The sequence below is a fragment of the Actinophytocola sp. NPDC049390 genome, from assembly GCF_044466355.1.
Taxonomy (GTDB): domain Bacteria; phylum Actinomycetota; class Actinomycetes; order Mycobacteriales; family Pseudonocardiaceae; genus Actinophytocola.
Genome location: NZ_JBITMQ010000009.1, coordinates 72,108 through 183,613, shown reverse-complemented (window position 1 = coordinate 183,613; position 111,506 = coordinate 72,108). Strand labels below are relative to the sequence as shown.

116 protein-coding genes and 1 pseudogene (1 of these 117 only partly in view) are annotated in these 111,506 nt (G+C 70.7%); 73 read left to right on the top strand and 44 right to left on the bottom strand.

Going from position 1 to position 111,506, the window contains the following annotated elements:
• On the bottom strand, window positions 1-53 hold the 5' end (the start) of the coding sequence (locus ACIBVP_RS25250) for a DedA family protein (protein WP_396108965.1). The gene continues 556 nt to the left of window position 1, outside the view; only the first 53 of its 609 coding nucleotides appear in the window; it begins with the start codon at window positions 51-53; its stop codon lies beyond the left edge, outside the window.
• A 117-nt stretch (window positions 54-170) separates the two neighbouring features.
• Entirely contained in the window at window positions 171-1,121 is a 951-nt protein-coding gene (locus ACIBVP_RS25245; protein ID WP_396108774.1) for an alpha/beta hydrolase, read from the bottom strand.
• Window positions 1,122-1,318: 197 nt separating this feature from the next.
• Between ACIBVP_RS25245 and ACIBVP_RS25240 the strand changes: the two genes are divergently transcribed.
• Window positions 1,319-2,734 carry an FAD-binding oxidoreductase gene (locus tag ACIBVP_RS25240; RefSeq protein WP_396108773.1) on the top strand — a complete coding sequence of 472 codons (1,416 nt, stop codon included), beginning with the start codon at window positions 1,319-1,321 and terminating at the stop codon, window positions 2,732-2,734.
• Between the two features lie 66 nt (window positions 2,735-2,800).
• On the opposite strand, the gene ACIBVP_RS25235 is transcribed toward ACIBVP_RS25240, so the two are convergent.
• The 4 genes from ACIBVP_RS25235 to ACIBVP_RS25220 all read right to left on the bottom strand — a co-directional run bounded on the left by ACIBVP_RS25235 (window position 2,801) and on the right by ACIBVP_RS25220 (window position 5,841).
• Window positions 2,801-3,478 (bottom strand): DedA family protein, encoded by a 678-nt coding sequence (locus ACIBVP_RS25235; protein WP_396108964.1) that lies wholly within the window; start codon window positions 3,476-3,478, stop codon window positions 2,801-2,803.
• A 60-nt stretch (window positions 3,479-3,538) separates the two neighbouring features.
• On the bottom strand, window positions 3,539-3,802 hold the full coding sequence (locus tag ACIBVP_RS25230; protein ID WP_396108772.1) for a hypothetical protein: 264 nt from the start codon (window positions 3,800-3,802) through the stop codon (window positions 3,539-3,541).
• A complete protein-coding gene (nagA, locus tag ACIBVP_RS25225; RefSeq protein ID WP_396108771.1) occupies window positions 3,799-4,953 on the bottom strand; it encodes an N-acetylglucosamine-6-phosphate deacetylase in 1,155 nt (384 codons plus the stop codon). Before nagA ends, ACIBVP_RS25230 begins: the two co-directional genes overlap by 4 nt.
• A gap of 303 nt (window positions 4,954-5,256) precedes the next feature.
• On the bottom strand, window positions 5,257-5,841 hold the full coding sequence (locus tag ACIBVP_RS25220) for a SigE family RNA polymerase sigma factor (protein ID WP_396108770.1): 585 nt from the start codon (window positions 5,839-5,841) through the stop codon (window positions 5,257-5,259).
• A gap of 34 nt (window positions 5,842-5,875) precedes the next feature.
• On the opposite strand from ACIBVP_RS25220, the gene ACIBVP_RS25215 reads away from it, so the two are divergent.
• On the top strand, window positions 5,876-6,160 hold the full coding sequence (locus ACIBVP_RS25215) for a YciI family protein (RefSeq protein ID WP_396108769.1): 285 nt from the start codon (window positions 5,876-5,878) through the stop codon (window positions 6,158-6,160).
• Here ACIBVP_RS25215 and ACIBVP_RS25210 read toward each other — a convergent pair.
• Together ACIBVP_RS25210 and ACIBVP_RS25205 are read right to left on the bottom strand one after the other, a co-directional pair.
• Window positions 6,143-6,607, bottom strand: a complete 465-nt coding sequence (locus ACIBVP_RS25210) for a pyridoxamine 5'-phosphate oxidase family protein (protein ID WP_396108767.1) — start codon at window positions 6,605-6,607, stop codon at window positions 6,143-6,145. The two genes, ACIBVP_RS25215 and ACIBVP_RS25210, sit on opposite strands and share 18 nt — an antisense overlap.
• Window positions 6,608-6,615: 8 nt before the next feature.
• The gene (locus ACIBVP_RS25205; protein ID WP_396108766.1) at window positions 6,616-7,512 is read right to left on the bottom strand and encodes a short-chain dehydrogenase/reductase; all 897 of its coding nucleotides are present in this window, start codon (window positions 7,510-7,512) and stop codon (window positions 6,616-6,618) included.
• A gap of 112 nt (window positions 7,513-7,624) precedes the next feature.
• On the opposite strand from ACIBVP_RS25205, the gene ACIBVP_RS25200 reads away from it, so the two are divergent.
• The 5 genes from ACIBVP_RS25200 to ACIBVP_RS25180 all read left to right on the top strand — a co-directional run bounded on the left by ACIBVP_RS25200 (window position 7,625) and on the right by ACIBVP_RS25180 (window position 12,886).
• The gene (locus ACIBVP_RS25200; RefSeq protein ID WP_396108765.1) at window positions 7,625-9,250 is read left to right on the top strand and encodes an alkaline phosphatase D family protein; all 1,626 of its coding nucleotides are present in this window, start codon (window positions 7,625-7,627) and stop codon (window positions 9,248-9,250) included.
• On the top strand, window positions 9,247-10,503 hold the full coding sequence (locus tag ACIBVP_RS25195; protein WP_396108764.1) for an alkaline phosphatase family protein: 1,257 nt from the start codon (window positions 9,247-9,249) through the stop codon (window positions 10,501-10,503). The genes ACIBVP_RS25200 and ACIBVP_RS25195 overlap by 4 nt, the downstream gene beginning before the upstream one ends.
• Window positions 10,504-10,513: 10 nt before the next feature.
• A complete protein-coding gene (locus ACIBVP_RS25190) occupies window positions 10,514-11,341 on the top strand; it encodes an LLM class F420-dependent oxidoreductase (RefSeq protein WP_396108763.1) in 828 nt (275 codons plus the stop codon).
• Between the two features lie 85 nt (window positions 11,342-11,426).
• Complete coding sequence (gene fbaA, locus ACIBVP_RS25185) at window positions 11,427-12,461, top strand: class II fructose-bisphosphate aldolase (protein ID WP_396108762.1); 1,035 nt, start codon at window positions 11,427-11,429, stop codon at window positions 12,459-12,461.
• A 5-nt stretch (window positions 12,462-12,466) separates the two neighbouring features.
• Window positions 12,467-12,886 carry a DUF3151 domain-containing protein gene (locus tag ACIBVP_RS25180; protein ID WP_396108761.1) on the top strand — a complete coding sequence of 140 codons (420 nt, stop codon included), beginning with the start codon at window positions 12,467-12,469 and terminating at the stop codon, window positions 12,884-12,886.
• Window positions 12,887-12,935: 49 nt separating this feature from the next.
• Here the strand turns inward: ACIBVP_RS25180 and ACIBVP_RS25175 are convergent, their stop codons facing one another.
• The 3 genes from ACIBVP_RS25175 to ACIBVP_RS25165 all read right to left on the bottom strand — a co-directional run bounded on the left by ACIBVP_RS25175 (window position 12,936) and on the right by ACIBVP_RS25165 (window position 15,308).
• Window positions 12,936-13,565 carry an HNH endonuclease family protein gene (locus ACIBVP_RS25175; protein ID WP_396108760.1) on the bottom strand — a complete coding sequence of 210 codons (630 nt, stop codon included), beginning with the start codon at window positions 13,563-13,565 and terminating at the stop codon, window positions 12,936-12,938.
• A 195-nt stretch (window positions 13,566-13,760) separates the two neighbouring features.
• Complete coding sequence (locus ACIBVP_RS25170; RefSeq protein WP_396108759.1) at window positions 13,761-14,588, bottom strand: hypothetical protein; 828 nt, start codon at window positions 14,586-14,588, stop codon at window positions 13,761-13,763.
• Window positions 14,589-14,654: 66 nt separating this feature from the next.
• Entirely contained in the window at window positions 14,655-15,308 is a 654-nt protein-coding gene (locus ACIBVP_RS25165) for a hypothetical protein (protein WP_396108758.1), read from the bottom strand.
• Between the two features lie 89 nt (window positions 15,309-15,397).
• Here ACIBVP_RS25165 and ACIBVP_RS25160 point away from each other — a divergent pair, with 89 nt between their 5' ends.
• Window positions 15,398-16,687 carry an adenylosuccinate synthase gene (locus tag ACIBVP_RS25160; protein WP_396108756.1) on the top strand — a complete coding sequence of 430 codons (1,290 nt, stop codon included), beginning with the start codon at window positions 15,398-15,400 and terminating at the stop codon, window positions 16,685-16,687.
• A gap of 140 nt (window positions 16,688-16,827) precedes the next feature.
• Complete coding sequence (rph, locus tag ACIBVP_RS25155; RefSeq protein WP_396108755.1) at window positions 16,828-19,422, top strand: rifamycin-inactivating phosphotransferase; 2,595 nt, start codon at window positions 16,828-16,830, stop codon at window positions 19,420-19,422.
• A 209-nt stretch (window positions 19,423-19,631) separates the two neighbouring features.
• On the opposite strand, the gene ACIBVP_RS25150 is transcribed toward rph, so the two are convergent.
• Window positions 19,632-20,741 (bottom strand): glycerophosphodiester phosphodiesterase, encoded by a 1,110-nt coding sequence (locus tag ACIBVP_RS25150; RefSeq protein WP_396108754.1) that lies wholly within the window; start codon window positions 20,739-20,741, stop codon window positions 19,632-19,634.
• A 151-nt stretch (window positions 20,742-20,892) separates the two neighbouring features.
• On the opposite strand from ACIBVP_RS25150, the gene ACIBVP_RS25145 reads away from it, so the two are divergent.
• The 13 genes from ACIBVP_RS25145 (at window position 20,893) to ACIBVP_RS25085 (ending at window position 33,418) form a co-directional block, all read left to right on the top strand.
• A complete protein-coding gene (locus tag ACIBVP_RS25145; RefSeq protein ID WP_396108963.1) occupies window positions 20,893-22,992 on the top strand; it encodes a TRAP transporter permease in 2,100 nt (699 codons plus the stop codon).
• Complete coding sequence (locus tag ACIBVP_RS25140) at window positions 22,892-23,881, top strand: TAXI family TRAP transporter solute-binding subunit (protein ID WP_396108753.1); 990 nt, start codon at window positions 22,892-22,894, stop codon at window positions 23,879-23,881. The genes ACIBVP_RS25145 and ACIBVP_RS25140 overlap by 101 nt, the downstream gene beginning before the upstream one ends.
• Before the next feature lie 75 nt (window positions 23,882-23,956).
• A complete protein-coding gene (gene purD, locus ACIBVP_RS25135) occupies window positions 23,957-25,213 on the top strand; it encodes a phosphoribosylamine--glycine ligase (protein ID WP_396108752.1) in 1,257 nt (418 codons plus the stop codon).
• 123 nt (window positions 25,214-25,336) lie between these two features.
• On the top strand, window positions 25,337-25,735 hold the full coding sequence (locus tag ACIBVP_RS25130; protein WP_396108751.1) for a hypothetical protein: 399 nt from the start codon (window positions 25,337-25,339) through the stop codon (window positions 25,733-25,735).
• A complete protein-coding gene (locus tag ACIBVP_RS25125) occupies window positions 25,728-26,354 on the top strand; it encodes a DUF3558 domain-containing protein (RefSeq protein ID WP_396108750.1) in 627 nt (208 codons plus the stop codon). Before ACIBVP_RS25130 ends, ACIBVP_RS25125 begins: the two co-directional genes overlap by 8 nt.
• 37 nt (window positions 26,355-26,391) lie before the next feature.
• Entirely contained in the window at window positions 26,392-27,576 is a 1,185-nt protein-coding gene (locus tag ACIBVP_RS25120) for a hypothetical protein (protein WP_396108749.1), read from the top strand.
• Window positions 27,577-28,344, top strand: a complete 768-nt coding sequence (locus tag ACIBVP_RS25115; RefSeq protein ID WP_396108748.1) for an ESX secretion-associated protein EspG — start codon at window positions 27,577-27,579, stop codon at window positions 28,342-28,344.
• 66 nt (window positions 28,345-28,410) lie between these two features.
• Complete coding sequence (locus tag ACIBVP_RS25110) at window positions 28,411-28,728, top strand: hypothetical protein (RefSeq protein ID WP_396108747.1); 318 nt, start codon at window positions 28,411-28,413, stop codon at window positions 28,726-28,728.
• An 11-nt stretch (window positions 28,729-28,739) separates the two neighbouring features.
• Window positions 28,740-29,885 (top strand): transglycosylase SLT domain-containing protein, encoded by a 1,146-nt coding sequence (locus ACIBVP_RS25105; RefSeq protein WP_396108746.1) that lies wholly within the window; start codon window positions 28,740-28,742, stop codon window positions 29,883-29,885.
• A gap of 54 nt (window positions 29,886-29,939) precedes the next feature.
• The gene (locus tag ACIBVP_RS25100) at window positions 29,940-30,386 is read left to right on the top strand and encodes a MarR family winged helix-turn-helix transcriptional regulator (protein WP_396108745.1); all 447 of its coding nucleotides are present in this window, start codon (window positions 29,940-29,942) and stop codon (window positions 30,384-30,386) included.
• A gap of 119 nt (window positions 30,387-30,505) precedes the next feature.
• Window positions 30,506-31,948, top strand: coding sequence for a DHA2 family efflux MFS transporter permease subunit (locus ACIBVP_RS25095; protein ID WP_396108744.1), 1,443 nt, complete (start codon window positions 30,506-30,508; stop codon window positions 31,946-31,948).
• 33 nt (window positions 31,949-31,981) lie between these two features.
• Entirely contained in the window at window positions 31,982-33,136 is a 1,155-nt protein-coding gene (locus tag ACIBVP_RS25090) for a pyridoxal phosphate-dependent aminotransferase (RefSeq protein WP_396108743.1), read from the top strand.
• Window positions 33,137-33,247: 111 nt separating this feature from the next.
• Entirely contained in the window at window positions 33,248-33,418 is a 171-nt protein-coding gene (locus ACIBVP_RS25085) for a hypothetical protein (RefSeq protein ID WP_396108742.1), read from the top strand.
• On the opposite strand, the gene ACIBVP_RS25080 is transcribed toward ACIBVP_RS25085, so the two are convergent.
• Window positions 33,415-34,434, bottom strand: a complete 1,020-nt coding sequence (locus ACIBVP_RS25080) for a threonine aldolase family protein (protein ID WP_396108741.1) — start codon at window positions 34,432-34,434, stop codon at window positions 33,415-33,417. The two genes, ACIBVP_RS25085 and ACIBVP_RS25080, sit on opposite strands and share 4 nt — an antisense overlap.
• A gap of 150 nt (window positions 34,435-34,584) precedes the next feature.
• Here ACIBVP_RS25080 and ACIBVP_RS25075 point away from each other — a divergent pair, with 150 nt between their 5' ends.
• The 7 genes from ACIBVP_RS25075 (at window position 34,585) to ACIBVP_RS25045 (ending at window position 40,178) form a co-directional block, all read left to right on the top strand.
• The gene (locus ACIBVP_RS25075) at window positions 34,585-35,103 is read left to right on the top strand and encodes a SigE family RNA polymerase sigma factor (protein WP_396108740.1); all 519 of its coding nucleotides are present in this window, start codon (window positions 34,585-34,587) and stop codon (window positions 35,101-35,103) included.
• Between the two features lie 21 nt (window positions 35,104-35,124).
• Window positions 35,125-35,868, top strand: coding sequence for a hypothetical protein (locus tag ACIBVP_RS25070; protein ID WP_396108739.1), 744 nt, complete (start codon window positions 35,125-35,127; stop codon window positions 35,866-35,868).
• Window positions 35,869-35,902: 34 nt separating this feature from the next.
• Entirely contained in the window at window positions 35,903-36,490 is a 588-nt protein-coding gene (locus ACIBVP_RS25065) for a TetR/AcrR family transcriptional regulator (RefSeq protein ID WP_396108738.1), read from the top strand.
• A 54-nt stretch (window positions 36,491-36,544) separates the two neighbouring features.
• The gene (locus ACIBVP_RS25060) at window positions 36,545-37,066 is read left to right on the top strand and encodes an RNA polymerase sigma factor (RefSeq protein WP_396108737.1); all 522 of its coding nucleotides are present in this window, start codon (window positions 36,545-36,547) and stop codon (window positions 37,064-37,066) included.
• A complete protein-coding gene (locus ACIBVP_RS25055) occupies window positions 37,066-37,824 on the top strand; it encodes a hypothetical protein (RefSeq protein ID WP_396108736.1) in 759 nt (252 codons plus the stop codon). Before ACIBVP_RS25060 ends, ACIBVP_RS25055 begins: the two co-directional genes overlap by 1 nt.
• A gap of 34 nt (window positions 37,825-37,858) precedes the next feature.
• Window positions 37,859-39,292, top strand: a complete 1,434-nt coding sequence (purB, locus tag ACIBVP_RS25050; protein WP_396108735.1) for an adenylosuccinate lyase — start codon at window positions 37,859-37,861, stop codon at window positions 39,290-39,292.
• Window positions 39,293-39,368: 76 nt separating this feature from the next.
• Complete coding sequence (locus tag ACIBVP_RS25045) at window positions 39,369-40,178, top strand: MOSC domain-containing protein (RefSeq protein ID WP_396108734.1); 810 nt, start codon at window positions 39,369-39,371, stop codon at window positions 40,176-40,178.
• A gap of 14 nt (window positions 40,179-40,192) precedes the next feature.
• Here the strand turns inward: ACIBVP_RS25045 and ACIBVP_RS25040 are convergent, their stop codons facing one another.
• Complete coding sequence (locus ACIBVP_RS25040) at window positions 40,193-41,002, bottom strand: S-adenosyl-l-methionine hydroxide adenosyltransferase family protein (protein WP_396108733.1); 810 nt, start codon at window positions 41,000-41,002, stop codon at window positions 40,193-40,195.
• 110 nt (window positions 41,003-41,112) lie between these two features.
• On the opposite strand from ACIBVP_RS25040, the gene ACIBVP_RS25035 reads away from it, so the two are divergent.
• Complete coding sequence (locus tag ACIBVP_RS25035; protein WP_396108732.1) at window positions 41,113-41,832, top strand: DUF2334 domain-containing protein; 720 nt, start codon at window positions 41,113-41,115, stop codon at window positions 41,830-41,832.
• A gap of 232 nt (window positions 41,833-42,064) precedes the next feature.
• On the opposite strand, the gene ACIBVP_RS25030 is transcribed toward ACIBVP_RS25035, so the two are convergent.
• Window positions 42,065-42,706 (bottom strand): MBL fold metallo-hydrolase, encoded by a 642-nt coding sequence (locus ACIBVP_RS25030; RefSeq protein ID WP_396108731.1) that lies wholly within the window; start codon window positions 42,704-42,706, stop codon window positions 42,065-42,067.
• Window positions 42,707-42,790: 84 nt separating this feature from the next.
• On the opposite strand from ACIBVP_RS25030, the gene ACIBVP_RS25025 reads away from it, so the two are divergent.
• A complete protein-coding gene (locus ACIBVP_RS25025; protein WP_396108730.1) occupies window positions 42,791-44,278 on the top strand; it encodes an aldehyde dehydrogenase family protein in 1,488 nt (495 codons plus the stop codon).
• A 281-nt stretch (window positions 44,279-44,559) separates the two neighbouring features.
• On the opposite strand, the gene ACIBVP_RS25020 is transcribed toward ACIBVP_RS25025, so the two are convergent.
• The 3 genes from ACIBVP_RS25020 to ACIBVP_RS25010 form a co-directional block, all read right to left on the bottom strand.
• On the bottom strand, window positions 44,560-46,110 hold the full coding sequence (locus ACIBVP_RS25020; protein WP_396108728.1) for a GMC family oxidoreductase: 1,551 nt from the start codon (window positions 46,108-46,110) through the stop codon (window positions 44,560-44,562).
• 33 nt (window positions 46,111-46,143) lie between these two features.
• Entirely contained in the window at window positions 46,144-47,148 is a 1,005-nt protein-coding gene (locus ACIBVP_RS25015; protein WP_396108727.1) for an NAD-dependent epimerase/dehydratase family protein, read from the bottom strand.
• 61 nt (window positions 47,149-47,209) lie between these two features.
• Window positions 47,210-48,130, bottom strand: a complete 921-nt coding sequence (locus ACIBVP_RS25010; RefSeq protein WP_396108725.1) for an SMP-30/gluconolactonase/LRE family protein — start codon at window positions 48,128-48,130, stop codon at window positions 47,210-47,212.
• Between the two features lie 129 nt (window positions 48,131-48,259).
• Between ACIBVP_RS25010 and ACIBVP_RS25005 the strand changes: the two genes are divergently transcribed.
• From ACIBVP_RS25005 to purL, 4 genes are read left to right on the top strand one after another with little or no spacing between them, the layout of a single operon-like run.
• Entirely contained in the window at window positions 48,260-49,114 is an 855-nt protein-coding gene (locus tag ACIBVP_RS25005) for a helix-turn-helix transcriptional regulator (protein WP_396108724.1), read from the top strand.
• Between the two features lie 43 nt (window positions 49,115-49,157).
• Entirely contained in the window at window positions 49,158-49,394 is a 237-nt protein-coding gene (gene purS / locus ACIBVP_RS25000; RefSeq protein ID WP_396108723.1) for a phosphoribosylformylglycinamidine synthase subunit PurS, read from the top strand.
• The gene (gene purQ, locus ACIBVP_RS24995) at window positions 49,391-50,062 is read left to right on the top strand and encodes a phosphoribosylformylglycinamidine synthase subunit PurQ (protein WP_396108722.1); all 672 of its coding nucleotides are present in this window, start codon (window positions 49,391-49,393) and stop codon (window positions 50,060-50,062) included. Before purS ends, purQ begins: the two co-directional genes overlap by 4 nt.
• Window positions 50,059-52,317 (top strand): phosphoribosylformylglycinamidine synthase subunit PurL, encoded by a 2,259-nt coding sequence (gene purL, locus ACIBVP_RS24990; RefSeq protein WP_396108721.1) that lies wholly within the window; start codon window positions 50,059-50,061, stop codon window positions 52,315-52,317. The genes purQ and purL overlap by 4 nt, the downstream gene beginning before the upstream one ends.
• 147 nt (window positions 52,318-52,464) lie before the next feature.
• Here the strand turns inward: purL and ACIBVP_RS24985 are convergent, their stop codons facing one another.
• The 3 genes from ACIBVP_RS24985 to ACIBVP_RS24975 all read right to left on the bottom strand — a co-directional run bounded on the left by ACIBVP_RS24985 (window position 52,465) and on the right by ACIBVP_RS24975 (window position 55,611).
• Window positions 52,465-53,511 (bottom strand): pentapeptide repeat-containing protein, encoded by a 1,047-nt coding sequence (locus ACIBVP_RS24985; protein WP_396108719.1) that lies wholly within the window; start codon window positions 53,509-53,511, stop codon window positions 52,465-52,467.
• Between the two features lie 26 nt (window positions 53,512-53,537).
• A complete protein-coding gene (locus tag ACIBVP_RS24980) occupies window positions 53,538-54,584 on the bottom strand; it encodes a hypothetical protein (protein ID WP_396108718.1) in 1,047 nt (348 codons plus the stop codon).
• A 160-nt stretch (window positions 54,585-54,744) separates the two neighbouring features.
• The gene (locus ACIBVP_RS24975) at window positions 54,745-55,611 is read right to left on the bottom strand and encodes a lysozyme (protein ID WP_396108717.1); all 867 of its coding nucleotides are present in this window, start codon (window positions 55,609-55,611) and stop codon (window positions 54,745-54,747) included.
• 309 nt (window positions 55,612-55,920) lie between these two features.
• On the opposite strand from ACIBVP_RS24975, the gene ACIBVP_RS24970 reads away from it, so the two are divergent.
• Window positions 55,921-58,008: a putative bifunctional diguanylate cyclase/phosphodiesterase gene (locus ACIBVP_RS24970; RefSeq protein ID WP_396108715.1), complete on the top strand. Its 2,088-nt coding sequence runs from the start codon at window positions 55,921-55,923 to the stop codon at window positions 58,006-58,008.
• A 173-nt stretch (window positions 58,009-58,181) separates the two neighbouring features.
• Here the strand turns inward: ACIBVP_RS24970 and ACIBVP_RS24965 are convergent, their stop codons facing one another.
• Complete coding sequence (locus ACIBVP_RS24965) at window positions 58,182-58,730, bottom strand: type VII secretion system-associated protein (RefSeq protein ID WP_396108713.1); 549 nt, start codon at window positions 58,728-58,730, stop codon at window positions 58,182-58,184.
• Window positions 58,731-58,760: 30 nt separating this feature from the next.
• Here ACIBVP_RS24965 and ACIBVP_RS24960 point away from each other — a divergent pair, with 30 nt between their 5' ends.
• From ACIBVP_RS24960 to ACIBVP_RS24940, 5 genes are all read left to right on the top strand, one after another.
• Complete coding sequence (locus ACIBVP_RS24960) at window positions 58,761-59,363, top strand: DUF3558 family protein (RefSeq protein ID WP_396108712.1); 603 nt, start codon at window positions 58,761-58,763, stop codon at window positions 59,361-59,363.
• A gap of 111 nt (window positions 59,364-59,474) precedes the next feature.
• Window positions 59,475-59,861: a hypothetical protein gene (locus tag ACIBVP_RS24955; RefSeq protein WP_396108710.1), complete on the top strand. Its 387-nt coding sequence runs from the start codon at window positions 59,475-59,477 to the stop codon at window positions 59,859-59,861.
• A 20-nt stretch (window positions 59,862-59,881) separates the two neighbouring features.
• A complete protein-coding gene (locus ACIBVP_RS24950) occupies window positions 59,882-61,258 on the top strand; it encodes a PPE domain-containing protein (RefSeq protein ID WP_396108709.1) in 1,377 nt (458 codons plus the stop codon).
• A gap of 71 nt (window positions 61,259-61,329) precedes the next feature.
• Window positions 61,330-62,142, top strand: coding sequence for an ESX secretion-associated protein EspG (locus ACIBVP_RS24945; RefSeq protein WP_396108708.1), 813 nt, complete (start codon window positions 61,330-61,332; stop codon window positions 62,140-62,142).
• A gap of 7 nt (window positions 62,143-62,149) precedes the next feature.
• Window positions 62,150-62,512, top strand: coding sequence for a sterol carrier family protein (locus ACIBVP_RS24940; protein WP_396108706.1), 363 nt, complete (start codon window positions 62,150-62,152; stop codon window positions 62,510-62,512).
• Here the strand turns inward: ACIBVP_RS24940 and ACIBVP_RS24935 are convergent.
• Complete coding sequence (locus tag ACIBVP_RS24935; RefSeq protein WP_396108705.1) at window positions 62,509-64,287, bottom strand: alpha/beta hydrolase; 1,779 nt, start codon at window positions 64,285-64,287, stop codon at window positions 62,509-62,511. The two genes, ACIBVP_RS24940 and ACIBVP_RS24935, sit on opposite strands and share 4 nt — an antisense overlap.
• Entirely contained in the window at window positions 64,274-64,573 is a 300-nt protein-coding gene (locus ACIBVP_RS24930; protein WP_396108704.1) for a hypothetical protein, read from the bottom strand. Before ACIBVP_RS24930 ends, ACIBVP_RS24935 begins: the two co-directional genes overlap by 14 nt.
• Before the next feature lie 107 nt (window positions 64,574-64,680).
• Here ACIBVP_RS24930 and ACIBVP_RS24925 point away from each other — a divergent pair, with 107 nt between their 5' ends.
• The 6 genes from ACIBVP_RS24925 to arfB all read left to right on the top strand — a co-directional run bounded on the left by ACIBVP_RS24925 (window position 64,681) and on the right by arfB (window position 69,831).
• The gene (locus ACIBVP_RS24925; protein ID WP_396108703.1) at window positions 64,681-65,376 is read left to right on the top strand and encodes a maleylpyruvate isomerase N-terminal domain-containing protein; all 696 of its coding nucleotides are present in this window, start codon (window positions 64,681-64,683) and stop codon (window positions 65,374-65,376) included.
• Between the two features lie 64 nt (window positions 65,377-65,440).
• Entirely contained in the window at window positions 65,441-66,967 is a 1,527-nt protein-coding gene (gene purF / locus ACIBVP_RS24920) for an amidophosphoribosyltransferase (protein WP_396108702.1), read from the top strand.
• A gap of 15 nt (window positions 66,968-66,982) precedes the next feature.
• On the top strand, window positions 66,983-68,068 hold the full coding sequence (purM, locus tag ACIBVP_RS24915; protein ID WP_396108701.1) for a phosphoribosylformylglycinamidine cyclo-ligase: 1,086 nt from the start codon (window positions 66,983-66,985) through the stop codon (window positions 68,066-68,068).
• A 65-nt stretch (window positions 68,069-68,133) separates the two neighbouring features.
• Complete coding sequence (locus tag ACIBVP_RS24910; RefSeq protein ID WP_396108962.1) at window positions 68,134-68,643, top strand: SigE family RNA polymerase sigma factor; 510 nt, start codon at window positions 68,134-68,136, stop codon at window positions 68,641-68,643.
• Complete coding sequence (locus ACIBVP_RS24905; RefSeq protein ID WP_396108700.1) at window positions 68,640-69,413, top strand: hypothetical protein; 774 nt, start codon at window positions 68,640-68,642, stop codon at window positions 69,411-69,413. The genes ACIBVP_RS24910 and ACIBVP_RS24905 overlap by 4 nt, the downstream gene beginning before the upstream one ends.
• Entirely contained in the window at window positions 69,406-69,831 is a 426-nt protein-coding gene (arfB, locus tag ACIBVP_RS24900) for an alternative ribosome rescue aminoacyl-tRNA hydrolase ArfB (RefSeq protein ID WP_396108699.1), read from the top strand. The genes ACIBVP_RS24905 and arfB overlap by 8 nt, the downstream gene beginning before the upstream one ends.
• Before the next feature lie 21 nt (window positions 69,832-69,852).
• Here arfB and ACIBVP_RS24895 read toward each other — a convergent pair whose 3' ends face one another.
• Window positions 69,853-70,512 (bottom strand): response regulator, encoded by a 660-nt coding sequence (locus ACIBVP_RS24895; RefSeq protein WP_396108698.1) that lies wholly within the window; start codon window positions 70,510-70,512, stop codon window positions 69,853-69,855.
• Window positions 70,509-72,038 carry an ATP-binding protein gene (locus ACIBVP_RS24890; protein ID WP_396108697.1) on the bottom strand — a complete coding sequence of 510 codons (1,530 nt, stop codon included), beginning with the start codon at window positions 72,036-72,038 and terminating at the stop codon, window positions 70,509-70,511. The genes ACIBVP_RS24895 and ACIBVP_RS24890 overlap by 4 nt, the downstream gene beginning before the upstream one ends.
• 135 nt (window positions 72,039-72,173) lie before the next feature.
• Here ACIBVP_RS24890 and ACIBVP_RS24885 point away from each other — a divergent pair, with 135 nt between their 5' ends.
• From ACIBVP_RS24885 to ACIBVP_RS24870, 4 genes are all read left to right on the top strand, one after another.
• Entirely contained in the window at window positions 72,174-73,157 is a 984-nt protein-coding gene (locus ACIBVP_RS24885) for a Bug family tripartite tricarboxylate transporter substrate binding protein (protein ID WP_396108696.1), read from the top strand.
• Window positions 73,154-73,651: a tripartite tricarboxylate transporter TctB family protein gene (locus tag ACIBVP_RS24880; RefSeq protein ID WP_396108695.1), complete on the top strand. Its 498-nt coding sequence runs from the start codon at window positions 73,154-73,156 to the stop codon at window positions 73,649-73,651. The genes ACIBVP_RS24885 and ACIBVP_RS24880 overlap by 4 nt, the downstream gene beginning before the upstream one ends.
• A 1-nt stretch (window position 73,652) precedes the next feature.
• Window positions 73,653-75,146, top strand: coding sequence for a tripartite tricarboxylate transporter permease (locus ACIBVP_RS24875; protein ID WP_396108694.1), 1,494 nt, complete (start codon window positions 73,653-73,655; stop codon window positions 75,144-75,146).
• A 114-nt stretch (window positions 75,147-75,260) separates the two neighbouring features.
• Complete coding sequence (locus tag ACIBVP_RS24870) at window positions 75,261-76,058, top strand: SGNH/GDSL hydrolase family protein (RefSeq protein WP_396108693.1); 798 nt, start codon at window positions 75,261-75,263, stop codon at window positions 76,056-76,058.
• A gap of 11 nt (window positions 76,059-76,069) precedes the next feature.
• On the opposite strand, the gene ACIBVP_RS24865 is transcribed toward ACIBVP_RS24870, so the two are convergent.
• A complete protein-coding gene (locus ACIBVP_RS24865) occupies window positions 76,070-77,050 on the bottom strand; it encodes a LacI family DNA-binding transcriptional regulator (protein ID WP_396108692.1) in 981 nt (326 codons plus the stop codon).
• Between the two features lie 77 nt (window positions 77,051-77,127).
• On the opposite strand from ACIBVP_RS24865, the gene ACIBVP_RS24860 reads away from it, so the two are divergent.
• From ACIBVP_RS24860 to iolD, 6 genes are all read left to right on the top strand, one after another.
• Entirely contained in the window at window positions 77,128-78,105 is a 978-nt protein-coding gene (locus ACIBVP_RS24860) for a Gfo/Idh/MocA family oxidoreductase (RefSeq protein WP_396108691.1), read from the top strand.
• Complete coding sequence (locus ACIBVP_RS24855) at window positions 78,102-78,962, top strand: TIM barrel protein (protein WP_396108690.1); 861 nt, start codon at window positions 78,102-78,104, stop codon at window positions 78,960-78,962. The genes ACIBVP_RS24860 and ACIBVP_RS24855 overlap by 4 nt, the downstream gene beginning before the upstream one ends.
• A 19-nt stretch (window positions 78,963-78,981) precedes the next feature.
• On the top strand, window positions 78,982-79,980 hold the full coding sequence (locus ACIBVP_RS24850; RefSeq protein WP_396108688.1) for a sugar ABC transporter substrate-binding protein: 999 nt from the start codon (window positions 78,982-78,984) through the stop codon (window positions 79,978-79,980).
• Window positions 79,977-81,005, top strand: coding sequence for an ABC transporter permease (locus ACIBVP_RS24845; protein WP_396108687.1), 1,029 nt, complete (start codon window positions 79,977-79,979; stop codon window positions 81,003-81,005). The genes ACIBVP_RS24850 and ACIBVP_RS24845 overlap by 4 nt, the downstream gene beginning before the upstream one ends.
• On the top strand, window positions 81,002-81,784 hold the full coding sequence (locus tag ACIBVP_RS24840; RefSeq protein WP_396108686.1) for an ATP-binding cassette domain-containing protein: 783 nt from the start codon (window positions 81,002-81,004) through the stop codon (window positions 81,782-81,784). The genes ACIBVP_RS24845 and ACIBVP_RS24840 overlap by 4 nt, the downstream gene beginning before the upstream one ends.
• A gap of 130 nt (window positions 81,785-81,914) precedes the next feature.
• Window positions 81,915-83,789 (top strand): 3D-(3,5/4)-trihydroxycyclohexane-1,2-dione acylhydrolase (decyclizing), encoded by a 1,875-nt coding sequence (iolD, locus tag ACIBVP_RS24835; protein ID WP_396108961.1) that lies wholly within the window; start codon window positions 81,915-81,917, stop codon window positions 83,787-83,789.
• Window positions 83,790-83,800: 11 nt separating this feature from the next.
• Here the strand turns inward: iolD and ACIBVP_RS24830 are convergent, their stop codons facing one another.
• Entirely contained in the window at window positions 83,801-83,983 is a 183-nt protein-coding gene (locus ACIBVP_RS24830; protein WP_396108685.1) for a DUF3073 domain-containing protein, read from the bottom strand.
• A 173-nt stretch (window positions 83,984-84,156) separates the two neighbouring features.
• Here ACIBVP_RS24830 and ACIBVP_RS24825 point away from each other — a divergent pair, with 173 nt between their 5' ends.
• Window positions 84,157-85,038, top strand: coding sequence for a hypothetical protein (locus tag ACIBVP_RS24825; RefSeq protein ID WP_396108684.1), 882 nt, complete (start codon window positions 84,157-84,159; stop codon window positions 85,036-85,038).
• Here ACIBVP_RS24825 and ACIBVP_RS24820 read toward each other — a convergent pair.
• The 4 genes from ACIBVP_RS24820 to ACIBVP_RS24805 form a co-directional block, all read right to left on the bottom strand.
• Window positions 85,031-85,621 carry an aerial mycelium formation protein gene (locus ACIBVP_RS24820; RefSeq protein ID WP_396108683.1) on the bottom strand — a complete coding sequence of 197 codons (591 nt, stop codon included), beginning with the start codon at window positions 85,619-85,621 and terminating at the stop codon, window positions 85,031-85,033. The two genes, ACIBVP_RS24825 and ACIBVP_RS24820, sit on opposite strands and share 8 nt — an antisense overlap.
• Window positions 85,622-85,666: 45 nt before the next feature.
• The gene (locus tag ACIBVP_RS24815) at window positions 85,667-86,497 is read right to left on the bottom strand and encodes a 3-keto-5-aminohexanoate cleavage protein (protein ID WP_396108682.1); all 831 of its coding nucleotides are present in this window, start codon (window positions 86,495-86,497) and stop codon (window positions 85,667-85,669) included.
• A 429-nt stretch (window positions 86,498-86,926) separates the two neighbouring features.
• Window positions 86,927-87,997, bottom strand: a complete 1,071-nt coding sequence (locus ACIBVP_RS24810) for a YgfZ/GcvT domain-containing protein (protein WP_396108681.1) — start codon at window positions 87,995-87,997, stop codon at window positions 86,927-86,929.
• Window positions 87,994-88,374: a Fur family transcriptional regulator gene (locus ACIBVP_RS24805; protein ID WP_396108960.1), complete on the bottom strand. Its 381-nt coding sequence runs from the start codon at window positions 88,372-88,374 to the stop codon at window positions 87,994-87,996. The genes ACIBVP_RS24810 and ACIBVP_RS24805 overlap by 4 nt, the downstream gene beginning before the upstream one ends.
• A 93-nt stretch (window positions 88,375-88,467) precedes the next feature.
• On the opposite strand from ACIBVP_RS24805, the gene ACIBVP_RS24800 reads away from it, so the two are divergent.
• The 4 genes and pseudogenes from ACIBVP_RS24800 (at window position 88,468) to ACIBVP_RS24785 (ending at window position 91,987) form a co-directional block, all read left to right on the top strand.
• Entirely contained in the window at window positions 88,468-89,310 is an 843-nt protein-coding gene (locus ACIBVP_RS24800) for an aminodeoxychorismate lyase (protein WP_396108680.1), read from the top strand.
• A gap of 34 nt (window positions 89,311-89,344) precedes the next feature.
• Complete coding sequence (locus ACIBVP_RS24795; protein ID WP_396108679.1) at window positions 89,345-90,310, top strand: GNAT family N-acetyltransferase; 966 nt, start codon at window positions 89,345-89,347, stop codon at window positions 90,308-90,310.
• Window positions 90,310-91,179 (top strand): AraC family transcriptional regulator, encoded by an 870-nt coding sequence (locus ACIBVP_RS24790; protein WP_396108959.1) that lies wholly within the window; start codon window positions 90,310-90,312, stop codon window positions 91,177-91,179. Before ACIBVP_RS24795 ends, ACIBVP_RS24790 begins: the two co-directional genes overlap by 1 nt.
• Before the next feature lie 39 nt (window positions 91,180-91,218).
• Window positions 91,219-91,987 (top strand): annotated as a pseudogene (locus tag ACIBVP_RS24785) (carbohydrate-binding protein).
• A gap of 21 nt (window positions 91,988-92,008) precedes the next feature.
• Here ACIBVP_RS24785 and ACIBVP_RS24780 read toward each other — a convergent pair.
• The 7 genes from ACIBVP_RS24780 to ACIBVP_RS24750 form a co-directional block, all read right to left on the bottom strand.
• Window positions 92,009-92,782, bottom strand: coding sequence for a hypothetical protein (locus tag ACIBVP_RS24780; RefSeq protein ID WP_396108678.1), 774 nt, complete (start codon window positions 92,780-92,782; stop codon window positions 92,009-92,011).
• Window positions 92,779-93,315, bottom strand: a complete 537-nt coding sequence (locus ACIBVP_RS24775; protein ID WP_396108676.1) for an RNA polymerase sigma factor — start codon at window positions 93,313-93,315, stop codon at window positions 92,779-92,781. The genes ACIBVP_RS24780 and ACIBVP_RS24775 overlap by 4 nt, the downstream gene beginning before the upstream one ends.
• Before the next feature lie 71 nt (window positions 93,316-93,386).
• Window positions 93,387-94,022: an FABP family protein gene (locus ACIBVP_RS24770; protein ID WP_396108675.1), complete on the bottom strand. Its 636-nt coding sequence runs from the start codon at window positions 94,020-94,022 to the stop codon at window positions 93,387-93,389.
• Between the two features lie 179 nt (window positions 94,023-94,201).
• Window positions 94,202-94,513 (bottom strand): DUF1416 domain-containing protein, encoded by a 312-nt coding sequence (locus tag ACIBVP_RS24765; RefSeq protein ID WP_396108673.1) that lies wholly within the window; start codon window positions 94,511-94,513, stop codon window positions 94,202-94,204.
• A 10-nt stretch (window positions 94,514-94,523) separates the two neighbouring features.
• Window positions 94,524-95,366 carry a sulfurtransferase gene (locus tag ACIBVP_RS24760; RefSeq protein WP_396108672.1) on the bottom strand — a complete coding sequence of 281 codons (843 nt, stop codon included), beginning with the start codon at window positions 95,364-95,366 and terminating at the stop codon, window positions 94,524-94,526.
• Window positions 95,363-95,806, bottom strand: coding sequence for a DUF4395 domain-containing protein (locus ACIBVP_RS24755; protein WP_396108671.1), 444 nt, complete (start codon window positions 95,804-95,806; stop codon window positions 95,363-95,365). Before ACIBVP_RS24755 ends, ACIBVP_RS24760 begins: the two co-directional genes overlap by 4 nt.
• Window positions 95,807-95,997: 191 nt before the next feature.
• Window positions 95,998-96,168: a DUF397 domain-containing protein gene (locus ACIBVP_RS24750; RefSeq protein ID WP_396108670.1), complete on the bottom strand. Its 171-nt coding sequence runs from the start codon at window positions 96,166-96,168 to the stop codon at window positions 95,998-96,000.
• Window positions 96,169-96,305: 137 nt separating this feature from the next.
• Here ACIBVP_RS24750 and ACIBVP_RS24745 point away from each other — a divergent pair, with 137 nt between their 5' ends.
• Window positions 96,306-96,485 (top strand): hypothetical protein, encoded by a 180-nt coding sequence (locus ACIBVP_RS24745; RefSeq protein ID WP_396108669.1) that lies wholly within the window; start codon window positions 96,306-96,308, stop codon window positions 96,483-96,485.
• Here ACIBVP_RS24745 and ACIBVP_RS24740 read toward each other — a convergent pair.
• Genes ACIBVP_RS24740 through ACIBVP_RS24730 form a run of 3 tightly spaced genes read right to left on the bottom strand, consistent with a single transcriptional unit; the run spans window position 96,482 to window position 98,619 of the window.
• A complete protein-coding gene (locus ACIBVP_RS24740) occupies window positions 96,482-96,889 on the bottom strand; it encodes a TlpA family protein disulfide reductase (protein ID WP_396108668.1) in 408 nt (135 codons plus the stop codon). The two genes, ACIBVP_RS24745 and ACIBVP_RS24740, sit on opposite strands and share 4 nt — an antisense overlap.
• A gap of 12 nt (window positions 96,890-96,901) precedes the next feature.
• Window positions 96,902-97,780 carry a DUF2993 domain-containing protein gene (locus tag ACIBVP_RS24735; RefSeq protein WP_396108667.1) on the bottom strand — a complete coding sequence of 293 codons (879 nt, stop codon included), beginning with the start codon at window positions 97,778-97,780 and terminating at the stop codon, window positions 96,902-96,904.
• Window positions 97,781-97,785: 5 nt separating this feature from the next.
• Window positions 97,786-98,619 (bottom strand): alpha/beta hydrolase family protein, encoded by an 834-nt coding sequence (locus ACIBVP_RS24730; RefSeq protein WP_396108666.1) that lies wholly within the window; start codon window positions 98,617-98,619, stop codon window positions 97,786-97,788.
• On the opposite strand from ACIBVP_RS24730, the gene ACIBVP_RS24725 reads away from it, so the two are divergent.
• The 10 genes from ACIBVP_RS24725 (at window position 98,618) to ACIBVP_RS24680 (ending at window position 108,180) form a co-directional block, all read left to right on the top strand.
• Entirely contained in the window at window positions 98,618-99,334 is a 717-nt protein-coding gene (locus ACIBVP_RS24725; RefSeq protein ID WP_396108665.1) for a winged-helix domain-containing protein, read from the top strand. The genes ACIBVP_RS24730 and ACIBVP_RS24725 overlap by 2 nt on opposite strands.
• A 56-nt stretch (window positions 99,335-99,390) precedes the next feature.
• Complete coding sequence (mshD, locus tag ACIBVP_RS24720) at window positions 99,391-100,248, top strand: mycothiol synthase (RefSeq protein WP_396108664.1); 858 nt, start codon at window positions 99,391-99,393, stop codon at window positions 100,246-100,248.
• A 178-nt stretch (window positions 100,249-100,426) separates the two neighbouring features.
• On the top strand, window positions 100,427-101,542 hold the full coding sequence (gene pstS / locus ACIBVP_RS24715; protein ID WP_396108663.1) for a phosphate ABC transporter substrate-binding protein PstS: 1,116 nt from the start codon (window positions 100,427-100,429) through the stop codon (window positions 101,540-101,542).
• Window positions 101,543-101,655: 113 nt separating this feature from the next.
• Window positions 101,656-102,639 (top strand): phosphate ABC transporter permease subunit PstC, encoded by a 984-nt coding sequence (pstC, locus tag ACIBVP_RS24710; protein ID WP_396108662.1) that lies wholly within the window; start codon window positions 101,656-101,658, stop codon window positions 102,637-102,639.
• The gene (gene pstA / locus ACIBVP_RS24705) at window positions 102,639-103,739 is read left to right on the top strand and encodes a phosphate ABC transporter permease PstA (protein ID WP_396108660.1); all 1,101 of its coding nucleotides are present in this window, start codon (window positions 102,639-102,641) and stop codon (window positions 103,737-103,739) included. Before pstC ends, pstA begins: the two co-directional genes overlap by 1 nt.
• 21 nt (window positions 103,740-103,760) lie before the next feature.
• Window positions 103,761-104,540 (top strand): phosphate ABC transporter ATP-binding protein PstB, encoded by a 780-nt coding sequence (gene pstB / locus ACIBVP_RS24700; RefSeq protein ID WP_396108659.1) that lies wholly within the window; start codon window positions 103,761-103,763, stop codon window positions 104,538-104,540.
• A 262-nt stretch (window positions 104,541-104,802) separates the two neighbouring features.
• Window positions 104,803-105,186: a hypothetical protein gene (locus ACIBVP_RS24695; protein ID WP_396108658.1), complete on the top strand. Its 384-nt coding sequence runs from the start codon at window positions 104,803-104,805 to the stop codon at window positions 105,184-105,186.
• Window positions 105,179-105,748 (top strand): DUF3558 family protein, encoded by a 570-nt coding sequence (locus ACIBVP_RS24690; protein WP_396108657.1) that lies wholly within the window; start codon window positions 105,179-105,181, stop codon window positions 105,746-105,748. Before ACIBVP_RS24695 ends, ACIBVP_RS24690 begins: the two co-directional genes overlap by 8 nt.
• Before the next feature lie 9 nt (window positions 105,749-105,757).
• Window positions 105,758-107,407: a hypothetical protein gene (locus tag ACIBVP_RS24685; protein ID WP_396108656.1), complete on the top strand. Its 1,650-nt coding sequence runs from the start codon at window positions 105,758-105,760 to the stop codon at window positions 107,405-107,407.
• The gene (locus ACIBVP_RS24680; protein WP_396108654.1) at window positions 107,407-108,180 is read left to right on the top strand and encodes an ESX secretion-associated protein EspG; all 774 of its coding nucleotides are present in this window, start codon (window positions 107,407-107,409) and stop codon (window positions 108,178-108,180) included. The genes ACIBVP_RS24685 and ACIBVP_RS24680 overlap by 1 nt, the downstream gene beginning before the upstream one ends.
• A 7-nt stretch (window positions 108,181-108,187) precedes the next feature.
• Here ACIBVP_RS24680 and phoU read toward each other — a convergent pair whose 3' ends face one another.
• Both phoU and ACIBVP_RS24670 read right to left on the bottom strand, forming a co-directional pair.
• Window positions 108,188-108,853, bottom strand: coding sequence for a phosphate signaling complex protein PhoU (gene phoU, locus ACIBVP_RS24675; protein WP_396108652.1), 666 nt, complete (start codon window positions 108,851-108,853; stop codon window positions 108,188-108,190).
• Window positions 108,854-108,934: 81 nt separating this feature from the next.
• Window positions 108,935-111,506, bottom strand: a 2,572-nt coding sequence (locus ACIBVP_RS24670; RefSeq protein ID WP_396108651.1) for an LCP family protein, incomplete at its 5' end; no start/stop codon positions are given.

The following is a 111,506-nucleotide window of genomic DNA, read 5'->3' as shown; positions in this document are numbered from 1 at the left end:
ACGATGAACGCGCACTCGGTGAACACGAACCCGAGCACGATGATCCACACCATGACGGGTCCGGCGGACTCGAGCACACCGGTTGCCACATTCACGACAGGTAGGGTACGTGTCCCTCCGGGGACCTTTCCGGCGAACGTGTTCGAATTCGCCCGATCTCCATCGGCGTGTCAACTTGCCGTCGCGATCACGCCCTGGTCAGCGGCGAGATCGCGGACGAACTCGCCGACGTACGAGATGGCCGCCCTGCCCTCCGGGAGCAACGGGTAGAACGCGGGGAAGACGTGCACCTGCCCGGGCCACACCTGCAGCTCGCAGTGGCCCCCCGCGGCCCGGATGCTCTCCGCCATCCGCTCGGAGTCGCCGAGCAGGCACTCGGTGTCGCCGACCTGGATCAGCACCGGCGGCCACCGGCGCTTGTTCGCCTTCAGCACGTTCAGCCTGCTGTGCGTGAGCCGGTACGTGCCCGCGTAGGTCCGGCCGCACTCCATCGCGCGCTTCGGCGGCACGAACGGATCGCGCCGCACGCGGTCCCGGTCGGTCAGCTCGGCGCAGGTCAGGTCCAGGAACGGCGAGAACATGACGGCCGCCGCCGGCATCGGCAGGCGTCGGCGGGACAGGTCGGCGAGCAGCCCAGCGACCAGGTGCCCACCGGCGGAGTCGCCCATGACCGTGATCGACTCGGGCGTGTGGCCGGTGCGCAGGAGCCAGCGGTAAGCGGCCAGTACGTCGTCGGCGGCCGCGGGGAACGGGTGTTCCGGCGCGCGGCGGTAGTCCACGAGGAACGCGGGCTTGCCGGTCGCGCCGGACAGCGCCGCGACGAGGTGCCTGTGGGTGCGCTGCGACCCGAACACGAAACCGCCGCCGTGCAGGTAGAGCACGACACCGTTCGCGGGTTCGCTGCCGCGGCCGGTGATCCACAGACCGGTGATGTCACCGTCCGCGATCGGCTTGACCCGGGTGCCTCGTGGCAGTGGGGTGAGGCCGACGGTGTCGAACACGTCGCGGACCACTCGCAGGTGCGGCCAGGCGGTGATCTTCAGCCGGTCGCCGAGTGGTCGAAGACCGCTCATGAGCAGTTGCGCGAGCGCACGGCTCTGCACGCTCGGACTCGTGGGCACCGTAGGTTGCATCGCCGCACCCCCCGACCCTCCTGCTCAGCGTCCTCGTTGACGTATCAACCACTGTAAATGATCGATCCACGTCTCCGAACCAGCGAAAGTCGTACACCTTGATCTCGGTTCGGTGTCGGCGATCGTGTCGGTCGAGTGTTGGTCGAGGCTCTCGAATTCCCCTCGAGAACGGTTACGGTTGGGTTGTGAGCACTCTCCTGGACGAGCTGCGTACCGCTGTGGGTGACGGCGCGGTGCTCGTGGACGCTGATGTCACCGAGAGTTACCGGCGCGACATGATGCCGCTCGCGCCCCACGGCGCCCCGCTCGCGGTCGTGCTGCCGAGGAGCGCGTCGGAGGTGCAGGCCGTCGTCCGCGCGTGCGCCGCGGCGGGCGTGCCGATCGTCCCGAGAGGCGCGGGCAGCGGCCTGTCGGGCGCGGCGAACGCGATCGAGGGCTGCGTCGTGCTCGCGATGACCAGGATGAACGAGATCGTCGAGGTCGACCCCGACAACCGGCTCGCGGTCGTGCAGCCGGGCGTGGTGAACCTGGACCTGCGTGGTGCCGTCGAGAAGCACGGCCTGTTCTACCCGCCGGACCCGTCGAGCTACGACTGGTGCACGATCGGCGGCAACCTGTCCACGAACGCGGGCGGCCTGTGCTGCGTGAAGTACGGCGTGACCACGGACTCCGTGCTGGGCCTGGAGGTCGTGCTCGCGGACGGGGAGCTGCTGAAGACCGGGCGGCGGACGGTGAAGGGCGTCGCCGGCTACGACCTGACGAAGTTGTTCGTCGGCAGCGAGGGCACGCTCGGCGTGATCACGCAGGCGACGCTCGCGCTGCGCCCGCTGCCCCAGGCGCCGGGCACGATGGTCGCGGCGTTCTCGGCGGTGGAGACCGCGGGCGAGGCCGTGAGCCGGATCGTGCGCGAGGGGATCGTGCCCTCACTGATGGAGATCATGGACGCGACGTCGATCGCGGCCGTCGAGGAACACCTGAAGACCGAGCTGGGCGCGGGCAAGGGCTGCGCGGCGCTGCTGATCTGCCAGTCGGACTCGGGCGGCGAGGCGGCACGGCAGGAGCTGCGCGCGATCGAGCAGGTGTGCGAGGACGTCGGCGCCGACCTGGTGCACTCGACGTTCGACCTCGCGGAGGGCCAGATGCTGCTGGCCGCGCGCCGGGCGGTGCTGACCGCGCTGGAGGTCTACGGCGCGTGGATGACCGACGACGTCTGCGTGCCGCGCACCCGCATCGCGGACCTGATCGCGGCGTGTGAACGCATCGCGGAGGAGGTCAAGCTGCGCGTCGCGGTGGTGGGGCACGCCGGCGACGGCAACATGCACCCGACGATCGTCTACGACCCGGCGTCGGAGGACGAGTTCGCCCGTGCCAACGTGGCGTTCAACGACATCCTGGCCGCGGGGCTGGCGCTGGGCGGCACGGTCACCGGCGAACACGGCATCGGCAAGATCAAAAGGGACTGGCTGGAGAAGGAGGTCGGGCCGATCGCGATGCGCACCCACCGCGCTATCAAGGCGGCCCTGGACCCGGGGAACCTGTTCAACCCGGGGTCGATGTTCTCGATGCCGTCGGCCTCCGGCGCCTGGCTGGGTGATCATTGAAATGGGAGATTCTCGCTCGTGTTCGGGCGTTGGGTTCCCATTGCGACGATCTTGATCCGGGGCGCGTTACGTGATGCGCTCGATGATCTCCGTTGCCGCGTCCGGGCCTGCCTGCGCCAGCTTCTTCTTCTCGCGGCGTGCCTTGACGACCTCGATGATGATCGGGACGACCGAGAGCAGCACGATCAGGATCAGCATCGCCTCGATGTTCTTCTCCACGAACGAGATCTCGCCGAGGAAGTAGCCGAGGATCGTGATGCCCGCCGCCCACAGGACGCCGCCGATCGCGGAGTACGTGAAGTACCGCTTGCCGTCCATGCGGCCGACGCCCGCCATCGCGGTGATGAACGTTCGCACGATCGGTACGAAGCGCGCCATGACGATGGCGCGTGCGCCGTACTTGTCGAAGAACTCGTGCGTCTTGTCGACGTACTCCTTCTTGAACAGCTTCGAGTTCGGCCTGTTGAACAACGCGGGCCCGGCTTTCGCGCCGATCCAGTAGCCGCACACGTTGCCGACGAACGCGCACACCGTCACCAGCACGCACACCAGCCACAGCGGGGTCGCGATCGCGCCCGTCGCCACGAACAGGCCCGCCACGAACAGCAGCGAGTCGCCGGGCAGGAAGAAGCCGACCAGCAGGCCGCACTCCGCGAAGATGATCAGGCACAGGACGGCGAGCGCCCAGCCGCCCATGCCACGCAGGATGACCTCCGGGTCGAGCCAGGAGGGCAAAAAGGACATCGTGTGCACGGTGGCGGCAATCGTCACGTCGTCAAAGGGTACGCGGTTTCCCTTTGATCTTTATAAGAGCGTCAGCAGCCCGACGACCGCGCCCGCCGCCAGCCCCAGGAGCAGCGACAACACGAGGATGAGCAGCGCGGGGAGCTGTTTGGTCGTCTCCGCGAGCCGCGTCGTCGCGTCGTCGCCCGGTGCGGCGGGGGTGAGGCCCTTGAACTCGCTGCCGGACAGCAGCCCGTAGCCCACCTGCGGAGTCTCCGCGGGGGCGCGGGTCGCCTGTGCTCGCAGCGCTTCGGCGAGAAGGCGTTCCGGGTCGTCACCACTCACGACACGGACGGTACCCACTCGCCGCGCTTCATGACGGACGTCGGTCGCAGCGCGTCGTCGAGCAGCACCACGTCGGCGGCGTACCCGGCGGCGAGCCTGCCGGTCACGTTGCCGAGGCCGAGCAGCTCCGCGGGCCGGGTGGCGGCGGCGGCGACGGCGTCCAGCACGCCGAGACCGCAGCTCTGCACGAGGTTGCGGAACGCGGCGTCCATGGTGAGCGTGCTGCCCGCAAGCGAACCGCCGCCCGCGAGCGTCGGCACGCCGTCGGTCACGTCCACCTCGAGCCCGCCGATGTCGTAGACCCCGTCGCCCGCGGCGGCGGCCGCGATCGCGTCCGTGATGAGCACGGTCCGGCCTGCCCCCGCGTGCCGCGCGGCGAGCCGCACGATCGTCGGGTGCAGGTGGACGAGGTCGCAGATCAGCTCGACGGTCACCCGCTCGTCGTCCAGCAGGGCACCGATCGGGCCGGGTTCGCGGTGGTGCAGCGGCCGCATGCCGTTGAACAGGTGCGTCGCGACGCTCGCGCCCGCGTCCACGGCGGGCACGACGTCGTCGGCGCGTGCGTCGGTGTGCCCGATGGCGGCGATGACACCGGCGTCGACCAGGCGTTTCACCGCGGGCACCGCGCCGTCCAGCTCGGGCGCGACGGTCACCATCCGGATGGTCCCGCGGCCGGCGGCGAGCAGCGCGTCGACGGAGACGGGGTCCGGCGGCCGCAGGATCGCGGGGTCGTGGGCGCCGCAGCGCGCGGCCGACAGGAACGGCCCTTCGAGGTGCACGCCCGCGACCAGCCCCTCCTGGACGAGGTCGGCCAGTGCCGCGACCTGCTCGACCAGCTCGGGGACGGGCCGCGTGACGAGGCTCGCGAGCATGGTGGTGGTGCCGTGCGCGGTGTGCGCGTCGACGACCTGACGCACCGTCGCCGGATCGGCCCCGGCGAACGCGGCGCCGCCACCGCCGTGGCAGTGGATGTCGACGAAGCCGGGGAGGACCCAGCTGCCGGACGCGTCGGTCACCTCGGCGTCGGGCCGCGCGGGCGGCGCACCGGCACCCACCGAGCTGATCGTGCCGTCGTCGACCAGGACCCACCCCGGGTCGAGCACGCCGTCGGGTGTCGCCACCCGTCCCCCGGTGATCAGCTGCGCAGCCATGCCTCACCCCTCGAACACTGACACTATTGGTCTATACCATAGCGCCTCGGAGCCGCTTGGGGATTATTCACAATGTATCAATGCAGTCGCGTTATCACCTAACGAATCCAGTCGGCGACTGGGTGAAAAATCGCTCGCCGAGCGTCATCTGGATCTTGACCTGGCCCTGCAACCGGTTCCGCGCCCACTCGCACACGCCATGGGTTGCCCCGCGGGCCGCGCCGGCACACCGGGCGCGACGACCGACGCCCCGGAAGCGGGCCGCGAGTTGTGCCCGAACACACATCCGGAGGTGGACGAACCTCAGTTCGGGGTGCGCATGATCTTCTGCAGTGCGTCCAGCGCGCGGCTGGCCGTGGACTTCACGGTGCCCTTCGAGATGCCGGCGGCGTCGGCGATCTCCGCCTCCGACAGGTCGCCGTAGTAGCGCAGCACGAGCACCTCCCGCTGCCGGGGCGGCAGCTGCGACAGCGCGCGCACCACCGACTGGTGCTCGGCCGTCAGCATCGCGAGGCTCTCCGCGGACCGGGCGTTGACCTGGTGCGGGGGCGTGTACTCACGGGCGGTCTTGCGCCGCCGCAGCACCGAGCGGGAACCGTTCACGACCGCGGTCCGCAGGTACCCGACCGCGGCGGCGGCGTCACGCAGGTTGCCCCAGTTGCGGTGGAGGCCGGTGAACGCCTCCTGCACGACGTCCTCGGCCGTCGCCGGTTCGTCGACCAGCAGCAGCGCCAGGCGTACCAGGCGCATGCGATGGGTGCGGTACAGGTCCTCGAGCGTCAGTGGCGCCTGCTGCGCCTGCGGCACCGGAAAACTGCCGGTGTCGATCGCGCGCAGGTGGCCCAGTGTCCGCTCGACACTGCGTTCCGCGCTGAGGTCCCCAGTCACAACAGAACCCTATCGGCACCGGTACCATGCCGCCATGGCCTGGTACACCGTGGAGACCACCTACGTCGACGACGCCGCGAAGCTCACGGACAGCAGGCCGCGGCACCGGGCCTACCTGCAGGCGCTGGTCGAGCAGGGCAAGGTCGGCGCGGCGGGCCCGTGGGCGGACGACTCGGCCGGGTTCGCGATCTACCAGGTGGCCGACCGGGCCGAGCTGGACCGGTTGCTGGCCGAGGACCCGTACACGGTCGACGGGGTCGCCGCGAAGCGGACGATCAACGAGTGGAAGCTCGTCCTCGGCTCAGTAGGTGCCGCCTAGCTTCGAGTGGTCCCAGCTGACGATCTTCGTCGGCCGGCAGACCAGGCCGACCCGCTTCGGCGCCTGCAGCCGCACGAACTGGCTGCCCGCCGTCGCCACCTGCGGGTTCTCGGCGTAGCGGTGCATGAGCTGCTGCCCGATCAGCGTGATCTTCTCGGTGTCCGTCACCAGCTCGACGTCACACTCCATGGAGACGCCGCGCAGCTTCTCGTAGGAGTCGCCGGTCTCCACCAGGATCGTCGCCTGCGGCAGGCGCCGCAGGTTCAGCGCCTTCTGCGACTTGGCGTAGGTCCACGTCTCGATCACGTCGCCGCGCGGCACGTACCACAGCGCCACCAGGTGTGGCCTGCCGTTCGGGCCCATGGTCGCGATGTTCGCGGTCCTGCCCTCCCCGAGGAACGCGGTGATCTCCTCGGGTGTCATCTGCACCTGGCCACGTCGCGACATGGCACCGGTTATAGCGCACGCTCGCGGTCGGCCGCAGCTTTCGCGCCGGGGCCGACGAGGCTCGACTCGACGGCGCCGCGCTTCGCGATGTCCTCCAGCGCCGCCTTGTCCGCCGCGGGCATGATCTTCCGCGCGTACAGCTCGACGACCCTCGGCACCAGTGCGCGGACCAGCTTCACGACGCCGACCCAGCCCGGGACGTGCACGACCCGGGACCGGCGCGCGACGCCGGCCGACATCAGGCCGACCGCCAACGACAGCGGGTAGGTCTTGCCCGCCAGCCCGCCCGCGGCGCCCCGCAGCTTGCCGAACACCGGGTGCTCGTCGGCCGTGTTGACCATGTCGGTCGAGATCCACGTCGGGTGCACGACGCCGACGTCCACGCCGAGGTGTCGGACCTCCGCGCGCAGCGAGTTCGCGAACGCCTCCACGCCCGCCTTCGCCGCCGAGTACGCGGCGTTGCCGGGGATGTGGATGATCGCCGCCGCGGACGACACGAGCATCGCGTAGCCCCGGGACTTCACCAGGTGGGGCAGCGTGACCCGGACCGTCTTCCACACGCCGAGCAGGTCCACGTTGATCACGCGCTCGAACGCGGCGGGGTCGATGGAACGGGTGAAGCCGGTGGCCGCGATGCCCGCGTTGGCCACGACCGCGTCGATCCGGCCGTAGCGCTCGACGATCGCGGCGGTCGCCCGCTCCAGGTCGTCCCAGCTGGTGACGTCGGCCTCCCAGGCACCGGCGTCCGCGCCGCACTCGGCGGCGACCTTGGTCAGCTCCTCGACCTCGAGCCCGACGAGCGCCACCTTCGCGCCCTTCGCCGACAGGTCGCGTGCGAGCCCGGCGCCGATGCCCCGTGCCGCACCCGTGACGACCACGACCTTGCCACGCACGTTCTTGCTCATGAACGCGAACCTACCACGAGTAACCTACTCCGAGTAAGTGGCAATTGTGCACGGAATGTTTACGCAGAACGGCTGTATGTCACACCCCCTGGCACGGCCAGGATCGAAGCTCATGGAGCAGACCTACGACCGTCGATCCGTACTGCGTGCGGGTGCCGCCACCGCCGGTGTGGTCCTCGGTGCCGCCGCCCTCCCCGCCACCGCCACCGCCGCCGACGAGCCGGTGTTCGCACACGGCGTCGCGTCCGGCGACCCCCTGCCCGACGCGGTCCTGCTGTGGACCCGCGTCACCCCGACCCCCGACGCGACCCCGGGCTCCGGAGTCGGCCCGACCGTGAACGTGCTCTGGGAGGTCGCCGCCGACCCGGCGTTCGCGACCATCGTCGCGTCCGGTTCGGTGACCACCGGCCCCGGCCGCGACCACACCGTGAAGGTCGACGCCACCGGCCTGAACCCCGCGACGACGTACCACTACCGCTTCCGCCTGGACGGCGCCGTGTCCGCGACGGGCACGACCCGCACCGCGCCCGGGCTGTCGGCGGCCGTCACGCGCCTGCGGTTCGGCGTGGTGTCCTGCTCGAACGTCCCGGCCGGTCACTTCGCCGCCTACCGCTACCTGGCCGAACGCGGCGACCTCGACGCCGTGCTCCACCTCGGCGACTACATCTACGAGTACGCGGGCGACTTCAACGGCGAGGCCGTGCGCCCGCACGACCCGCCGCACGAGATCCTCACGCTCGCCGACTACCGGCGCCGCCACGCGCAGTACAAGTCCGACGAGCACCTCAGGCGCCTGCACGCGACCGTCCCCTTCATCGCGACCTGGGACGACCACGAGGTCGCGAACGATGCGTGGTCCGGCGGAGCCGAGAACCACACGCCCGGCACCGAGGGCGACTACGCGACCCGCAAGGCGGTCGCCCACCAGGCGTACTTCGAGTGGATGCCGGTACGCAACGAAGCCGACCGCATCTACCGGCGGCTGCGGTTCGGGTTGCTGGCCGAGCTGTCCATGCTGGACCTGCGCAGCTACCGCTCGCAGCAGGTGGGCGTCGGCGACGGCGCCGCCGACGACCCGAACCGCACGCTGACCGGCGCCGAGCAGATGGCGTGGCTGGAGAACGGCCTGGTCACGAGCGGTGCGCAGTGGAAGCTCGTCGGCACGTCGGTCATGGTCGCGCCACTGCAACTGCCGCCGCTGTCGCCGGACCTGCTCGGCCCGCTCGCGGAGCTGCTCGGCCTGCCCAGCGAAGGCATCTCGATCAACCCGGACCAGTGGGACGGCTACGCGGCCGACCGGCGGCGGCTGCTGGCGACGCTCGCGAACAACGGCGTCCGCGACACGGTCTTCCTCACCGGCGACATCCACTCGTCGTGGGCGAGCGACGTGCCGAGGGACGCCGGGTTGTACCCGCTGCTGTCCAAGTCGGTGGCCACCGAGTTCGTGTGCACGTCGGTGACCTCGGACAACATCGACGACATCGTCGGCGCGCCGCCGAGGACCACGTCGGTCCTGCTGGAGACGGCGGTGCAGGCGCTGAACCGGCACATCAGGTACTGCGAGCTCGACTCCCACGGCGCGTCCGTGCTCGAGGTGACGCCCGCCGGGGCGCAGATGGACTGGTACTACCTCGCGAACAAGGCCGACCCGGCCAGCGCGCTGACGTGGGCCCGGTCGTTCCGGACCCGTGCGGGTACGCAGCAGGTGCGGTCCGTCGGCACCCCGATCGCGCCATGACGGCGATCTCCCGCCGGTCGCTCCTGGGTGGGGTGGCCGGCGCGGTCGCCCTCACCGCGTTCACGTCCTCGGTCGCCAGGGCGGCGTCGGACCTGCGGGTGTACGTGCTCGTAGTCGACGGTTGCCGCCCGGACGAGGCCGTCGGCGCGTACCTGCCGACGCTGCGTTCCCTCGTCGCGCGGGGAACCTCGTTCGCGGCCGCCCGGTCGATCACCGTGGCCGAGACGATCCCCAACCACGTCGCGATGATGTCCGGCGTCTGGCCCGTCCGCTCCGGCGTGCCCGCCAACTCCGTCTGGGATCCGGCACTGGGCGAGGTGCGCGACCTGGGGCTGGCGAGTGACCTCCTGGTGCCGACCCTGCTCGACCGGCTGCCCGCGGAACTGGGGCTCGCGACCGCCAGTGTGCTGTCGAAGGACTACCTGTTCGGCGTGTTCGGCGAGCGGGCGACGCACCGGTGGACGCCGGAGCCGATGCTGCCGATCACCGACCACGCGCCGGACGTGTTCACCATGGACGCCGTACTGCGGGTGATCGACGACCACGACCCGGCGCTGGTGTTCGCGAACCTCGGCGACGTCGACCGGTTCGGGCACGCGGACCTGACCGGCTCGTCGGTGCGCCTCCTGCGCACGCTCGCGTTGATCGACACGGACGCCCAGCTCGCGCGGTTCGTCGAGCACCTGCGGTGGCGTGGGCTGTGGGACCGGTCGGTCGTGATCGTCCTCGCGGACCACTCGATGGACTGGTCCCTGCCGTTGTCGGTGGTGAACCTGGCCGGGCGGCTGGACGACGACGCGTTCCTGGACGGCCGGTTCCGGATCGCGCAGAACGGTGGCGCGGACCTCCTGTACTGGACCGGGCCCGCGGACGACCGGGCCGAGGCGGTCGCGCGGATGCGGTCGATCGCGCTCGCGACGCCCGGCGTGTTGTCCGTGCACGCCCCGGCCGGGCTCCACCTCGGCTCGAACGCCGGTGACCTGGTCGTCTTCTGCGAGGCGGGCTGGCGGTTCACGGATCCGACCGTGATCTCCAACCCCGTCCCGGGCAACCACGGGCACCCCGCGAGCGAGCCGATCCCGCTGGTCGTCTCGGGCGGCCATCCGCTGGTCCGGCGCGGGCTGGTGTCGTCGGCACCCGCGCGGACGATGGACGTCGCGCCGACGGTGGCCTCGCTGTTCGGTCTGCAAGCCCCGCCCGGTGGGTGGGACGGCGTGCCGTTGTCCCCTGCGTTCGCGGGGGTGCCCGCGTAGTCTTCGATACATGTCGAAGACTTTGGGTGTGTGGGACCACGCGTCCCCGTGGATGCGTGACCCGGAAGCGCTGGCGGAGCTGGAGCGGCTCGGCTACGAGCGGGTGTGGTTCGGCGCGTCGCCCGCCGCCGACCTCTCGGTGGTCGAGCCGGCCCTGGCCGCGTCGACCACGCTGAAGGCGGCGACCGGGATCGTCAACGTGTGGGACGGCGAGCCGGACCCGGTGGCCTGGCGGCGCGTGACCGAGGCCCACCCCGGCCGGTTCCTCCTCGGTGTCGGCGCGGGTCACCGCCAGCTCGTCGGCGAGCGCTACACCAAGCCCTACGACCGCCTGGTGAGCTACCTCGACGGTCTCGACGAGGGTGGCGTGCCGGAGTCGGGCCGCGTGCTGGCGGCACTGGGGCCACGCGTCATGCGGCTGGCCGGGGACCGGACCGCGGGCGCGCACCCGTACTTCACGACCCCGGAGCACACCGCCGCCGCACGGGAGATCCTCGGCGAGGGGAAGCTGCTGGTGCCCGAGCAGAAGGTCGTCCTGTCGACCGACCCGGAGGAGGCCAGGGCGCTCGCCCGGGACCGCCTCGCGATGTACCTCCAGCTGACCAACTACACGAACAACTGGCTGCGGCTCGGGTTCACCGAGACGGACCTGGCCGACGGCGGCAGCGACCGGCTGGTCGACGCGCTCGTCGCGTGGGGCGACGCGGACGCCATCCGCGAGCGGATCGCCGCCCACTGGGACGCGGGCGCCGACGAGGTGGCGCTACAGGTCCTGAACCCGGACAAAATGGACGTCTTGCGGGCGCTTGCGCCGGTACGGTCGGGTACCTCCTTCTGAATCGGTCATCCTCCCGACGCGCTGCGACTCCGTGCTCGTAGGATCGGCCACGGCAGCCCTGTCCAGCCATGAGGAGGACGTACCGATGCCCATCGCCACACCCGAGGTCTACGCCGAGATGCTGGACCGGGCGAAGGCGAACGAGTTCGCATTCCCCGCCATCAACGTGACCTCGTCCGAGACCCTGAACGCGGCACTGCGCGGCTTCGCCGAGGCGGAGAGCGACGGGATCATCCAGGTCTCGACGGGTGGGTCCGAGTTCGCCTCCGGCACCAAGGTCAAGGACATGGTCACCGGCTCGGTCGCGCTCGCCGAGTTCGCGCACGTCGTCGCCGAGAAGTACCCGGTGAACATCGCGCTGCACACCGACCACTGCCCGAAGGACAAGCTCGACGGCTTCGTCCGCCCGCTGGTCGCGATCTCCCAGGAGCGCGTGTCCGCGGGCAAGGAGCCGCTGTTCCAGTCCCACATGTGGGACGGCTCGGCCATCGACCTCGACGAGAACCTCACCATCGCGTCCGAGCTGCTCGACCAGGCGGCCAAGGCGCGGATCATCCTCGAGGTCGAGATCGGTGTCGTCGGTGGCGAGGAGGACGGCGTCGCCCACGAGATCAACGAGAAGCTGTACACCGCCGAGGGCGACTTCCTGAAGACGATCGACGCGCTCGGCGCCGGCGAGAAGGGCCGCTACCTGCTGGCCGCGACCTTCGGCAACGTGCACGGCGTCTACAAGCCGGGCAACGTGAAGCTGCGCCCGGACGTGCTCAAGCGCGGCCAGGAGGTGGCCGCCGAGAAGCTGGGCCGCCCGGCCGGTGACAAGCCGTTCGAGCTGGTGTTCCACGGCGGCTCCGGCTCGCTGCTGGAGGAGATCCACGAGGCGCTGTCGTACGGCGTGGTGAAGATGAACATCGACACCGACACCCAGTACGCGTTCACGCGTCCGGTCGCGGCGCACATGTTCCAGAACTACGACGGTGTCCTGAAGATCGACGGCGAGGTCGGCAACAAGAAGACCTACGACCCGCGTTCCTACCTGAAGGCCGCGGAGCAGGGCATGGCCGCGCGCGTCACCCAGGCGTGTGAGCACCTGAAGTCCGCGGGCCGGATGCTGGCAGGCTGAGAGCCATGACGTTGCAGGAGAACCTGTTCGGCGGCCCGCCCGCCACCCACCTGCCGGACCGACCGGAACCGCAGGCGGCGATCGAGTCGGGCACCGAGCCCGCGAAGGTCGTCACCCAGTGGCCGGACTTCTCGGAGGGCTGGGCGGCGCTGGCCGAGCTGGCGTTGCGGGAGAACAACCCGGTCGCGGCCTACGCGTACGCGCGGACCGGCTACCACCGCGGTCTGGACCAGCTCCGCCGCGCGGGCTGGAAGGGGCACGGGCCGGTCCCGTGGGCCCACCGCCCGAACCGCGGTTTCCTCCGCGCACTGGCGGCGCTCGCCCGCGCCGCACAGGCCATCGGGGAGACCGAGGAGTTCCAGCGCTGCACGCAGTTCCTGGCGGACTCCGACCCGGAGGCACCCGCCCAGCTCGGCCTCGCCTGAGAACACGGAGAAAGGGCCGCCCACAGCGCGTGAGCGGCCCTTTCTCGTGTCAGCAGGTCGCCAGCATCTCTTCCAGCGCACCCTGTTCCGCGTCCGTGACGGTCAGGCCGTAGTCGTACTTCACGTGCGTGTACGCGCTGGCGTACTGGCACCAGTTGGACTCCAGCGGCGGCTTCCACTGGTCCGGCGTCTGGTCGCTCTTGGACTGGTTCACGTTGTCCGTGACCGCCCACAGCTGCGGGGAGTCCAGGTCGTTCGCGAACGCCTCGCGTTCGTCGGTGGTCCAGTCCGCGGCGCCGGACCGCCACGCCGCCGCCAGCGGCACCATGTGATCGATGTCCACATCGGACGTTTCGGTCCACGTCCCGCCGTCGTACGGGCTGGTCCAGGACCCGGACGTGGCGGCGCAGTCGTCGCCGACCTCCACGCCGTCACCGTCCCGCTGCAGCACCATTTCCCTTGTGTTGCAAGCACCTTCGACGGTGTGCCAGTGCGGGAACTTGTCGCGGTCGTAGCCGTCCATGGAACCCTCGGGGGCCACCGTCAGCGCCGCGAGCTCACTCGCCGCCGTCGCCGGATCCGGTATGCCTGGTGGGGTCGCGCTCGCCGTCCCGCTCCCGAGACCGACCACGGCCCCGGCAGCGAGTACCAGCGAGGCGACGAGTGCTTTCCCCGACATCGCGCCTCCAGAAGTGAAGTTGTCGCACCGACTGTGCGACACCGCGATCACCAGGGGCAATGACCGTCAGGGAAACACTCGGGAAAGCGACTTTCGGCCGGGGCCGAACGGGTCAGCGACGAGTCGCCACCGGCAGATCGGAGGAAAACGGTGGTGGCGGAACCCCCTCGCGGCCCCGCCACCACCGGGATCGACCTACACCGGGCAGGGCGGCCGATTGGCCGGAACCGGATCCACCCAGTAGCCGAACCGCGGTTGCGTCGGGCTGACCAGCGCGCCCGTGCAACCGCGTGCCCGGATGGTCTCATCCGAGTAGCCGACACCGGTACGGAGTCCGGAAATATTTTGCAGTTGCACCACCGGTTCGTCGAAGTACACGTGGTCGCGGTGCTTCGGCTGGAGACATTCCGACGGCACGAAGCCCCACACGTTGTACGAGGCGCCGGGCCGCGGCGCGGCGACCAGCGCGACCGCGCCGTCCGTGGTCACGTACCGGTAGCTGACCTTCGTCATGTCCAGGCCGGGCACGGCCTGTGCGGGATCGACGCGGTCCGGTCCGTCGGCGACACGGGTGTAGTTGAGGGACAGCACACAGCCCGCGGCCAGGTTCACGCCGGTGCCGAACGTGATCCGCCGCCACAGCCCGTCCACCTGCCGCAGCGACCGGAACGGCGCGTTGATCGCACCCACCCAGTCACGCCAGCGCTCGGCGTCGTCCCCGCAGCGTTCCGGTACCCCGTCCAGTCCACCGGACTGGCTCGCGCGTGTCAGGTGACCGCGCAGGACCCAGCCGACCGGTGTCGCCATGGCGTGGCCGGGGGACACGCGGATCCGCACCCATTCCCCGCAGTAGCCCTGCACCTCGACGGCGTCGCCCCTGGTCGCGTTCGCGAGCACCAGACGGCCCGGGTAGTCGCGCACGGTCGCGCGGTCGGCGGAGATCGTGTCGGCCGGTGCCGCGTCCGCCTGCCCGGGCAGCACAGCCACCAGCAGGGCGGCAAGCAGTGCGATTCGTAGCTTCATGCCGCCATTGCAGAACAGCGCCCATGGCGCGTCAGGCGGCGCTGCGCGGGCGGGCAAGAACGTTGCTCAGCAGATCGCGCGCAGGTCCTCGGTGTGCCGGTACCAGGTCCACCGCGTCACCGCGCGCGGGTACTCGACGCCGTCCCGGACGGGGTGGATCTCGTCGATGCCGAACTGCACCGCGCGGCCCTCGAACACGGCAGGCTTGCGGAACCGGCCCCGCGCCACCTTCACCGACACCCCGGCGGGCCCCGGCGTCACCTCGATCCGCGACGCGTCACCACGCAGCGCGACCGCGTCGTCGCAGTACACGGTGCCGCGGGCGGGCGCGACCACCCCGAGCCCGAGCAGCACCCCGCCGTTGTCGTCCCGGACGAGCGGCAGGCTGCGGTCACTGCCCGTGAGCGCGAGATCCACGCCGTCGACCGGCAAACCCCACAGCTGGGCGACATGCGACTGCTTGCGGTCGACCGGCACGAAGCCGACCATCAGCTCGTCCACCCGTTCGGTGCGCATGAGGCGGAGCACGACGGCGGCCAGGTCGGCGTCGGTGCCGTGCACGACCACCCGGTCCACGTCGTCGTTCTTCAGCAGCGGGTCGATGTCGTTCTTGCTGGGTGTGGCGGGGATCTCGTGCGCCCCCGATCCCGAGGCCGAGGCCAGTTTTCGCCAGTCACCGCTGGTGACGGCGGGTCCGCAACCCAGTATCAGCGCACCCATCCCGGGCCTCCTGGTCTACGCTCAATCACCGGCATTTCGCCCATCCGAAATGCGTCCACTCGTGTTCCGTTGACATCGGGGAGTTTCACATGCCGGCCATCGTGCTCATCGGCGCCCAGTGGGGCGACGAAGGTAAGGGCAAGGCAACGGATCTGTTGGGCGAGAAGGTCCAGTGGGTCGTGCGCTACCAGGGCGGCAACAACGCCGGCCACACGGTGGTGCTCCCTGACGGACAGGACTTCGCCCTCCACTTGATCCCTTCGGGCATCCTGACCCCCGGCGTCACCAACGTCATCGGCAACGGGGTGGTCGTCGACCCAGGTGTGCTGCTGACCGAACTGGCGGGCCTTGAGGAGCGGGACGTGGACACGTCGCGGCTCCTGATCTCCGCCGATGCGCACCTGATCATGCCGTACCACGTCGCGATCGACAAAGTCACCGAGCGCTACCTGGGCAAAGCCAAGATCGGCACCACCGGCCGCGGCATCGGCCCGGCGTACCAGGACAAGGTCTCCCGCGTCGGCGTCCGCGTCCAGGACCTGCTGGACGAGAAGATCCTGCGGCAGAAGGTCGAGGCCGCGCTCGACGTCAAGAACCAGATCCTCATCAAGGTCTACAACCGCAAGGGCCTCGACCCGGAGCAGGTCGTGGACTCGGTGCTGGAGTACGGCGAGAAGTTCGCCCACCGCATCGCCGACACGCGGCTGTTGCTGAACCAGGCCCTGGAGCGCGGCGAGACGGTGCTGCTCGAAGGCTCGCAGGGCACGCTGCTGGACGTCGACCACGGCACGTACCCGTTCGTGACGTCGTCGAACCCGACCGCGGGCGGCGCGTCGGCGGGCTCCGGCATCGGCCCCACCCGGATCACGACGGTGATCGGCATCCTGAAGGCCTACACGACCCGCGTCGGCTCGGGCCCGTTCCCGAGCGAGCTGCACGACGAGATGGGCGAGCGCCTCCGCAAGACCGGCGGCGAGTTCGGTGTGACCACGGGCCGCTCCCGCCGCACCGGCTGGTTCGACGCGGTGATCGCCCGGTACGCGGCGCGCGTGAACGGCATCACCGACTACTTCCTCACGAAGCTCGACGTGCTGTCCGGTTTGGACCGCGTGCCGATCTGCGTGGCGTACAAGGTGAACGGCGAGACCGTCTCGGACATGCCGATGACGCAGACCGACGTGCACCACGCCGTGCCGGTGTACGAGGAGATGCCCGGCTGGTGGGAGGACATCTCGAAGTGCCGGACCTTCGCGGAGCTGCCCGCGAACGCGCAGGCCTACGTCCACCGGCTGGAGGAGCTGTCGGGCGCGAGGTTCTCGGCGATCGGCGTCGGCCCGGGCCGCGAACAGACCATCGTCCGCCACTCGATGACGGGCTGACGCACACGGCTTTCCCGCCCTCTTCAACGTATAGCGCACCCCGGGTCTTGCGGCAAGACCCGGGGTGTGGCGCAGAATCTCCCGCCTAGAGCTCAGGACCTGCGAAAACGCAGGCGCAGCAGCAGGGGACAGGGGAGATAGTGGTACATCAGTACGTGCTGGGTTTCCACGAGGTCGACGCCCGCCAGGTGGCGGTCGTCGGGGGCAAGGGCGCGCACCTCGGGGAGCTTTCGCGGATCGACGGCATCGAGGTGCCGCCCGGCTACTGCGTGACGACGGACGCGTTCCGGCGGGTCATGGCGGACGTGCCGGCGCTCGACGATCTGCTCGACCGGCTGTCGCGTCCGGACCCGGACGACAGGGACGCGATCGGCGCGCTCAGTGCGGAGACCCGTGGCGTCATCGAGAAGACCGCCATTCCGGACGACATGGCGGCGGTGCTCGTCCGCCCACTCGCTTCGCTGGGCGAGAACGCCGCCTACGCGGTCCGTTCCAGCGCGACGGCGGAAGACCTGCCGGCGGCCTCCTTCGCGGGGCAGCAGGACACGTACCTGAACGTCGTGGGCGCGACGGCCGTGCTCGAGCACATCAGGTCGTGCTGGGCCTCGCTCTTCACCGAGCGGGCCGTGACCTACCGCCTGCGGAACGGCTTCGACCACCGCGAGGTCACCATGGCCGTGGTCGTGCAGCGGATGGTCACGCCGGACGCGTCGGGCATCCTGTTCACCGCCGACCCGGTCACGTCCAACCGGAAGATCACCACCGTCGAAGCGAGCTTCGGGCTCGGTGAGGCGCTGGTCTCCGGGCTGGTGAACGCGGACAGCTACCAGGTGCGGGACGGCGCGGTCGTCGCGAAGACGATCGGCGCCAAGGAACTGGCCGTCCACGCCGTGCCGGGCGGCGGGACGCGGCAGGAGGCGGTCGAGCCGTCGGCGCGGCAGCGGCCCGCGCTGACCGACGAGCAGGTGGTGGCGCTCGCGGAGCTGGGCCGCCGGATCGAGACGCACTTCGGCCGACCCCAGGACATCGAGTGGTGCCTGGCGGACGGCGGCTTCCAGATCGTCCAGAGCAGGGCGATCACCACGCTGTTCCCCATCCCGGAGAGCGAGGACGACGGCAACCACGTCTACGTCTCCGTCGGCCACCAGCAGATGATGACCGACCCGCTGAAGCCGCTCGGCCTGTCCGTGTGGCAGCTGACCACCCGGCGGCCCATGGCCGAGGCGGGCGGGCGGCTGTTCGTCGACGTCGCCCCGGTCCTGGCCGGAACGACCAGCCGCGACCGGTTCCTCGCGGCCATGGGGACGTCCGATCCGCTGATGAGGGACGCGATGCGGACCGTCCTCGACCGCGGCGACTTCGTGCCGTTGGCGCCCGACGAAGGCCCCCGGTTCGTCGGCGACGTCCCGACGCCGCACCTCGACGCCGATCCGTCCATCGTGGACGAGCTGATCGGGAGGACCCGGGCGTCCCTCGCCGCCGTCGCACGCGACATCGAGGCGAAGAAGGGACCGGAGCTGTTCGACTTCATCCTCGCGGACTTCGAGGAGCTGCGGGCGCTGTTGTTCGACCCGAGGAGCCTGCCCGCGATCATCGCGGCGCAGGACGCGACGACCTGGCTCAACGAGCACCTGCGCGAGTGGCTGGGCGAGGAGAACGCGGCCGACACGCTCACGCTGTCCGCGCCGGGCAACGTCACGTCGGAGATGGGCCTCGACCTGCTGGACGTCGCGGACGTGATCCGCCCGCACCCGCAGGTCGTGGCCTTCCTGCGGGGCGTCGAGAACGACGACTTCGTCGACGAGCTGGCCGGGCTGCCCGGCGGCCGCGAGGCACGGGACGCGATCCAGGGCTACCTCGACAGGTACGGCATGCGCTGCGTCGGCGAGATCGACATCACGAGGCCGAGGTGGCGCGAACACCCGACCGCCCTCGTGCCCGTGCTCCTCGGCAACGTCGAGACCTTCGAGCCCGGCGCCAGCCGTCGCCGCTTCGAGGAGGGGCGACGACAGGCGGCCGCCAAGGAACAGGAGGTGCTGACGCGGTTGCGTGCCCTTCCCGACGGCGAGCGGAAAGCCGAGGAGACCAAGGCGATGATCGACCGCGTCCGGACGTTCATCGGGTTCCGCGAGTACCCCAAGTACGGCATGGTCAGCCGGTACTCCATCTACAAGCAGGCGATCCTCGCGGAGGCCGACCGGCTGGTGCGTGCAGGGGTCCTGCGCGACCGGGAGGACGTGTTCTACCTCAGGTTCGCCGAACTCCACGAGGTCGCGCGGGGCGGGGAGGTCGACGAGGAGCTCATCCGGCGGCGCAAGGAGGACTTCGCCACGTACCAGGCGCTCACCCCGCCCCGGGTGCTCACGTCCGACGGCGAGGCCGTGGTCGGCAGCTACCGGCGCGCGGACGCCCCGGCCGGTGCGCTGGTCGGGATGCCGGTGTCGAGCGGGACCGTCGAAGGCCGTGCCCGCGTCGTCCTGGACTTGGCGGCGGCCGACCTGGCATCGGACGACATCCTGGTCACCGCGTTCACCGACCCGAGCTGGTCGCCGGTGTTCGTGACCATCAAGGGGCTCGTGACGGAGGTCGGTGGCCTGATGACCCACGGCGCGGTGGTGGCCAGGGAGTACGGGCTGCCCGCCGTCGTGGGGGTGTCGGGCGCCACCCGCCTGATCAGGGACGGCCAGCGCATCCGCGTGAACGGCACGAACGGCTACGTCGAGATCCTGCCGTAGCGGCAAGGAAGGCGCGTCCAGAGCATGCGCCCTGGACGCGCCTTCACAACCCGCAAACCCCAAGATCCACGAGCCGGAACTCGCGAACCACCGGTACGCAACCCCCACCCGATCCCGGGGGCTACCCGCCTTGCCAGTCTACCGGGTGGGGGTGACAGAACCGGGCCGCGGGGCCCGGTCTGTGGACAACTCACCCGGCTGTGGACAACTCAGGCCGCGGCCAGCTGCTCGGCCGCCACCGCGACGTCGGGGTTGTCGGTGAACAGCCCGTCGATCCCCGTCGCGCGGAACGCCTCGATCTCGGCGATCATGTCGCCGTACTCCGACGGCACCGTCGACGAGCGGAAGTCCGCGGGCAGGAACGCGTTCTCCGCGCGGAACGTGTACGGGTGCACGGCCAGCCCGGCCCGGTGCGCGTCGGCCACCAGCGTCGTCGGCGTCGTCAGGTTGCCCGCCGCGTCACGCGGGATGATCTGCCCCTTCTCCGGCCCGAGGCCCTTCGCGTACTTCGCCACGTCCCGCAGCCCTGCCGGCGAGATGATGTCCTTGTAGGTCCTCGGGTCGCCCGAGTCCACGAAGTCGAACGGCGCGCCGGACCCCGACGTCAGCTGCACCAGCGGCACCCGCAGCACGCGGTTCAGCTCGATCAGGTTCGTGACCTCGAACGACTGCACGTACACCTTCGCGGACGGCCGGTTCAGCCCGTTGCGGTTCAGCGTCCGCACCAGCGCGGGCTCCAGCGCGAGGCCCTGCTTGCGGAAGTACGTCGGGTGCTTGGTCTCCGGGTAGATCCCGATCTCCCGGTGCAGCTCCCGCGACAACCGCTTCGCCAGGTCGATAACCTCCTGGAACGTCGGGACCTCGTAGCGCCCGTCGTAGAGCGTGTTCTCCTGGCGGATGTCCGGGATGCGCTCCTTCGCGCGCAACGTCTTCAGCTCCGCGAGCGTGAAGTCCTCGGTGAACCAGCCGGTCACGTCCACGCCGTCCAGCGACTTCGTCGTCCTGCGGTCCGCGAACTCCGGGTGGTCCGCCACGTCGGTCGTCCCGCCGATCTCCGGTTCGTGCCGGGCGACCAGCACACCGTCCTTCGTGGTCACGAGGTCGGGCTCGATGTAGTCGGCCCCCATCCGCGCCGCGAGCTCGTAGGACGCCAGCGTGTGCTCCGGCCGGTAGCCGGACGCGCCGCGGTGGCCGACGATCGTGAAGCTGTCCTGGTCACCGTGTGCGGGGGCACGGTCCGCTGTCGCGGGCGCCGCCGCGCTGACCACGGCCAACGCCGTCGTCGCGGTGACGGCGATGCGCAGTAACTTCGAACTCACGGTCTCCTCCTTGCCTCGATTGGCGCGCGGATCGTCGTCGATCCGGGCAAACTTCGTCGGACCCGAAGGTGACGAAGCGATAACGCATTCGATCTTCTTTGTGACACCTGTCACGGGTAGGTTGCCGGTGGTGACCAGGTCTACGGAAGACATGGACACCGACCCGTCGGCGATCGCGGTCGGTGAGCACGACGAGGAGCGCCCCGCCCGGCGGCTGTCCGGCCGCTGGGAGTGGTTCGTCTGGGCGGCGTCGATCGCGGTCGCGCTGCTGGTGCTCAAACAGGTCTTCCTGCCCTTCGCGAAGGGCAACCAGTACTACCTGGTGATCTTCCTCGGGCTGACGTTGCCGCTGGTCTTCCTGTGCTACCGCCCCCGCGGCACCGCGCGCGACCCGGACAACCCCGGCACGCTCGACTGGGCGTTCGCGGCGATCGCGCTGGTCGTCGGCCTGTACCCGGTCGTGCCGCTCGCGATCGGCGACGCGGGCGGCGGCTTCGACGCCTTCCTCGACCGCCAGGGCCTTCTGTCAACTTCGGACATCGTGGCCGGTGCGCTGCTGCTCGTGCTGATCCTGGAGGCGACGCGCCGGACCACGGGCCTGGTGCTCCCGATCGTCTGCCTGGTGTTCCTCGCGTACTCGTACTACGGCGGTTACCTGCCGCAGAACTGGGGCGTCGCGCACGCGGGCGTCGACTTCAGCCAGATCGTGAACGCGCTCTACAACGACCAGAGCGGCTTCTACGGCATCCCGCTCGACGTCGCCGCGACGTACATCGTGTTGTTCACGATCTACGGCGCCGTGCTGTCGACGTCCGGCGCCGGGAAGTTCTTCGTGGACATCAGCTTCGCCGCGTTCCGCAGGTCCCGCACCGCACCGGGCCGCACCGCCGCCATGTCGGGTTTCCTGCTCGGCACGGTGTCGGGTTCCGGCACCGCGACCACCGTCAGCCTGGGCGCGATCACGTGGCCGGTGCTGCGGAAGGCGGGTTACCCCAAGGAGAACGCGGGCGGCCTGCTCGCCGCGTCGGGCATCGGCGCGATCCTGTCGCCGCCGACGCTGGGCGCGGCGGCGTTCATCATCGCCGAGTACCTGGAGACGTCGTACCTGACGGTGCTGCTGTGGGCGATCGTCCCGACCGTCCTGTACTACCTCGGCATCGTGTTCGCGGTGGAGGCCGACGCGCGGCGCTTCGGCGCGAAGCCCGTGGACGTCGACACCCCACCGGTCGGCAAGCTGCTGCTCCGCGGCGGTTACCACTTCGCGTCACTGGCGATCATCGTCGTGTTCCTGGCGCTGGACATCCCGCCGTTCACCGCGGTCGTGTACGCGACCGGGGTGGCGGCGCTGTTCGCGTTGGTCTCGCAACTGGTGACGGGCGGCTCGTTCCAGGCCTGGCTGAAGGCGGTGGCCGACTCGCTGGCGGAGGGCATCCGCGGCGCGCTGCCGGTGATCGCGGTGTGCGCGGCGGCAGGCGTGATCACGTCGACGATCACCAAGACCGGCCTCGGTCAGGAGTTGGCGGCGGCACTGGTCGACGCGGCGCGGGCACTGGCGTCGAACGAGACCGTGATCCTGATGCTGACGGTGGTGTTCGCGGCGGTCGCGGTGAGCGTGCTCGGCCTCGCGGTGCCGGTGACGGCGTCGTTCATCATCTCGTGGGTCGTGCTCGGCCCCGCCCTGTCGGACCTCGGCGTGGCACCGGCCGAGGTCGCGATGTTCATCTTCTACTACGCGGTGCTGTCGGAGGTCACCCCGCCGACCGCGCTGGCGGCGGTCGCCGCGGCCGCGATCACCGGCGGCTCGGTGATCAGGACGATGTGGCAGACGTGGAAGTACACGTTGCCCGCGTTCCTGGTGCCGCTCGCGTTCGTGCTGACGGACAACGGCTCGGCCCTGTTGCTGCAGCAGGGTTTCGTGACCGTGCTGTGGGTGGTGCTGGTGTCCGCGCTCGGCGTGGCCGCACTGGCGGTGGTCACGGGCGGCTGGCTCGTGGGACCGGCGCGGTGGCCGGAGCGGGTGCTGTGCGTGCCCGCGGCGTTGCTCTTGCTGTACCTGCAGCCGCTGTCGATCGCGATCGGCGTCGGTTTCGCAGTGGTGGCGGTCGTCGTGCACCTGCTCGGCCGCCGAACCCCGAAAGAACAGGAGCCTGATGATGCGACCGGCGAAGATCGCGACGAAGGCGTTGGCGGCACTGGCGGTGTTGCTGGTGACAGCGGCGTGCGGCGGCAAGCAGACGAACAACTCGGCTGACCAGGCGTCCGGCAGCTGCGAGGCGGGCGAGGGCCGGATCACCATCGCGACCGGCAACACCGGAGGTGTCTACTACACGCTCGGCGGCGGCCTGGCGCAGCTGATCAGCAACAACACCCCGCTGAAGGCCAACGCGGCCGAGACGGGCGCGTCGGTGCAGAACATCCAGCAGCTGGTGGCGGGCGACTACGACATCGCGTTCGCCCTGGCCGACACCGCCGCCGACGCGGTCGAGGGAAAGGCGGCCTTCGAAGGGAAACCGCAGGACATAGCCGCGCTGGCGCGCATCTACCCGAACTACACGCAGGTGGTCGTACGCGCGGACAGCGGCATCGACAGCGTCGCCGACATGAAGGGCAAGAGCATCTCGACGGGCTCCCCCAAGTCGGGTACGGAGGTCATCGCGAACCGCCTCCTGGAGGCAGCGGGCCTGTCGCAGTCGGACATCTCCGCGCAACGCCTGGCCCTGCGCCCGACCGTGGACCAGATGAAGTCGGGCCAGATCGATGGCCTGTTCTGGTCCGGCGGCCTGCCGACCCCGGAACTGACCGACCTGACGACGTCCCTCGGCGAGGACGTGAAGTTCCTGGACATCAGCGACCTGCTGGAGAACATGAAGAAGGTCAACGAGGTCTACGAGGACGGCGCGATCCCGGCCGACACGTACGGCCTGCCCGCCGACGTCCCGACGATCGTGGTCCCGAACCTGCTGCTGGTCACGAACGACTTCCCGGCGGGCAACGCGTGCGCCATCACCAACCTGATCTTCGACAAGAAGGCGGACCTCGCGAAGGTCCACAAGGCCGCGAACGCCCTGGACCGCGAGACCGCGGTGGAGACGGCCCCGGTGAAACTCCACCCAGGAGCAGAACAAGCACTGACGTCCTGAAAGCGTCTTCCGGGACGTTGTGACGAGAGAGCCCTGGCGGCGATCCCGACCAGGACGGCATCTACGCTGTTCATCGTGCGTGTCCTGGTGATCGGGTCCGGTGCGCGCGAGCACGCGCTCGTGCTCGCCCTCTCCCACGACCCTGCGGTTACGGCCCTGGCGTGTGCCCCCGGCAACGCGGGCACGGCGGCGGTCGCCGAGTCCTACGGCGCCGACGTGACCGACCCGGCCTCCGTGGTCGCGACCGCGCGGGAGTGGCGCGCCGACCTGGTCGTCGTCGGTCCGGAGGTGCCGCTCGTCGCGGGTGCCGCGGACGCCGTCCGCGCGGCGGGCATCGCGTGCTTCGGCCCGTCGGCCGCCGCGGCCCGCATCGAGGGCTCGAAGGCGTTCGCGAAGGACGTCATGGCCGCGGCGAACGTCCCGACCGCGCACAGCGAGATCGTCGACAACCCGGCCAAGCTCGACGCCGCCCTCGCCCGCTTCGGCCCGACGTGGGTCGTGAAGGACGACGGCCTCGCCGCGGGCAAGGGCGTGGCGGTCACCACCGACCTCGCCGCCGCCCGCACCCACGCCATGACCCTCCTCGACGGCGGCCACCCGGTCCTGCTGGAGTCCTTCCTGGACGGCCCGGAGGCGTCGCTCTTCTGCCTCGTGGACGGCACGACGGTCGTCCCGCTCCTGCCCGCACAGGACTTCAAGCGCGTTGGCGACGACGACGCGGGCCCGAACACGGGCGGCATGGGCGCGTACGCCCCGCTGCCGTGGACCCCGCCGGGCCTGGCCGACGAGGTCGTCTCCAAGATCATCAAGCCGGTGGTGGAGGAGATGGCGGCCCGAGGGGCGTCGTTCTCCGGTCTCCTCTACGCGGGCCTGGCGCTCACCAGCGCGGGCCCGCAGGTCATCGAGTTCAACTGCCGCTTCGGCGACCCGGAGACCCAGGCCGTGCTGGCCCTGCTCCGCACCCCGCTGGCAGGCCTGCTGAACGCGGTCGCGACCGGCACCCTGGCCGACCACCCACCCCTCGAATGGCACGACGGCTACGCGGTCACGGTGGTCGTCGCCGCGGAGGGCTACCCAGGCCGGGCCCGCTCGGGCGACGTCATCACCGGCGCGGAGGCCCACGGCGTCCTCCACGCGGGCACCCGCCGCCGCGACGACGGCGCCATCGTGTCCGCGGGCGGCCGCGTCCTGTCGGTGGTGGGCACAGGCCCAACCCTGTCCGAAGCCCGCGCCGACGCGTACCGCCTGGTAGAGGACGTACACCTGGCCGGCTCGCACCACCGCACGGACATAGCCACCCGCGCGGCGAAGGGCGAGATCACCGCACAGTGACGGTTCAGCCGATCAGCGGAACCGGACGCACCAGTTCTTCGTCAAAGTTCAGGTGGGTGCCGCGCGCCGTTGGTAGCCTGCAGAAAGAGACCGGATCGTCACGATCAGTGGGGAGCGAACGGGATGTATCTCGCCGGCGACATAGGCCGAGGCATCAACGCCGCCTTCAAGCAGGTCAACGAGGCCACCAGAAGCCTCGGCTCAGGCACCTTCACGGTGAACAAGGACAACGTCCTGGCCGCTGCTCGCATCGTCGAGTCCCAGGCTGACTCCCTCAAAGAACAGGTCAAGGACATCCGTCGAGACCTGGAGGTGAACCCGCCGGGCAACGACCAGGTGAGCACCCGGATGGCGGCGGCGTGGAACGACCTCCTGATCAACGACGAGGATTCGTACCGGAACCGGATCAACGACTACATCACCGGTCTCAAGAAGCTCGCTGTTCAACTCGGGGACACTGCTCGTGCGTACGGGTTCAGCGAGGAAGAGATCGAGGCAGCGTTCAGGAAGACCGGTGCGTAAGCGTTTGTTTCTGGCTCTGGCAGCCGTGGCGATGGTCAGTGCCGGGTGCGCGAGCAGTGCGTCGGGTCTACCAACACCGGCTCCCGGCGGCGACTCGTCCGGTACGTCCTCGGCGCCGACGACTGAGCCTTCCGGTTCTCCCTCGTCGACGGTCGAGGTTCCGCCACGGCCAAGGGATATCTCGCTGGACGGGCTGGATCCGTGCACCCTTTTCACCGAGGCGCAACGCACGCAGCTCAAGGCGACTGATGTGGATTCCGGGGAGTCGGGGAGTGACAACTTCAAGGGCATGAAGGAGTGTGTGCTTGAGGTTGACGACCAGGAGCGGTTCTACGACTACACCGCACTCGCTGTCACAACCGAGGGTGTGGATGCGTGGCTGACCGGTCAGCGGAACGTGGAGGCAGAGCTGACCGATGTCCAGGGATTTCCAGCAGCACAGTTCAAGTTCCGCGGCTCCGATGGCGAAGGCTGTGATGTCGCGGTCGGCGTAGCCGAGAAGCAGAACCTCTGGATTCAAGTCGTTCCGTACAGCCGCGGTTTCGAACAGGACGAGCTGTGCCAGATGGCTCGGCAGGCCACCGAGATGGCCATGACCACGCTGCAGACGTTGAAGTAAGGAAGTTGTTATGGCCGGGGATCACGGACTCAGCGACTTGCGCTATGCGGGTTGGAACCACGGTGAGCTGGCGGACGAGATCGACCTCCTGCGCAACGGTGAGGGCTCGGGGACGCTCCAGAACGCGATGAAGGCGCTGGTCGTGGTGGCTCTCGGGCTCGTGGAGACCGATCAAACCCTGCGTGAGCAGCTCAAGGAGATCGGCGTTTCCTGGGAGGGCTCCGCGTCGGAGGGGGGTACCTCGGCGACCGAGAACGCCCAGATCTACGCGGAGAACGCCATCGACCCGCTTTCCGAGTCGGCTCGGGGTGTCGGGAGCCAGGGCGAGACGTTCCACACCACCCGCAACGCGGCCCCCGACTCGAACACGCTGCGTGGCCCGACAGAGGAGTCCACGGTCGACCAGGTCGCGGGCTTCTTCGGGCACACCACCGACCACGCACAGCAGGTGAGGCAGACGAACGCGGCCAAGGACGCCGCCATCGACGCCATGACCGGCTACCAGAACAACAGCTCCGACGCGCTCGGCCAGGCGCAGACGCTGCCCGTGCCACCCGGTATGAACCTCGTCGCGCAGCCGGTTGACGGTGGTACCAACATCTCCTCCGCGGGCAACTACGTCCCGACGGGCGGCAACTACAGCCCCACCGGTCTGGGCCCAGGCGGCCCGGGGCCCTCCTACTCACCCGGCACGGGCGGCGGCCCCTTCACCCCCGCGCCGACGACAGTCGGCCCTGGCCCCAACCCGCCCCTCGGCGGCCCGCCCATCACCGGCGGTGGCCCCGTCCCGAACAACCCCTTCCTGCCCACCAACGCCAACCCCCTCGGCCCGGCCGCGCTGCGCGGTGTGAACCCCATGCTCATGGCCGAAGCCGCGACCCTCATGGGGGCCGGCGGCGCGGGCGGCGCCGGCGCCGGTGCGGAAGGCGAACGTCTCGCCCGCAACGGCGCGAGCCGAGGTGGCCCCATCAAGAACGGTGTCCCGATCGGCTCTGTCCCCGAGGAAGAGGCGCGGGCCGCGCGCAACGCCGAGAAGTTCGGCGCGCGTACCGGCCGGCCCGGCGGCTCGATCATGCAACCGGCCGCCGCGGGGGCCGGGCGCAACGCCGAGGGCGAGGAGGACCAGGAGCACGTCCGGCGGTACGGGGTCGAGTCGAGCGACGTGTTCGACGACGATCGCGTCGTGGCGCCGGAGTCGATCGGCGACGATGACGACCGGTAGATGATCAGCGGCACCATCGTCCTCTCCACGCTCGAGTTCGACGTGTTGTGGGAGCACGAGAAGCTCCCGGCCAAGCACGAGGCGCTCGCCGTGCCGAGCCCCGGGCGTACGCACACCGAGCGGCGGCAGCTCGTCGCGCGGGCGTTCGCCGACCTCGAGGAACGCGGGCTTGCCGAGCGGGAGCGGGCGACGCCGGAGCTGGCGGACAAGCTCAGCCTGCTCGCCTACCCGCAGCTGGCCATCGACAGCTGGGTGTGGACCGACCACCGCATCTCCTCGTTCGCGGTCGTCTCCGGGAGCGCTGCCCTGCTGGCCGCTGTCGACGGGCCACAGGTGTGGCTGATCCCGGCCCGCGAGACCGCGATCGCGGAGGCCGCCGTGTCGGTCGCCGGGGACGTGGTCGCGGGGCCCGGTCTGTCGGTGAGCGTGCCGTCCGACGTGCTCGCCGCCGCCGACGCCGAGGCGCACGGGGACGCGCGGGAGTTCGCGGCGGCGCTCTCCCGGCGCGGGGTGTCCGGGCCGGACGCGAAGACGATGGCGGACATGGTGCGTGACATGAACGTGCGCGGCCAGTTCTGTGTCACGCGCATGCAACGGGACCAGCGAATGGTCCGTGCTGACCGGGTTGTCGCTTTCCACGACACCCCTCGCGGACGTTATGTCCACCTCGCGAAACCGAACGCCGACGGTCGCGAGTGGAGCACGGTCACCCCGGCCGACAACCGGCGCCTCGTGACCTGTGTGCAAGAGCTGATGGCCGAGGTCTGACCGTCCTAAGGTGAGGGAACCGCGACACGGCGGACGCCGTCAGAGCGGGTGCGCGAAGGGGGCGACATGACGCAGTACAACATCGACGCCATCAACGGCTGCATGCAGAAGGCGCTCGACTACAAGCCGAAGTTCGGCGAGGTCTCCGACTCCTTCCCGCAGGTGTGCACGGCGTCGACGGTCTACGGCGACCTGCCGAGCTCGGCGGGCATCGCGTCGGCGGTGGACGCGCTGAACGACCTCATGCACGACGAGATGAACGCCGCCGAGGACCGTCTCAACGGCGTGGCCGGCGCGCTCGACGCGATCGTGCAGACCGTCCAGAACACTGAGGACGAGGGCGAGCGCACCTACGGTGGCCGCCCGCGGTACGTGCAGGTCTAGGAGGGGACACGGTGGGTTCGGCGGACACTCTGGCCGGTTACGCGGGCGGCGACGCGGTCGCCACAGCCGCGGCGAAGGTGGCGGACGCGGACACCGAGGCGATCACCTCGGCCGCGACCAGGCTGTCCACGGCCGCGACCAACGTGTCCACGTACAGCGGTGCGGTCGCGGGCGGCGTGACCACGCTCGACGCTGCGTGGGAGGGCCGCTCGGCGGACGAGTTCGTGGCGTACATGAACAAGTTCAAGACCGCGGGCACCGACGTCGGGACCGCGATGACCGACGCCTCGACCGCGCTGAACGACGTCGCCACCGCCCTCACCGGCGCCAAGACCTACATCTCGACGCGCTGCGACCAGGCGCTGACCGAGATCTCCACGTGGACGACCAACCACCCGGACGCCACCACGGACGAGTTCGACGCGATGACGCGCGGGGTGTGCTCGAGCGCCGCGTCGGACATCGACACCCACCTCGAGGGCACCGAGCAGACGCTCAGCTCGGCGCTCGGCAAGATCAACGGCGCCAAGTCGCCCGCCTCGAAGTTCTCGTCGCTCTCGCAGCCGAACACGCAGCCGTTCACCCCGCAGAGCGGCGAGCCGATCGAGTGGAAAGAGACGCCCCCGCAGGACACGAACCCGTCGGCCACCGAGAACGGCAACCAGCAGCCGTCGCAGAACAACACGTCGCAGTCGACCGGTACCGGCAGCGGTTCCGGGGACGGAGGCAGCGGCGGCGGTGGTGGCGGTGGCGGTGGCCTCGGGTCGTCCGGTGGCCCGCCCGCCGGTGGCCCTCCACCGGGGAACGTCAAGAGCTGGATCGACCAGGCGATCGAGGTCCTCCGCCAGCACGGCATCAACGTCGGCCCGGAGGACGCGCAGCGGATCTGGCAGATCATCCAGCACGAGTCCGGCGGCAACCCGCACGCGATCAACAACTGGGACTCCAACGCGGCGAAGGGCACGCCGTCGAAGGGCCTCATGCAGTGCATCGACCCGACGTTCGACTCGTACAAGCTGCCCGGCACCGGCAACATCTGGGACCCGGTCGCCAACATCTGCGCCGGCGTGAACTACGCGATCTCGCGGTACGGGTCGCTGGCGAACGTGCCCGGCATCAAGGCGACGGAGTCGGGCGGCGGGTACGTCGGGTACTGATTGGTTCGTCACTGGATTATCTGGCGACCGAACGATCGGGCGTAACCTGGTTGCATGGATCTCGCGTTCATGCTTTCCCACACCAGCCACGTGTTGTCCACGGAGCTGACCGCGGAGCTGGCCGGTCTGGGCATCACGCCCCGCGGCAGCTGCGTGCTGGCTTCGGCGCTGACCGGTGAGCACACGCAGATCCAGCTGGCGGACATGTGCGGCCTGGACAAGACGACCATGGTGGTGACCGTCGACGAGCTGGAGAAGGCGGGCCTCGTGGAACGGCAGACGTCCCCGACCGACCGGCGTGCCCGGATCATCGTGGTCACGCCGCAGGGCCGGGAGATGAGCGCTAAGGCCGCGGACGTCATCGACCGCGTGCACGAGGACGTGCTGGCCTCGCTGCCCGACGGCGAACGCGAGGGGCTCGTCGCCGGGCTGACCCGGTTGGTGGAGAACCGCCTGTCCCGGCCGGTCCAGTGCGAGCGCGCCCCGCGCCGCCGCAACTGAACCCGCCTTCAACCCACCACGCCCCTGATTTAATCCCGCTATAGCCAATCCCACAACAGATCGTCTGCTGCAAGACAATCTGTTAGCGTCCCTCCTGTACGGACAACCAGGAGGGGTTCATGTCCCAGATCGTTGGTCAGCGGCGGGATTCGCGGTGGTTCGCGCTCGTCGTGCTGTGCGCGGGGATGCTGATGATCATCCTCGACGGGACCATCGTCAACGTCGCTCTCCCCGTCATCCAGGCCGACCTCGACTTCTCGCAGTCGGGCCTCGCCTGGGTGATCAACGCCTACCTCATCCCCTTCGGCGGCCTGCTGCTCCTCGCCGGCCGTGTCGGGGACCTCATCGGCCGCAAGCGGATGTTCCTCGGTGGCGTCGCCGTCTTCACGGTCGCGTCGCTGTTCTGCGGGCTCGCCACCACACAGGGACTGCTCATCGCCGCGCGGTTCGTACAGGGCATCGGCGGCGCCATGGCCGCCGCCGTCATCCTCGGCATGATCGTCACGATGTTCCCCGAGAAGGGGGAACAGGCCAGGGCCATCGCCGTCTTCAGCTTCGTCGCCGCGGCGGGCGGCTCGATCGGCCTGCTGGCGGGCGGGGTGCTCACCGAGGCCATCAGCTGGCACTGGATCTTCTTCGTCAACGTGCCCATCGGCATCGTCGCGTTCGCGCTCGCCGTCCGCGTCGTGCCGGGTGAACGCGGCATCGGGCTGCGCAGCGGGGCCGACGTCATCGGGGCCGTCCTCGTCACCGCCGGGCTCATGATCGGCGTCTACACGATCGTCAAGGCCGCCGACCACGGCTGGGTCTCCGGCCACACGCTGGGCTTCGGCGCGTTGTCGGTCGCGCTGCTCGCCGGGTTCGTGCTCCGGCAGGCGACGGTCGCCAACCCGCTGCTGCCGCTGCGGATCCTGCGCGACCGCAACGTCGCGGGCGCGAACCTGATCCAGGTGCTGATGGTCGCCGGGATGTTCGGCATGTTCTTCCTCGGCGCCCTGTACCTGGAGAAGGTGCTCGGCTACGACCCACTGGGCATCGGCCTCGCGTTCCTGCCGGTCGCGGTCGGCATCGGCGGGCTGTCGCTCGGCGCGTCGGCGCGGGTCAACGCCCGGTTCGGGGAGCGGCCGGTCCTGATCACGGCGCTGCTGCTGGTGGCGGCCGGTCTGGTGCTGTTCACGCGGGCTCCGGTCGACGCCGACTACCTGCCGGACGTCTTCCCGTCGGTCCTGCTCATGGGTGTCGGTGCCGGGCTCGGCTTCCCCGCGATGATGACGCTCGCCATGTCCGACGCGACGAAGGACGACTCCGGCGTCGCGTCCGGCCTGGTCAACACGACCCAGCAGGTCGGTGGCGCGCTGGGGCTGGCGGTCCTCGCCACGCTCGCCACGGCGTACACGAAGGGTTCACTCGCGGAGGGGGACGTGCCGGTCGAGGCGATGACCGGCGGTTACCGGCTGGCGTTCGGGGTCGCCGCCGGACTGGTCCTGGTCGCCGCGGTGCTCGCGGTCACGGTCCTGCGCAGGCAGAAGGTGACGCAGGAGGAGCTGGTGCCGGTGGCTTGATCGCGCGCGGCGACCGGCGGCAGGCTGGGGAGCATGTCAACCCGTCTGCTGCAGGTCGCCCAGCGCGCGAACATCCCACCCTTCCACGTGATGGACGTGCTGTCCGCGGCCAACGCCCGGCAGCGCGCGCAGGGGGACGTGGTGTCGCTGGCCGCCGGGCAACCGTCGGCCGCGGCACCACGCGCCGTTCTGGACAAGGCCGCCGAAGCCCTGCACGGTCCCCTCGGCTACACCGAACAGCTGGGCATCCCCGAACTGCGGGACGCCATCGCCCGCCACTACGACCAGCGGTACGCCCTCGACGTCGCGGCCACGGATGTCGTCGCCACCACCGGCTCGTCCGGCGGCTTCCTCCTCGCGTTCCTCGCCGCCTTCGACACCGGTGACCGGGTGGCGCTGGCGCGGCCCGGCTACCCGGCCTACCGCAACATCCTCACCGCGCTCGGCTGCGAGGTCGTCGAGCTGCCGTGCGACGCGGACACCCGGTTCCAGCCGACCGTCGAGATGCTGGCGGCGGCGGGCCCGCTCGACGGGCTGATCATCGCGTCACCCGCCAACCCGACCGGCACCGTCCTGCCCGTCGGCGAGCTGGCCGCCATCGCAGGCTGGTGCGCCGACCACGGCGTCCAGCTGGTCAGCGACGAGATCTACCACGGCATCACCTACGGCGACGAGGCAACGGCGTCCGCGTGGCAGTTCTCCCGCGAGGCGATCGTGGTCAACTCGTTCTCCAAGTACTTCGCCATGACCGGCTGGCGTCTCGGCTGGCTGCTCGTCCCGCAGCGGCTCATGCGTGCCGTCGACTGCCTGACCGGCAACTTCACCATCTGCCCGCCCGCGATCGCGCAGCACGCCGCGACCGCCGCGTTCCAGTACGACGAGCTGGACGCGCACGTCGCCGCCTACCGCGCGAACCGCGACCACCTGATCACGGGCCTGGCCGAGATGGGCATCGACAGGGTGGCGCCGGTGGACGGCGCGTTCTACGCGTACGCGGACGTGTCGCACCTGACCACCGACACCATGGCGTGGTGCCAGCGGTTGCTGGCCGAGACCGGGCTCGCGATCGTGCCCGGCATCGACTTCGACCCCGAACTGGGGCACCACTTCGTGCGGTTCTCGTTCGCGGGCCCGGCGAGCGACATCGAGACGGGTCTGGCACGACTGGGCGGCTGGCTCGCACCCTGAGGCGGGAACCAGTGTTTTTCCCCGATGGCCTGGGAGTCCGGCGGTGGTTGACTGAAGGAACCGCCGGACTGCGCCACTCGTTCAGCCGGTGAGACCCCGGGAGGGATTCGGATGTTGTTGAAGATCATCGGCGCGATCATCGTCGTGTGGGTGGCGTTCGCGGTGCTCGGCCTCGTGTTCAAGGTGCTGGGCGTCCTGCTGGTGGCCGCCGCAGTCGTCACGGTCGGCGCGATCGGCTACAGCGCCATCAAGGGTGGGTCGAACCGCAAGCAGATCCGTTAGGAGTGCATCTTCGCGATCCTGGACAGCACCTCGTTGATGTCCCTGTTCGTGAGGTCGCGGTGCGGGATGAACCGCACCCCGCCGCCGGCCGGCACACCGAGCACCCCGATCCGCTTGAGCGCGGTCAGCGTCGCCTCGGTGTCCGGCGTCGACGCCAGGACGATGTTCGACTCCGGCTCGTTGACCTCCCACCCGAGGTCGGCCAGGCCCGCGGCGAGCTTCCTGGCGCTGGCGTGGTCGTCGACGAGGCTCGGGATGCGGTCCAGCGCGACCAGTCCGGCAGCGGCGACGACTCCGCCCTGCCGCACCCCGCCGCCCAGCATCTTCCTGACCCGGCGTGCCTCCTCGACGAACGCCGAGGTGCCGCCGACGAGCCCGCCCATCGGCGCCCCGAGCGCCTTGGACAGGCACACCTGCACGGTGTCGACGCCCACCGTCAACGCGGCGGGCGGCACGGACAGCGCCACGGAGGCGTGCCACAGGCGCGCCCCGTCCAGGTGTACGCGCAGCCCGACGTCCCGCGCGGTGGCGACCAGTTTCGCGTGCTCATCGGGCGGAGTGACCGTGCCGCCCGCCGCGTTGTGCGTGTTCTCCAGGCATAACAGCGTGGTGCGCAGCGTGTAGTACGGCCCGGAGCGCGCGGCCTGGCGCACCGATTCGACCGGCATGCGCCCCGGCCAGGCGCCCCAGTCGACGGCCTCCGGCATGCCGCCCGCGAGCCACGCGGGGGCCCCGAGCTCGTCGTCCAGCACGTGTGCGCCACGCGGTGCGATGAACCGGTCGCCTCTGTTCAGGTGGACCATCAGCGCGATGAGGTTGCCCATGGTGGCGCTGGGCACCCACAGCGTCGCGTCGACGCCGAGCAGCTCGGCACCCCGCTCTTCCAGCGCCTGCATCGTCGGGTCTCTGTCGAGCACGTCGTCGCCGACGTCGGCGCGCGACATGGCGAGCCGCATCGGCTCGTCCGGTTGGGTGACAGTGTCCGAACGAAGATCGATCTCCCGCACTTTGGTCACGATCTGATCACACCACATCGCCCTGGAGGCATCCTCATTGGTGTCCCGGACGTCTTTGGGGGTGGCGTACGTCACGGCGGAGTCGTGGTGCAACCTTATGGGCCTCACGTTCCGTCCCCCGTACGCAGACGACGAGCAGAGAGAGTCCGCGTGGAGCAGCGCGACGAGCAGGACTTCGCGGAGTACTTCGCGGCTCGGCGAGACGCCGTGCGGAGGTCCGCGTACCTGCTGTGCGGTGACTGGCACCGGGCGGACGATCTCGCGCAGACCGCGTTCGTCGCGTTGCACCGGCGGTGGCGCAAGATCCGGGACCGCGGGGCCCTGGACGCCTATGTCCGCAGGACGCTGGTGCGCGCGGTGATCGACGAGTCCCGGCGCCCGTGGCGGCGGGAGCGGTTCGTCGAGGAGCTGCCGGAGACGCCGCGGCAGGACGGCGAACTCGGTGACTCCGTGGCGACGAGGTCCGCGCTGCTCGACGGCCTGCGGGCGGTGCCACCGCGGCAGCGGGCGGTGCTCGTCCTGCGGTTCCTCGAGGGACTCGACGTGGCGGCCACGGCCGACGCGCTCAAGTGCTCCGAGGGCACCGTGAAGAGCCAGACGGCCAGAGGGCTGAACGCGCTGCGTGAGGCCCTGGGAGACACGATCGATGACCTGCGGTCGGCGTCGTGATCGGCGGAAGGAGGTGGCGGGATGGACGAGAACAAGCTTTCTGAGCTGCTGAATGACGCGGTGGCGGAGACCCCGCCGCCGAGCTTCACCGTCACGGACGTGGCCCGTCGGTCGGAGCGTGAACGCGTCCGTCACCGGAACGGCGTACTCGCAGGTTCCGCCTTTGGTGTGGCCCTCCTCGCGGGCGCGACGGCGCTGGGCGTGGCATTGTGGACAGGGCCGGTGACGACTTCGGAGGCGGCGGGTGCGGCGAATCCCGCATCAGGCGGTAACGGAAACGCTGCTCCATACGAGTTACCAAACGAGGACAACGAAGCGGCCGCGCCGACAGAGCGTGGCGGCACGAAGGACGTCCCGTCGGAGACGCCCAAGCAGGGGGGCTATCCGGACGGGAGTGGCGGGCCTGCGGGGCCCGCCGGCACCCCTAGTGGGTGCGAACAGGTGGACCGGGAGCTCGCTGCTGCCCTCGCGGGCGAGCTCCCGGCCGCCGCCAACGTCAAGGTGGAAGACGCGGTCCCCGTCTCGTTGACCTGTCCTCAGGGCTCACGCGGCGCCGCGTTCGACCTTCCCGGCGGCCGCATCAGCGTGATCGTCTTCCCCGGCGGTGTGACAATGACCACACAGGCGTCCGGTGTGCAGGCCCAGGCGCCGACCGGTGACGGCAGGCGGGTGCTCGTGCTGAGCGAGCCCGTCAGCCCGGGCGGCACGGCACCGTTCGGCACGGACGTGCAGCAGTACGCCACCGAGCTGGGGCAGTTGTACTGAGCGAGGTCCAGCACAGCCGTACGATGCCCCGACTATGACTGCCGCCAGCACCCCCAAGGGCGAACGGCGTCGCCAGGCCCTGGTGGAGGCCGCGGCGGCGTTGCTGGTCGAGCGCGGCTTCGAGGCGCTGCGGCACCGCGCGGTCGCCGAACGGGCCGATCTCCCGCTGGCCTCCACGACCTACTACTTCGACTCGCTGGACGAGCTGATCGCCGCCGCCGTCGAGCACCACGGCCGCACCGAGCTGGAACGCGGCCGTGCCCAGCTCGCCGCGTTGCCCGCGGAGCACCGCGACCTCGACTCCGTCGTCGACCTCGTGCTCGACCAGCTCCTCGGCCCGCCGGCGGGCGACCGGGACGCCGAGCTGGTGCTCCTCCGGTACGAACGCCTCGTCGCGACCGGCAGGCGGCCCTACCTGCGCCCGCTGATGCGTACGCTCGGCACCGAGCTGCGCGGGCTCCTGCTCGAGGTCCTCGCCCGCTCCGGCAGCCCGGTCGACAACCGCCGTCTCGAGCAGCTGATCGCGCTGGTCGACGGTGCCGTGGTCAACGCGCTGATCGAGATCGACCCGGACCCGCGCGCGGTCGCGCATCGCATGCTCGTCGAGTCCCTGCGAGGCTGACGCAACCCCGACGGTCCCCGCGTCGTGAGTAACCGGCGAAGGGGGGATCGATCCATGCGACAGGCCGACGAGGAGAGCTTTCGCCGGTATGCCGTCGAGCACGCGGCGCGGCTGCGGAGGTCGGCGTTTCTGCTGTGTGGGGACTGGCATCTGGCGCAGGACCTCATGCAGATGGCGCTCATCAAGATCTACCGGTCGTGGTCGCGGGTGCAGAAGGACGACAGCCTGACCAACTACGGCCGCACCGTCCTCCTGCGCACCTGGCTGGACGAGAAACGCAGACCGTGGCGTCGCTCCGAGCAGACCGCGGCGGCCGTACCCGAACAGCACGACGAGGCCCGCGGCCCGGACGACAGCCCGGAGCGGCTGTGGGCGCGTGACCTGGTCCACCAGGGCCTGCTGCGGCTGCCACCCAGGCAACGCGCGGTGCTGGTGCTCCGCTACTTCGACGACCTGTCGGTCGCCGAGACGGCCGAGGTCATGGGCTGCTCGCAGGGCACGGTGAAGTCGCAGACGGCTCGCGGCCTCGAGGCGTTGCGGGTGTCGGTGTCGCAGTTGGTGGGGAGGGTCGCGTGATGGGTGAAGAGGATGTCCGGGACGGGTTGCTGAACGCGGTGGCCGACGAGCCGCCGCTGCGGTTCGATCCCGATGAGCTGATGGCGACCGCGCGCGGGCAGGTCCGCCGTCGCGCTCTGGTCGCGGTGGGGCTGGCCACGGTCGCCGTGGCGGTGGCCGCGGTCGCGGTGCCGATCGCGCTGGGCCGCGACTCGACCACGACGGTTCCGGCCGCGACCCGGCCCGGCCCGGCGGGACCGTCGAGCGACCAGCGGCCGCAGCCCACCCGCTACACCGTCGACGACCTGCGCGAACGCGGCCGGGAGTTACGGGTGCACCTGAGCCGGTCGCTGCCTGCGGCGCTGCCGTCCGCGACCAAGATCATCGTCGGCGAGTTCGGCGGTGAGGCGACCGGCGACTTCTACCCGGGCCAGACCAGCATCAACGCCACGATCACGTTCTCGATCAAGGGCGCCCGGTACTCGATCATGGTGACGACGTGGGTCCCGGACGCCGCTCCCGCGCCCGCGGACATGTGCGTGGCGAACTGCCACCGCCTGGACGACCAGGCGGGTGGCGCCGTCTTCCAGCAGACGCACGACATGGACAAGGGCGTCGTCGAGACCGTCTTCCACTACCGGGACACCGGTGCCGTGGTGTCGGTCGCCGCCTACAACTACGACATGACCAGCACGGTCCCGCCCGTCTACCACCCATCGTTACCCGTGACCCGCGATGCGCTGCTGGCCATCGCGACGGATCCGGAACTGGCGCTGTAGGGCTCGCCGGGGGTGCCCATTAAGCTGGGAAAACGTGACGTCCAAGCCGCGCATCCCCAACGTACTCGCAGGCCGCTACGCCTCTGTGGCGCTGGCCGAGCTGTGGTCACCCGAGCACAAGATCGTTCTGGAGCGCAGGCTGTGGCTCGCCGTGCTCACGGCCCAGGCGGAACTCGGCATCGACGTCCCCGACGGTGTCGTCGCCGACTACGAACGAGTGATCGACCAGGTCGACCTGGAGTCGATCGCGGCCCGTGAGCGGGTGACTCTGCACGACGTCAAGGCCCGCATCGAGGAGTTCAACGCGCTCGCCGGCCACGAGCACGTCCACAAGGGCATGACGTCCCGCGACCTGACGGAGAACGTCGAGCAACTGCAGATCCGCCTGTCGCTGGAGCACATCCGCAACCGGACGGTCGCGGTGCTCGCCCGGTTGGCGACGCTCGCGACCGAGCACAGCGAGCTGGTGATGGCGGGGCGTTCGCACAACGTCGCCGCGCAGGCCACCACGCTGGGCAAGCGGTTCGCGTCCGCCGCGGACGAGTTGCTGGTGGCGTTCGAGCGGCTCGACGGCCTGGTCGAGCGGTACCCGCTGCGCGGCATCCAGGGCCCGGTCGGCACCGCGCAGGACATGCTGGACCTGCTCGGCGGTGACGCGTCGAAGCTGGACGCGTTGCAGCGCAGGATCGCCGACTACCTGGGCTTCTCGCGGGTCTTCGACAGCGTGGGCCAGGTGTACCCGCGGTCGCTGGACTACGACGTCGTGTCCGCACTGGTGCAGGTCGCGGCCGCGCCGTCGAGCCTCGCGAAGACCATTCGGCTCATGGTCGGGCACGAGCTGGCGACCGAGGGTTTCCGGCCGGGGCAGGTCGGTTCGTCCGCCATGCCGCACAAGATGAACACCCGCTCGAGCGAGCGCGTCAACGGCTTCGCGGTGATCCTCCGCGGCTACGCGTCGATGGTCGGCGAGCTGGCGGGCGACCAGTGGAACGAGGGCGACGTGTCCTGCTCGGTGGTGCGCAGGGTGGCGCTGCCGGACGCGTTCTTCGCGCTGGACGGCCTGATCGAGACGTTCCTGACCGTGCTCGACTCGTTCGGCGCCTATCCGGCGGTGGTCGGCCGCGAGCTGGACCGCTACCTGCCGTTCCTGGCGACGACGAAGGTGCTGATGGCGTCGGTGCAGGCGGGTGTCGGCCGCGAGACCGCGCACGAGGCGATCAAGGAGCACGCCGTCGCGGTGGCGCTCGCGATGCGTGAGCAGGGCATCGAGCGCAACGACCTGCTCGACCGCCTCGCCGCCGACGAGCGCGTCCCGCTCGACCGTCCCGCCCTCGACGCGTTGCTTGCCGATCGGCTGCCGTTCACCGGTGTGGCGGGCGCGCAGGTGGCGTCGGTGGTGAAGCGGGTGTCGGACGTGGCGTCCCGCTTCGGTGACGCGGCGAAGTACGTCCCCGGTGCGATCTTGTGATTAGTGCGGACAACCACAAAGTTTCGTACGGAAAACCGCACTGACCCAGGCCGCCCGCGCGGCTAGTCTCGCTGTCGTGGCAACCGTTTCAGATCTTCTGGTCTACCCGGTCAAGGGCTGCGCGGGCGTTCCGTTGACGCGGGCACAGGTGCTCCCGACCGGCGTGAGGCACGACCGCACGTTCATGTTCGTCCGTGCGGACGACGGGGTGTTCCGCTGCCAGCGGAGCACCCCGAGGCTGTCCGTGATCCGGCCGGACCTGGCTGCCGACGGCGCGAAGCTGACCCTGTCCGCTCCGGACGTGCAGAGCCTCGCGTTCGACGTGGCGCCGGAGGGCAGGCGGTTGGCCGTGAGCCTGCACGGCGTCTGGCACGGCGAAGGCGTCGACCAGGGCGACGAGGCGGCCGAGTGGGCCAGCGACCTCATCGGCGATTCGTTGCGGCTGGTGCGCGTGCCCGCGGACCACCGGCGCAGCGTGGACGACCGGCACGGCGACATCACGTTCAGCGACTCGACGCCGCTGCACCTGCTGTCGCTGTCGTCCCTGGACGACCTGAACGCCCGGATCCTGGAGAAGGGCGCCGAGCCGGTCCCGATGGTGCGGTTCCGCCCGAACATCGTGATCAGCGGTTGGCAGACCCCGTACACCGAGGACGACATCCGTGAGTTCAGCATCGGCACCACCAGGTTGCGCTGGGTGAAGCCGGACATCCGTTGCCAGGTGACCATGGTCGACCAGCCGACCGGCAAACGCTCGGGACCCGAGCCGTTACGCACGCTCGCCGACTACCGCCGCGAACCCGACGGCGGCGTGAGCTTCGGCATCAAGGTCGCGGTGGTGACCCCGGGCGAGATCGAGGTTGGCGACGAGATCACGGTGCACTGAGGCACGGCCGCCGGTTACCGCGCGAACAACAGCAGGACCGGATCACCGGGCCGGCCACCGAAGTCGTTGGCGGCGGAACCGCCGTTCACGGCCAGCGCGACCCGGCCGCCCGAGTCGACGTACACGATCAGGCCGTCGTTGATCGCGTCGGCGAACGTCCGGCCGACGGTGGCCTTCACCGACCGCCCGTTGAGGTGGGCGTGCGCCGTGGTGCCCGGCACGGCACCGCTCGCGTCGAGGTCGGCGCCGGTGGCGGCGAGCTGGATGTTGCCGAAGGTGTCGATGTACCGGATCTCGGTCGTGAGCTTCCCGGGTTCGACGAACGTCTCGGGCTCCGGCAACCGCACGAGGTCGGCCGCGTCGACGGCGGGCCCGAAGTCCTCGGGCGGCACCCCGGCGGCGAGGTGCGCGGCCGCGGGCGCGAACACGTCCCGCCCGTGGAAGGTCGCCGACACCGTCGACAGCCGGTAGGCCGGGTTGCGGAGCTCGTAAGCCGCCCGCACCCCGCCGAGCAGTTCAGCGGCGGGCATGAGCAGCCCGTTGTCCGGCCCGACGAGCACACCCTCGGCGGTGACCACGACGACACCGCGCCGGTCCGTCCCGACCCCGGGGTCGACGACCGCGAAGTGCACGGCGGGCGGCAGGTAGGGCACGGCCTGGGCGAGGATCGCCGCCCCGCGCCGAACGTCCTGCGGCGGCACGGTGTGGCTGATGTGGATGACCCGCGGCCGGGGCGCGAGCCGAGCGACGACCCCCTCGCAAACCCCGACGAACCCGTCATCGATGCCGTAGTCGGTCGTGAACGAGATCCAGTCGTAGCTCATGACCAACAATGGCACGCACTCGTGCGTGGCATGAATTCCGGGTGAAACCGGTGCCCAGTTCGGTGACATGTCACCTCGCTGTCAGGTCGACGTCATCGACACATGGCCTCATGAGGAGCGTGACCGCTCAACTGATCGTGTCGCTGTCCGGGATCAACGCATGGACCCTGGACCGCAGTGCCGACCTGAGCGACGAGCTGGCGTCCCGGGGCGTGCCCCTTTCGCTGCTGTTCGCCCCGAAGGTCGCGGGCGCGGACCAGCCGAGAACGGTGCTCGACTGGGTGCGCGGGCAACAAGCCGCAGGCAACGCGCTGCTCCAGCACGGCTACGACCACCCGGCCGACGCGAAGACCCGTACGATCCGTCGCCGAGCCGAGTTCGCGTCGCTGCCCGCCCACGAGGCCAAACTACGTCTCACGGCGGCGTCGACGACCATGGAACGCCTGGACCTGGCCACGGACGCGTTCGTCCCACCGCGCTGGGTGGCGTCTCCCGGCACTCTGCTCGCCCTGCGCCACCAGGGTTTCACGATGTGCGCGGACGTGATGGGCATCCGTGACCTCCGCACCGAGAACGTCCACAGAGGACGCGTACAGGGCTTCGGCTTCGGCGAACGCACGGAACCGTGGTGGTGCTTCGCGCTGGTGATGAGCGCGTCCCGGGCCGCCCGCAGGAACCAGCTGATCCGCCTGGCCGTGGACACCGCGGACCTGTCCCGCTCGGGCCCCCGCCAGGCCCTGCTGGACGCGATCGACATCGCCCTGCACCACGAGGCGACCCCGCTCACGTACCCGGCGCTACTGACCTACCAGCCGGCCCAGGCGGCCTGACCGACGCGGTCGGGCGTGGCCTCCGGCCCCCTCGAACCACGCTACGGCAGGGCACCGACAATTCCGTGTCGTCGGAGTCGGCCTGTGGACAACTCGCCAACCTGTGGACAACCGCCCTCGGCGGGCAGTCCACCGTCGGTGCTCGGACCTACGCTGGACAACGGGGGCCGGAGGCCACGTCAGGCGAACACCAGTTCGATCCACAAGGTTGTCCACACCTGTGGACAACCTCTCAGAGATCGACCGGCTCGCCCTTCGGCAGCGGGCGGAACTCCGAGTCCGGCGCCAGCTGTGAGAGCCAGTTCTGCTGCGCGCGCATGCCGATCTCGGACAGCAGCACCTCATGGATCGGCACCGCCACCCGCGGGCCGACCGCGCGCACGAAGTCGATGATCTCGCCGGTCTTCAGCCACGGCGCCGACATCGGCAACCCGAGCACGTCGATCCGCTGTTCGGGCACGAACAACGCGTCGCCGGGGTGGTAGAACGCGCCGTCGTCGACGACGTACCCGGCGTTGGCAGGCGTCGGCAGGTCCTCGTGGATGGTCGCGTGCCTGCCGCCGACCGCCGTGACCGACGTGCCGCCGAAGGTGAACGTGTCGCCGGGGCGCGCCACCGAGGTCGGGGCCAGGCCGAGTTTCTCCAGCTCGGCGGCCGAGTCCTCGTCGGACACCAGCGCCGCGTCCGGGTTGGCCTCGACCAGGGCGGGCAGGCGCGCGCCGTCGAGGTGGTCCGGGTGCTTGTGGGTGATCAGGATGGCGCTCAGGCCCGTTGTCTGCTCGAAGCCGTTCGAGAACGTGCCCGGGTCGAAGAGCAGCCGTGCGGAATCGGTCTTGATCAACACGCACGAGTGCCCGAAGTGAACGATCTGCACGCCGTCAGGCTAACCAACTGAACATCGCGGCGAACGCTACCGACGGGTAGCCTGAGCGGCGGAACGCGATCTGGGAGGCTCGTCATGACCGCCGTGCAAGCGAAGCCGGACACCTTCGACTCGCTGAACCCCGCGACCGACGAGGTGGTCGGCACCCACCCGGTGCACACGGCGGACGACGTCGCCGCCGCGGTCGCCCGGGCCCGAGGTGCCGCTGCCTGGTGGGCGGGACTCGGTTTCAGCGGGCGCGCCGAGCGCCTCCAGCGCTGGAAGGGCGTCATCACCCGCCGTGCCGCGCAGCTCGCCGAGGTCGTGCACGCCGAGACCGGCAAGCCGCACGCCGACGCCATGCTCGAGATCGTCCTCGCGATCGACCACACCGCGTGGGCCGCGAAGAACGCACCCAAGGTGCTGGGCCGCAAACGCAGGCCCGCCGGCCTGCTGATGTCCAACCACGCCGCCTCGGTCGAGTTCCAGCCGCTCGGGGTCGTCGGCGTGATCGGCCCGTGGAACTACCCGGTGTTCACGCCGATGGGGTCCATCGCGTACGCGCTCGCCGCGGGCAACGCGGTCGTGTTCAAGCCCAGCGAGTACACGCCCGGCGTCGGGAAGTGGCTGGCCGACTCGTTCGCCGAGGTCGTGCCGGAGCACCCGGTGTTCCAGCTGATCACCGGCTTCGGCGAGACGGGTGCCGCGCTGTGCCGGTCCGGCGTGGACAAACTCGCGTTCACCGGATCGCCCGGCACCGGCAAGAAGATCATGGCCGCGTGCGCGGAGACGCTGACGCCGGTGCTGATCGAGGCGGGCGGCAAGGACGCGCTGCTGGTCGACGCGGACGCGGACCTCGACGCCGCGGCCGACGCCGCGGTGTGGGGTGGCATGTCGAACGCGGGCCAGACATGCGTCGGCGTCGAGCGCGTCTACGTGCACGAACGCGTCTACGACGACTTCGTCGCCAAGGTCGTGAAGATCGCCGAGGACGTTCGCGCGGGCGACGACCCGGAGGCGAAGATCGGTCCGATCACCATGCCGGGCCAGCTGAAGATCATCCAGCGGCACATCCAGGACGCGCTCGCCCGCGGCGGCCGCGCGCTGGTCGGCGGCAAGGACGCGGTCGGCGACAGGTTCGTGCAGCCGACGGTGCTGGTCGACGTGCCGGAGGACTCGGAGGCGGTGCGCGAGGAGACGTTCGGTCCGACGCTGACGATCGCGAAGGTCGCTGACATGGACGAGGCGATCACGAAGGCCAACGACACGAAGTACGGCCTGGCGTCGACGGTGTTCTCGAAGCGGCGTGGCATGGAGCTGGCGGCGCGGCTGCGGGCGGGCATGACGTCGGTGAACAGCGTGATCAGCTTCGCGGGCATCCCGTCGCTGCCGTTCGGCGGCATCGGCGAGTCCGGGTTCGGCCGCATCCACGGGCCGGAGGGCCTGAAGGAGTTCGCCCGCCCGAAGGCGATCGCACGGCAGCGGTTCAAGGCGCCGCTGGTGCTGACGACGTTCAGCCGCACCGCGAAAACCGACGCGACAGTCGCCAAGCTGATCACGCTGCTGCACGGCAAGCGCCGCTGAGGGCGGCCGCCGGCCCCCGATCACCAGCGTAGCCGGGAGGACCGACATTCCCGGCCGCGGCGATGGCGGTTGTCCACAAGTGACCGACGTCGCCCAGAATTGTCGGTCCCGTGCCGTAGCGTGGTTCGAGGGGCCGGAGGCCACGGCAGAGGACGTGACGGCGTGTCATGACGAGGGGCCGGCCTCCGGCCCCCGATTTCCAGCCTACGGCAGGGGGCCGACATTCCCGGGGAGTTGTCCACAGGTGTGGACAACTCTGGGGATGAATCGAACACCAGTTCTCAGTGGGACGCTTTGACCAGGTCAGCGGCCTTCTCGGCGATCATGATGGTCGGGGCGTTCGTGTTGCCACGGGGCACGGTCGGCATCACCGACGCGTCCACGACCCGCAGCCCCGCCACGCCCTGCACCTTCAGCTCCGCGTCGACCACCGTGCCCATCGCGCACGTGCCGACCGGGTGGTAGAGCGTCTGCGTGACCGCCCTGATGTGGTCCACCAGGTCGTCGTCGGTCGGGTTGTCGATCGCCGGGAGGTACGGGGCGTCCAGGTACCTCGCCAGCGGGCCCGTCTCCGCGATCTCCCGCAGTGTCCGCTGCGCCGCGAGGATGGCGTCGAAGTCCGTCGGGTCGTCGTAGTACGCCGGGTCGATCAGGGGCCGCCACCTCGGGTTGGCCGACCGCAACCGCAGGCGGCCTCGCGACGCCACGTCCACCAGCGTCGCGCCCGCCGTGAACCCCGGCACGGTCGGTTCGCGCAAACCGTTGTCGTAGAAGAGGGTCGGGGCCACGTGGACCTGCATGTCCGGCGCTGGCAACCCGTCTCGCGTGTGGAAGAACGCGCCCGCCTCGCCGACGTTCGAGGCCAGCGGACCGCGCCCCGTCGCCTGCCAGCGGAGCAACCGGCCCGGGGTCACCAGGTTCACGAGATCGGTCGTCCCCTTGGTGCGCCACAACATGCCCGCCGCCGGGTGGTCCTGCAGGTTGTCGCCCACGGGCAGGTTGGCGAGCACCTCGATGCCCAACTCGCTCAGGTGCGACGCCGGGCCGACGCCGGACAGCATCAGCACCTGCGGCGAGTTCACGGCCCCACCGCACAGCAGGATCTCGCTCGACGCGCCGACCTCGAACTCCGCACCGTGCCGGGAGTAGGACACGGCGGTCGCGCGGCCGCCCGTGATGACGATCCGGTTGACCATGGCGTGGGTGCGGACCGTCAGGTTCGACCGCGTCATGGCCGGCCGCAGGTACGCGTCGGCGGTGGACCAGCGGCGGCCGTTGCGGCACGTGACCTGGTACAGGCCCGCGCCTTCCTGGGTCTCGCCGTTGAAGTCGTCCGTCGGCTTCATGCCCCACGTGACCGCCGACTCCACCCATGCCTGCGACAGCTCGTGGGTGTACCTGCGGTCCTCGACGTGCAGCGGCCCGTCGGTCCCGTGGTACGGCCCGGACAGCCGCGTGTTGTGCTCGGCCTTGACGAAGTACGGCAGCACCTCCTCGTACTTCCAGCCCGCCGGCCACGCGTCGTAGTCCGCGCGGTTGCCGCGGATGTAGATCATCGCGTTCATCGACGAGCAGCCGCCCAGCATCTTGGCGCGCGGCCAGTACGCCGGGCGGTCGCCGAGGCCCTTCTGGTCGACCGTCTCGTAGTTCCAGTCGTACCTGGTCTTGAACAGCGTCGAGAACGCGACGGGCATGCGCACCTCGTCGGCGTCGTCCTCACCGCCCGCCTCGAGGAGCAGCACCCTGGCCGCATCGTCCTCGCTCAGCCGGTTCGCGAGCACGCACCCCGCGCTACCGGCACCGATCACCACGTAGTCGAAGGTCTCGGCCATCCTCCGACAGTGCCACCGACCCGGCCACTTCCGCTACAGCTTCGCGAGTAGTTCTTCTTCCTCCGCGGGGGACAGCCCGGCCTTCCGCTCGCGGTCGAGGCCCAGCTCCCGCTCCCTGGCCAGCGCGTCGAGCACGGCGTCGGCGAACGGCGCGAACCGCAGGCCCGCCGCGACGGACGGGGCCGGGTCGTGCGTCTTCAGACCCTCGTACTCCGGTGGCAGCCACAGCGGCAGCGACTTCGGCCCGGCCCACGGGTTGACGCCTTCCGAGGTCAGCCATTCGGGTGACGCCTTCACGATCTCGCCGTCGAAGCCGACGACCGACGCGATGTCCTCGACCATCTCGAGCAGTGGCCGGTGCGGACCGACCGCGTCGTACGTGCCAGCCGTGCCGTTCTCGGCGGCGTCGACGATCCACCGCGCGAAGTCCTTCACGTCGATGATCTGGATCGGCGCCGTCGAGTCCGGCACGAGCACGCGGCCGCCGCGGGCGAACCGGCCCGGCCAGTACCCGAACCGGTCGCTGCGGTCCCACGAGCCGGTGACCAGCCCGGGCCGGACCACAAACGCACGGTCACCCATCGCCGACCGCACCGCGTTCTCGCTCGCGACCTTGATGCCGCCGTACAGCAGCACCCCGTCCTCGCCGCGGGCGGCCATCTCCTCGCGGTTCGAGTGCTCCTCCAACGCCGGGACCAGCGGGCCGGTCGCCGGGGTCTGGCCCGGGGTCGCGTTGTCCGCGTACACGTTGATCGTCGACACGAAGGTCCAGTGGGCCGCGTCGCCGAACGCGTCGAGCGCCCGCCGCACCCACGGGTACGACAGCGGTGCCACGTCCACGACCGCGTCGAACGTCTCGCCGGCGAGCGGCGCGAGGCCGTCCTCGGCGTCCCGGTCGACCTTCACCAGGGTCGTTCCCACCGGGACCGCGCCGGACTCGCCCCGCGCCGCGCACACCACGTCGTGCCCGCGCCGCGACCCCTCGACCGCGACGGCGTGCCCGACGAAGATCGTTCCTCCCAGCACCAGAATCCTCATGCCGCTCACCCTGTCCGGTGAATGGTGGGCGTCGCCACCGATCTCGCGCTGGGCGAACTGCCTACAGCCGCCGCAGCACGAAGTCGTCGGCCGAACCGCCGGTCAGGAACGCGTCGAGCCTGCCGTCCACCACGTAGGTCCCGTACGGCGTGACCGCGGCCGTCGTCGGCGCCGGGTCCGGCCACGCGGTGGTCGACAGCGGCACCGCGAACCGGCCGACGAGCGCCAGCACGTGCACCGCCGGTGCCGAGCCCGGCACGCCCGCGAGCCGGTTCGTGACCACGACGAGCGTGCCGTCCGGCCGCAGCACGATGCCGTCCGCGCCGACGAGCGGGCGCGGCAGCCACACCTCGGTCAGCCTGCCGCGGTCGAGGCGGTACAGGTGACCGGTCGTGTAGTTGGTCACCAGCAGGTACCCGCCCGGGTGCCACACGATCCCGTTCGCGCCGATCGCCGGGGTCAGCCGCGGGTCGCGGACCAGCGTCGACACGTGTCCGGCGAGGTCCACGCGGTACACCGCGCCCGACCCGGCGTCGGTGACGTACGCGTTGCCCGCCGGGTCGAGCGCCACGTCGTTGGCCGAGTTCGTGCCACCGGCCAGGTCGACGAGCCGCTCCCGCACGCCCGTGACCAGGTCGTACACGGCGAGCCCGCTCACGCCGGGGTCGTTCGGGTTGCCGTACACGGCCACGAGCCGCTGCCGGGCCGCGTCGACCTTCATGCCGACGAACCCGGGCAGCTCCGGGTCGGACACGACGGTCCGGTTCACGCCGTCCCGGCCGACCGCGGTGATCAGCGCGGGCGTGGTGAGCGACCCGACCAGCAGCGACCGCCGCGACGGGTCCCAGGCCACGCCCTCCGGGAACTGGTTCTCCGCCGCCGGAGACAGCACCGGCGGCAGCCCCCGCGTGGTGGCGTCGGCCGCCGGGGCCGCACCGACCAGCCCCGCCACCAGCGCGGCGGTGATGAGAAGCGATCGCATCGATCTCCCTTTCCGAATCAGGAACGATCTCGATGCTGTGCGCGGCGGGCCGGTCTACCCAGTCGTCGGTGCGACCGTGGGTCTGGCAGACCCAGGCTCACGGCCTGCCGAGAGGCCATACTCGACGACGTGGATCGCAGGGCTGAGCTGGGAGAGTTCCTCAGGTCGCGGCGTGGCCGCAGGCAGCCGGAGGACCTGGGGCTGACACCTGTCGGCGGCCGTCGGCGCGTGCCGGGGCTGCGGCGCGAGGAGCTGGCGCAGGCCGCCGCGCTGTCCGTCGACTACTACGTGCGCCTGGAGCAGGGCCGGTTGCGCAACCCGTCGGCCGAGGTCGTGGACGCGGTCGCCACCGCGCTCGGACTCGACCCGACCGAACGCCGCCACCTGCACAACCTCGCCCGGCCCGGCCGCGCGACCGAGCAGGTCCACACGCAGGTGCCCGCCACCTTCCAGACCGTGCTCGACAACGTGGGTGTCCCGGCCGCCATCTACAGCCGGTACGGCGACATCGTCGCGTGGAACCCGCTCGCCGCCGCGTTGTTGATCGACTTCGGCGCGCTGCCGCCGGAGGAGCGGAACATGCCGCGGCTCGTGTTCCTGAACTCCCAGGTCGCGTCCCGGTTCGTGCACTGGGAGAGCAAGGCCCGTGACCTGGTCTCCCAGCTGCGGATGGAGTCCGGCCGGACGCCCGGCGATGAGAGACTCGCCACGCTCATCGGTGAGCTGAGCATGCGCAGCCCGGAGTTCGCGCGGCTCTGGGCGACCCACCACGTGCGGGAGAAGACCCGCGGCGGGCACCTGTACCGGCACCCGGTCGTCGGCGAGCTCTACTTGCGGTACGAGGCTTTCCGGCCGCCGGATGCCCCGGACGTGGCACTCGTGTGCCAGGTGGCCGACCCGGGCACACCGGACGAAGAGGCACTTCGGCTGCTGGCGTCGTGGACGGCGGACTCGACCGATCGGGTGAAAGCGCAGCTCAGGTAATCTGCGGGCAGACACCAGACCATCGATCCTGGAGCAGCCTGTCGTGGCCCGAGTCGTCGTCGACGTCATGCCCAAGCCCGAGATCCTCGACCCGCAGGGTCAGGCCGTGGCCAACGCCCTTCCCCGCCTCGGCTTCACCGGCATCTCCGATGTCCGCCAGGGCAAGCACTTCGAGCTGGAGGTCGACGACAACGTCGACGACGAGACGCTCGCCAAGATCGCCGAGGGGTTCCTGTCGAACCCGGTGATCGAGGACTTCGTGGTCCGGAGGCTGTCGTGAGCAAGATCGGGGTCATCACGTTCCCCGGCACGCTCGACGACACCGACGCCGCGCGTGCCGTGCGGTACGCGGGCGGCGAGCCCGTCGCGCTCTGGCACGGGGACGCGGACCTGCGCGGCGTGGACGCGGTGGTCGTCCCCGGCGGGTTCTCCTACGGCGACTACCTGCGGGCAGGCGCCATCGCCCGGTTCGCGCCGGTCATGGGCGAGGTCGTCACCGCGGCCCGCGGCGGCATGCCGGTGCTCGGCATCTGCAACGGCTTCCAGATCCTCTGCGAGGCCGGGCTGCTGCCGGGTGCGCTGCTGCGCAACGCGGGCCTGCACTTCGTGTGCCGCGACCAGAAGCTGCGCGTCGAGCGGTCGTCCACCGCCTGGACGAACGCCTACGCGGACGGCGCGGAGATCGTCATCCCGGTGAAGAACATGGACGGCCGCTACGCCGCCGCGAAGTCCACTGTGGACGAACTGGAGGGTGAGGGCCGGGTGGTGTTCCGGTACGTCGACGTCAACCCGAACGGATCGCTGTCCGACATCGCGGGCATCTCCTCTGCGGACGGCCGGATCGTCGGCCTCATGCCGCACCCGGAGCACGCGATCGACGCGCTGACCGGCCCCGGCGACGACGGCCTCGCGATGTTCCGCTCGGTGCTGGGGGCGGTGCTCGCATGACGACAACCGTTCCCGTGGACACCACGGCGCACGCCGCGTCCACTCCGGACAGCCCGCAGCCATACCGCGAGCTGGGTCTCAAGGACGACGAGTACGCGCGCATCCGCGACATCCTCGGCCGCCGCCCGACCGACGCCGAGCTGGCCATGTACTCGGTGATGTGGTCCGAGCACTGCTCGTACAAGTCGTCGAAGGTGCACCTGAAGTACTTCGGCGAGACCACCACCGACGAGATGCGCGAGAAGATGTTGGCGGGCATCGGCGAGAACGCCGGTGTGGTCGACATCGGCGACGGCTGGGCCATCACCTTCAAGGTCGAGTCGCACAACCACCCGTCCTATGTGGAGCCGTACCAGGGCGCGGCGACCGGCGTCGGCGGCATCGTGCGCGACATCCTCGCGATGGGCGCCCGGCCGCTCGCCGTGATGGACCCGCTGCGGTTCGGCGCCGCGGACGCACCCGACACCCGGCGCGTGCTGCCCGGCGTGGTCGCGGGTGTCGGCGGCTACGGCAACTGCCTCGGCCTGCCCAACATCGGCGGCGAGGTCGTGTTCGACCCGTCGTACCAGGGCAACCCGCTGGTCAACGCGCTGTGCGTGGGTGCGATGCGGGTCGAGGACCTGCACCTCGCGCACGCGTCCGGCACCGGCAACAAGGTGATCCTTTTCGGCGCGCGCACCGGTCTCGACGGCATCGGCGGCGTGTCCGTGCTGGCGTCGGACACCTTCGCGGGCGACGAGGGCGGCTCCGGCCGCAAGAAGCTGCCGAGCGTTCAGGTGGGCGACCCGTTCACCGAGAAGGTGCTGATCGAGTGCTGCCTGGAGCTGTTCCGGGAGGGCATCGTCGTCGGCATCCAGGACCTCGGCGGCGCCGGGCTGGCGTGCGCGACGTCCGAGCTGGCGTCGGCCGGTGACGGCGGCATGCACGTGAACCTCGAGCGGGTTCCGTTGCGTGCCACGGGGATGACGCCCGCGGAGATCCTGTCGTCGGAGTCGCAGGAACGCATGTGCGCGGTGGTCCGTCCGTCCGACATGGACGCGTTCATGCGCGTGTGCCGCAAGTGGGACGTCATCGCGACGGAGATCGGCGAGGTCACCGAGGGCGACCGGCTGGTGATCACGTGGCACGGCGAGACGGTGGTCGACGTGCCGCCGCGCACGGTCGCACACGAGGGCCCGGTGTACGAGCGGCCGGTCGAACGCCCGGCCGTGCAGGACTCCGTCGAGGCCGCGGACCCGTTGGGCCTGGCCCGTCCGTCCACCGCGGACGGACTGCGGGCGGAGATCCTGCGCATGGCGGGTTCGCCGAACCTGTCGTCGCGGCGGTGGGTCACCGAGCAGTACGACCGCTACGTCCGCGGTGGGACCGTGCTGGCGCAGCCGTCCGACTCGGGCATGATCCGCATCGACGAGTCGACGGGCCGCGGCGTCGCCATGTCGTGCGACTGCAACGGCCGGTTCACCTACCTCGACCCGTACGCGGGCGCGCAGCTGGCGCTGGCGGAGGCGTACCGGAACGTCGCGGTGTCGGGCGCCCGCCCGGTGGCGGTCACGAACTGCCTCAACTTCGGTTCGCCGGAGGACCCGGGCGTGATGTGGCAGTTCCAGCAGGCCGTGCGCGGCCTGGCGGACGGCTGCGTCGAGCTGGGCATCCCGGTGACCGGCGGCAACGTGAGCTTCTACAACCAGACCGGCACGACGGCGATCCTGCCGACCCCGGTCGTGGGCGTCCTCGGCGTGATCGACGACGTCGCCACCCGCATCCCGACCGGCCTCGGCGCGCCGGGCGACACCCTGGTCCTGCTGGGCGAGACCCACGACGAGCTGGCCGGTTCGGAATGGGCACACGTCGTGCACGGCCACCTGGGTGGGCGACCCCCGGCCGTGAACCTCCAGCGTGAAGCCGTGATCGCCGAGGTCCTGCGCGACGGCGGTGTGTCGGCGGCGCACGACCTGTCCGAAGGTGGTCTCGCGCAGGCCCTCGTGGAGTCGTGCCTGGTGACGGGCCGCGGCTGCGACGTGGCACTGACCGGCGACCCGTTCGTGGCACTGTTCAGCGAGTCGTCCGCACGGGTGCTGGTGTCCGTGGCGGACGCCGACGCGTTCACGGCCCGCTGCGACGCGGCCGGCCTGCCGTGGACCCGGCTCGGCGCGGTGTCGGCGGAGTCGTCACTGCGCATCGAGGGCGTCGGCGAGCTGCCGCTGACGGAGCTGTCGGAAGTCTGGGAAGGCACGCTGCCCAAGCTGTTCGGCTAGGTGAAGCCGGCGGCGGTGCAGTTGTCCACCTCGGGGAGCCGGTTGGTGGGGCAGGTCAGGAACCAGCTGGCCACCCACCCCCGGTCCCGCTCGGCGCGTCGACGTAGACCCACGAGGCCGTTCTGGCTCCCGTTGTGTTCGGGCGACTCAGGGTGTTCTGACGAGGCGGCCCGACGGGGTCTGCTCCCAGCCGGGTGGTGGGGTCAGCGGGCCGGTGAACTCCGTGCGCGCGAACTCCACTGGCTCGTCGAACGTCGCGTTCTCGAACGACGTGCTGCCCGCGAACCGGGCGTCGGCGAACGCGACCCGGCCGTGGAAGTGCGTGTCCTCGTAGCTCACCCGTGCGTGTGTGTGGATCTCCTTGAACCACGCCAGGTCGTGGCACTCCATGTGGTGCAACCAGAGGTTGCCCCAGCTCTGGGTCGCCGTGAACCACGCGGGGCCGCGGAGCTCGCAGTGGTGGAACGAGTTCGACTGGTACAGCTTCAGCGACCGCGCGCTGAGCTTGCCGATGACCCGGTACGACAGGTCGCAGTACTCGAGCGTCGCGCCGGTCAGGTCTAGGTCGTACGCGGGGGCGTCCGGGGTGCCGACCTTCGGCAGCAGGTCGGCCAGCAACCGTTGTGCCGTAAGGCGAACCACCCGCCAGCGGTCCGCCTCCGCCGCGTCGAGGTCGCGCGTCGCGGTGGCGCCGCGCGACTCCACGTACTCGGGGTGTTCGAACGGGCGGCGCAGGTACGAACAGATGACGTCCAGCACGTCCTGTGTGTACGACGGCCGTGCGCGGGCCACGCCGGCCAGCGCGTGCAGCGCGCCGACGCGCACCTGGTCCGTGTCGTGGCCGAGCATCTCCACGGCGCGGAGGAAGCGGTCGTCGGCCGCGCGTTCGCGTTCGTGCGCCGCGCGGGCGTTCTCCAGTTCCTGGCGGTCGTGTTCGAGGAGCTGCCGTTCCTCGTCGACGCGGCGTCTGCGGTCGTTGAGCCACAGCGCGTACAGGGCCACGACCGCGCCCGCCGCGAGACCGCCGGTCTTCAGCGCGTCCGCTCTGGACGCCGCCGGCAGCAGCCAGCCGGTGACCGCGGTCAGTGCGCCGAACGCCACCAGCATGGTCGCGACGAGCCGGGACGCCACCGCGAACACGACGATGCCGCCGGTGATCGCCACGGCTCCGATGATGAGGAGTGTGACGGCCACCGGCGGCATCCGTTCGGTTCAGTCGGTCAGGAGGCGAAGAACGTGTAGATGCACCACTTGCCGTCCTCGAGGAACGCGCTGGTGCGGCCCGACGCCTCGGCGCCGCCGAGGGTGCCCTTCAGGTCGGCGCCGACGTAGCCGGAGTCCGCGGTGGTGCCCGCCGGGTCCATCTCCAGCTGCGCCTTCTGCGCCGCGGCCTCGGTGATGCTGTCCTGGCTGGTGCTGTCGGAGCACGACATGGCCGCCGCGCCGGCACCGTCGCCGCCGTTCAGCTTGTCCAGGAAGGTCTGCACGAACTTCTCGCCGTCGGTGTCGCCGGTCGCGCCACCGCCGCCACCGCTGGTCGGCTCGGACGGGTCGGTCGCGGTTTCCTCCGTGGTGGGATCCTCCGAGGCGCCACCGCCGGACGACCCCTCCGCCTCGATGTCGTGCCAGCACCAGTCGTCACCGTCCTTCTTGATGGTGACCGTGTCGTCCTCGGACGTGCCCTCGTAGGAGATCGTGACGATGAACTGGACCTCGTCGTCGGACTCCTCGGTGATGTCACCGAGCTCGGCGCCGTCGATGTTGTCGATCGCGTCGATCGCGGAGTCCACGGTCTCCGTCGCGCCGGAGCACGTCATCGTCTTCAGCTCGTCGGCGTCCTGCTTGTCGGCGGCCGCGACCAGCTGGTCGATGAAGTCCTTGGCGCCGTCGTCCTTCTTCTCGGACGTCGGCTCGCCGCCACCGCCCCCGCCGCCGTCACCGCCGCCCGCGTTCTTGCTGTCGTCGGACAGGAAGAAGCCCGGTGCGACGAAGCCGGTGATGCCGAGCCCGCCGAGCAGGAGCACCACGATCGCCACGATCGCGATGATCGGGCCCTTGCTCTTCGGCGGCTGCGGGCCCCCGAGCCCCCCGTACTGACCGCCGTACTGCCCTCCGTAACCACCGCCGTACTGCGCGTTGGGGTCGTAGGCGCCGAACCCTCCGGTCTGCGGCTGTTGCTGCTGGTACCCGCCGCCGTACTGCGGCGGCTGCTGCTGTCCGTAAGGATCCGGCTGCTGGCCGTACGGTCCCTGCGGTGGGTAAGTCATTGTCCCTCCCCGATCACGTTCTACCCCGGGTCCGACGTGGTCACGGGGGTCCGAGTTCCCTCAACTCACGCGCCGGTCACGCGGAGCTTAAAGGCACGAAGGGGACCTTCGTTCCAGGTGGTGGACGAAGGTCCCCTTCGGGAAGGGACGGAGTGGACGGTCAGTCGTGGTTCGTCGCGAACACGACGAGCCGGTCGTAGCCGCCGTTGAAGGTGTTCTGGTCGATCGGTGAGGAGCTGTACTGCCACACGGTGTAGTAGCTCCAGCCGTACGGCAGGGTGCCGACGGTGGAGGCGTACCGCGCGACCCACAGCGGGTTGGTGGACCCGAAGCTCGACCCGACGCACGTGTTCCACCAGCTGGTGGACGTGTAGATCGCCGGGTACTTGTTCCACCGCGCCTTGTAGGTGTTGCTGAAGTCGCGGATCCACGCGGTCATCTGCGACTTCGACAGCCCGTAGCAGGTCGAGCCGTAGGGGTTGTACTCCATGTCGAGCGCGCCGGGCAGCGTCTTGCCGTCACCCGACCAGCCGCCGCCGTTGTTGGAGAAGAAGTGCGCCTGCGTGGCGCCCGACGAACGGTTCGGCAGCGCGAAGTGGTACGCGCCACGGATGAAGCCCCGGTTGTAGGAACCGTTGTACTGCTGGGCGAAGTACGGGTTGGTGTACGTCGTGCCCTCGGTCGCCTTGGCCCAGACGAACCGCTTGCCCTGGTTCCACCAGTAGTTCCAGTCGACGTTGCCCTGCCAGCCGCTGACGTCGATACCCGGCACGGATGCCTGGATGCCGATGTCCGCCGGGTTGACACTGCGCGGCATCTGCGCGGTGCCCTCGTGCTTGCGGATCTGGGAGCCCATCGGGTGGTCGTACTTCTTGACGTACGCGTCGATCGCCGCTCGGTCGCCTGCAGGGGTGGCTGCCGACTCGGCCTGAGCGGGACTCGCCAGTCCCGCGAGTAACACCGTGGTTGTCGCCGCGACGACGGCTGTCAGGATGCCGCGTCGTTTCCCACGCCACACAATGTTCATGGGATGCCCTTTCTGAATCGCCCTCGCGAATGGCAGACACCTGGGCCGGAGCTGCCAAGATACAGATTGTGGTCGCTCGGTACCGTTTTGTCACGTCGTCCGGTGAATTAGTAACGGCCAGTTCGGTAACGTTTGGTGTATGGGTGGACACGGACGATCACGCTGCGCGATGGTTCTCGTCACCGACGCAACCGCTGTGACCAGTGCGAACAGTGCGGATATGGACATGGACGGAGGGTGTCGGCGGTCGTATCCTGGCCCGTGCCACGCAGCTGGGTGCGTGGGCGAACTTCGCCGGAAGGTGTGACGGTGACAGGCCCGACAGGCACAGGGCGCGGCGACGTCATCGCCGCGTTCACCGCCGCGTGGGCCGACGTGCTGGCGACCACCGGCTACGTCGCGACCGGGCGTGCCGAACTCGGGGCGCGGCTCGACGCGCTGGCCGCCGTCCTCGTCGAGGCCAGGTGCTCCGAGCCGTTCGACCCGGCGCCGGTGGAGCGCGTCGGCGAGGAGCTCGTGGGGCTGCGGTTCATCGCGGCCGAGGCGATCGCGGGCACGGTGCGGCTGATCGGCACGCGGCTCGAGTGCGCGGACGTCGAGCGGCTCGCGGCCATCCAGGCCGCGGTGACCACGGGTTTCGTCCGCGCCGCGCAGTCGCGGATCTACGGCGAGCAGGAGGCGCTGCGCCGCTCGGCGCTGGAGGCGCGGGACGGCGCGGAGATCGCCCGCCGGTCGAGCGAGGCGCGGTTCCGCGCGATGTTCACCTCCGCCGCCATCGGCATCGGGATCACGGACACCCGGGGCATCCTGCTCGACGTCAACAGCGCGATGGCCGCGATGCTCGACTACGGGCCCGAGCAGCTGCGCGACGTGAACCTCGTCGACTTCCTCCACCCCGACGACCCGCCCGAGCTGCGCGGGTACTTCAACGAGATGATCGCCGGCGAGCGCGACTACTACCGGATCGAGCGCCGCTTCCGCAAACGCGACGGCTCTCCCCTGTGGACGAACGTGACCGTGTCGCTCGTGCGGGACCAGCACGGCGCGCCGCAGTACCTCGTCGGGATGGTCGAGGACAACACCGAGCGGCACATGCTGTCGGAGAAGCTGCGGCACCAGGCCAACCACGACCACCTCACCGGGCTGGGCAACCGGGCGCTGTTCACCGAGCGGCTGCACGCGGCGTTCGGCGGGTCGCCGGGGCAGCGGGTCGGGCTCTGCTACCTGGACCTGGACGGGTTCAAGGCCATCAACGACACGCTCGGGCACGTGGTCGGCGACCAGCTGCTCGTCGAGGTCGGTGAGCGGCTCGACCGGCTGGTGTCCGCGCCCGGCAGGCTGGTGGCCCGGATGGGCGGCGACGAGTTCGTGGTCCTGGTCGAGCACACCACCGGCATGGCCGAGCTGGTGGAGCTGGCCGAACGGATCCTCGCGGAGATCGCGAAGCCGGTGCTCGTGAGCGGTCACCGGTTGACGGTGTCGGCGAGCATCGGGCTGGTCGAGCGGTCCGTGCACGACGCCTCGCCCGCCGAGACGATGCGCGACGCGGACGTGACCCTGCACTGGGCGAAGGTCGACGGTAAGAACCGGTGGGCGTCCTACGACCCGGAGCGCAACGCGCGGGAGATCGCGCGGATCACCCTGTCGAACGCGATGCCGGCGGCGCTGGAGCGCGAGGAGTTCTACGTCGACTACCAGCCGATCGTGTCGCTCGCGGACGGCGCGCTGCTCGGCGTCGAGGCGCTGGTGCGGTGGGCACACCCCGAGTTCGGCAGGCTCGGCCCCGACCGGTTCATCGGGCTGGCGGAGGAGACGGGCCTGATCGTGCCGCTGGGCCTGTGGGTGCTGGAGACGGCGTGCAGGCAGACGATGGCGTGGGCCCGCACCGGCCGCACCCCGATCGTGAGCGTGAACCTCGCGGCCCGGCAGGTGGCCGAACCCGGCCTGGTCCCGGCGATCGCGGCGATCATCGAGCGGGTGGGCATCCCGCCGTCGTCGCTGCAGCTGGAGCTGACGGAGAGCGCGATCATGGGCACGACCGGCGAGCCGCTGTCCGCGCTGCGGCGGCTGGTGGACATGAATGTGCGGATCGCCATCGACGACTTCGGGACCGGGTACTCGAACCTGGCCTACCTGCGGCACCTGCCCGTGCACGCGCTGAAGATCGCGGGGTCCTTCGTGGAGGGACTGCGCGCGGGCTCGGTCGAGTCGGTGGACGCCCGGATCGTGACGGCCCTGGTGTCGCTCGCACACACGTTGAAGCTGGACGTGATCGCGGAGGGGGTCGAGACCGGGGAGCAGGCGGAGCTGCTGCGGCACATCGGCGCGGACTCCGCGCAGGGCTGGCTGTTCGCGAAACCGGGACCGCCCGAGGACATCGAGCCGTGGTTGACGTGAGCCGGGGCGGCCGCCGGCCCCCGATCACCACGCTACCGGAGGGCACCGTCGGAAACGGCTGGTGAGCGGTCGGCTGTGGACAACCGGGTCCGCTGTGGACAACCCGGGATCGCGTGCGCGGGACTGTCGGTGGTCTGCCGTAGCGTGGCGACCGGGGGCCGGAGGCCGAACCCTCAGGTGAGTGCCGCGGCCGGGAGCAGTGCGGTGATCGGCCCGACCGGGTTGATCACCAGCGGATGGTCGCCCAGCTGAGCGGCCAGGTCCCGCCCCCACACCTCCCGCCACCCCGGCCAGGCGGGCGGCACATGCGCCACCGACGTGCACGCGGGCACCATCACGCGGCCGGTCCGGTCCGGGAACGCCGTCACCGCGCGGTCGTCCGGCCCCGACGCGTAGATCAGCAACCGGGCCCGCAGCACCGCCTCCGGCAGCTCCGCCTCCTCCCGGTGCCCGGACGTGATCCACTGCAGCAACCGCTCCAGGTCGCTCGACGGGGCGGGCATCCCCAGAGCGGCCGGTGACGGCCGGTACTCCGTGTTGCGCCGGAACGCCCGGCCGATCTCGCCGTCCGCGTCCACCCGGTAGGCGCCGACCACGCCCCACGGCGGGATGTCGGCGTCCGCGTCGAAGGCCGGGTCGATCACGTACAGCCAGGTGTTCGGGTTGGCCATCGCGCTCGTCCGCATCCGCGGCGTGATCTCGGGCGGCGGGGTGTCCGGCATGGGCACATCGTAGGTCGGTACGTTGCGGTCATGCGCAGGTTGCTGCTCGTGACGGGACTCTTGCTCGCAGGCTGCACGACCGGCGAAGCCGGTACACCCACCGGCGGTGACGCACCGGCGACCACCACGACCACGACCGCCACAACCACAACGACGACGACAACGACGACCACGACATCGGAAGCCCCCGCACGGCCGAGGGAGATCGACATGGCCGGGGTCGACGTGTGCGAACTGGTCGCCGCGCTGCCGCTCGGCACGTTCGGGCTCGACAGGAACCGGCCGCCGACCGGTGGGGACTCCACCTTCTTCCCCGGTTCGAAGGACTGCTTCGCCAACGGCATCGCGGCCAACCTCGGCCTCACGGTCACCGCGGTCGTGGACCAGGGGGCGAAGGAGTACGCCGAGGGCTCCGGCGCGGAGACCAGCGCGACCGACGTGCGCGGCTTCCCCCTCTACGTGGTGAAGCCGCCCAACCCGGACAGCTGCTTCGGCATGCTCGACGTCGCCGACGGCCAGATGCTCTACCTCAACTACGGCCTGAGCTCACCCGGATCCGAACCGGTGACCCCGCAGGACACGTTGTGTGAGCGGGTGCCACAGATCGCGGCCGCGGCGCTGGCCAAGCTCTGAATCCCGCGTGAAAACTTCTTCTCCGTGATCGGTTGCTTGTGGGAACCGCCCCACAGCGTCATGCATCAGAGCTACAGTCGTCGCAATCTCACAGACTGAGGGAGACGAACCGTGTTCGTGGCAGACGGTGGCGGTGGTGGTGGCCGGGCGTTGTCGACTCCGACGTACGCCGGCACCCAGACCCTGCACATCGAGCCCTCCGCGATCCCGGAGGCGCTGAAGGCGTTCACCGACGCGTACGACCGTGTGTCGCGCAAGGTGCGGGAGCTCGCCGGGCTCCCGATCCACGAGTGGGCGCGTGACCCGGTGAGCGTCGAGACCGTGCAGCCCTTCGCCGAGCGCAGCAACACCGGCGGCGCCGACTCCGCGATCGCGTGCCTGGTCGGTTACCAGAAGCAGCTCAAGGCCGCGATCGACTCGCTGCAGAGCGCTCACGACGAGTACCTGAGCGTCGAGGGCACGAACACGTCCCGCTGGGGCAAGTACGACCAGGCCTGATCCTTTTGTGAGGGAATCCCATGGGTTACCGCTGGCGGGGCTTCGAGCACCCCGAGCTGTACAAGATGATCAACGCCGGTCCTGGTGCCAAGGCCTCGGACCCGCAGATCGAGTACTGGAAGTCGCTCTCCCAGGAACTGTCCGAGGTCGACCAGGACCTCAGCACCAAGCTGACGCAGCTCGGCTCCCGCTGGGAGGGCAAGGCGGCCGAGTCCGCGACCACCGGCCTCACCCCGCTCGCCGAGTGGGCGGGTGACGCGGAGTCCGGCTCGGACGTCATGCGGGTGTCCGCGGAGAACCAGGGCGAGTACATCGCCGACGCGCGGGCCAAGATGCCGGAGCCGGTCGAGGTGACCACGCAGGCGCCGTCCACCTGGGACAAGATCGCCGCCGGCGCCGCCGTGCTGACCGGCAACCCGGGCCCCGCCGCCGACGTCGCCGCCCAGGCCGCCGACCACGAGGCGCAGGAGGCCGCGCAGAGCGAGGCCGAGCAGCGCGCCGTCGAGACCATGACGACCTACGAGTCGAGCGCCACCTGGAACCGGGAGACGCTCGGCACGTTCGTCAAGCCGCCGGACGTCGTGGTGTCCACGCCGGCCCCGCAGGGCGGCGGCTCCGCGTCCGCCGTGTACATCGGCAGCACCACGGGGTCCGTCCGGACGGCCGACGACTCGGGCAGCGACAGCGGCACGAGGAACCCGCCGACCGTCCAGCAGCAGCCCGCGCCGGGCACCCCGCAGCTCACGCCGGGCGATCCCGGGTCCACGTTGCCGGGCGGCACCGGCGGCAGCCCGGGCGGTTTCGTGCCCGGCACCCCGGACGTGGGGCTGCCGCCCGCCGGTACCACGCCGTCGAACGTGTTCACGCCGCCGACGACCGTGCCCGGCAACCAGTTCCCGTTGCCGAACCCGACTCCGCCCGCACCCGCGCCGAACCCGGGCCCGTACCCGCCGGGGCAGCAGTTCCTCCCCGGCACCGGCCCGTTCCTGCCCGGCCAGGGCGGCGGCGACAACGCGAGCGACATCGCACGGCGTGCGCTGCCGCTGCGGCCGGGTCTGCCCGGTGAGGCCGGGCCGTTCGGTCGCCCAGGTGGCCCAGGCGGGTTCCCGGGTGGTCCTGGCGCGGTGGACGGCGAGCGCATGCCTTCGCAGCTCGGCCGTGGCGGCGCGCTGGGCGCCGGTGTGCCGGGCGAGGGCGGCGTGGTCCGCAACGGGCCGGGTGCCGCCGGTGCCGCGGGCGGTCGCGGCGCGGGCGGTGTGCACGGCCCGGCGGGTGCCGGCGGCCGCCGTGCGGACGGCGAGGATGACGACGAGCACTACTCGCCGGACTACCTGCTGGAGAACGACGACGTGTTCGGTGACGACCGCAGGGTCGCGCCGACGGTGATCGGCGAATAACACGAGGTTCCACCTGGGCGGGGAGTCGTTGAGACGGCTCCCCGCCCTCGTTTCCTGGGTAAGGTTGCGCTGTGACCAGCACCTTCTCGATCGGTGACCGGGAGACCGCGCCGATCACGCTGTCGGCACTCGAGTTCGACGTGTTGTGGGAGCACCTGCGGCTGGGTGCGTTGCCGCTCGTGGTGAAGGTGCCGTCACCGGGGAAGACGTTCGAGGAGCGGGCCGAGATCGAGACCCGGGTGTGGGCGGACCTGGAGGCCCGCGGCCTCGGGCGGCCGGTCGACGTGAACCCGGACATCGCCGAGCTGCTGTCCGTGCTGTCCCGGCCCGAGCGCGAGGTCGACGTGCGTGCCCACGTGGGACGCAACGTCCGCGTGCTCGCCGCGTCGGCCGGGCCGACCGCCGCGGTCTGCGAGCTGTCGGAGGGGTCGGTGACGTTGCGGTCGGCGTCCGCGGCGGGGTTGCCGTCCGCCGCGCTGGGCGTGCTGCCCGCGCGTGCCGCCGGGCCCGGCCAGTCGGTGACGATGCGGACCGCCGACTTCGAGGCTGCCGCGAACGGGGCGGGCCGGACCCGCGAGGGGTTCGGCCAGGCGTTGCTGTCGGGCGGGCTGCGCTCCGACGACGCGACCGCGCTCGCCGAGATGATCAAGGACGTCGAACACCTGGGGAACTTCGGCGCGGCCGCGCGGGACCGGCTCGGGCGGCGCCGCCGCGCCGAGCGGGTGGTGTCGTTCTTCGACACCGAGGACGGTCGGTACGTGCAGGTCCGGCGGCCCGCCGACGACGGGACGCTGTGGACCACCATCTCGCCCGCCGACATCCGCAAGCTCACCCACCACGTGACCGAGCTGCTGGACGAGGTCGTCGCCGAGGCAGAGAAATGACGGCGGGATGACGGCGCCCGTCGACCCGAAGGAGATGCGGGACGCGGTCGCCGCCGTGCTGCCGTGGGACGCCCCGGCCCGGCCCGCGCTGGCGAAGGCCGTGCGGCTGAGCCTGCGGACGCTCGCGCAGGTGGCGCCGGGCCGCAGCGTCGAGGTGCGGGTGCCGCCGTTCGCGGCCGTGCAGTGCGTCGAGGGTCCCCGGCACACCCGTGGCACGCCGCCGAACGTGATCGAGATGGACGCCCGCACGTGGCTGGAGCTGGCGGCGGGCAGCCTGACGTGGACGGACGCCGTCGCCGACGGCCGGGTCGCCGCGTCCGGGAGCCGCGCGGACCTCTCCGCGCTGCTCCCGATCCTGCGGGTTTCCTAGAAGATCCGGCCCAACGTGTTGTCGTAGACCGACTTCCCGGCCTCCACGAGGTTGCCCGCGCCGCCGAGGAGCACGTCGCCGGCGTCGTTCAGCAGCTCGCGGCCGGTGTCCTTCAGCTCGTCCCAGGCCCCGTCCCAGTCGCCGCGCACCGCGTCCCCGCCCGCGTCCCACAGGCCGCCACCGACGTCCCCCAGAAGCTCACCGGCGGAGTTGGTCTCCGGCGTGCCCCGCGTGACCGCGTCGTAGTTGCCGGTCGAGATGTTCGCGAGGTTCGACAGCGACTCGTCGGAGTAGTACACGCTGTGCGCGCGGAGCACGTGGTCCTCGCCGGGCACCGCGAACTGGTTCGCGCCGAACCGCTCGTCGTACGGGCCGACCGACGTGCCGTCCGCGGTGAACCAGCTGCCGGACGTGCCCTGGACGATCGGGTCGTGCTCGGACGCGCCCGCCCACACGTGCCCGGCGCCCGGGGACAGCTGGTCGACGTCGGACGCGCCGACGCCGGGTGAGCCGATGAACGCGATGTCGTCGGCGGCCAGGCCGTTCATGGCCGCGTACCCGACGGCCGTGCTGCCGTAGCTGTGCCCGATCACCGTGATGTGCTGCGGGTTCTCCGCCGCCGCCCGGTAACCGTCCACATCGGCCTTGAGCAGCTCGCCGCCCTGGATGGCGTTGTCCGGGCTCGCCACGGAGGTGTCCCACGTCGGTGCGTCGTAGCCGAGCCACGCGATCGTGGCGTTGCCCTGGCCCGCCTGGTCCATCGCCCCGCGCAGCGCCTGCGCCTCGCCGTTGGGGAACGCGTTGTCGAGCGTGGCCGTGGTGCCGGGCACGACGACCGCCACGTTGTTCGCCGTGTCCGGGTTCCCGTACGCGATGGCGAGCGTGCCGTCCTGCTTGCCGGGCCCGACCGGGTCGTAGGACAGGACGTAGGTGTCGTAGCCGGACCGCTCCGCCTCCGCCACCCGCTCGCTCGCCGCGGTGGCGTTGTCCAGCCGCCGGTTGACGTCCTGGCGCTGGTCGAGCAGGTCCGCGAGCCGCGGGTCCTCGCGCAGCGCGCCTTCGTCGGACGGGTCGATGCCCAGCTCCGCGGCCCGCGCGTTGATCTGGTCGGTCAGGTCGGTGTTCGCGGCCGAGAACCGCGCCAGGTCCGCCTCGATGCGGCGGTGGTTGGCCTCGTTCAGCACGCCCGCGGGCAGCCCGCGCAACCGGCCCAGCGCCTCGAACTGCGTGGCCAGCAGCTCGTTCCGCGTCGACTCCGGCAGCGACTTCCACCAGTCGGCCACCTGGCGCGGGTCGGTGCCGGGCGGCGGGACCGTCGCGCCGGAGGCGGTGGTCACCCCTGCCGCGCCACCGGTCGCCGCCGCGAACGCGGGCCGGATGCCGCGCAACGCGCCCGCGTACGAGCGGAGCACCTCTTCGTAGCTGCCCCGCAGCTGCGACAGGACCGACGCGGCCTGCGTGTCCGGGATCGAGCCCGCCCGGTACGCCTGGATGGTCTGGTCCGCGGCCGACCGCATGCGGCCGTAGGCCGTCGCCGCCGCCTCGACCACCGACATCGCGTCGGTCAGCCGTCCGGCGGCCGCGGAGACGGTCTCCCTGGACTTGGTGACGCGGGCGTCGAACGCCTGCGCCGCCACCCCGGACCACTCCCGCACCGGCGTGAACTCGACGCCGGTGAGCAGGGACTTCGCCGTGCCGAGAGGTTCGAGCACCGCGAGGATCCGGCCGGTGTCGCCGCTCGCGAGCCGCGCGTACAGCTGCTCAGGGTCGGCCATAGGGGAACACGTCCTTCCGGGTGTACTCGTCCGCGTTCTCCACCAGACCGTCGCCGGCGTCGTTCACCCAGGACGCGCCTTTGCGCAGGTCGTCGCCGTGTTCGCCGACGAACTCGGCGAACGCCGACGCCAGCTCGTACGCCGCGTCCACCTCGCCGAGGGCCCCCGGGACGAGCTGCGCCACCGACAACCGCGCGGCCGCTTGGTCAACAGCCGCCGCGCCCGTGTAAAACCCACTCGACGCGGCGCGCAACGCCGCGGGATCAACCTCATAACCGTCGGCCACGGAAGTGACCGTAACCCGGCGATGATGGGCATAGGGTGGTTCGGCCAACACTCTGTGCGTACGGAAAGGACGAGAACAACGTGTGGACGGCCCGTAGGTGGACCGGTGTGTTCGCGCAGCAGGCGGGTCTGTTCCGCACCGCGATCGCCACGGCGGACCAGGCGGCGGACGTGCCGTCGTGCCCCGGCTGGACGTTCGCGGACCTGACCGTGCACGTGGCGCGGTTCCTGCACACCGCGACGCGCTACCTGACGAGCGGCTCGATCGTGGAGCTGAAGCCACTGCCGGTGCGCAGGGACGTCGACCCGGTCGTCTACCTCGACGAACAGCTCGCGGCGGCGACGCAGGTGCTCAACAACACGTCCGGCAACCGTCCGGTGTGGACGTTCTCGCCCTCGGCGCCCGACCTCGCGTGGGTGTGGCACCGGCGGGTCGCGCACGAGCTGAACCTGCGGCGCTGGGACGCACAGGCCGCGCTCCGCACCCTCACGCCGACCGACCGTGAGCAGGCCGCCGACGCGATCGACGAACTGCTCGGCACGCTGCTCGCCGCGCGACTGCGCGGTGACTCTCCGCCGCTGTACAGCGGTACGGCCGTGGTGTCCTGCACGGACGGACCGCGGGCCTGGTTCGTGCGGCTCGTGCCGGGTGAGGTGCCGGAGGTGCGGTCCGCGGACCGCAACGAGAAGGCCGACGCGCGACTGTCCAATCGCACCGCGAACGTGCTGTACCAGTTGCGTGGCCGGATGCAGCTCACCGGTGAGGGTGATCCCACAGTCCTGAAGGCGCTTCGGATGAGCTGAACACCCCTGGGTACGACCTACACTGGGAGGCATCTGACGCCGTTCCAAGCGGGGAGTGCTCTCGGTGGTCACCGATCCGACCGTCACTGACCAGACCGACCGACCGGAACCAGAACCCCGAGAAGAATGCGGTGTGTTCGGGGTGTGGGCCAAGGGCGAGGAAGTCGCCAAGCTCACCTACTTCGGCCTCTACGCGCTGCAGCACCGAGGACAGGAGGCCGCGGGCATCTCGGTGTCCGACGGCGAGAAGATCGTCGTCTTCAAGGACCTGGGGCTCGTCTCGCAGGTGTTCGACGAGCAGGTCCTCGTCTCGCTGCAGGGGCACATCGCCGTCGGCCACTGCCGCTACTCCACGACCGGGTCCACGACCTGGGAGAACGCGCAGCCGACGTTCCGCACCACGGCCACCGGCAGCGGCCTGTCGCTCGGCCACAACGGCAACCTGGTCAACACGGCCGAACTGCGCGACCGGGCCCGTGAGCTGGGGCTCGCCATGAACAACGGCGCCACCACCGACTCCGACCTGCTGACGGGGCTGCTCGCCGCGTCCGCCGCCGACATCGGGGTCGAGCAGGCCGCCATGAACCTCCTGCCGGACGTGAAGGGCGCGTTCTGCCTGGTCTTCGCCGACGAGTCGACGTTGTACGCGGCCCGCGACCCGCACGGTGTCCGCCCGCTCGTGCTCGGGCGGCTGGAGCGGGGCTGGGTCGTCGCGTCCGAGACCGCCGCGCTCGACATCGTGGGCGCGTCGTTCGTGCGCGAGGTCGAGCCGGGTGAGCTGCTCGCCATCGACGAGCACGGGCTGCGGTCCTCGCGGTTCGCGAACCCCGAGCCCAAGGGCTGCGTGTTCGAGTACGTGTACCTGGCCCGCCCGGACACCACGATCGCGGGCCGGTCCGTGCACGCCGCCCGCGTCGACATCGGCCGCCGGCTCGCCGAGGAGGCGCCGGTCGAGGCCGACCTGGTCATCCCGGTGCCCGAGTCGGGCACCCCGGCCGCCATCGGCTATGCGCAGGGCTCCGGCATCTCCTACGGGTCCGGCCTGGTCAAGAACGCGTACGTGGGCCGCACGTTCATCCAGCCGTCGCAGACCATCCGCCAGCTGGGCATCCGGCTGAAGCTGAACCCGCTGCGCGACGTGATCCGCGGCAAGCGCCTGGTCGTGGTCGACGACTCGATCGTGCGCGGCAACACCCAGCGCGCGCTGGTCCGCATGCTGCGCGAGGCGGGCGCGGTCGAGGTGCACGTCCGGATCGCGTCGCCACCGGTGCGCTGGCCGTGCTTCTACGGCATCGACTTCGCCTCGCGTGCGGAACTCGTCGCGAACGGCCTCGACCTCGACGGGATCCGTCGCTCGATCGGTGCCGACTCGCTGGGTTACGTGTCGCTGGACGGTCTGGTCGCCGCCAGCGAGCAGCCGCGCAGCAGGCTCTGCACGGCCTGCTTCGACGGGAACTACCCGATCCCGATCCCCGAGGAGGACCGGATCGGCAAGCACCTCCTCGAGACCTTCGAACGGGGTGTCGCGGGGTCCGCCGCCCCTGTCGTACCGGCGGGGTACGGTGCCTCGGACGCACTCCAGCGCCCCTGACCCGAACCCGGAGCCATGACCGAGACCAGCGCGACCCCCGACTCCCCGCACGCCACCTACGCGGCGGCGGGGGTGAACATCGAGGCAGGCGAGGAGGCGGTCGAGCAGCTCAAACCGTTCGCCGAGAAGGCGACACGGCCCGAGGTGCTCGGCGGCATCGGCGGCTTCGCCGGGCTGTTCAAGCTCAGGCTGGACCGCTGGAAGGAGCCGGTGCTCGCCTCGTCCACCGACGGCGTCGGCACCAAGATCGCGGTGGCCCAGGCGTTGGACGTGCACGACACGGTGGGCATCGACCTGGTCGCCATGGTCGTCGACGACCTGGTGGTGTGCGGCGCGGAGCCGCTGTTCCTGCAGGACTACATCGCGGTCGGCACGGTCGTGCCGGAGCGGGTCGCGGCCCTGGTCAAGGGCATCTCCGAGGGCTGTGTGCAGGCGGGCTGCGCGTTGCTCGGCGGGGAGACCGCGGAGCACCCGGGCCTGATGGCCGACGGCGCGTACGACCTGTCCGCCACCGGCGTCGGTGTCGTCGAGGCCGACCAGGTGCTCGGCCCGGAGCGGGTCCGGCCCGGTGACGTGCTGATCGCCATGGGGTCGTCCGGCCTGCACTCGAACGGGTACTCCCTGGCGAGGCACGTGCTGCTGGAGATCGGCCGGATGCCACTGGAGGGCCAGGTCGAGGAGTTCGGCCGCACGCTCGGCGAGGAGCTGCTGGAGCCGACCCGCATCTACGCCAAGGACTGCCTGGCCGCCGCCGCGGAGGCCGATGTGCGCACGTTCGCGCACATCACCGGCGGTGGCATGGCCGCGAACGTGGCCCGCGTGATTCCGAAGGGGCTCTCGGCGCGGCTGGACCGCGGCACGTGGACGCCCGCGCCGGTGTTCTCCATGATCGCCCAGCGCGGTCGCGTCGAACGCGCTGAGATGGAGAAGACGTTCAACATGGGCGTCGGCATGGTGGCCGTGGTGGCGGCCGACGACGCCGACCGGGTGCTGGCCGTGCTCACGGCACGGCACGTGCCCGCGTGGGTGCTCGGCGAGATCGCCCCGGCCGGCGACGACGGGACACGAGCCGAGTTGGTGGGTAACCACCCGAGGTTCTAGCAGGCAACCGATCCCGGCGCGCCGCCGTATCACCGGGCGAGACCGAGAGGAAAGCAAGGGGCGTGCTGGCCGACCGCGACGCGGAGTTCGGGGAGTTCCTCGACAGTCGTGCCGCCGTCATGCGCCGGACCGCGTACCTGTTGTGCGGGGGTGACTGGCATCGCGCGGAGGACCTGGTGCAAGAGACGCTGACGAAGATCTACGTCGCCTGGCCGCGGATTCGCCGGGACGGCAGCGTCGACGCGTACTCCCGCAAGACCATGGTGCGGGCCGCGATCGACCAGTCGCGCCGTGCCTACCGCAGACGTGAGTCGGTCGTCGAGGACCTGCCCGAGGTCTCGGACACCCCGTCCGCCGGGGTCGAGGACGCGGTCGACGTGCGACGTGCCCTGGCCCTGCTGCCCGCGGGCCAGCGCGCGGTCGTGGTGCTGCGGTACTGGGAGGACCTGTCCGTCACGGAGACCGCGCAGGCGCTCGGCAAGAGCGAGGGCACGGTCAAGAGCCAGGCCGCGAAGGGCCTCGCGGCACTGCGGAGACTGCTCGGCACCGACGACCTCACCGAGGGGGTGTCATGACCGGCATCAGGGACCTGCTGTCCAAGGCCATCGGCGACGACGAACCTCCCGTCGGCATCGACCGTGACGAGGTGTTCCGCGTCGGCAGGCAACGGGTGCGCAGGCGTCGCGCCCTGGCCGCGAGCGGCGTGGTCGCGGCGGTCGTCGCCGCGGTCGTCGGCGCCACCGTGCTCACCGACTTCGTCGAGGTCCGGCCGGACGAGGTGCCCGTCGCCGACGCCCCGCCCGCCCCGCCCGGCCCTGAGCTGCCGCTGCCTCCGTCGACCAGGACGAAGCCCCCGCCGTCCCTGACGGACCAGCACGCGAACGACCTGACGCAGAAGCTGTACAGCTCGGGCCTGGTCGACCTCGCCACGGCGGAGCCGTGGCCGGGGCGGCCCGGCCCGCACGTGAAGTTCCGGCTGGTGGACGGCGAGTACCTGTACGAGGCCGACATCGCGGCCCACGGCCGGGAGGGCCAACTGCAGGTGACGGTCGGCGTCGCGGCGAAGGGCGTGCCGTCGTGCGACAACCTCGGGGAGCGGTACGACAGCTGCGCGATCGCCACGGCCCACGGACGGCAGGTCGTGCAGGCGACGTGGAAGGGCGGGAAGGGCGAACGCCGCAACCTGGCGGTGACCGTGCTGCCCGACGGCACACAGGTCGCGGCCATCGCCACCAACCTCCTCCGCCGCGACGAGGACCAGGGCAAGAGTGCGGACGGCGACGTGACAGTGCTGGACGTGAAGGAGCTGACGATGCTGGTCACGAAGTCGGGTTTCAGTGTCTGACCTGGAGGTGTCACACAGCTTCGTGATCCCGGCCGTCGAGTTGCGGGAGCGGTTCTCCCGCTCGTCCGGACCGGGTGGGCAGGGCGTGAACACCACGGACAGCCGGGTCGAGCTGTCGTGGGACGTCGCCGGGTCGCCGTCGGTGCCGGACTGGTTGCGGGAACGCCTCGTGGCCCGCCTGGGGCGGCGGCTGGCCGCTGGGGTGCTGACGGTCGCGGTCAGCACGCAACGGGCGCAGCTCGCGAACCGCGCGGAGGCCAGGGAACGGCTGGCGTCCATCCTGCGGGCCGCCGCCGCGCCCCCGCCGCCGAAGCGGAAGCCCACGAAACCGTCGCGCGGCGCCAAGGAACGCAGGCTGTCGGAGAAGCGCCGCCGGTCCGAGACGAAACGTGGGCGCCGGGTCCGGCCGGACGAGTGAACCGAGGCTGTCTCCGTCCGGTCAGGACAGCCAGTAGTAGCGGCGTTCCGGCCGGCCGGTGCCGTACCGGAGGCGGACCTCGGCCTGCCCGGTGGACACGTAGTGCTCGAGGTAGCGACGGGCGCTGACCCGGGAGATGTCCGTGCGGGCAGCGCATTCGGCCGCCGAAACGTCGTCGGTCGACCGCAGGACCTCCGCGACCAGCGTCGCCGTCTCGCCACTCAGGCCCTTGGGCAACGCGGCCGCCCCCGACGGCCTGCCGCCGAACACCTGGTCCACATCGGACTGTCCGGCCTGCGACAGCGCGCTCAGTTTCCGGTGCAGGGACGCGAAATGCCGCAACTGGTCGTACAGCGCGGCGTAGGTGAACGGCTTGATGAGGTAGTGCAGCACACCGCCGCGCATGGCTGCCCGCACCGTCTCCACGTCGTTCGCCGCGCTGATCACGATCACGTCGGTGTCCGCGACCGTGCGCAGCTCACGCAGGACCGACACACCGTCGCGGTCGGGCAGGTAGATGTCCAGCAGCACCAGGTCGGGGCGCAGGTCGTCGACGGCCCGCACCGCGTCCGCGCCCGTGTGCGCCACACCGACCACCTCGAAGCCGGGCGTTCTGCCGACATATCCACTGTGGACCTTCGCGACCATGAAGTCGTCGTCCACCACCAGGACGCGGATCATGCGTGTACTCCTAGCCGTGCCGTGAACGCCGCGCCGGACACCTCGACGGAACCGCCTCTGCGGCGGCACGTCTGCCTCGTCAGCGCGAGACCGAGGCCGCGTTGCCCGCCTTCCTCGGCGGCCTTCGTGGTGAAGCCGCGGGCGAAGATCTCCTCGGCGAGGTCCGGTGCCACACCGGGACCGGAGTCGGTGACGACGACGCGGACCTCGTCGTCGCCGTGGGTCAGGCCCACCTCGATCCAGCCCGCGCCGGGCAGCGCGTCGATCGCGTTGTCGACCAGGTTGCCCAGCACCGTGACCAGGTCCGCGGACAGCGACTCCTCGACCTCGCCGAGGTGGCTGCCGGGCGTCAGGCGCAGGCCCACGTTGTGCTCCGCCGCCACACTCGCCTTCGCGATCAGCAGCGCGGCCACCGCCGAGTCGCCGACGCGTTCGCTCACCTCGGCGTGCCAGGCTTCGCGCGTGTGGCTGACGCGGTCGACGTACCGGCGCACCTCGTCGTACTCGCCCAGCTCGATGAGCCCGGCGATGGTGTGCAGGCGGTTGGTGAACTCGTGCGCCTGCGCACGCAACGCGTCGGTGGTGGACCGGTTCGTGTCCAGTTCCTGTTGCAGCGTCACGAACTCCGTGCGGTCCCGCAGCGTGACGACCGAGCCGACCGCCGTGTCGCGCGACGCGATCGGCATGCGGTTCATGATCAGCACCCGGCCGCGGCGCAGCACGATCTGGTCGTTGCCCTCGACACGGCCGGTGAGCACGTCGACGAGCCGGTCGTTCAGCTCCAGCTCGTGCACGGACGCGCCGACCACGTCGTCCGGCAGCGACAGCAGGCGCCGTGCCTGGTCGTTGACCAGCGTGATCCGGTCCGCGGTGTCGAGACCGACGACGCCCTCGCGGATGCCGTGCAGCATGGCCTCGCGGTGCTCGACCAGGCCCGCGATCTCGCGTGGCTCCAGCCCGAACGTCTGCCGTTTCACCCGCCCGGCCAGCAGCAGCGACCCGACGACGCCGACCACCAGCGCGATGCCGAGGATGGTCAGCGCCTCGGCCGGTGAGCTGACGACGCCCTCCAGGAACGTCGGGGTGGCCACGCCCGCGGCCACGACACCGACCACGTCGCCCTCGTCGCTCATCACCGGCACGTGCGCGACCAGCGAGTCGTCGATGACGCCCACCCACGAGCGGCCCTGCCGGATCATCGAGTCGCCGACGGGCAGCTTCGCGCCGAGTTCGTCCGGGTTCTGCGAGGTCAGGACCGTCAGGTCGGGGCGGGCGATGGTCACGTACGCGGCGCCGGACAGGTTGCGCGCACTGGTCGCGAACGACGGCAGCTGGTGGTGGCGCAGCGGGTCGGCCAGTGCCTCCCGGACGCTCAGCTGCGCGGCCACGTCCTCGGCGACCGACAGCACCCGGCGGCCCTCGACGGCGGTGAACGTCTTGTTGGACTGGATCGCGGAGAACACCGCCACGGCCGCGAGCAGCGCGACGACGATCAGCAGCTGCCAGCCGAGCAGCTGCCGCGACAACGGGCCGCGATCAGCCGTGACGACCTCCTCGTGACCACAACGACCACAACGACCGCTGTGCGACTAAAGACGACAAGAAGGTAACCCGGCCGCACCATGAGCACGCAAACGATGACGAGCAGAGAGGCTCGCCTAATGCGTGCGAAACCCTGGATCGCGGCACTGGCCGCGCTCGCGGCGGTTCTGCTGATACCGCCGCTGATCTCCTCCGGCACGGACGACTACGCGGGTGGCCAGGTCCGCGGTCTGCGGATCCTCGTGCCGAACACCCCGGGCGGCGGCTACGACATCACCGCGAGAACCGCGGCCAAGGCCGTGGAGGACGCGGAGCTCACCCGCGGTGTCGAGGTGTTCAACCTGCCCGGCGCGGGCGGCACGGTCGGGCTGGGCCGCCTGGTCAACGAGGCGGGCAACGACAAGCTGGTCATGTCGATGGGCCTCGGCGTGGTCGGCAGTGTCCACACGAACCACTCGCCGTCGTCCCTGCAGGACACCACGCCGATCGCGAAGCTCATCGAGGAACCGGACATCGTGGTGGTGGCGAAGGACTCGCCGTTCCAGGACATCGGCCAGCTGATCGACGCGTGGAAGGCCGACCCGGGCGCGGTGCCGGTCGGCGGCGGGTCGTCGCCGGGCGGTCCTGACCACCTCGCGCCGATGTTGTTCGCCAAGGCCATCGGGCTCGCGCCCAAGGACGTGCGGTACGTGTCCTACGACGGCGGCGGTGAGCTGCTCGCGTCCGTGCTGGGCGGCAAGATCGCGTTCGGCGTCTCGGGGGTCGGCGAGTACCGCGACCAGATCGAGTCCGGTGACCTGCGCGTGCTCGCGGTGACCAGCGCGGAACGGGTCGACGGCCTCGACGCGCCCACGCTGAAGGAGTCCGGTGTGGACGTCGACTTCACGAACTGGCGCGGGATCGTCGCGCCACCGGGCATCTCACAGAACGACACCGACCGGCTGGTGCGCCTGTTCACCGACCTGCAGGACACCCCGCAGTGGAAGGAAGCACTGGAGCGCAACGGGTGGACGCCCGCGTTCCAGTCAGGCAAGGAGTTCGGCGACTTCCTCGCGGACGAGAACGACCGCGTCGCCGGTGTGCTGACGGAGCTGGGGCTATGACGGTTCTCGAGAGGCGCGACCGCTCCGAACTGGGCATCTGCGCGTTGCTCGCGGTGCTCGGCGTGCTGGTGCTGGTCGACGCGGTCAACATCCCGACCGACTTCGCACAGCGCGGCCCCGTCGGTCCGAAGGCCGTGCCGGTGGTGGTCGGCGTGCTGCTGGTGGTGGTCGCCGTGCTGCTGGCACGGGACGTGCTGCGGGGCGGCCGTGGTGAGGCGGAGGGCGGCGAGGATGTCGACCTGTCCGCGCCGAGCGACTGGCGCACGGTGTTGCTGCTGTCGGCGGCGTTCCTCGCGAACGCGGCGCTGATCGGTGTCGTCGGATTCCCGATCTCCGGCGCGATCCTGTTCTGGGGCGCGGCGTACGCGCTCGGGTCACGCGCGTTCGTGCGTGACCCGCTGATCGCGGCGGCCATGTCGATCCTGACGTTCGTGCTGTTCGACAGTCTGCTGGGGGTGCCGTTGCCCGGCGGCCCGCTGATGGAGGTGTTCTGACGTGGACTCCTTGACACAGCTGATCGACGGGTTCGGCACCGCGCTCACCCCGACGCACCTGCTGCTGGCCGCGGTCGGCGTGCTGCTGGGCACGTTCATCGGTGTGCTGCCGGGCATCGGCCCGGCGATGGCGGTCGCGTTGCTGCTGCCGGTGACGTACGGCCTGAACCCGACGGCCGCGTTCATCATGTTCGCCGGCATCTACTACGGCGGCATGTTCGGCGGGTCCACCACGTCGATCCTGTTGAACACACCGGGTGAGAGCGCGGCGGTGGTCACGGCCATCGAGGGCAACCAGATGGCGAAACGCGGCCGGGGTTCGCAAGCGCTTGCGGCGGCCGCGATCGGCCACTTCGCCGGCGCGATGATCGGCACGATCGGCATCGTGCTGCTGGCCCCGTTCATCGCGGCGCACGCGGTGGACATCGGCGCGCCGGACTACTTCGCGATCATGATCCTCGCGTTCATCGGCGTCACGTCGGTGCTCGGGAAGTCGCGGATCCGCGGCTTCGCGTCCCTGTTGATCGGCCTCACGATCGGCCTGGTCGGACTCGACGAGATGACCGGCCAGTCCCGTCTGACGTTCGGTTCGCTGGAACTGGCCGACGGCATCGACGTCGTGATCGTCGCGGTCGGCCTGTTCGCGGTGGGCGAGTCGCTGTGGATCGCGTCGCGGCTGCGGCACTCGACCGACGAGCCCATTCCGGTGGGCAGGCCGTGGCTGGGGCGCGAGGACCTGAAGCGCACGTGGAAACCGTGGCTGCGCGGCCCGGTGATCGGGTTCCCGTTCGGCGCGATCCCGGCCGGTGGCGCGGAGATCCCGACGTTCCTGTCGTACGTGGCGGAGAAGCGGCTGTCGAAACACCGCGACGAGTTCGGCAAGGGCGCGATCGAGGGTGTGGCGGGGCCGGAGTCGACGGCGTCGGCGTCCGCGTCGGGCACGCTGGTCACGATGTTGACGCTGGGCCTGCCGACGACGGCGACGGCGGCCGTGATGCTGGCGGCGTTCCAGCAGTACGGCATCCAACCGGGCCCGCTGCTGTTCGAGCGCGAGGCGGACCTGGTGTGGGGCCTGATCGCGTCGCTGTTCGTCGGCACCGTGTTGTTGCTGGTCCTGAACCTGCCGCTGGCGCCGGTGTGGGCGAAGCTGCTGAAGATCCCGAGGCCCTACCTGTACGCGGGGATCCTGTTCTTCGCGTCGGTGGGCGCGTACGCGGTGAGCGGCCAGGTCGTGGACCTGCTCGTGCTGTTCGTGATCGGTGTGCTCGGTTTCGCGATGCGGCGGTACGGCCTGCCGATCCTGCCCGCGGTGATCGGCGTGATCCTCGGCCCGGCGGCGGAACAGCAGATGCGGCGGGCACTGCAGATCTCGGACGGTTCGCTGACGGGACTGGTGAACACGACGTTCTCGGTGGTCGTCTACGCGATCGTGCTGGTGATCCTGCTGTGGCCGCTGGTCCGCCGATTCACCCGCGCGCGGCAGCCGGTTGGGTGATTTACACAGCGGGCAGGGAACCTGACACTGTTTCACGTCCGGTTCCCTGCCCGGAGGTCAACGACGATGCGTCGGCTGGTCGTGTTGGTTCTGCCTGTCCTACTGGCTTTGTCGGTGCCGGGAGTCGCCTCGGCCGCCCCGTCTCGCTACGTGGCCCTGGGCGACTCCGCCGCGTCCGGGCCGCTGATCCCGTTGCCGGACCTGTCGATGCCGGGCTGTTTCCGCTCGACGGCGAACTACCCGAAGCTGGCGGCCGCCCAGCTCGGCCTGGCGCTGACGGACGTGACCTGCTCGGGCGCGGACACGAACGACATGTTCAACCCGCAGGAGACCGATCTCGGCACCGCGCCCCCGCAGCTGGACGCGCTGACCGCGGACACGTCGGTGGTGACGCTGCAGATCGGCGGCAACGACGCGGGGCTGGTCGGGCTGGCGGAGTCGTGCCTGAACGTGTGGCCGGAGTGGCTGTCCGGGGACTCGTGCAAGGACGAGTACACCGCGGGCGGCCGTGACGTCTACGGCGAGCGGGTGGCGGCGGTGCGGCCGCGCGTCGACGCCGTCCTCGCGGCCATCCACGAGCGGTCGCCGAACGCGCGCGTGTTCGTCGTCGGCTACACGACGTACCTGCCGCCGGACGGCTGCTACCCGCGCGTGCAGGTCTGGCCCCGCGACGCGAACTACATCCAGGCCAAGATCGACCAGCTGAACCAGGTGTTGGCGGACGCGTCGGCCGCCGGTGGCGCGACCTATGTGGACATCCGTACTCCGGGCGTCGGCAAGGACGTGTGCAAGTCCGCGTCCGTCCGCTGGACGGAACCGTTCATCCCGGAGAACGTGGCCGCCCCGCTGCACCCGAACGCCACGGGCATGCGCGGCATGGCAACGGTGGTGGCGGCGGCGATCGGCGGGTAACCCCATGCCTTTCAGGGCACTGGGCCGGTTGTCGTGCGGACCACCAGCGTCGGCCGCACCACGAGCCGCGCGGGCGACGTCCGCTCCCCGCGCACCCGTGCGATCAACGCCTCCGCCGCCAACCGCCCCATCTCCTCCCTCGGCTGGTCGATCGTCGTGAGCCCGATGTGCCGCAACCCCGCCAGCCACGTGTTGTCGTACCCCACCACCGACACGTCCGCCGGCACCCGCAGCCCCGCCTCCGCCAGCGCCGACAGCACCCCGACCGCGTTCAGGTCGTTCGCGGCGAGCACGGCCGTGAACGGCTGCCGCAACGAACGCACTGCCGCCGCGCCCGCCGCTTCCGTGTACTCGCCGTGGACCACGCGTGGCGTCAGCCCGTGCCGGGACATGGCCACCCGGTACCCCTTCCGTCGCGGCGCCGACTGCGACCCCGCGCCGCCGTCGATGTGCACGATCTCCCGGTGCCCCAACGCGACCAGGTGATCGACCGCCAGCGCCGACCCGGCGTGCCCGTCGTCGTTCACCGTGTCCACAGTGGACAACCGGGACGACCGCGACACGAGCACCAACGGGGCGTCCGCCGCCGAGGTGATCGCCGCCGACGGCACCACCGGGCCCAGCAACGCGAGCCCTGCCGGGCGGAACGACGTCAGCGACCGCAGCGCCTGCTGTTCCCGTGCCGGACTCCGCCCGCCCGTGTTGATCACCAACTCGAACCCGGCCGCGCGGGCGGCGGCGTCGAGACCGTCGACGACCTCAGCCCAGAACGGGTTGTGCAGGTCCGACACCATCACACCCAGCACGTGCGACGTCCGCGACGCCAGCGAGCGCGCCATGGCGTGCGGCGAGTAACCCAGCTCGGCGGCCGCTTCGAGCACCGCCGTGCGCCGGGCCGTGCTCACCTTCGGCGAGCCGCGCATCACCAGTGACACCAGCGCCCGGGACACGCCCGCCCGCGCCGCGACGTCCTCCATGGTGGGGCGGCCCAATGCGGCAACCTCCTTGACACGAATGTGACGGCCATTACAGGATAGGCCGATTAGAGCGCTCCAACACAAGGAGCAGTATGCGTATCGGGGTCGCGGGAGTCGGGCGGATCGGGACCATGCATGCGGCGAACCTGTCCGCGTTGTCCCAGGTCAGTGAGGTTGTGCTCTACGACCCGGTCGCCGGGCGGGCCGAACAGGCCGCCACGTTGCCGAAGTCCCGCGCGGTGCCGGCACTCGACGAACTCCTCGACGGCAGCGACGGGGTCCTCGTCGCCACGCCCACCGACACGCACCCGTCCCTCGTCCGGGCGTGCCTCGCCACACACACGCCGGTGTTGTGCGAGAAGCCCATCGCCGCCGACGTGGCCGCGATGTCCGCGCTGGTCGACGAGATCGAGGCGACCGACGTGCCGGTGCTGGTCGGTTTCCAGCGGCGCTTCGACCCGGCCATGGTCGACCTGCACCGTCGCATCGCCGACGGCGAACTCGGTGCGATCTACCACGTCCGCGCCACCGGTTTCGACGCCCAGCCACCGGATTTCTCCTACCTGCCCAGTTCCGGCGGCATCTTCCGGGACCTGCTCATCCACGACCTCGACGCCGTGCCGTGGCTGGTCGGCGAGCCGGTCGTCGAGGTGTACGCGTCCGGTTCGGTGCTGGTCGACGACGCGTTCGCGGCCGCCGACGACGTCGACAACGCCGTGGTGCTGCTGAAGTTCGCCGGCGGCGCGCACGCCGTGCTGACCGGCGGCCGGCACGACCCGCTCGGCTACGACCACCGCGTCGAGGTGCTCGGCGCACGGGACTCCGTCGCGGTCGGGCTCGACGAGCGCACCCCGCTGAACGGCGCCGCGGACGCCTACTCCGGCTTCCCCGACCGGTTCCGCCCCGCCTACCGCAACGAGATGCGGGTGTTCACCGACGTCGTCGCGGGCCGCGCGGAGAACCCGTCGCCCGCCCGCGACAGCCTCGTCAGCCTCCGGCTCGCCGAGGCGTGCGAACAGTCGCGCCGCACCGGCCGGCCGGTGCGGACTCACCAGTGGAGCACAGCATGACGAAGGTCGCCGCGGCGCCGATCTCGTGGGGCGTCTGCGAGGTGCCGGACTGGGGGCGGGTGCTGCCGCCGGAGCGGGTGCTGGGCGAGATGACCGCGCTCGGCATCAGCGCGACCGAGCTGGGCCCGCCCGGGTACCTGCCGACCGCGGCGCCGGACCTCGTCACGCTGCTGGACGGGTACGGACTGGGCCTTGTGGGCGGGTTCTTCGCCACGCCCCTGCATGAGGGGTCCACTGTGGACGAAGCGGTGGCGGTCGCCGAGCTGTTGGCCACGGCCGGTGGTGACGTGCTGGTGCTCGCCGCGGCCACCGGGCTCGACGGCTACGACGAGCGGCCCGCGTTGTCGGACACGGAATGGGCGACGCTGGTCGACACCGCGGGCCGCATCGCAGAGCGCGCCGCGGCCGTCGGGGTGCGCACGGTGCTGCACCCGCACGTCGGCACGCACGTCGAGACGTACGCCGAGGTGGAGCGGTTCGTGCACGACTCGGACCTGTTGCTGTGCGTCGACACCGGGCACCTGCTGATCGGCGGCACCGATCCGGTCGACCTGGTGCGCCGCCACCCGAGGCGGGTCGGGCACGTGCACCTCAAGGACGTGCGCGAGGACCTCGCCGAGCGCGTGCGCACCGGCGCCACCACGTACACGCAGGCCGTCAAGGACGGCATCTACGTGCCGCTGGGCGCAGGGGACGTGGACCTCGCCGCGATGCTGAAGCTGTTGCGGGACAACGACTACGACGGCTGGTATGTACTGGAGCAGGACACTGCCCTGCCTGACGACACGGCCGCGGACACCCTTCCGCGTACGCACACCAAGCAGAGCTTGGACCATCTGGCACGACTCATGGCCTAGAAACGGAGACTAGACAACGATGTCGAGGACCTCCGCCCGGGCACGACGAGCGTTATGGGTGGCCGCCGCGGCCTTCCTGCTCGCCGCGTGCACCGGGCCGTCAGCGGACACCGGTCCGGAGGAACCAGCACCCGACCAGCAGGGCGTGGACAGCACCGCGCCACTGGACTTCGCCGTCATCACGCACGGGAGCGAGGGCGACGCCTTCTGGAGCGTCGTGCAGAACGGCGCCCAGGACGCCGCCCGCGACCTCGGCGTGAAGGTCAGCTACCTCGCCGACGGTGACGCCGGTGCCCAGTCAAAGCTCATCGACAACGCCGTGGCACAGGGGAAGACCGGCCTGGTCGTGTCGATGGCGAACCCGGACGCGCTCAAGTCGTCGATCGAGGCCGCCGTCCGTGCGGGCATCCCGGTGATCACGATCAACTCCGGCGCCGACCGCAGCACGGAGTTCGGCGCGATCACACACGTCGGCCAGGACGAGACGGTCGCGGGCGAGGCCGCGGGCAAGCGCCTCAAGGACGAGGGCAAGACGAAGATCCTGTGCGTGATCCACGAGGCGGGCAACTCCGGCCTCAACGACCGCTGCGAAGGCGCCAGGCAGGGTTTCGGCGGGAACGTCACGAACCTGCAGGTCGACATCGCGAACCCGACCGATGCGGAGGCCCGCATCCGCGGCGCGCTGCAGACCGACTCGTCGATCGACGGCGTGCTGACGCTGAACTCGCAGGTAGCCGACCGTGCCGTGTCGGCGGCGGAGGCGGCGGGCTCGTCGGCCGAGGTCGCCACGTTCGACCTCAACACCGACGTCGTGAAGTCCATCCAGGACGGCAGGATCCTGTTCGCCGTCGACCAGCAGCAGTACCAGCAGGGCTACCTGCCGGTCGTGATGCTGAAGCTGTACCGGGAGAACGGCAACACCCTCGGCGGTGGGCAGCCGGTGTTCACCGGGCCCGGGTTCGTCGACGCGTCGAACGCCGACCAGGTCGAGACCTACACCGAGCGAGGCACCCGATGACCGCCGTGGACGAAAGGGTGGCGCAGAACCACCTCGCGCAGCGGCTGGTGGTCCGGCCCGAGATCGGCGCGCTCCTGGGCGCGCTGGTGGTGTTCCTGTTCTTCTCGATCGTGACCGAGAAGTTCCTGACCATGGGCGGCGTCGCCACCTGGCTGGACGACTCGGCGACGCTCGGGATCATGGCGGTCGCGGTGGCGCTGCTGATGATCGGCGGCGAGTTCGACCTGTCGGCCGGTGTGATGACCGCGTCGACCGCGCTGGTCACGGCCATCTTCGCGACACAGGTCGGGCTCAACGTGTGGCTCGCGCTGCTGCTGTCGCTGATCTTCGCGCTCGGCGTCGGCGCGCTGAACGGCTGGCTGGTGGTACGGACCGGTCTGCCGAGCTTCATCGTCACCCTCGGTACTTTCCTTGCGCTGCAAGGCCTGAACCTGGGTGTCACCCGGTTGGTGACGAACAGCGTGCAGGTCTCCGGGATGCGCAGGGCCGACGGCTATGAGTCGACCGGTTTCGTGTTCGCGTCCACGTTCCAGATCGGCGACACGTCGTTCCGCATCTCGATCATCTGGTGGCTCGGGTTCGCCCTGCTCGCCGGCTACGTGCTGGTGCGCACCAAGTTCGGCAACTGGATCTTCGCGGTCGGCGGCTCGGCGCCCAGCGCGCGGGCGGTCGGCGTGCCGGTCGCGCGCACGAAGATCCTGCTGTTCATGACGACCGCGGCCGCCGCGTGGCTGGTCGGGTCGATCAACATCCTGCGCTACACGACCGCGCAGGCCAACGAGGGCATCGGCCTGGAGTTCCAGTACATCATCGCGGCCGTCATCGGCGGCTGCCTGCTCACCGGCGGATTCGGTTCGGCGATCGGCGCCGCGATCGGCGCGTTGATCTTCGGCATGGCCCGCCAGGGCATCGTGTTCGCGAACTGGAACTCCGATTGGTTCATGCTCTTCCTCGGCATCATGCTGCTCGGCGCGGTGCTGGTGAACAACACCTTCCGGCGGCGAGCGGAAAGGGTGCGACGATGACCGCTCCACTGATCGAGGCCGACGGGATCGGCAAGAGCTACGGCAGCGTGATCGCGCTGCGGGACGTGTCGACGGTGGTCAACGCGGGCGAGGTCACCTGCGTCCTGGGCGACAACGGCGCGGGCAAGAGCACGCTGATCAAGGTTCTCGCCGGGGTGCACCAGCACGACCGCGGGCGGCTCCTGGTCAACGGCGAGGCGACTCGTTTCGAGTCCCCACGCGACGCGCTGGACGCCGGGATCGCGACCGTCTACCAGGACCTGGCGGTGGTGCCGCTGATGTCGGTGTGGCGGAACTTCTTCCTCGGCTCGGAGCCCACGGTCGGCGTCGGGCCGTTCCAGCGGCTCGACCGCAGGCGCGGCAAGCAGATCGCGCGGGACGCGCTCGCGGACATGGGCATCGACCTGCGCGACGTGGAGCAGCCGGTCGGCACGCTGTCCGGCGGCGAGCGGCAGTGCGTGGCGATCGCGCGCGCCATCTACTTCGGCGCGAAGGTGCTGATCCTCGACGAGCCGACCGCCGCGCTCGGCGTGAAGCAGTCCGGGGTGGTGCTGCGGTACGTGGCGCAGGCCCGTGACCGCGGCCTGGGGATCGTGCTGGTCACGCACAACCCGCACCACGCCTACCCGGTCGGCAACCGGTTCCTGCTGCTCAAACGCGGCGCGAGCCTCGGCTGCATGGAAAAGTCGGAGATCACGATCGAGGAACTGACCCGCCAGATGGCGGGCGGCGCCGAACTGGAAGCGCTCGAGCACGAACTCAGGGAGGTGTCAAGCTAGAGCGTGGCCCATTGATCTTTGCGCCAATGGCCTGGCCTGATCAGCAGTTACCTCAGGGGAACGTGACGGCACTCAGCCACCAACCGCCTGCGGTCCGCCGGTGTCGCTGGGTCGGGACCAACACTTTTGAATTCGGGGAGGCGGAACAGTGCGGGTCACCCAGCGGCTCACCACGGCACAGGCCCTCGTCCGGTGGCTTCTCGCGCAGCGGACCGAGCTGATGGACGGGACCGAGGCGCCGCTATTCGCGGGCGTGTTCGCGATCTTCGGGCACGGGAACGTGCTCGGCCTGGGCACCGCGCTGGCCGAGTACCCCGAGCTGCCCGTGTGGCGTGGGCAGAACGAGCAGGGCATGGCGCTGGCCGCCGTCGGCCTGGCGAAGGCCACGCACCGGCGGCAGGTCGGCGTCGCCACGTCGTCGATCGGCCCCGGCGCGTTGAACATGGTCACCGCGGCCGGAGTCGCGCACGCCAACCGCCTGCCGCTGCTGCTCCTTCCGGGCGACACCTTCGTGAACCGGGCGCCGGACCCGGTCCTGCAGCAGGTGGAGCACTTCGGCGACGGCACGGCGACCGTCAACGACGCGTTCCGTGCCGTCAGCCGCTACTTCGACCGCATCACCCGCCCGGAACAGCTGCTGTCGGCGCTGCCGCAGGTGGCCCGCGTGCTGACCGATCCGGCCGACTGCGGGCCGGTCACGCTCGCGCTGCCGCAGGACGTGCAGGCGGAGGCGTTCGACTTCCCGGCGGCGCTGTTCGACCCGGTCGTGCACCGCCCGCAGCGCCCGCGCGCGGACCAGCGCACGCTGTCGCACGCGGCGAACCTGTTGAGAGCCGCCCGCCGCCCGCTCATGGTGCTCGGCGGCGGCGTCCGGTACTCGGGTGCCGGCCGGGTGGCACTGGCGTTCGCGGAGCGCCACGGTGTGCCCGTCACCGAGACCACGGCGGGCCGCACCCTCGTGCCGCACGACCACCCGCTGTACGCGGGCCCGCTCGGCGTCACGGGGTCGGCGTCGGCGAACGCCATGGCCGCGGACGCCGACCTGGTGCTCGCGGTGGGCACCCGGCTGCAGGACTTCACCACGGCGTCCTGGTCGGTGTTCTCCCCGGGCGTGCGGCTGGTGAGCATCAACACGGCGCGCTTCGACGCGGTCAAGCACGGCGGCCTCGCGGTGGTCGGCGACGCCCGCGAGACCCTCGACGAGCTGAACGTCGACCCGTGGCCCGTCGACCGGCACTGGACCACGCGGGCGTTCGTCGAGCGCTCCCGGTGGGACGACTACATCACCGGGTTGCGGGCGCCGTCGCCCGGGCTGCCGACGTACGCACAGGTCGTGGGGGTCGTGAACGAGGCGGCCGAGCCGGGTGACTACGTGATGACCGCGTCCGGCGGCCTGCCCGGCGAGCTGATCGGTGGCTGGCGCGCGGCGCGTCCCGGCATGGACGTCGAGTACGGCTTCTCGTGCATGGGGTACGAGCTGGCCGGTGCGTGGGGCGCGGCCATCGCCACCACGGACGGTGTCGTGACGACCCTGCTCGGCGACGGCTCGTACCTGATGCTCAACTCGGAGCTGTACTCGGCCGCGTTCGCCGGGCACGGGTTCGTGGCCGTGGTGTGCGACAACGACGGCTATGCCGTGATCGACCGGTTGCAGAGGGGGAACGGCGGGTCGGCGTTCAACAACATGTACGCCGACTGCCGCTCACCGCACACGCAACCGCCCAGGGTGGACTTCGCGTCACACGCCGCAGCACTGGGCTGCGCCGTGCTCACGGTCGACAAGCTCGACGGACTGGCCGCCGCGTACGCACAGGCCCGCACGCACGCGCGGGCAGGAACTCCCGCGGTCGTGGTGATCCGCACGCATCCTTCGTCATGGACGGACGCCGGTGCCTGGTGGGAGGTGGGCGTGCCGGAGGTCTCGACCAGGGCCGAGATCGCCGACGCACGATCGGTGTCGGACAAGGCCAAGGCCGGCCAGGTCCGCTACCTCACACATCCCTGAGGCGCGCGACGTCAACGACGGTATTCGTCGTCGTCGTAATCGTCGTCGTCGAAGGACTCGTCGCCGTTGCCGCCCTCTGAGGACTTGGTGCCCGACAGCTCTCGCTGAAGTGCATCGAAGTCCGTCTGGGGAGTGCTGTATTTGAGCTCTCGGGCTACCTTGGTCTGCTTAGCCTTCGCCCGGCCGCGCCCCATGGCTCGACCCCCTCGCACAAGTGCGGGGCGGCCGGGGGAAACGGCGGCCCCGCTGATCTCGACAACTGGTTCCTGGTAACTACCGTACCGTGCCGAGGGGGTTCAGTGCGAAGGGGCACGGCGTTCGAGTGCCGACTGATCGCGTTCGGCGGAACCGTGAAACCATGCCAACCGTGCCTCGACCGTTCGTCGCCTACCTCCGGGTGTACGAACCGTTGTCAGCATTCGACTCGGCCGTAGCCGACCGACTCCGAGAAGCGGTACAAAACGGACAGTTGGACTACGCGTCGGTCGCGGAGCGCGAGCGGGACCTGTGGTTCAGATCACAGCTGTCTCAGCCGCCGACGCTGCTGCCGGGCGAGCTGGCGAACGGTTCGCCGTCCCCGCGCGCCCAGCGCGACGTACTGGTGCTCGACCCGGCCGAGGTCCCGGGCTCGGTGGGCGAGGGCCCGCTCGTCTGCCCGCTGGACATCCGGGCGCGGTCCGCGGCCGCGCTGGTGGGGTTCCTGTCGACCGCGCACCCTTCCCTGCGGGAGGCGGCGCTGACCGTGTCCGCGGAGAGCGTCAAGGAGAAGGCCACGAGGGTCCTGGCGGAGCTGCCGAGCGGCGCGGTGCACATCGTGTCGACGACGTGGACCGTGCCGCTGCCGTGGTTCACGCTGGTCGACCCCGCGGCCCGGCACATGGTGCTCGCGGAGCAGGACGACCCGCGCAGGCAGGTGTGCTGGCGCGTGGCGATGACCGACGCGCGGGAGCGGGTCACGAAGGCCCACGACCTCGCGGTCGAGGCGCTGGGCGACCAGGGCCCGACGAAGGTGCTGGAGGACACGGGCCGGTGGCTGGAGCACTTCTCCCCGGAGTCGGCCGTGGAGCTGGACTACGGCGGGCTGGTGCAGCTCCTGACCGACGATGAGCTGCGGGAGGACACGTCGGCGGCGGACGTGAACGCGATCGTCGACGCGCTGGAGCGGGAGGACGTGGAGGAGATCGCCACCCGCTTCGAGAAGCTGCGGGACTTCTGGGGCGACCTGGCGGTCCGCGAACGCTTCAACTGAGCCCGGGGTCGGAGGCCGTCCCGTCGTCGCCGCGTTCGGCGGCCAGCAGTGTGTCCACCGACGCGCTACCGGCCCGGTACCGGGCCCCGATCTCGTCGTTCAGCAGGTCGACGACCTTCTGCACCTCGCGTCTGCGCCGCGAGACCGACTCCTCCTCCGCCACGTACGTCCGCAGCGCGAGGTCGAGCCGCTCATCCAGCAGTGACCCGACATCGGACAGGTCGGCGTCCGACACCAGCGCCTCGACGTGCCTGCGGTGAGCCTCCGCGCGGGACGGCTCCAGCGTCTGGTGACGACCAGAGCCGGACGGGGCCGGGCCGACCACGTTGTCCGACAGGATCTCCACCAGCCGTTCCACCACCGAGCTGGACCCGCCTTCGCGGCGCCGTTTCTGCTCGGCCTTCACGATGTCGATCCGCCCGTGGAGCAGCCTGCGCAGGTACGACAGGTCCGTCTCCTCCTGCGCCGCCTCGTCCCGGCGGCCACGTACTTCTGCGAGGTCGAGCCCACCGAGGTCGCTCACATACTCCGGCGCCAGCACACGGTCGATACGCCGGCGTCCACCGGGACGGACTTCGATCACGTGCCTATCCTCCGGTACGCGGCCCGTTGCCGCCAACCTCACGAGTCAGTTGCTTTGGGCAACCTTCAACAGGGTACGCACTTCGGCCACCGGCATGGGCGGACGTTGTGCGATTTTGGCCAGTCCGGCCGCCCGCGCGACCAGCTGGGCGTTGTCCCGCACCCGTTCGCCACGGGCGTAGGAGATGGTGTCCTCCATGCCGACCCGCAGGTGCCCGCCCGCGGACAGTGCCGCCAGCATCACCGGGAGCGAGGTCCGGCCGATGCCCGTCGCCGAGAACGTCGCGCCGTCCGGAATCATGCGCAGCGCCGCGACCAGCGTCTCCGCGTCACCCGGCATGCCGCCCGGAACACCCATGACCAGGTCGACGTGCACGTGCCCGCCCGAGGGCAGGCCGTGCTGGTCGAGCAGCCGGTGGAGGCTGGCGAGCTGCCCGAGGTCGAAGATCTCGTACTCCGGCACGATGCCGCGGTCCTGCATCCGCTTGTGCAGCTCGACGATGAACTCCCAGCGGTTCATGAACACGTCGTCGCCGAAGTTGACGGTGCCCATCGTGCAGCTGGCGGAGTCGGGCATGGCGTCGAGCACCCGGAGCCGGTCCTCCTCGGGATCGGTCACCGCACCACCCGTGGACAGCTGGACGACCAGCGAGGTCTCTTCCCGCAACGCGGCGACGGTGTCCTTCAACCGCTGCAGGTCGAGCGTCGGCGTGGTGTCGGCACCGCGGATGTGCACGTGGATCATCGCGGCGCCGACGCGCTCGCAGTCCTGTGCGGTGCGGACCAGCTCCTCGAGAGTGACGGGCAGGTTGGGGACGTCGGACTTGGCGTGCTCCGCGCCGGTGGGCGCGACCGTGATCAGGGTGCCGGTGGACATGGCCGCGATCGTATGCGCAACCGACTCCCGACCCCACCCTCGAATCGGGTGATCACCACCAGCCACGCCGCGAACGCCGCTTCCGGGACACTCAACGTCCCGAAAGCGTCTTCCAGGGCACTCCCGGCGACCCAGCCCCGTGCACAAGCCGGGCGCAGCCCACAAAGACGGCAGGCAGACCCATCCTCGCCAAATCTCAACAGGCCCGAATCGTGAGGCCCCTCCCCGAGATCAGCCCGTCCGGCGAGGACACCACCCCACGCAGAGGCCACCAAAACCCCCGCTGACCAGCGAAAACAAGCCCCCAGTACGTAACCTCAACCCCCACCCGATCCCGGGGGCCACCCGCCATGCCAGCCTACCGGTACGCACCGACAGAACCGGGCCGACAGCGGTCGGCTGTGGATAACCCGACCACCTGTGGACAACTCAGCCGCGCAGGCGGCGGGCCGCCTCGCGGCCCAGGCCGGGGGTCGCCTCCGGGATCACGTCCGGGTCGATGGCGGCCTGCACGACGCGGTCCTCCGCGCCGACCAGCAGTTCCGCGTCCAACGGCACGGAGTACTTCACCAACCCCAACGCGATCGGCCCCAGCTCGTGGTGGCGCACCACCGACCCGACCCGGCCGACCGTCCGCTCCCCGAGCAGCACCGGGTCCCCGGTCTCCGGCAGCACCTCCGGCGACCCGTCCAGGTGCAGCAGCAACATCCGCCGCGGCGGCCTGCCCACGTTGTGCACCTTCGCGACCGTCTCCTGGCCGCGGTAGCAGCCCTTCGCGACGTGTGCCGCCACGTGCACCCAGCCCACCTCGTGCGGGATCGTGCGCTCGTCGGTGTCGACGTCCGTGCGCGGGCGCGCGGCCGCCACGCGGAACGCCTCGTACCCCCAGCTCCCCATCGGGCGCGCCCCCGCCGACGTCAGCCGGGTCCACCAGTCATCGAAGGCGGCGCGCGGCACCAGCAGGTCCACCCCGAGCGCCCCGCGCCGGACGATCACGTCCGAACCGGCCGCCACCCCAGTGGCCACCGGCAGCCCCACGGCCTCCAGAACGGCGTCCGCCGACGGGCCCAGCAGCGTCAGCACGGCACGTTCGGCCGTCGCGTCGCGCAGTTCGACCTTCGACCAGAAGACCATCGACTCGAGGTACTCCAGCAGCGTCTGCCGCCCACCGCGCGCGCCGGTCGCGTGGGCGCCCGGGTCGGTGTCGAGCCAGACGGTGCCGTCCAGGTGGGCGACCTCCATGTGCGTGTCGACGCGGCCCTGGCTGTCGAGCACGAGCGCCTCGGTCGCCGCGCCGTCGGGCAGGTCGGTCATGTGCTGGGAGATCACCAGGTGCAGCCACGACAGGCGCTCCGGGCCGGTGACCGCGATGACCTCGCGGTTGGACCGGTCGACCACGGCGACCTTGCGTGCCGCGGCCCGCTGTTCGGCGAACGGGTCGCCGTAGTGCCACGGGACGCCCGCGTCCGGTGAACCTTCCGGGGCTTCCACCGCGGTCATCGGATCTCCTCCTGACAGGTCTCGCACATGCCGGACAGCGCGAGGTGGCTCGCATCAAGTGCGAACCCGAACCGGGCGCCGAGTGTTCCGCGCAGGTCGTCCATCACCTCGCACGGCACCTCCAGCACGCGGTCGCAGCGGTGGCAGACGAGGTGGACGTGTTTGTGCTCGTGCACGGAGTAGTTCGGGGCGCCATGGCCGAGGTGCGTGTGCCGCACCACGCCGAGTGACTCCAGCAGTTCGAGCGTTCGGTAGACGGTGGTGATGTTGACCGTCGGCGTGCTGCGCTGCACGTGCTGGCAGACCTGTTCCGGGGTGGCGTGCTCCAGTTCGAGCAGCGCGTCGAGCACGAGCTGGCGCTGCGGCGTCATCCGCATGCCGCGCTCGTGCAGCGTGGACTTCAGCTGCGCGCGTTCCTCCTGGATGTTGGTCTCCACAACCACGATCGTAGGCCCGCGTAGGCTCCTCGCATGCGCGTGCTGGCGATGCTCGACGGAACGATTACCGACCCGGAGACACCGGTGCTCCGGGTCGACGACCTGGGCGTGACCCGCGGGGACGGCGTCTTCGAGACGATCCTCGTGGTGGACGGCAAGCCCCGTGAGCTGGGCCCGCACCTCGACCGCCTCGCCCGTTCCGCCGCCATGCTGCAGCTGCCCGAGCCCGACCGCGCCGCGTGGGAGCGCTGTGTTCGGGTCGTGCTGGACAACTGGCGGGGCCCGAGCGAGATGGCGCTGAAGCTCGTCTACACGCGCGGCCCGGAGTTCGGCGACGGCACGCCGACCGGTTACGCCATGGGCCTGCCGATCGGCGCGAAGGTCCTCGCCGCCCGCGAGGCGGGGGTCGCCGCGATCCTGCTGGAGCGCGGCTACGACCCGGAGATCGTCGAGCGCGCGCCGTGGCTGCTGTTGGGCGCGAAGTCGTTGTCGTACGCGGTCAACATGGCCGCGCTCCGGCACGCGGAGGCCCTCGGCGCGGCCGAGGTGATCTTCACGGCGGCGGACGGTTCGGTGCTGGAGGGTCCGACGTCGACGGTCGTCATCGCGTCCGGCACGACGCTGCGCACCACGCCGCCGTCGAGCGGCATCCTCAAGGGCACGACGCAGGGCGCGCTGTTCCGCGCCGCCGAGCGCGCCGGCTGGGTGACGAAGGTCGAGCCGATCACCGTGGCCGAGCTGAGGGACGCGGAGGCCGTGTTCCTCGCGTCGAGCGTCCGCAAGATCACCCGCGTGCACACGCTCGACGGTGTGGCCCTGCGCGACACTTCGGCGCTGCACAAGGAACTGACGGCGCTCTACGAGTCGGAGTACTGAGCCCGTAAAGCGGTGGAGTCCGCCCGTCCGGTCCGTGCACTATGACGGGATGGTGCTGCCCGCCGGTCACACGGCTCGTGCGCCGCGCGCCGACGACGGGGACGTGCGCGCCCTGTACGAACTCGTGCGCGGCTACACGGTCGCGGTCACCGGTGTCGCCGACTACACCGTCGACGACGCCCGTGACGAGCTGACCGAGCACGGCTTCGACCCCGAACTGGACGGCCGGTTCGTCCTCGACGCCGACGAACGCCTGGTCGGCAACGCTTTCGTGCACCGCAGGGGCGACAGTGAGCTCGTCGACATCGACGTCGTCGCGCCGGGCGACGAGGTCCGGCGGTGGCTGACCGGGTGGGCGCTCGAGCGCGTCGCCGAGGTCGGGCGCGCGGCGGGCCATCGCGAGGTCACGGTCGGCCACGGCTGCTACCGGACCGACGAACCACTGCGGGAAACGCTTGCCGGGCACGGTTTCCACGTCGCGACCACCTACCACCGCATGCGGATCGACCACGCGGGCCCGATTCCCGCACCGGTGCCGCCCGAGGGCGTCGTGCTCCGCGTCGTGGGGGACGACGACGTGCTCCGCCGCGCCGCCCACGCGGTCTACACGGCCGCGTTCGGCGCGCACTACGGTTTCACCGCCGAGCCGTACGAGGACTGGGCCGAACGCCGTGCGCGCAGGCCCGCGTTCACGTGGTCGACGCTGTGGCTGGCGGAGCTGGACGGCACCCCGGTCGGTGTCCTCGAGTGCGACGACCGGTTCGCCGAGGAGGACAGCGGCTACGTCGCCGAACTCGGCGTGGTGCCCGCGGCGCGGGGACGTGGCATCGCGAAGTTCTTGCTGCGCCACGCTTTCGCGGTCGACGTCGGTGCGGGCCGGGCGGGCACGTTGCTGCACGTGGACACCGACAACGTCACCCCGGCGCTGGACCTCTACGAGTCGGTCGGCATGCGCGCGGTGCTCGTGATCGACGCGTGGCGCAGGGCCGTCCCGACCTGATGCGTGGCACGACCGTGCCGCCCGGCACGCCCACCCCCGACGGCGATCTGCCCATGCACCGCCTCGAGGTGCCGCTGCCCGCCACGCTGCCGTTCGCGGCGGGCACGTTCGACACGATCGGCCCGCTGTCCCGCGCGTCCTTCCCGCACCGGCACACGTTCCACGAGATCGTCCACGTCACCGCGGGCACCGGCACGCACGTCGTCGACCTGGTCGGCGCCGAGCTACGGCCGCCGAACCTGTGCGTGATCGCGCCCGGCCAGGTGCACCACTGGGCGGACGTCCGCGGCCTCGCCGGGCACGTGCTCCTGTTCACCGAGGACTTCCTCCTCGACCCGGCCGACCGGACGCTCCTGCGACGCCTGAGCGCCCGCCCGCTGCTCGCGCTCGACGAGCGGGCCGACGCCGCGACCGGACGCGTGATAGCCGAGGTGCTGGCGGAGTGCGCGGACGAAGGTGACGCGTCGGTACTGCGGGCCCTGCTGCACGTTCTGGTCGTCCGCGCGGCCCGGCTCACGGGCACGCCGCAGTTGCCGAGGCCGGGCACGGTGGCCGAGGAGTTCACACGCCTGACCGCACGTCCCGGTGCCGCGTGGTCGGTGCGTGCCTACGCGGAACGCATCGGCGTCACGCCGGGCCACCTCACTGAGGCCGTCAAGGCCGCGACCGGCCGCCCGGCGTCCGCGCTCGTGCGGGAGGCGCGGATCCGCGAGGCCAAACGGCTGCTCACCGGCACCGCGCTGACCGTCCGGCAGGTCGCGGCGCGCGTCGGGTTCGCCGACCCGGCGTACTTCTGCCGGTTCTTCCGCCGGGAGACGGGGCTGAGCCCGGGCCGTTTCCGGGAGAATCACCACGAACGGCGGGATTAGTCCATCGTCCACGCGCCGACCGCTGCTTACGTTCGGTGCATGGACAACGACTCTCCGCTCGTATCCCGCAAGACCGTGCTCCGGGCCGCGCTCGTCGCCGTGCCCGCCGCCCTGGTCGCCACGCCCGCGCTGGCCCGCACCCGCGGCGGCACCCTCGAACCCACGCCGATGTGCGACGACGGCGACGACCCCACCCCGCCACAGATGGAGGGCCTACTTCAAGCCGAACTCGCCGCAACGCACCAACATCGTGCCGTCGGGTGCGTCCGGGGTGCGGCTGACCGTGAGCGGTTACGTCTTCGGGCTCGCGTGCCAGCCGCTCGGCAGCGTTCTGCTGGACTTCTGGCAGGCCGACGACAACGGCGCCTACGACAACACCACGTACCGCTTCCGCGGCCACCAGTACACCGACGCACAGGGCCGGTTCTCACTGTCCACCATCGTGCCCGGCCTGTACCCGGGCCGTACGAGACACATCCACGTCAAGGCACAGGCCCCCGGCGAGCCCGTGCTCACCACGCAGCTGTACTTCCCCGGCGAGCCACGCAACAGCACCGACCCGTTGTTCGACCCACGCCTGCTGATGACCGTGCACGACGTGCCGGGCGGCCGGGAGGCGGCGTTCGACTTCGTGCTGAACGTGGCCGGCTCGGGTGACCCGGGTGGTGGCACCTGGGCGGCGGGCACCGCGTACGCCGCGGGCGCCCTCGTCACCTACGGCGGCCGTGAGTACGTCTGCCTGCAGGCGCACACCGCCCAGCCGGGGTGGGAGCCGCCGAACGCACCCGCGCTGTGGCGGGCGGCGTGATCACGGCGGTTCCCACCCGGCTCAGAAGCGCAGTTCTGGCTCGCTGGCGAGTGCCCGCAACTCGGCTGGGCTCGCCACCAGCGGTCCCTGCCCGGCCAGGTACGCCTCGGTGACCATGCCGTCGGGGCCGAACCGCACCACGACGAGTCCGGGGTCGTACCCGGTTTGGCGGTACTCGTAGGTCCGGATCAGCGCGCCGTCCGTCGCGGAGGTCTCCTCGACAAGGGAGTAGTTCTCGTCGTCGGCGTACCGGTCGTTGGCCAGGTCGAGCTTGCCGCGGGCGTGGACGAGGTAGATCATCACCCGCTGGTCCGCGCCGTTCACCGGGTAGACGGTGCCCACGTTCGGCGGGCAGTCGTAGGCGATCATGCCGGTGTCCGACGGCCGCACGGACACGCCAGGCAGGTGCTCGGCGATCAGCCTCGGCGCCGCCTCGTCCAGCCGGGTCACGATCGGTGCCGAGCCGGGGAAGTGCAGCGGCGGGACCGAACCGGTCGGCACACTCGTGCACTCCGCGTCCGGCACCGTCGTCGTGGTCGTCTCTGACGTGGCGGGCGTCTGTGTCGTCGTGGTCACCTGCGCCCCCACGCCTGGTTCCCGTCCGGCGCCGGTCACGACCACGGCGGTCACCGCGACGGCCAGGACCGCGCCGGTCGCACCCACGGCCGCGAACGTCGAGCGGCGGCGCCTGCGCAGCGACCCGGCACGGTCCGTCAGCGCGTCCGTGTCGAAGCCCAGCGGCGGCTCGTCGGCCAGCGCGTGCCGCATGCGGTCCGCGAGCTGCTTCTCGATCATGAGTTCTCCCTCGTCAGCACTGTCCCGCCCGTCTGCTCGAGCCGGGCGCGGATGGCGGCCAGCCCCCGCGCGGTCTGGCTCTTGACCGTGCCTTCGGAGCACCGCAGCGCCGCCGCCGTCTCGCTGACCGACAGCGACTCGAAGTAGCGCAGGACGAGCACGGCCCGCTGCCGCGGCGGCAGGGACGCCAGCATCCCGAGGAGTTCCGCCCGCAGGCCCGCACGCTCGTGGCGAGCCGCCGGGCCCGCCGCCCAGTCGACGACCTCGGGTACCGTGCCGCCCCGCTGCTCAGCGCGCCGCCACGGACGCCGCTGCTCGTCCAGCCAGTTGCGCAGCAGGATCTTGCGTGCGTAGCTCACCGGCTGGTGACCGTGCAGCACCCGCGGCCAGGCCCTGTGCAGCTTGATCAGCGTGGTCTGCACGAGGTCCTCGGCCAGGTGCCAGTCGCCGCACAGCAGGTACGCGCTCCGCCTCAGCGGTACCGCGTGCCCGCGAGCGAACTCGCGGAACTCGTCCTCGTCCGACCTGCGCATGCGATGCCCCTCTCGACCGCGTCGCACTGCTTACGGACGTGGCAGAGAAAGGGTTGCATCCGGCGGGAGGTTCAGCCGGCGACCCGGCGCAGGTAGGCCGACGTGTGGGGCTGCAGCGGCTGACCGACCATGGCGCGTTCCTCCACGTACGCCAGGTCGCCGTTGTGGACCAGGCCGTACAGCCGCTTCGCGCCGTTGACCTCCTTCGCCGACGCCGTGCGCATGGTGACGTCGGTGGCCAGCTCCCAGGAGGTCTGCGTGCGGGACTCGCCGTAGAAGATCTCGATCACGCCGGTCGCGTGGGCGAGCAGGAACTCGATGGTGCCGTCGGGTTGTGGCCGCCACCAGCCCATTTCGCGGGCGGCGGGCCGGATGACCTTGCCGTCGGCGTCGAGCAGCCACGCGCGGCTCTCGTAGTACACGAACGGGCGGCCGTCGTGGGCGAACGTGACCTGCTGGCCGAAGTGCTGCGACTCGATCGTCGGGTACACGACCTCGCCCTCGCCGCGCCACACGCCGATCAGCGGCAGCAACGCCAGCAGCGCGTCGTGCAGGTCGGGGCCCTCGCGGAGGTTCGCCGTGTCGTTCGGGATCGGCAGGTCCGGCCACTGCGGCAGGTTGCGGCCGCGGGTGGTGTTCGCGCGCTCGGCCGCGACGCGGACGGCCTCGTCGCCGCTGCCGGGAACGGGCTGGTCAGGTGTGGTCATGAGCGTCGCCCCGCGAGCCGGTTGGCCAGGTGGCCGAGCAGGACGGTGCCGCCGAGTGCGGCGGCGGTCAGCAACAGGGTGACGAACAGTTCCACCCGGAGAGGATATGGCAACGCGGGGCGGCCGAGTTCAGGCCGCCCCGCGTTGTGAACAGAGCTGATGGTTGGCTCCGCAAGCTCCTAGGCGACCGACACCGCCACCGGGTGCAGGCCAGGTCCGTCGGCGGTCACCCTCGCCTCACCGTTGCCGGTGCGGTGCAGCGCACGCACCGTCCACTGGCCGGGCGCGGCGAAGAACCGGAAGTCGCCGTCCTGTGAGGACACCACCTCGGCGGTGAACTCGCCGCTCGCGTCGAGCAGCCGGACGTACGCGCCGCCGACGGGCGTACCGTCCGCGGTCACCTTGCCGCCGAGCACGATCTCCTTCTGAAGGTCGATGCCGGCGGGCAGCACTGCGGTCTGCTCGGGCGCGCCGCAACCGTCGTTGGCCATGCGTGTCTCCTTAGTTGGTGCCGGGGCCGACCTCGACCGGCACGCCCACGAGTGAGCCGTACTCGGTCCAGGACCCGTCGTAGTTCTTGACATCCGAGTAGCCGAGCAGCTCGTGCAGGGCGAACCACGTGTGCGAGCTGCGCTCACCGATGCGGCAGTACGCGATGGTGGCCTTGCCCTCGTCGATCCCGGCTTCCTTGTACAGCTCACGCAGCTCGTCCTCGGAGCGGAACGTGCCGTCCTCGTTGGCCGCCTTGCTCCACGGCACGTTGATCGCCGACGGGATGTGGCCCGCGCGCTGCGCCTGCTCCTGCGGCAGGTGGGCGGGGGCGAGCAGCTTGCCGGAGAACTCGTCGGGGGACCGCACGTCGACCAGGTTCTTGGCGTTGATGGCCTGCACGACCTCGTCGCGGAACGCGCGGATCGCGGTGTCCTGCTCCTGCGCCTTGTACTCGGTCTGCTCGCGGGTCACCGCGTCCTTGGACAGCGGACGCCCGTCCAGCTCCCACTTCTTGCGGCCGCCGTCGAGCAACTGCACGTTCTCGTGGCCGTACAGCTTGAAGTACCAGTACGCGTAGGCGGCGAACCAGTTGTTGTTGCCGCCGTACAGAACCACGCGGTCGTCGTTGCCGATGCCCTTGACGGACAGCAGCTTCTCGAAGCCGTCGCGGTCCACGAAGTCGCGGCGCACCTGGTCCTGCAGCTCGGTCTTCCAGTCGATCTTCACCGCGCCGGGGATGTGCCCGCCGTCGTACGCGGAGGTGTCCTCGTCGACCTCGACGAACACCACCCCGGTGGTCTCCAGGTTGTTCTCGGCCCACTCGGCCGTCACCAGCACGTCTTCGCGGCTCATCGGAGCGCTCTCTCCTTCGTTGGGGTGAATCGACGGATCAGCAGATAGGTCTCACAGCCGAGGCAGAACCCGAAGGCCGCGTTGAGGAACGCCGCCGCCAGCGCGAACGCGGTCGCCACGATGCCCAGCCCGGCCAGGCTGGTCGCGTAGCCCAGGACACCCACCACGGCGAACCCGAACCCGACTCCTTGCGCGAACCGGAGCGGGTCGGTGTCCTCCCGCTCGTCGGTCGGCCCGAGCCGGGGCGCGACGAACACGCGGTAGAGGATCGAGTAGGGCGCGGCCCCCAGCCCGGCGAACGCACCGATCGCGAACACCACGGCCTGCGCCGCGAGCAACGGCCACCACCCGGTGACGAGCACGACGGCCAGCACGACGGTGGTGACCCAGGCAGCGAAACGCGGCCCTCGGGGGTCGACTCGGGATGGTCCGGCGGACATGGCACACCTCCTGACTGCGCGGCTGGAAACCAGCCGGACGGCGGCCAGTGAGAGGGGGCCGTCCGGGTCAGTCAGATGCCAGACACAGGCTGGAGTCGACGCGGCAGTAATCGACCGCGCGGCGCCTGGTCAGCAAGGTGAACACGCCTAGCACATTACCGCCGGATCCCTCGTGCTGGGCGTGGCGTCCACTACGTGGGACGCTTGACCCAGGAGAGGAAGTCGCAGGTCACACGCAACTCGTGGGCCGGGTTCTTGCTGTCCCGGATCGCGAGCCGCCCAGGCCGTGGAATGGCCACCTCGACGCAGTCGCCGCCGCTGGCGCTACCGCCGCCGGAGAAGCTGTTCTTGCGCCACACCATGACCGGACCTCTTCACGCCCTCGAATAGCTCTCCGCCGTATCCGAGATCAACTTCGCGGACCCCTGTGCGGCGAGGAGGAGTTCGCCCGACTGATGTCGGAGATGGTCGCCGCCGAGGCCCTCGGCTGCTCGCGCTCGTGGAGGAGTACGGCGACCGGGTCGACGGCCGGATCGCCGCGTGGGGAATGGCGTTCGAGGACGGCGCGGAGGTCGTCGGGACCTTGACCGGGACGCACCTGGGCGTGCGGTCGCCGGAAAGTGCCCTGCGCTGGTTCCGGCGCGGCGGTCGCGTTCGGGCCCGGCTCGTCTGGCTCTAGGCCAGGTGCGGCTGGAGAGCTTCGAGTAGCGCGTCCCGCTTGGGCACGCCGCCGACGCGGAGCAGTTCCTTGCCCGACCCGTCGATGGCGAGCGTCGTCGGGGTGCGCAGGACGGACAGTTCCTTCGCCAGTTCCGGACGGTCCGTGAGGTCCAGCTCGGTGTGGTGCAGGCCGTCCGTCCGGGACGCCAGATCCGACAGCAGCACCCTGGTGTGCCTGCACGGCGCGCAGAACGTCGTCGACAGCTGCACCAGCGTGACCCCGTCCGACGCCAGCACCGCCCGCACGTCGGCGGGGAGGTTCGACACAGAGGACGCCCGGACGCGACCGTTGCGGGCCTTCATGACCACCCCCGCGACCGTGGCCAGTGCGAGTGTCGCGACCAGCACCAGCACCCCGGTCATGTCCACTCCCCACTAACCGCCGAGCACCACGTCGCTCGCGGTGCCCTTCACCGACAGTACGCCGGAGTCCACGGTGACCGCCGTGGGTGTGACGGTGAACGGCAGCTCACCGGGGTCGAGGGTGAACGTCAGCGCCTGCTTGGCGGCCGTGTCGAGGACCGGCGGCAGCTCACCCGAACCGAGGACCGAGTTCCGCAGTTCGAGACGGCCCGGCGTGAACGTCATCTTCGCGTCGACCAGCGAGATGATGCCGAACGCGCACAGCTCGGTCTCCTCGCCGCCGACGTCGACGGTCGCGCAGATCCGGGCGCCCGCGGTCGTGTCCTCGATCTCCTGCTCGGCCGCGCGCTCGGCGGCCTCCTGCTCGGCGGCGGTGCGGTCGTCGGGGTTGGTGGCGACGTCCTGCTCGCTGACCGGGTCGATCGTGAGGTTCGTGATGGAACGGATCGCGGCGCTCTCGTTCTGGGCGACGGCGCGGTTCACGTCCGAGGCCTTGACCTTGACCTGGCCCTCGACCTCGCGGACCTTGACCTCCTGCAGCGACCCGGACACCAGGTCGCCGAGCGGTGCCTGCACGTCCCGCAGCTCGATGTGGACCTCGAGGTCGCGCAGGGTGTCCTCGACCGGCACGCCCTTGGCGTCGATCATGACGTGGCCGTACTCGCCGGACACCGCCTGCGCGAGGAACGAGAAGCCGCCGACCTTGACCGACGGGTCGTCGGAGAGGCTGAACTGTTCGCGGGCCCGCTTGGACACCTGGTACTCGAACACCGCCGCGGCGGCGAAGTCCGCGACCACCAGCAGCCCGAGCAGCACGACGAAGGTGATGACGAGTCTACGGACCGCCTTCCTGCGCTTGCGCGGCGCGGGCCGGGACGGTGTCTCAGTCATCGTCGTCATACTGCCAATCGCTCTCTTGCATCCTTGTGAAGCCAGCCGCCGATCCGGTCGACCAGTTCCGGGGTCATCGCCGTCTCGGCGTGCCGCAGGCCGTCCAGCGCCCACAGCTCGGCGCCGCTCGCGCGGTGCAGCGCCAGCGCGTGGTCCACCGGTACGTAATGATCCTCGGTCCCGTGCACGAGCAGCACCGGGGTGGGGGCGATCCGGCCGACCACCTCGACCGGCGACGGCGGGATGACCGTGGTCGGCGGCGCCATCCGCACCCGCAGCGCACGCATCGCGGCGCGCCCGTGCGGCAGCTCCGCCAGCCAGAACAGGCGGCGCATGGCCTCGGTCTCCCTGGTCCACCAGCGGCTCGCCGCGCTGACGGTCGCGACGGCGTCCGGCCGGTGCGCACCGGTGGCGGCGTGCATCAGCGCGACCGTGCCGCCCATGGAGAAGCCCAGGGTGGCGACGTGGTCGGCGTGCTGCCGTGCCGTGCGGACGGCGGCGTCGAGGTCGGCGACCTCGGCGGGCCCGGCGGTGCACCGGCCACCCGAACGGCCGTGCCCGCGGAAGTCGAAGGCGATCACCGTGTGTCGCCGCGCGAGCCGCTCGAGGATGCGGAAGACGAACGGCTTGCGGACGTGGTTGGTGAACCCGTGGCCGACGACGACCGCGGTCACGTTACGTCCATGTTTCGGTCGCAACATCAGTCCCGCCAGCCTCACACCGTCGCTCGAACGTTGGTGCAGACGTGTGACGGAGGTGTCACGACCAGGACATTTGCTCGCCACAGCGGCTATTCTCCCGGAAAGCCACGGAGCGTATCCAGAGAGGCGGGCCACCATGAGCCTCGACCTGCTGCTGCTCACCGCGGACCCAACGCCGGGCTCGGTCGTGCCGTCACTGATGTTGCTGCCCCACCACGTGCGCACCCAGGAACCCGAGGTGACCGCCCTCCTCGAGGCCGGTTCCCGGGACGTCGTCCTGGTCGACGCGCGCACCGACCTCGCCGCCGCGAAGAGCCTCTGCAGGCTGCTCACCTCCGGTGGCGACAGCGCCCCCGTCATCGCCATCGTCAACGAGGGCGGTCTCGTCGCCGTCAACTCCGACTGGCGCGTGGACGACATCCTGCTGCCCACCGCGGGCCCCGCCGAGGTGGACGCCAGGCTGCGCCTGCTCACCGCCCGCGGCCCCGCGGGCGCCCCGGGCGCCGACGGCGCCCTGCGGCTGGGCGAACTGGTCATCGACGAGGCCACGTACATGGCGCGCCTGCGCGGCCGCCCGCTCGACCTCACCTACAAGGAGTTCGAGCTGCTCAAGTACCTCGCGCAGCACGCCGGCCGGGTGTTCACCCGCGCGCAGCTGCTGCAGGAGGTGTGGGGCTACGACTTCTTCGGCGGCACCCGGACCGTGGACGTGCACGTCCGGCGCCTGCGCGCCAAGCTCGGCACTGAGCACGAGCAGATGATCGGCACCGTGCGCAACGTCGGCTACAAGTTCGTCCAGCCTCCGAAGGCCCCCCTGCCCGCCGAGAAACCGGCGGACGTCCCCATGCCCTGAAAGACGCTTCGGGACACTCGACGTCCTGAAAGACGCTTTCGGGGCATGATGGGGTCGTGGAGCTGACCTGGCTGGACGACGTCGACGTGCTTCCCCTGCTCACAGCGGTCCGGGCCGCAGACGGGGTCCCCGAGATCCCCGCCGACGGCACCATGCCACCGGACTTCCGCACCGGGCGTCACCTCGTCGCCCGCGACGGCGGGATCACCGTCGGCTACGCGCACGTCGACGTCAGAGGCGACTCCTTCGGCAACCAGATCGTCGAACTGTTCGTCCACCCCGACCACCGCCGCCGGGGCATCGGCACCGCGCTGGTCGACGAGGTGCTCACCGTCGACCGCCCCCTGCGTCTCTGGTCCCACCGCGACCACCCCGGCGCCGCGCGGATCGCCGCCGCGCGGAACCTCGAACGGGTCCGCGAGCTGTACCAGATGCGCCTCGACAACTCCGTCGAACTGCCGGCGCAGACACCGCCCAGGAACGGGTTCACCCTGCGCACCTTCGTCCCAGGGCAGGACGAGCAGGCCATGGTCGACGTCAACAGGCGCGCCTTCGACTGGCATCCCGAGCAGGGCATGCTCTCCGTCGACGACGTGGTGGCCGCCGAGAAGGAGGCCTGGTTCGACGCCGCCGGGTTTTTTCTCGCCGTCGACGAAAACGACAAGGTGGTCGGCTTTCACTGGACCAAGGTGCATCCCGACGGGACGGGTGAGGTGTACGTCGTCGGTATTCACCCCGACGCGCAGGGCGGTGGGCTCGGCCGCGCGTTGACCCTGGCGGGGCTGCACCACCTGCGGGGCCTGGGCGTGCCGGAGATCATCTTGTACGTCGAGTCCGACAATGCGCCCGCGCTCGCCGTGTACCGGCGACTCGGCTTCACGTTGGCCTATACGAACGTCGCCTACCAGCGGTAATAGGTTAATCACCGTTAGCGCAAGCAACAAAAGTCACAATTCGGGGTTGTTCACCTCCTGTTTACCTCAATACCCGGACCTGTCCATTCCGCTTCCATAGCGTCCGCGCCGTGCGTGCCGTCGGGACTTTCGAGTGGGCGCACTTACTCGTTACATCGACACACCTCGAGAGGACCCAGTGAAGCGCATCCGCTATGGCCGCATCGCGGCCCTTGTCACTGCCAGCGCGCTGGCGCTCACGGCCTGCGGCTCCGACCCGGTCACGTCGTCCGGGGACAACGGCGGCGACGGTGGTTCGGAGAGCAACCTGTCCGGTGAACTGTCCGCCGCGGGCGCGAGCTCCCAGGAGTCCGCCATGAACGCGTGGCGGGCCGGCTTCGGGTCGGACAACCCGGGCGTCACCGTCAGCTACGACCCGGCCGGCTCGGGTGCCGGTCGCACGCAGTTCGGCGAGGGCGCGGTGGCGTTCGCGGGCTCCGACGCGGTGATGGACGAGGAGGAGCGCGCGGCGGCCAAGGAGTCGTGCGGCAGCGACGCGATCCACCTGCCGCTGTACATCAGCCCGATCGCGGTCGTCTACAAGCTCGACAACGTGGAGGGCCTGCAGCTCTCGCCCGCCACGATCGCCGGGATCTTCAACCAGAAGATCAAGAAGTGGAACGACCCGGCCATCAAGGCGGACAACCCGAGCGCGAACCTGCCGGACCTGGCGATCACCCCGGTGAACCGGTCCGACGAGTCGGGCACCACCGAGAACTTCACCGAGTACCTGGCCGCCACGGCGGCCGACGCCTGGCCGCACGAGCCGAGCGGTGACTGGCCGGTGAGCGGCAGCCAGTCCGCGCAGGGCACCTCCGGCGTCGTGCAGACCGTCCAGGGCGGCAACGGCACCATCGGTTACGCCGACGCGAGCCAGGCCGGCAACCTCGGTGTGGCGAAGGTCAAGGTCGGCGACAAGTTCGTCGAGTACTCGGCCGAGGCCGCTGCCAAGGTCGTCGACGAGTCGCCGAAGGCCGAGGGTGGCGTCGCGAACGACCTGGCCATCGAGCTGCAGCGGGACACCACCGCTGAGGGCACCTACCCGATCGTTCTGGTTTCCTACACCATCGTGTGCAGTGACTACACCAACGCCAAGGCCAACATGTCGGGCAAGGGCGAGCTGGTGAAGGCGTTCGTCAGCTACGTCGCGAGCAAGGAGGGCCAGGAGGCCTCGTCCAAGGCCGCTGGTTCGGCTCCGATCTCCGACGCGCTGCGTGCGGACGTCGAGGCCGCGCTCGAGGCCATGAAGGTCTGACGTCAGCCTGGAACGGAACAGTTGACACGTCCCACGTGTTCGGACGGGTGGCCACCTGACGTGGTCACCCGTCCGACGCACGCCGGTCCCATCCCGCTACCGGAGAACCCACAGTGACCACAACGGGCGAACCGAAGGCCAAGGCCTCGCCGCCACGGGCCAAACAGCCACGTCCACCGCGACGGCCGGGCGACCTGATCTTCAGCGGCGCCGCCAAGAGCGCGGGCGTGCTGATCCTCGTCATCCTCGCCGCCGTCGCCGTCTTCCTGGTCACCGAGGGATGGCCGGCGATCAGCGCGTCGACCGACGAGCTGAGCGACTCGGGCGTCGTGCGGGACCAGTCGCTCCTGTCCTACGTCGGCCCGCTCGTGTTCGGCACGGTGCTGGCCGCGATCATCGCCCTCGTCATCGCGACGCCGGTCGCCATCGGCGTCGCGTTGTTCATCTCGCACTACGCCCCGCGCAGGCTCGCGCAGATCTTCGGCTACGTCGTCGACCTGCTCGCCGCCATCCCGAGCGTCGTCTACGGCCTGTGGGGCGCGCTGTGGCTGATGCCGCAGATGTTCCCGATCTTCGAGTGGCTGGCCGACAACCTCGGCTTCATCCCGATCTTCGCCGGCCCGGCCGCCAGCCCGCCGCGCACGATCCTCACCGCGGGCATCGTGCTGGCCGTCATGATCCTGCCGATCATCACCGCGGTGTCCCGCGAGGTGTTCCTGCAGACGCCCACGCTGCACCAGGAGGCCGCACTCGCGCTCGGCGCCACGCGCTGGGAGATGGTCCGCATGGCGGTGCTGCCGTTCGGCCGCTCCGGCATCATCAGCGCCGCGATGCTCGGCCTCGGTCGTGCGCTCGGTGAGACCATGGCGGTCGCCATGGTCCTCTCGCCCGGGTTCGAGTACTCGTTCCACATCCTCCAGGCGGGTCTGCAGCAGAACATCGCGGCGAACATCGCGCTGAAGTTCCCCGAGTCCAGCGGGCTGGGTGTCAGCGTGCTGATCTTCACCGGTCTGGTGCTGTTCGCCATCACCCTTCTCGTCAACATGATCGCGCGGTGGATCGTCTCCCGGCGCGCCGAGTTCTCGGGGGCGAACTGATGGCCACTGTCCAGGCTCCGCTCTCGGAGGACCTCCGGGGCATGAAGCTGACGGCGGGCAAGCTGCCGAGGTTCACCCCGATCGGCCTGCTGGTGCTGTCCGTCGTCGTGGTCGGCGCTCTGCTCGCCGTGCTCGGCTCGTTCAGCATCCCGCTGACGGTGTTCCTCGGCGTCCTCCTGTACGCGGTGTCGATCCTCGTGCTCGCCGCGGTCGTCGAGGGCGGCCGGTCGGCGCGCGACCGGCTCGCCACGACGCTGATGTACAGCGCGTTCGCCCTCGCCGTGATCCCGCTGGTCAGCCTCCTGTGGATCGTGCTGAAGAACGGGCTCGAACGGTTCGACGGCTACTTCCTCGGCACCACGATGCGCGGCGTGTTCGGTGGCATGGACGCGGGCGGTGCCTACCACGCGATCATGGGCACGCTGGAGATCACGGCGTTCGCCACGGTCATCTCGGTGCCGATCGGCCTGCTCACCGCGATCTACCTGGTGGAGTACGGGCCGAAGAGCAAGCTCGGCCGCGGCATCACGTTTTTCGTGGACGTGATGACGGGTATCCCGTCCATCGTGGCCGGTCTGTTCGCCTACGCCCTGTTCGCGCTGTTCTTCGGGCCGGGCGTGCGGATGGGCGTGGTCGGGTCGGTGGCGCTGGCGGTGCTGATGATCCCGGTGGTGGTGCGGGCGTCGGAGGAGATGCTCAAGCTGGTGCCGAACGAGCTGCGTGAGGCGGCCTACGCGCTGGGCGTGCCGAAGTGGCTCACCGTGGTGAAGGTGGTGCTGCGGACGGCCGCGGCCGGGCTGGTCACCGGTGTCATGCTGGCCATCGCCCGCGTCATCGGCGAGACCGCGCCGCTGCTGATCGTCGCCGGTGTGGTCGACTCGGCCAACTTCGACCTGTTCGACGGGCGGATGATGACACTGCCGGTGTACGTCTACCGGCAGTACAGCCAGGGCCTCGCGCCGCCAGGACCGGACAGCATCATCACGATCAACTACGACCGTGCGTGGGCCGCGGCGTTGACGCTCATCCTGATCGTCATGCTGCTGAACCTGATCGCCAGGGTCGTCGCCCGACTCTTCTCGCCCAAGACCGGCCGTTGAGGCACAGGACAAGGAATATCGATGGCTAAGCGACTGGACATCTCCGACCTCAACATCTACTACGGCGACTTCAAGGCCGTGGAGGGCGTGTCCATGGCGGTCGAGCCGCGGGCCGTGACGGCGTTCATCGGGCCGTCCGGTTGCGGCAAGTCGACCGTGCTGCGGTCACTGAACCGCATGCACGAGGTGATCCCCGGGGCCTTCATCGAGGGCAAGATCGCGCTCGACGGCGAGGACCTGTACGCCCGCGACGTCGACCCGGTGCGGGTGCGCCGCTCGATCGGCATGGTGTTCCAGCGGCCCAACCCGTTCCCGACCATGTCGATCTACGCGAACGTGATCGCGGGCATGAAGCTGAACAACCAGCGCATGAGCAAGAAGGAGGCCGACGAGATCGTCGAGCGGTCCCTGCGCGGCGCCAACCTGTGGAACGAGGTCAAGGACCGCCTCAACAAGCCGGGGTCGTCGCTCTCGGGTGGTCAGCAGCAGCGGCTGTGCATCGCCCGCGCGATCGCCGTCCAGCCGGACGTGCTGCTGATGGACGAGCCGTGCTCGGCGCTGGACCCGATCTCCACGCTGGCGATCGAGGACCTGATCGCCAAGCTGAAGCAGGACTACACGATCGTCATCGTCACCCACAACATGCAGCAGGCGGCCCGCGTGTCCGACCAGACGGCGTTCTTCAACCTGGCGGGCGTCGGCCAGCCGGGCAAGCTGATCGAGATGGACGCGACGGAAAAGATCTTCAGCAACCCGAACCAGAAGGCCACGGAGGACTACATCTCCGGCCGCTTCGGCTGACCACCCCGCGAGTCGCGCCCCAGAACCCCGCGAGTCGCGCTCCAGAACACCGCGAGTCGCGCTCCCAGACATAGCGAGTTGGTCGTTTCGTGCAGGTCCGTGTGCCGGGCGTATGCACGAAACCACCAACTCGTTGTGCGTGGGAGCGCGACTCGCGGTGTTTGGGGGCGTGACTCGCGGGTTTACCAACGGGAACCTTTTTGGCGGGTTTTGCGTCAGAATGTTGTCTCGCAACAGGGGTTGGCCGCGGAGGGTTTGGGCGATGCTTGACGCAGGTGGTGGCGGGGGCATGGTGGGCATGGCCAAGTCCATGGGGAGCCTGAAACAGGCCGCGGCGGACGGCCAGTTCGCCGTCAACGAGACCGGGGGCCAGGCGTTGCTCGTCGCCATCCGGGAGATGGCCAAGTGGGTCGACACGAACCTCGCCGACCTCGGCACGCTCGCGCAGCAGCCCGCGCTCGGCGCGAGCCACGGCGCGGAGGCCATGAAGCCCTACGTCCAGGAGGTCGCCACCGACCAGGAGGGCTTCCTCACCATGCTCCAGCAGTTCCGCGCCTCCCTGGAGGACGCGGAGGCGGGCGTGATCGGCGCCATGAACAACTACAACCACATCGAGACGACCATCGAGGGCAAGTTCCGTGCCTAGACCACTACTGGCCGCGGCGGTCGCGCTCGTGGTCCTCGTGTCCGGCTGTGCCGAGGAGACCGGCGGCAACCCGGTCGCGGGCGGCGACACCACCGTGGACCGGACGATCACGACCGAGCCGACGGAGACCACCGAGCCCAGCGAACCCTCGACCGGCGGGGAGGAGCCGTCCGGCCTCGACGACGTCGACCCGTGCGGGCTCGTCGACCAGGCCGGGCTCGCGTCGCTCGGCCTCACGGGCGGCGAGGAGAAGACCCTCGGCGAAGCCCGTGTCTGCCGCTGGCGGCACGAAGGCGCCACGCTCAACGAGAGCTTCACGGTCTCCGTCGAGCTGTTCGACTCCCGCGGACTCGCCGACATCGTCGGCACGAACGTCAAGCAGCTGCCGAAGATCGGTGGCCACGACGCGACGTCGTTCATCGGGCCGACCGGCGGTTGCGGCGTCAGCCTCGGTGTCGGGGACAGCGCACGGGTCGACAACACCGCTGTCGGCGGTGACCAGCAGCAGGGGTGCCAGCTCGCGGCGCAGCTCGCCGCGCTCGTCGAACCGAAACTGCCCTGAGGACGCGTGATGACCAGGAACCTGCACTCGCGGAACGACGTGTCCAACCCGTACAGCGAGAACTACGACCCGTCGAGCCCGTACTACGACGCGACGAGCGACCCGAGCAGCCCCACCTACATCGACCGCCACCACACCACGCAGACCGGCGAGCAGACCGAACAGCAGGCCGAGGCGCAGGTGGACCGCGAGGTCGACCAGGGCACGTTCATCGACCAGCTGCTCGACATGTTCAACCACGGCGAGAACGTGCAGGAGACCTACACGGAGGAGATGAACGCACGGGCGGCCGAGCTGGCGGCTGGCCTGCAGACCCGTGAGGGCCCGGCCATGATGTGCTCGAACTACATGGCGACGCCGCATCCGCGGTTGAAGACCATGGTCACCGAGGACGTCGACCCGGACTCCGTCGGCGAGACCGGTGACATGTGGATCTCGGCGGGCAACGCGATGACCCGCTTCCAGTCCGGTGTCGCGGCCGCCATCAACAACAGCGAGTCCGACTGGCAGGGCTCGGCGGGCAACTCGGCGCGGACGTTCATGGCGCAGGTCGGCAACTGGGTCGGCGAGGCGGGCCAGAGCGCGCAGCTGGCGGGCACGCAGACGAACCTGCAGGCCGCCGCGCTCGCCGAGGCGAAGCGCAGCATGCCGGAGCCGGTGGACTTCGACGTCGACGCGGCCAACGCCGACCTGCAGTCGGAGACGAACCCGTTCGAGCTGATCCGCAAGCTCAACACCTACCAGGCGCAGTACGACGCCCAACAGGCCGCGCACGAGGACGCCGCCACCGTCGTCGGCACCTACGACAGCAACCTCTCCGGCGCCAGCACGATGCCCGCGTTCGGGCCACCACCGACGCTCGCGAGCACGTCCATCGGTGAGTCGAGCGTCGAGAACGAGCGGGTCGGCACGACGAACCCGAACACGCCGAACACCAGCAACCCCAACGACTCGTACACACCGCCGTCCTCGACGGACCCCAACGATCCGGGCGGCAGGCCGAACATCCCGACGGTGCCACCGGACTCGTCCGACCCGTCCGACCCGGACGGGCCCGGCGGCCCGGGTGAACCGGTTGGCCCGTACCTCCCCGGCGGCCCGAACATCCCGAGCCTGCCCGGTTCACCGGACGGTCCCGGCGGCGGCGGAACCACGCCGAGCGGCGACCTGCCAGGGCTCCCCGGTCTGCCCGGTCCAGGCCAGTTCCCCGGCCCGGGCCCCAGCGGTGGCGGCAACCAGTTCGGCCAGAACCCGTACGTCCCGCCGCTCCCGGTCGGTCCCCTCGGCCCGAACGGCGGCGGTGACTTCGGCCGAGGTGGCGGCCCCGGCCAGGGCGGCCGGTACGGCGGCGGCCCGGGTTCGGGTGGCTTCGGCGGGCCCGGTGGGCCCGGCTCCGGTGCCGGTCGTGGCCCCGGTGTCGGCGGCCTCGGCGCCGGCGCGACGGGCGAGGGCGCACCGGTGCGTGGCGGTGCCGCCGGTGGGGTCGTCGGCCGAGGTGGCGTGGGCGGCGGCATGGCGGGCGGCCCGCTCGGCGGCGGCAGGCGCGGTGAAGGCGAGGACGACGACGAGCACAAGCGGCCGTCGTTCCTGGTCGAGGGCGACCCGGACGCCGTGTTCGGCACCGACCAGATGACCGCCCCACCCGTGATCGGTGAGTGATGGCCGGTTACTCGCTCACGATGCCGCAGGTCGACGTGCTCGCGCAGACGCTCGACGTCAACGTGCGGCAGTTCCCGTTCGAGATCCCGAGCCACGGCGAGTTCGTCGTCGACCGGCAGCGGATCGCCCGCGAGGTGTTCCTCGACCTGGGCAGACGCGGCCTGATCCGCGGCGATGACATCGACCCGGACCTGACGCGTGCGCTGAAGGTGCTGTCGCGGCCGGTCATCACGGTGTCCGCGATGGGCACGGTGGAGAAGACGCGGAAGGTGTACGCGCGGGCCGCGACCGACGGCGACACCGGGGTGCTCGCGCTCAAGGACGGCGACCGGTTCCGGCTGGAGCTGATCCGGCCCACCGCGCTCGCCGTGTCGCTGGTCGGGCTGCTGCCCAAGGTGGCGGCCGGACCCGGCCAGTCGGTCTCGATCACCCGGCCCGCACCGGACCGGCACGACGAGCAGGACGACTTCCTGGCCCCGGTGCACGCCCGCAGCGGCAACGACCAGCAGCTGCGGGTCGCGGCGAGCTACCTGGCGCGGCCGCGCACCGGGACGGGGTTCTTCTCCGTCTCCGGCCGCGACCGGCGCACCGGCAAGGAACTGCGTGGCGGCACCCTGACCTGGATCGACACGGACGCGGGCCGGTACCTGACCCTGTCCCGCCCGGCGGGCGAGGACGGTCAGGTACGCAGCACGTTCAGCCCGGCCGACTCGTCGCGGCTGGCACAGCAGCTGGGCGAGATGATCGAGTCGGTGGCCCCGCCGAGGCGTTAGAGAGGGCTCAGACGTCCTCGTCGCCCGTGTAGCCCGGCATGCGGCCGGTCACCACGAACACGACGCGCTTCGCGACCGAGACGGCGTGGTCGGCGTAGCGCTCGTAGAAGCGCCCGAGCAGGGTGACGTCCACGGCGGACGCGACGCCGTGCGGCCACTCCTTGTCCATGATCACCGAGAACAGCTGGCGGTGGAGGTCGTCCATCTCGTCGTCGGCCTCTTCGAGCGAGCGGGCCTTCTCGACGTCCTTGTGCAGGATGACCTGCTGCGCGTTGCGGGCCAGCTCGACGGCCACCCGCCCCATCTGGGCGAAGTACGGGCGGATCTGCTCAGGCAGCACCGGGTTCGGGTGGCGGCGCCGGGCCGCCTTCGCCACGTGCAGCGCCAGGTCGCCCATGCGCTCCAGACTCTCCGCGGCGTGGATGGCGGCGAGGACCGTGCGGAGGTCGGTCGCCACCGGCGCCTGTAGCGCGAGCAGCGCGTAGGCGTGCTCCTCGCAGGACGACCGGGCGTCGTCGATCTTCGCGTCGTCGCCGATCACCTGTTCGGCGAGACCGAGGTCGGTGTCCAGCAGCGCCCGGGTGGCGAGCTCCATGGCTGTGGCGGACATGGAGCACATGTGGGCCAGCTCTTCGGCGAGCTGGTCCAGTTCGACATGGTAGGCCTCACGCATGGCGACAGCCTACGGGCGTCCACGCACGGCAACCGCATTCCCGGGTGAATCCCCGGTGAACCCCCGGCCACCAATGGGTACCTACGCGCACGAGACGTCACCGGCGTTGACCGTGGACAGGCCGTCCGGCACCTCGGCGGTCTTCTCGGCGCCGTTCGGCGACACGACCTCACCGTCGAACCCGGGGCCGACGACCAGCATGATCGCGCCCACCATCGACGGGTCCTCGACCAGCGCCGACCCGGGCACGGCCGCCTGCAGCGTCTGCGCCTCCGCGGTGCGTGCCTTGCTGTACCTGATGACCGCGGGCTTGTCGATGTCCTCGGGCGCGGAGTCCACGCGCATGATCTGGAAACCGTACTCGGCGAGCGCGTCCGCGGTGTCGCCCGCGATGCCACCGGTCGGGTTGCCGCCGTTCAGCACCTGGATCTTGATGGTCTTCGGGTCGACCGGGCCCTGCGGCTGGTCCTGCGCGAGCGTCGACTGCTGCGGCTTCTTCGACGCGTCGTCGGCGGGCTTGTCCACCGGCTCCTCGCCGGGCAGCGGCGTGTCCTGGCGGATCGCCTCGAACAAGGCCTCGTTGGCCTCGACGCGCAGCTCCTCGTTGCCCCGGTCGTTGGCCTCGCCGACGGTCGGCACGGTGATGAAGGTGACCCGGCCCGCCGTGACGCCCTGCATCGACTGGCCGAGTGTGAACAGCTGGTCGACGCCGATGTTGTCACCGAACGTGGCCTTTGAGAACGCGCCGACGAAGCCGGTGAGCTTGCCGGGGTCCAGCAGCACCTCGCTCGACATCGCCTTGCGCAGCAGTGCGGACAGGAACCGCTGCTGACGGGTGATGCGGCCGTAGTCGGAGGTGACGTCGCCCTGCACGTGGCGGGCACGCACGAAGTTCAGCGCCTGGTCGCCGGTGAGCCGCACCTGCTTGCCGGCCTGCGGCACGATCGTGCCGAGCACGTCGTCCTTCATCGGCCGCTCGACGCACACGTTGACGCCGTCGACCGCGTCGACCATGTCCTTGAAGCCGTGGAAGTCGATGCCGACGAAGTGGTTGATGGCCAGGCCGGACAGCTCCTGCACCATCTTCGTCACGCACTTGGGCCCGCCGACCTGGTACGCGGTGTTGATCTTGACTTGCTGTTCCTCGGGGTGCTGCTCACCCGTCAGTTCCCCGGTCTTCGAATCCCATCCCTCGCAGGCCGGCCGGGTCACCTCGAGGTCACGGGGAAAAGAGACCACCACCACGCGTTCTCGATTTTTGGGGATGTGGGCGATCATGACCGTGTCGGAGCGCGCGCCCTGGACCTCGTCCTCGTCCCCGACGCCCTCCTCCGCGGTGGCTCCGGCGCGGGTGTCGGAGCCGACGAGCAGGAAGTTCTCGTCACCGACCTGGGCGGCCGCGTCCTGGATGGCCTTGGAGTCCGGGTCGAGCGCGTCGACGGTGTTCGCGGCGGCCTCGATGTAGGACTTGAACCCCCACGCGGCCGCGGTCGACGTGAAGACGAGGCCCGCCACGATCACGACGAAGGCCTTGCCCGCGTTCCGGCCCCGTAACTTCTTGCGCTTCTTCTTGCGCCCTCGGGCCTTCTTCGGGTCCTCGTCCTCCTCCTCGTCCTCCGCGGGGATGACGGGGATCCGCATCGCCATCGACTGCTGTGCCTCCAGCTCGTCGAGGCGGTCCATCTCGTCGTCGGCGTTCTGCCACGGCCGGAGCTTGCGGCGCTTGGCCTTCTTCTCCCGCTCCTCGGCCTTGATCTCGTCGTGGACGGCGGAGAAGCGCGCGAGCGTGTGGTCGATGCTGCGCCGCTTCTGCACCTCCTCGCCGATCGGCTCCATCTCGGTGGTCATCGTGACGAGGTCGTCGTCGCCGCGCGGCGGCACCGGCGGCGGGACCGGCGGCGGGACCGGCGGGACGCCGGTGGTCTTCGGGCGCACGTCGGGTGCGTCGATCGCGGCCGGGGTCAGTCGCGGCTCGGACAGCGGCTCCCCTGGCCACTGGCCCGGCGGGGGCGTCGGCGGCCCCTGGCGACGGGCCTCGTCGACGGGGAACCGGCCCGGCACCGGGAGGTGGGCGGACGCCTCACCCGGGCGGCGGCCGTTGCGGGGAGCGTCGTCGCGCGGGAACGCGGGCGGCTCGCCGGGAACGGGCAGGTGGGCCGAGGCCTCGCCGGGACGGCGGCTGTTGCGGGGGTCGTTGCGAGGGTCGTCGTGCGGGAAGGCGGGGACGTCGCCGGGCACGGCGTGGTGGCCGGAGGTGTGGCCTGGGCGCCCGCTGCGCGGACCGACACCGTTGCGCGGGTCGTCGCCGAGAGCGGGGAGGTGCGCGGACGCTTCGCCTGGTCGGCGGCCGTTGCGGGCCGGGGCCTCGCCTGGAATGGCGTGGTGTCCGGTGCTTTCGCCGGGTGCGAAGCCGTTGCGGGGCTCGTCGTGGGGGAAGGCCGGGGCGGCGTGGTGTCCGGAGGCTTCGCCTGCGCGGCGGCCGTTGCGGGCCGGGGGCTCGGCGGGGAGGGCGTGGTGGCCGGAACTTTCGCCGGGGGCGGGGAACTGGGCGGACGTTCCGCCTGGTCGGCGGCCGTTGCGGGCCGGGGCCTCGCCTGGAATGGCGTGGTGTCCGGTGCTTTCGCCGGGTGCGAAGCCGTTGCGGGGCTCGTCG

Bases quoted from the DNA above. Each gene is read 5' to 3' on its own strand.
- ACIBVP_RS24880 (WP_396108695.1), top strand. From the start codon at position 73,154: ATGACGGTTCTCGAGAGGCGCGACCGCTCCGAACTGGGCATCTGCGCG.
- ACIBVP_RS25145 (WP_396108963.1), top strand. From the start codon at position 20,893: ATGGACACCGACCCGTCGGCGATCGCGGTCGGTGAGCACGACGAGGAG.
- ACIBVP_RS24885 (WP_396108696.1), top strand. From the start codon at position 72,174: ATGCGTGCGAAACCCTGGATCGCGGCACTGGCCGCGCTCGCGGCGGTT.
- ACIBVP_RS25110 (WP_396108747.1), top strand. From the start codon at position 28,411: ATGACGCAGTACAACATCGACGCCATCAACGGCTGCATGCAGAAGGCG.
- ACIBVP_RS25200 (WP_396108765.1), top strand. From the start codon at position 7,625: ATGGAGCAGACCTACGACCGTCGATCCGTACTGCGTGCGGGTGCCGCC.
- ACIBVP_RS24840 (WP_396108686.1), top strand. From the start codon at position 81,002: ATGACCGCTCCACTGATCGAGGCCGACGGGATCGGCAAGAGCTACGGC.
- ACIBVP_RS25115 (WP_396108748.1), top strand. From the start codon at position 27,577: ATGATCAGCGGCACCATCGTCCTCTCCACGCTCGAGTTCGACGTGTTG.
- ACIBVP_RS25190 (WP_396108763.1), top strand. From the start codon at position 10,514: ATGTCGAAGACTTTGGGTGTGTGGGACCACGCGTCCCCGTGGATGCGT.
- ACIBVP_RS25140 (WP_396108753.1), top strand. From the start codon at position 22,892: ATGATGCGACCGGCGAAGATCGCGACGAAGGCGTTGGCGGCACTGGCG.
- ACIBVP_RS24750 (WP_396108670.1), bottom strand. From the start codon at position 96,168: ATGGTGTGGCGCAAGAACAGCTTCTCCGGCGGCGGTAGCGCCAGCGGC.
- ACIBVP_RS24790 (WP_396108959.1), top strand. From the start codon at position 90,310: ATGCGTGGCACGACCGTGCCGCCCGGCACGCCCACCCCCGACGGCGAT.
- ACIBVP_RS24830 (WP_396108685.1), bottom strand. From the start codon at position 83,983: ATGGGGCGCGGCCGGGCGAAGGCTAAGCAGACCAAGGTAGCCCGAGAG.
- ACIBVP_RS25165 (WP_396108758.1), bottom strand. From the start codon at position 15,308: ATGGGTGCGCTGATACTGGGTTGCGGACCCGCCGTCACCAGCGGTGAC.
- ACIBVP_RS24850 (WP_396108688.1), top strand. From the start codon at position 78,982: ATGTCGAGGACCTCCGCCCGGGCACGACGAGCGTTATGGGTGGCCGCC.
- ACIBVP_RS24940 (WP_396108706.1), top strand. From the start codon at position 62,150: ATGACGGCGCCCGTCGACCCGAAGGAGATGCGGGACGCGGTCGCCGCC.
- ACIBVP_RS25215 (WP_396108769.1), top strand. From the start codon at position 5,876: ATGGCCTGGTACACCGTGGAGACCACCTACGTCGACGACGCCGCGAAG.
- phoU (WP_396108652.1), bottom strand. From the start codon at position 108,853: ATGCGTGAGGCCTACCATGTCGAACTGGACCAGCTCGCCGAAGAGCTG.
- ACIBVP_RS24980 (WP_396108718.1), bottom strand. From the start codon at position 54,584: ATGACTTACCCACCGCAGGGACCGTACGGCCAGCAGCCGGATCCTTAC.
- ACIBVP_RS24695 (WP_396108658.1), top strand. From the start codon at position 104,803: ATGCTTGACGCAGGTGGTGGCGGGGGCATGGTGGGCATGGCCAAGTCC.
- ACIBVP_RS24725 (WP_396108665.1), top strand. From the start codon at position 98,618: ATGAGCCTCGACCTGCTGCTGCTCACCGCGGACCCAACGCCGGGCTCG.
- ACIBVP_RS24780 (WP_396108678.1), bottom strand. From the start codon at position 92,782: ATGATCGAGAAGCAGCTCGCGGACCGCATGCGGCACGCGCTGGCCGAC.
- ACIBVP_RS25040 (WP_396108733.1), bottom strand. From the start codon at position 41,002: ATGAGCTACGACTGGATCTCGTTCACGACCGACTACGGCATCGATGAC.
- ACIBVP_RS25095 (WP_396108744.1), top strand. From the start codon at position 30,506: ATGTCCCAGATCGTTGGTCAGCGGCGGGATTCGCGGTGGTTCGCGCTC.
- ACIBVP_RS24765 (WP_396108673.1), bottom strand. From the start codon at position 94,513: ATGGCCAACGACGGTTGCGGCGCGCCCGAGCAGACCGCAGTGCTGCCC.
- ACIBVP_RS24855 (WP_396108690.1), top strand. From the start codon at position 78,102: ATGACGAAGGTCGCCGCGGCGCCGATCTCGTGGGGCGTCTGCGAGGTG.
- ACIBVP_RS24965 (WP_396108713.1), bottom strand. From the start codon at position 58,730: ATGCCGGACACCCCGCCGCCCGAGATCACGCCGCGGATGCGGACGAGC.
- ACIBVP_RS25235 (WP_396108964.1), bottom strand. From the start codon at position 3,478: ATGTCCTTTTTGCCCTCCTGGCTCGACCCGGAGGTCATCCTGCGTGGC.
- ACIBVP_RS24810 (WP_396108681.1), bottom strand. From the start codon at position 87,997: ATGACCGCGGTGGAAGCCCCGGAAGGTTCACCGGACGCGGGCGTCCCG.
- ACIBVP_RS25010 (WP_396108725.1), bottom strand. From the start codon at position 48,130: ATGCGATCGCTTCTCATCACCGCCGCGCTGGTGGCGGGGCTGGTCGGT.
- ACIBVP_RS25195 (WP_396108764.1), top strand. From the start codon at position 9,247: ATGACGGCGATCTCCCGCCGGTCGCTCCTGGGTGGGGTGGCCGGCGCG.
- pstA (WP_396108660.1), top strand. From the start codon at position 102,639: ATGGCCACTGTCCAGGCTCCGCTCTCGGAGGACCTCCGGGGCATGAAG.
- ACIBVP_RS24905 (WP_396108700.1), top strand. From the start codon at position 68,640: ATGACCGGCATCAGGGACCTGCTGTCCAAGGCCATCGGCGACGACGAA.
- ACIBVP_RS25085 (WP_396108742.1), top strand. From the start codon at position 33,248: ATGTTGTTGAAGATCATCGGCGCGATCATCGTCGTGTGGGTGGCGTTC.
- fbaA (WP_396108762.1), top strand. From the start codon at position 11,427: ATGCCCATCGCCACACCCGAGGTCTACGCCGAGATGCTGGACCGGGCG.
- ACIBVP_RS25070 (WP_396108739.1), top strand. From the start codon at position 35,125: ATGGACGAGAACAAGCTTTCTGAGCTGCTGAATGACGCGGTGGCGGAG.
- ACIBVP_RS25055 (WP_396108736.1), top strand. From the start codon at position 37,066: ATGGGTGAAGAGGATGTCCGGGACGGGTTGCTGAACGCGGTGGCCGAC.
- ACIBVP_RS25170 (WP_396108759.1), bottom strand. From the start codon at position 14,588: ATGAAGCTACGAATCGCACTGCTTGCCGCCCTGCTGGTGGCTGTGCTG.
- purL (WP_396108721.1), top strand. From the start codon at position 50,059: ATGACGACAACCGTTCCCGTGGACACCACGGCGCACGCCGCGTCCACT.
- ACIBVP_RS25210 (WP_396108767.1), bottom strand. From the start codon at position 6,607: ATGTCGCGACGTGGCCAGGTGCAGATGACACCCGAGGAGATCACCGCG.
- ACIBVP_RS24960 (WP_396108712.1), top strand. From the start codon at position 58,761: ATGCGCAGGTTGCTGCTCGTGACGGGACTCTTGCTCGCAGGCTGCACG.
- pstB (WP_396108659.1), top strand. From the start codon at position 103,761: ATGGCTAAGCGACTGGACATCTCCGACCTCAACATCTACTACGGCGAC.
- ACIBVP_RS24805 (WP_396108960.1), bottom strand. From the start codon at position 88,374: ATGCGGATGACGCCGCAGCGCCAGCTCGTGCTCGACGCGCTGCTCGAA.
- ACIBVP_RS25175 (WP_396108760.1), bottom strand. From the start codon at position 13,565: ATGTCGGGGAAAGCACTCGTCGCCTCGCTGGTACTCGCTGCCGGGGCC.
- ACIBVP_RS24755 (WP_396108671.1), bottom strand. From the start codon at position 95,806: ATGTCCGCCGGACCATCCCGAGTCGACCCCCGAGGGCCGCGTTTCGCT.
- ACIBVP_RS25130 (WP_396108751.1), top strand. From the start codon at position 25,337: ATGTATCTCGCCGGCGACATAGGCCGAGGCATCAACGCCGCCTTCAAG.
- ACIBVP_RS24680 (WP_396108654.1), top strand. From the start codon at position 107,407: ATGGCCGGTTACTCGCTCACGATGCCGCAGGTCGACGTGCTCGCGCAG.
- ACIBVP_RS24740 (WP_396108668.1), bottom strand. From the start codon at position 96,889: ATGACCGGGGTGCTGGTGCTGGTCGCGACACTCGCACTGGCCACGGTC.
- ACIBVP_RS24730 (WP_396108666.1), bottom strand. From the start codon at position 98,619: ATGGTGGCCCGCCTCTCTGGATACGCTCCGTGGCTTTCCGGGAGAATA.
- ACIBVP_RS25020 (WP_396108728.1), bottom strand. From the start codon at position 46,110: ATGGCCGAGACCTTCGACTACGTGGTGATCGGTGCCGGTAGCGCGGGG.
- ACIBVP_RS25160 (WP_396108756.1), top strand. From the start codon at position 15,398: ATGCCGGCCATCGTGCTCATCGGCGCCCAGTGGGGCGACGAAGGTAAG.
- ACIBVP_RS24950 (WP_396108709.1), top strand. From the start codon at position 59,882: ATGGGTTACCGCTGGCGGGGCTTCGAGCACCCCGAGCTGTACAAGATG.
- ACIBVP_RS24760 (WP_396108672.1), bottom strand. From the start codon at position 95,366: ATGAGCCGCGAAGACGTGCTGGTGACGGCCGAGTGGGCCGAGAACAAC.
- ACIBVP_RS24845 (WP_396108687.1), top strand. From the start codon at position 79,977: ATGACCGCCGTGGACGAAAGGGTGGCGCAGAACCACCTCGCGCAGCGG.
- ACIBVP_RS25025 (WP_396108730.1), top strand. From the start codon at position 42,791: ATGACCGCCGTGCAAGCGAAGCCGGACACCTTCGACTCGCTGAACCCC.
- ACIBVP_RS24735 (WP_396108667.1), bottom strand. From the start codon at position 97,780: ATGACTGAGACACCGTCCCGGCCCGCGCCGCGCAAGCGCAGGAAGGCG.
- ACIBVP_RS25205 (WP_396108766.1), bottom strand. From the start codon at position 7,512: ATGAGCAAGAACGTGCGTGGCAAGGTCGTGGTCGTCACGGGTGCGGCA.
- ACIBVP_RS25035 (WP_396108732.1), top strand. From the start codon at position 41,113: ATGAGGAGCGTGACCGCTCAACTGATCGTGTCGCTGTCCGGGATCAAC.
- ACIBVP_RS24935 (WP_396108705.1), bottom strand. From the start codon at position 64,287: ATGGCCGACCCTGAGCAGCTGTACGCGCGGCTCGCGAGCGGCGACACC.
- ACIBVP_RS24860 (WP_396108691.1), top strand. From the start codon at position 77,128: ATGCGTATCGGGGTCGCGGGAGTCGGGCGGATCGGGACCATGCATGCG.
- ACIBVP_RS25060 (WP_396108737.1), top strand. From the start codon at position 36,545: ATGCGACAGGCCGACGAGGAGAGCTTTCGCCGGTATGCCGTCGAGCAC.
- ACIBVP_RS25090 (WP_396108743.1), top strand. From the start codon at position 31,982: ATGTCAACCCGTCTGCTGCAGGTCGCCCAGCGCGCGAACATCCCACCC.
- ACIBVP_RS25180 (WP_396108761.1), top strand. From the start codon at position 12,467: ATGACGTTGCAGGAGAACCTGTTCGGCGGCCCGCCCGCCACCCACCTG.
- ACIBVP_RS24895 (WP_396108698.1), bottom strand. From the start codon at position 70,512: ATGATCCGCGTCCTGGTGGTGGACGACGACTTCATGGTCGCGAAGGTC.
- ACIBVP_RS24775 (WP_396108676.1), bottom strand. From the start codon at position 93,315: ATGCGCAGGTCGGACGAGGACGAGTTCCGCGAGTTCGCTCGCGGGCAC.
- ACIBVP_RS24770 (WP_396108675.1), bottom strand. From the start codon at position 94,022: ATGACCACACCTGACCAGCCCGTTCCCGGCAGCGGCGACGAGGCCGTC.
- ACIBVP_RS24975 (WP_396108717.1), bottom strand. From the start codon at position 55,611: ATGAACATTGTGTGGCGTGGGAAACGACGCGGCATCCTGACAGCCGTC.
- ACIBVP_RS25100 (WP_396108745.1), top strand. From the start codon at position 29,940: ATGGATCTCGCGTTCATGCTTTCCCACACCAGCCACGTGTTGTCCACG.
- ACIBVP_RS24800 (WP_396108680.1), top strand. From the start codon at position 88,468: ATGCGCGTGCTGGCGATGCTCGACGGAACGATTACCGACCCGGAGACA.
- ACIBVP_RS24815 (WP_396108682.1), bottom strand. From the start codon at position 86,497: ATGTCCACCGGCACCCTGATCACGGTCGCGCCCACCGGCGCGGAGCAC.
- ACIBVP_RS25015 (WP_396108727.1), bottom strand. From the start codon at position 47,148: ATGAGGATTCTGGTGCTGGGAGGAACGATCTTCGTCGGGCACGCCGTC.
- ACIBVP_RS25065 (WP_396108738.1), top strand. From the start codon at position 35,903: ATGACTGCCGCCAGCACCCCCAAGGGCGAACGGCGTCGCCAGGCCCTG.
- nagA (WP_396108771.1), bottom strand. From the start codon at position 4,953: ATGGCTGCGCAGCTGATCACCGGGGGACGGGTGGCGACACCCGACGGC.
- ACIBVP_RS24685 (WP_396108656.1), top strand. From the start codon at position 105,758: ATGACCAGGAACCTGCACTCGCGGAACGACGTGTCCAACCCGTACAGC.
- purM (WP_396108701.1), top strand. From the start codon at position 66,983: ATGACCGAGACCAGCGCGACCCCCGACTCCCCGCACGCCACCTACGCG.